This is a genomic window from Pseudomonas tumuqii, assembly GCF_013184545.1.
In the GTDB taxonomy this organism is placed as follows: Bacteria; Pseudomonadota; Gammaproteobacteria; order Pseudomonadales; family Pseudomonadaceae; genus Aquipseudomonas; species Aquipseudomonas tumuqii.
The window spans coordinates 1-112,701 of the sequence record NZ_JAAOJA010000006.1 but is presented as its reverse complement, the minus strand read 5'-3'; the positions used below and the strand labels follow the sequence as shown (position 1 = coordinate 112,701).

Genomic DNA, 112,701 nt, shown 5'->3' with positions numbered 1-112,701 from the left:
GCCATTCAAGCGTTCCTCCCGCACCCGCTCGGCAAGTGCCGCTGGTGGATAGTGCGGCAACAGGCGGCGGTACAGCGACAGATAGTCGACTTCCACGCCCTGGCCGCGCAAGCGCTCGGCGAGGAGTTCGCGACCACCCTCGCCACGCAGAATCAGCACCCGCGGCGAGCACGCCGCCGCCAGCACTTGCCGCAGTTGCGGCAGCGCGAGCAAGGCCTCGCTGTCGTCGCCCTGCGCGGGGTAATGCACGGCCAGGCCATAATCGCCGAGGATCTCGGCGGTGGCCGCGCCGACACTGAACCAGAGCGGCACGGTCGGCGGCTGTGGCCAGTAACGGTCGAGCAACTCCAGGCCAAGGCGCGCGGCCGGCTTGCTCACCGCGATCACCGCGCAGTAACGATCAAGCCCGAGGATGGTCGCGCGCTGCTCCGGCGTCTCGGCCAGGGCCTCGATCGCCAACAATGGCAGGCTGCTGCTGTAGATCCCCTGCTCGGCCAGGGTCGCGGCCAGGGCCGCGCACTCCTCGGCCGGACGGGTCAGCAGCACGCGCCAGTCGCTCACTCGGAATCGACCTCACCGTAGACAGCCTGCAGAATGTCCGCGGCGCCCTGGGCCAGCAGCGCCTCGGCGACCTGCACGCCGAGTTGCTCGGCCTGCGCCGCCGGAGCACGACCTTCCGCCCGCAGCAGCAAACCACCATCGGGCTGGCCAACCAGGCCACGCAACCACAATTGCTCGCCTTCGAGCACCGCATAGCAGGCGATCGGCACCTGGCAGCCGCCATTGAGCCGCTTGTTCAGCGCCCGTTCGGCGCTGACGCGCAAGGCGGTCTCGTGATGGTTCAACGCTGCCAGCAGGGCATGGATCTGCGCATCGGCACTGCGGCATTCGATACCCACCGCGCCCTGCCCGCCCGCCGGCAGGCTGTCATCGACACTGATGGAGGAGCGAATGCGCGCGGCAAACCCCAGGCGAATCAGGCCGGCCGCGGCGAGGATGATGGCGTCGTACTCGCCCGCATCCAGCTTGGCCAGGCGGGTATTGACGTTGCCGCGCAGGAACTGGATTTTCAGGTCGGGGCGGCGCGCCAGCAACTGCGCCTGGCGGCGCAAACTGGAGGTGCCGACCACGCTGCCGGCGGGCAGTGCATCCAGGCTGTCGAAACTATTGGAGACGAAGGCGTCACGCGGATCCTCACGCTCGCAGATGCAGTACAGGCCCAGGCCTTCGGGGAAGTCCATGGGCACGTCCTTCATCGAATGCACGGCGATGTCGGCCTCATTCTCGAGCAGGGCGGTTTCCAGTTCCTTGACAAACAACCCCTTGCCGCCGATTTTCGCCAGCGGCGCATCGAGCAGCTTGTCGCCGCGGCTGACCATCGGCACCAGGCTGACTTTCAGACCCGGATGGGCCTGTTCCAGGCGGGCCTTGACGTGTTCGGCCTGCCACAGGGCCAGGGCACTTTTACGGGTGGCGATACGAATTTCGCGGGGCATGGGGCAATTCCAGAAAACGGACTGCCGAGGATAATAACAGGGGGCGCACAGCGGGTGTGGGGCGGCGTGGGGAATGGGGCAGCTGGCGCCTCAGCGGGCGTGACAATATCGAGCGTCGTCGCGAGGCCGTCGCCAGGCGTTCGCGGCAAGACGCAGCAGCGTGCAGTTCGGAGCTTAGGGTGGTGGTCCGGGTGGCGTTCCGTTCGGAGCGCAGCGACAACCCGCTGGAGGGGTGTCGCACCGATTTATCCAGGCGCCGCCGGCGATAGTTGTTCACCCTCTCAGGCCAACGCCCCTACAAGCTGCTCATCAGCTTGCGCACCCCGGCCACATGCCGGCGACTGACGATCAGCGCGTCGCCGTTGAGGCCCTTGAGGAATAGCTGGAAGTGCCCGAGCGGGGTGCGCTGCAAGCGCTCGATACGCTCGCGGGCGACCAGGGCGTTGCGGTGGATGCGCACGAAGCGGTCGCCGAACTCGTCTTCCAAGGCCTTCAGCGGCTCGTCCAGCAGCACTTCGCCACCGGCATGGCGCAGGGTCACGTACTTATGGTCGGCGATGAAGAAGATCACCTGATCGAGCGGAATCAGCTCGATGCCTTTGCGCGTGCGCGCACTGATATGGCTGCGCGGGCCGACACCGCTTTCCGCCGCGGGACGCGTCAGGGCGGCAAGCTGCACCCGGTTTGGCCGCTCGGCGTTTTTCAGCGCTTCGCTGAGATGCTCGGCGCGCACCGGCTTGACCAGATAGCCCACCGCACTGACCTTGAACGCCTCCAGGGCGAATTCGTCATGGGCCGTGCAGAAGATCACCGCTGGCGGCGCTTCGCGTTCGCAGAGTTTGGCGGCAACCTGCAGACCATCCAGGCCCGGCATGCGGATATCCAGCAACACGACATCCGGCTTCAGGCTGTCGATCAGGGTCAGGGCCTCTTCGCCATTGCTCGCGGACGGTTCGAGGACACGGTAGCCATCGAGTTCGCCGACCATGCGGCTGAGGCGCTCACGGGCCAGGGGTTCATCATCGACGATCAGGACATTCATAGGACACGGGCTTCCTGCGTGAGTCTCGCACAAGGATAGCGTAGACAGGTGAAGTGGCGGCCGTCACGGCGCTCCACGCTGAGACTGGCCCGCGGCCCGAAAAGTGCCGCAAGACGCGCATCGATATTACCCAGCGCCTGGCGCGTCCCACGCGAAGACGGCTGCTCGCTTTGTTCTTCATAAGGGTTGCTGACGCACAATTGGAACACCCCATCGGCATAACTCGCGTCGACACGCACCAAACCACCCTCGATGCGTGGCTGGATCCCATAGATCAAGGCGTTCTCCAGCAATGGCTGCAGGGTCAGCTGCGGAATCGGTAAATCGTTCGGCACATCGACCACCTCCCATTGCAACTGTAGTCGCTCGCCAAGGCGATAGTGCTCAATCGACAAATATCGCTTGGCCAGCTCCAACTCCTCGCTCCAGGGCACCAGGCTGCCGGGTTTGGCCAGGCTGGCGCGAAACAGATCGGACAGGTCCAGCACCGCCTGCTCGGCCTTGTAGGGGTCGATCGCCACCAGGCTGGCAATACTGTTCAGGCTGTTGAACAGGAAGTGCGGGCGGATCCGCGCCTGCAAGGATTCGATGCGCGCGCGCAACTCGGCCTGCTCCTGCCGTCGCCATTGGCTCTGCAGATAGAAATAGCGTAGCAGCAGCGCGGACATGATCATGCTAATCAAGGCATGCCGCAGGTAAAGATTGACCTCGCCAGCATGCGGCAGCGGCCCGCCGAGATCGTAATAATCGGCCACTGCGGTGCAGGCGAGCGTCAGCCCGACCACGATCAGGCAGCACAGCACCCCAGCCAGCGCCGCACGCCAGCGCGCCAGCAGTGGCCGCAAACGACACAGCAGCGCGGCCGACAGCAGCAGGATCCACTGCACGAACAGCGAGGTCAGCGCCAGGCGCACCCAGTCGAAGCCCGGCAGCATCGGCTCGGCCAGCACCAGTACCAGCACCAGCAGCTCGGCCAGCAGGACCATGCTCAGCAGCGCTTCCGGCTCGCACAGCTCCGGGACGAAGAAGTCGTCGATGGGCGCCGGCGGGTTTTTATTGTTCAACCATTGAGTATGCATCGGCGCAGTTTCCCCGTGGCTCGGCCGGGCGGCAAGTGAGCCCGCTCCAGTTGGGCAAAATAAAACGCTTGAATACGGCCCGCCTTGGCAAACTGTGAGCCAGGCAACACTGCCCAGGCTGTCGGCGTAGGCAGCGACCGACAAACCGACCCGGCGATTTTGCCCGCCAGCCTGTTATTATCGGCGGACTTTTTCCGCCATGCCGGCCGCCACCTGCGGCCCGCCTGTTTTAGCGCATCAGCCGAGCGAAGCCCATGAGCACTGAAAAAACCAATCAATCCTGGGGCGGCCGCTTCAGCGAGCCCGTCGACGCCTTCGTCGCCCGCTTCACCGCCTCCGTCGAATTCGACAAGCGCCTGTATCGTCACGACATCATGGGCTCCATCGCCCATGCGACCATGCTGGCCAAGGTCGGCGTGCTGACGGACGCCGAGCGCGACGCCATCATCGACGGTCTGAGCCAGATCCAGAGCGAGATCGAAGCCGGCCAGTTCGACTGGCGCGTCGACCTGGAAGACGTGCACATGAACATCGAGGCGCGCCTGACCGACCGCATCGGCGTCACCGGCAAGAAGCTGCACACCGGCCGCAGCCGTAACGACCAGGTGGCTACCGATATCCGCCTGTGGCTGCGCGACGAGATCGACCTGATCCTCAGTGAAATCACCCGTCTGCAGCAGGGCCTGCTGGAACAGGCCGAACGCGAAGCGGCGACCATCATGCCCGGCTTCACCCACCTGCAGACCGCTCAACCGGTGACCTTCGGCCACCACCTGCTGGCCTGGTTCGAGATGCTCAGCCGCGACTACGAGCGCCTGCTCGACTGCCGCAAGCGCACCAACCGCATGCCACTCGGCTCGGCGGCGCTGGCCGGCACCACCTACCCGATTCAGCGTGAAGTCACCGCGCAACTGCTCGGCTTCGACGCCGTCGGTGGCAACTCGCTGGACGGCGTTTCCGATCGCGACTTTGCCATCGAATTCTGCGCCGCGGCATCGATCGCCATGATGCACCTGTCGCGCTTCTCCGAAGAGCTGGTGCTGTGGACCTCCGCGCAGTTCCAGTTCATCGACCTGCCGGACCGCTTCTGCACCGGCAGCTCGATCATGCCGCAAAAGAAAAATCCCGACGTGCCGGAGCTGGTGCGCGGCAAGACCGGCCGGGTATTCGGCGCACTGATGGGCCTGCTGACCCTGATGAAGGGCCAGCCGCTGGCCTACAACAAGGACAACCAGGAGGACAAGGAACCGCTGTTCGACGCCGCCGACACCCTGCGCGACTCGCTGCGCGCCTTCGCCGACATGATCCCGGCGATCAAGCCCAAGCACGCGATCATGCGCGAAGCGGCGCTACGCGGTTTCTCCACCGCCACCGACCTGGCTGACTACCTGGTGCGCAAGGGCCTGCCGTTCCGCGACTGCCACGAAATCGTCGGCCATGCGGTGAAATACGGCGTCGACAATGGCAAGGACCTGGCCGAGATGAGCCTGGATGAACTGCGCCAGTTCAGCACCCAGATCGAACAGGATGTGTTTGCGGTATTGACCCTGGAAGGCTCGGTCAACGCCCGCGACCATATCGGCGGCACCGCACCGAAGCAGGTGCTGGCCGCCGTCAAGCGCGGCCAGGCGCTACTGGCCAGTCGCTAACCGCTAGCCGGCCGTCACGCGGCGCGCCCTGCGCCGCGTGAGCTCAGCCTTTGGCCTTGGCCTGAGCCATCGCAATGAACGCCGCCATCCCCGCCTCCTTATCCGCGGCGATGCGTTTGACGTGCGGGTTCTGGTTGAGCAGCACGAGCAGCTCGTGGGCCGCCGAGAAATCGGCCAGCAGGTCGATAGCGAACAGTTTCTTCGCCACCCCACACGCCAGGTCGATGCTGTAGAGGAAGTAGATATCGGCCAGGCTGAAGCTGTCGCCCGCCACATAGGGGGTAAAGCTGCCATGACGCTTGAGCGTGTCGATCCCGGCCAACAGCTCGGCTTTGCACTTGCTTTTCAAGGAGGCGGAAATCTCCGCACCGAAGAATGCTTCCGAGTAGCCAATCCGTGCGGGCAACTCGATATACAGCTCGATTTCCTTCATCAGTGCGCGCACCTGGGCACGGGCGAATGGCTCGCTGGGCAGCAACGCCTTGCCCTCGGCGCACTCTTCCAGATACTCGAGGATCGCACTGGTCTCGTTGATGAAGCCCTGCTCGACCCCCAGCACCGGCACCTTGCCACGCGGGCTGATACTGAGAAATTCGTCGCTCTGGTTGCCGTAGAGGGTCACGACCTCGAACTCCAGCCCCTTCTCCAGCAAGGCCAACTTGACCATATTGAAGTAGTTGCTAACGGCAAACCCATATAGTTTGAACATGCTGACAGGCTCCAGGCCGGCGGAAGGATAGCTAGTGTTATAGCCCCAGATAGGCCATGCCAGCCAGCCGTATCAAGTCAGTGAATGGCGCGGACGCTGTCACGCTGGCACACTGCACGCTCAGCCCCCGGATAAGCCAAGCATGAGCGAGCACGACGAAAACGAAGACGAGGCCTTTGCCGAAGAAGCGCTGATCCAGGCCATCGAGAATCAGCTCGAGGCCGCGCAGCCGCCTGCCGCCCTGGCCACCCTGAACAAGCTGACCCTGGTCGGCTACGAGCGCGGCGAAATCCTGCAGCTGATGGCGATGGTCCTGGCCCATGAGATCAGGGCCATGCTCGACGAAGATCGGCCATTCGACGGCGCGGCTTACGAGCAAGCCCTGCGCGCACTGCCGGAGTTGCCGAAAGAAACCTCCTGACGCTAGTCGCTTAGCCCGCGCGCGCAGCCGCGCGTCTCGCTACACTGCACACACCCGCGCCTGGCTTCAGCCACGCGGGCTTCAACCAGTCGGGCACACGCACTGCCCGGCCCCTGTTTACAAGAGCCTGGAGCACTTATGTCTTTTACCCCTGAGCTGGTTGCCGAACTGGATCTTCTCGCCCTGTTTAACCTGGGCAACACCCAGGAAGGCCTCAAGGTTCACCATGTTGCCGCCCCGCAAGCGATTGCTGCGGCCAAACGCCTGTACGCCAAAGGCCTGGTCACCCAAGAAGATGGCGGTTACCTGACCAGCCTGGGACTGGACGCAGCCGAACACGCGCAAGTCTTGCTGACCATTCTCAATGTGACCGAAACCGCCTGACCCGCCGGCACTGCCCACGCCGCCTGCGCAAGCGGGCCATGGCGTGGGCGAGATGGCGCTCCCACCCGCACCTCGCCACGACTGACTGGCCGTCGTGGCCCATTGCCCGCCGAGCCTGCGCATGAGCCTTACCGAGGAAATTCGCCCGGACATCGATGACGGTATCGACCGCAAGGTGCTGGCTCAACTGCGCGCGCGCTTTCTCAAGGTCAATGACGGCCGCCTGCAGCGCGCCATGCAGGCGCTGTCGACCCGCCAGCAGCTGGTCCTGAAGCTGCTGCCGCTGCTGTTTCACGTCAATCATCCGTTGCTGCCGGGCTATGTGTCCGGGCTGACGCCGGCCGGGCTGAGCGGCTTCGAGCCGGGCGACGATCTGCTCGCCGAAGCGCAGCGCCTGACCCGTTCCTTCGTTTACAAGGCACGCCGCGGCAACAGCGCACTGCCACTGCACGGGCTGTTCCTGATGGGCAGCCTGGGCACAGTGGCCCAGGCCGAGCAAAGCGACATGGACCTGTGGGTCTGTCACGCCCCCGACCTCAGCCCCCGGGACATCGCCGAACTGCGCAAGAAGTGCGAGCAACTGGAGACCTGGGCGACGACCCAGGGCGCCGAAGCGCATTTCTTCCTGATCGATCCGCTGCGCTTTACCGTCGGCGACCGCGAGGCGCGGCTGACCTCGGACGACTGCGGCACCACCCAGCACTACCTGTTGCTCGACGAGTTCTACCGCACGGCGATCTGGCTGGCCGGGCGCACCCCGTTGTGGTGGCTGGTGCCGGTGTACGAGGAGCAGCGCTACCACGAGTACATCGGCATCCTGCTGAGCAAGCGCTTCATCCGCGCCGACGAGGTGCTCGACCTCGGCCACCTGGCGCAGATTCCGCCGAGCGAATTCATCGGCGCGGGCATGTGGCAGCTGTTCAAGGGCATCGAGTCGCCGTACAAGTCGGTACTCAAGCTGCTGCTCACCGAGGTCTACGCCAGCGAACACCCCCAGGTGCAATGCCTGGCGCTGCGCTTCAAGCAAGCGGTCTTCTGCAATCGCCTCGACCTCGACGAACTCGACCCTTACATCGTGGTTTACCGCCGCCTGGAGGAATACCTGAGCGGGCGCGGCGAAACCGAGCGGCTGGAGCTGATCCGTCGCTGCCTGTACCTGAAGGTCAATAAGAAACTCAGCCGGCCGCCACGCGACCAGCGCAAGAGCTGGCAACGTCTGCTGCTCGAGCGCCTGACCCGCGACTGGAACTGGGACAGCCGGCAACTGGCGATGCTCGACAGCCGCAGCCAGTGGAAGGTGCGCCAGGTCAGCGCCGAGCGCCGCGCCCTGGTCAACGAACTGACCTACAGCTACCGCTTCCTCTCCCAGTTCGCCCGCGACGCCCAGGCCGGCAGCTCGCTCAACCGCCGTGACCTTGGCGTGCTCGGTCGGCGCCTGTATGCCGCCTTCGAGCGCAAGGCCGGCAAGATCGAATTCATCAACCCCGGCATCGCCCCGGATCTGGGCGAAGACACCCTGACCCTGGTGCAGAGTCCCAGGATCGAAGCCAGCGACGAAAATCAGTGGGCCCTGTTCAGCGGCAGCCTCGGCGCCCAGGAGTGGGCGGATTTCGCCCCGCTCAAGCGCTCCCGTGAACTGGTCGAGCTGCTTGCCTGGTGCCACCGTAATGGTGTGATCGACAGCAGCACGCGGCTATCGCTGCACCCTGGCGACAGCGACCTGAGCGAGTACGAGCTGTCCAATCTGCTGGCCAGCCTGCAACAGACGGTGCCGCTGCCGCTGCCGGCGATCGAGGAAAGCGCGCTGCTGCGTGCCAGCGTGCCCGGCGAAGTGCTGCTGCTGATCAATGTCGGCATCGACCCGCTCAAGCAGCACAGCCAGATGAATGTGCACATGACCACCGACCGCATCGATGCGTTGGGCTATTCCGGGGTGCGCGAGAACCTGATTCTGACCATCGACCAGGTCAGCCTGAACAGCTGGAACGAACTGCTGGTCAGCCGCTATGACGGCCCCCATGCACTGCTCGACTGCCTGCGCGATTTTCTCAACAGCCTGCCGGCCAGCGGCAACAAGCCCAACCTGCGGGTACGCTGCTTCTGTCGCAACCGCGCCACGACCATCGCCGAGCGGGTCGAGGAACTGTTTCGCGACACCCTCGCCCACTTCGCGGGGCCGCAGCACAACCGCTACCTGCTGCAAATCAAGCAGCACTACCACCTGCTCGAACTGACCCCGGGACAGGTCAGCCACACTGCACTGACGGACCTGCCGGCGCTGCTCGAACACCTCGGCAAGGAGCAACCGGGCTACAGCCGCCTGCACCTCGACCGCAACGCCCTGGAAGGCGACGACCTGGCCTTGATCCTGCCGCTCGGCCGCCCCGCGTGCATCCAGGTGTTCTACCGCCGCCACGAAAACAGCGACCTGGCCGAACTGACCCTGCTCGACGAACACAACGCGCTGTGGCGGCAGAGCATGCCGTTTCGCGACGAGCACAGCCTGCTGACACCGCTGCAGCGCTTCCTGCAATCGCTGCAGTACCGGCGCAACGCCTTGCTGCCGCTGGACAGCCCGGCACCGTCGACTGCGCTGGAGGTGCTCTATTACGAGGTACTCCCGGCGGCGCCGCAGCGGGCCCGCCAGGTGGAGCTGCGCCCGCCGCCACCAGCCCCGCTGAGCCACCCCTTCTACGATGTGCAGGCGATTGTCGAGCCGGTCGACGGCAAGCGCGCCCACGTGACCCTGTATTGCAACCACCGTGAGTTTTCCGAACTGGAATATGCCGGCGACCTGTACGCCGCCGTGGCCCGGCACATCGTCGCCCAGCGCCGCGAGGGCGAGCGCTATCCGTGCTACATCACCGACCTCGACCTGTCCGCCGTGCTGGGCGATGGGCGAGCGCAGACGGTTCACTACCTGCGCTACAAGGCCCGTCTGGAAGCGGCACTCAATGCGGCGCTGGACAAAGCCTGAGCAAACGGACGGCAGCTAGCAGGTGGGCCAGGACCTGCCGGGCAGCGCTTCAGCGGCTGTATTCGCCGGCCGCTTCCGGCTGGTATTCCACGGCCAACAGGGTCAGTTTCAACTCCTTGCCACTGGGTGCGATCCAGTCGATGTGCTGGCCGACACTCAGCCCCAGCAGCGCGCTGCCCACCGGTGCGAGAATCGACACACTGCCTTCTTTGCCGGCGTCCTGCGGGTAAACCAGGGTCAGGTGATAGTCCTTACCGCTGCTTTCTTCGCGGCAATGCACCCGCGAGTTCATGGTCACTACCCCGGCCGGCACCTGGTCGTGGCCAACCACGTCGGCCCGATCCAGCTCGGCCTGCAGGGCGACAGCACCCGGGCCGAATTCCTCCAGGCTGTCGAGCAACCGCTCCAGACGCTGTAAATCGAGACGGGTAATGGTGATTGGCGGTGCACTGGTCATGGTCAGTTCTACTCTCCTTCAACTGGATGCATAAAAAGCAAAACCCCGTCTGATGGAGACGGGGTTTTGCGCAAGTCAGGTCGACCGTATCACAGCCGTTCAAATAAACAAGACCGGCAGATCAGCCTTGCCGTTGCTGCAAACGCGCCTGGGCGCTATGACAAATGACCTGCCGACGCGCATCGTCGGCACTGCCCCAGTCGAGAATTTCGTTGAGCAAACGGCCGCAACCCAGGCACATATCGCCGGCGTCCAGGCAGCAGCGGCGCACGCACGGCGAGGCGATCAGCGACGCACCCCGTTCGGCCGCCGCGCCAGGCCGAGACTCAGAGCTCTTCGAACTCAAGACTGGCTCCAGCTTGTTCCAGGGTGATGCGCGCGAGCATTTCACCCAGCTGCTCATCGCTGCTGTCGCAAATCCAGCGCTCGCTGGCCTCGTCGAAATCGAAGTGAAAACCGCCGGAGCGGGCCGCCAGCCACAACTGCCGGATCGGCTCCTGGCGGCTGAATATCAGCTGCGTGCCATTCTCGAAACGCACGGTCAGCACACCCGCCGAGTTTTCCAGGTCGAGATCCAGATCGCTGTCATCGAAAATGTCTTCTACCGCTTGCTGCACGGTATCGACCAGATCGTGAAAGCGGGCTTCGGTCAAACTCATTGCGGATGTCCTCGAAAAGTTCAGGTAGTACAGAAAAGAGCCAGACGCGCCGGGACAAGGTCGCGCGCGCGTCAGGCCACAGCGCCCGAGCGCCGCGCCAAGCGGTTGCTGCGCACGACCAGCAGCAGGTGACGAGTCGGCATCGAGCGCAGTATACAGCGCTCGCTGCCCATGATCCGCACCGCTCCCAGGACGCGGGCAAAGCCCCGCCGGACGGGAATCCTGGCGCATAGGCAAGGCGCCGGGGGGCCGGTATACTCCGGCGCAATCATGCTTTATTACAAGGACTTCACCATGAAGCGGCTGTTTACTGCCCTTATCGCGCTTGTCGCCGTCAGTACCTTGCTTAGCGGCTGCGGCCAGAAAGGCCCGCTGTTCCTCCCGGAAGACAGCAAGCCCGCGCCTGCACAAACCGAATAAGGACAGCTCATGAACGCCTTCAACTACCGCGACGGCACGCTGTTCGCGGAGGGTGTGGCCCTGTCCGCCATCGCCCAACGCTTCGGCACGCCGACCTATGTCTATTCGCGGGCGCACATCGAAGCGCAGTACCACGCCTACGCCGATGCCTTGCAGGGCATGCCACACCTGGTCTGCTTCGCCGTCAAGGCCAACTCCAACATCGGCGTGCTCAACGTGCTGGCGCGCCTCGGCGCCGGCTTCGACATCGTCTCGCGCGGCGAGCTGGAACGCGTCCTCGCCGCCGGTGGCGAGCCTGGCAGGATCGTCTTCTCCGGCGTCGGCAAGAGCCGCGACGACATGCGCCGTGCGCTGCAGATCGGCGTGCATTGCTTCAACGTCGAATCCACGGACGAACTGGAACGCCTGCAACAGGTTGCCGCCGAACTGGGCGTGCAAGCGCCGGTGTCGCTGCGGGTCAACCCGGACGTCGATGCCGGCACCCACCCGTATATTTCCACCGGCCTGAAAGAAAACAAGTTCGGCATCGCCATCGCCGACGCCGAGGCGGTGTATGCCCGCGCCGCCACGCTTGCCAACCTGGAAGTGGTCGGTGTCGACTGTCACATCGGCTCGCAGCTGACCAGCCTGCCGCCGTTCCTCGATGCCCTCGATCGCCTACTGGCGCTGATTGACCGCCTGGCCGAGCGCGGCATCCGCATCAAGCACCTGGATCTGGGTGGCGGCCTTGGCGTGCAATACCGCGACGAGCAACCGCCGCTGGCCGGCGAATATATCCAGGCGGTGCGCCAGCGCATGGCCGGGCGCGACCTGGCCCTGGTGTTCGAGCCGGGTCGCTCGATCGTCGCCAACGCCGGCGTGCTGCTGACCCGGGTCGAGTACCTCAAGCACACCGAACACAAGGATTTCGCCATCGTCGACGCGGCGATGAACGACCTGATCCGCCCGGCGCTGTACCAGGCCTGGATGGACGTGGTGGCGGTGCAGCCGCGCGATGGCGCGACGCGCAACTACGATATCGTCGGCCCGATCTGCGAGACCGGTGACTTCCTGGCCAAGGATCGCCCCCTGGCGCTGGCCGAAGGCGACCTGCTGGCCGTGTGTTCGGCGGGCGCCTACGGCTTCGTCATGAGTTCCAACTACAACACCCGCGGCCGTGCCGCCGAGGTGATGGTAGATGGCGACCAGGCCTTCGAAGTGCGGCGTCGCGAGACCCTCAGCGAACTCTTTGCGGGCGAAAGCCAGCTGCCGCCAGCACCATAAGGGCACCCTGATGTTATTGCGCTTTACCAAAATGCACGGCCTCGGCAACGACTTCATGGTCCTCGACCTGGTCAGCCAGCACGCGCATATCCAGCCGAAGAACGCCAAGCAGTGGGGCGATCGCCACACCGGCGTCGGCTTCGATCAACTGCTGCTGGTGGAACCGCCGAGCAACCCCGACGTCGACTTCCGCTACCGCATCTTCAACGCCGACGGCTCGGAAGTGGAGCAGTGCGGCAATGGTGCGCGCTGCTTCGCCCGCTTCGTGCTCGACAAGCGGCTGACGATGAAGAAGCAGATCCGCGTGGAAACCAAGGGCGGCATCATCGAACTCGATGTGCGCCCCGACGGCCAGATCAGCGTGAACATGGGCGCACCGCGTCTGGACCCTGCGCAAATTCCCTTCCAGGCCGAACGGCAAGCCTTGAGTTACCGCGTCGAGGTCGAAGGTCAGACGGTCGAACTGGCCGCCGTGTCCATGGGCAACCCGCATGCCGTGTTGCGCGTCGACAGTGTCGACAGCGCGCCGGTGCATGAGCTGGGGCCGCAACTGGAGCACCATCCGCGCTTTCCGCAACGGGTCAACGTCGGCTTCCTGCAAATCATCGACCGCCAGCATGCCAAGCTGCGCGTCTGGGAACGCGGCGCGGGCGAGACCCAGGCCTGCGGCACCGGCGCCTGCGCGGCGGCAGTGGCAGCGATCAGCCAAGGCTGGATGGATTCGCCGGTACAACTCGAGCTGCTCGGCGGCAAGCTGTCCATCGAGTGGGCAGGCCCGGGCCAGCCCGTTATGATGACCGGACCCGCCATGCGCGTGTACGAAGGACAGGTTCGCCTATGACCGACCAGCAGGATTCGCCCAAACCACTCGAGTTCGACGCGGCGGCGGTTGCCGATTACCTGCGCCTGCACCCGGAATTCTTCGTCGAACATGACGAATTGATCCCCGAGTTGCGCATCCCGCACCAGCGCGGTGACACCATCTCCCTGGTCGAACGCCAGGTGAAACTGCTGCGCGAGCGCAATATCGAGATGCGCCACCGCCTCTCGCAGCTGATGGATGTAGCCCGCGACAACGACCGCCTGTTCGACAAGACCCGCCGCCTGGTGCTCGACCTGCTCGATGCCGCCAGCCTCGAGGAGGTGGTCAGCACCGTGGAAGACAGCCTGCGCCATGAATTCCAGGTGCCCTTCGTCAGCCTGATCCTGTTCAGCGATACGCCGCTAGCGGTCGGCCGCTCGGTCAGCAGCGCCGAAGCGCATCAGGCCATCGGCGGCCTGCTGGCGGGCGGCAAGACCATCTGCGGGGTGTTGCGCGAACACGAACTGAACTTCCTGTTCGGCGAAAGCGAAGCCCGCCAGGTCGGCTCTTCGGCGGTGGTCGCGCTGTCCTATCAGGGCCTGCATGGCGTGCTGGCGATCGGCAGCAGCGACCCGCAGCATTACAAGAGCTCCCTGGGCACCCTGTTCCTCGGCTATATCGCCGAAGTCCTGGCCCGCGTGCTGCCGCGCTTCGCCACGCCGCTGCGCTCGGTCAGATAGCTGCACACCAATGGCAAGGTGTAGGGTGGATGACGCCTTTTTCATCCACCAGCGACCCGGTGGAAAACGCTTCGCGGTTTTCCACCCTACGCGTTACCGAGCCTAGCGCCGCGCTCGCCGGGAGCCGCCATGCACGATCATCTGCACGCCTACCTCGAACACCTGCGCAGTGAGCGCCAGGTCTCCCGGCACACCCTCGACGGCTACAGCCGCGACCTGGCCAAGCTCCTCGCCTTCTGCGAACGCGAGCAGATCGCGGCATGGGCCGCGCTGGACACTCCACGCCTGCGCCGGCTGATCGCCCGCCTGAATCTCGAGGGCCAGTCCAGCCGCAGCCTGGCTCGCCTGCTTTCGGCGACGCGGGGCCTTTACCGCTACCTGATCCGCGAAGGCCATTGCCAGAATGATCCGGCCAGCGGCCTGACGCCGCCGAAAGGCGAGCAACGCCTGCCGAAAACCCTGGATGCCGACCGCACCGCTCAGCTGCTCGACGGCGCGGTCGAGGACGATTTCATCGCCCGCCGCGATCAGGCCATGCTCGAGCTGTTCTATTCCTCCGGCCTGCGCCTGTCCGAACTGGTCGGCCTCAACCTCGACAACCTGGACCTGGGCGACGGCCTGGTGCGGGTGCTGGGCAAGGGCAACAAGACCCGCGAGTTGCCGATCGGGCGCATGGCGCGCCAGGCCCTGGAACAGTGGCTGCCCTTGCGCGCCCTGGCCAACCCGGGGGATGGCGCGGTATTCATCAGCCAGCAGGGGCGCCGCCTCGGTCCGCGCGCGGTGCAACTGCGCGTGCGTCAGGCCGGGGTGCGCGAACTCGGGCAGAATCTGCACCCGCACATGCTGCGGCATTCCTTCGCCAGTCATATGCTGGAGTCTTCACAGGACTTGCGCGCGGTGCAGGAGCTGCTTGGCCACGCCGACATCGCCACCACCCAGGTCTACACCCACCTGGACTTCCAGCACCTGGCCACGGTGTATGACCGCGCCCATCCACGGGCCAAACGCAAAGGCAGTAGCGAATGAGCATTCAACTGATCACCTTCGACCTCGACGACACCCTGTGGGACGTGACCCCGGTGATGCAGGACGCCGAAGCGACACTGCGCAACTGGCTGGCGCTGCATGCGCCACGCCTGGGTGCAGTGCCGGTCGAGCACCTGTGGACCATTCGCGCGCGCTTGCTGCAAGACGAACCATCGCTCAAGCACCGCCTCAGCGAACTGCGCCGGCGCATCCTGCACCATGCCCTGGCAGGCGCGGGCTATCCACCCGGCGAGGCCGCAGCGCTGGCCGAGGGTGGTTTTCAGGTCTTTCTCGCCGCCCGCCATCAGGTCGAGCTGTTCGCCGAAGTGCACCCGACCCTGGAGACCCTGGCCAATCGCTTCCAGCTCGGGGTGATTACCAATGGCAATGCCGACGTGCGCCGCCTGGGCCTGGCCGATTATTTCCAGTTCGCCCTGTGCGCGGAAGAACTCGGGGTTGGCAAACCCGACCCCAAGCCGTTTCAGGAAGCCCTAAGGCGTGCCGGCATTGCCGCGCAGCACGCCGTGCATATCGGTGACCATCCCAGCGACGATATCGCCGGCGCCCAGGCTGCCGGCCTGCGGGCGATCTGGTTCAACCCGCAGGGCAAAGCCTGGGAAGGCGACAAGCGCGCCGATGGCGAAATCCGCAGCCTGGCCGAACTGCCAGGGCTGCTGCACAGCTGGGTGTAGGCCGGGCTTTGACAGGCCGTGGATAAACGACCTGCGCCTCTGATGCGGCCTCGCCTACATGGTGCAATGCGCGGTCAGATAGGCCGGCTGCCGTATTTGCTGTCGGGCTTCTTCGGTGGATCGGAAACCACGTTGGGCTCGACCTCCTGCACCTTGCCGCCGCGCGCCAGGTACTCTTCCATGGCGCGGGCCAAGGCGTCGCGGTCCTTCTGCTTGGCTTCGATGCTCGGCAGCTCTTCAACATTGACCGCCGCCTTGACCTTGGTCTTGCTCTTGCCCGTGCTGACAATTTCGTCGCCGTCGTCGTCACCGCTGTCGACATCATCGGCGGCAGCCATTTCCTCGCCGCTGTCCTCGTCAGCCCCTTCGAGCTCGTCTTGTTCGAGATCTTCGTCGCTCATGTTCAACCTCATGACTTGCGAAAAGCAGGTTAGTTATAGCCCAGCTGCGTGATCTTTCGCACGTCGCCGGAAAAATTCGCATGGCCTTGCCTGGCAAAGCCCGCCAGCCGCATCTCGCACTGGCCCGGACAAGCACTGCGGTGTCGCATAACAGTGCTTATCGGCGCGCATTCTAGCGTGCTGCCAGAAAAAACAAAGGGCGCCTTTAGGCGCCCTTGTTTTAAATCACCGGCAATCAGCTTTTAGTGAATTCCGGATAGGCTTCCATACCGCATTCGGCGATATCCACGCCCTCATACTCTTCTTCCTGAGTGACGCGCAGACCGATCACCAGCTTGATGATCGACCAGACGATCAGGCTGGCGATGAAGACCCAAGCGAAGATGCAGGCCAGACCGAGCAACTGGGCGCCAAGGGTGGCATCCGGGTTGGTCAGTACCACGGCCAACAGACCCCAGATGCCGGCCACGCCGTGCACGGAAATCGCACCGACCGGGTCATCGATCCTGAACTTGTCCATGGCCAGGATGGAGAACACCACCAGCACGCCACCGACGGCACCGATCAGGGTCGCCTGCAGGGCGCTCGGGGTCAGCGGCTCGGCGGTGATCGCCACCAGGCCGGCCAGGGCACCGTTGAGCGCCATGGTCAGGTCGGACTTGCCGAACAGGATGCGCGCCACGATCATCGCCGCGATCAGGCCGCCGGCGGCGCCCATGTTGGTGTTGACGAACACCTGGGCCACGGCGTTGGCGTCTTCGATGGTGCTCATCTTCAGCTGCGAGCCACCGTTGAAGCCGAACCAGCCCATCCACAGGATGAAGGCACCGAGCGTGGCGATCGGCAGGTTGGCGCCCGGAATGGCGTTGACCTGGCCGTTGGCGCCGTACTTGCCCTTACGTGCACCCAGCAGCAGGACACCGGCCAGAGCAGCCGCAGCGCCCGCCATGTGAACCACGCCGGAACCGGCGAAATCGAGGAAGCCGGCTTCGTTGAGGAAGCCCGAACCCCACTTCCAGAAGCCCTGTACCGGGTAGATGAAACCGGTCATGACCACGGCGAAGGCGAGGAAGGCCCACAGCTTCATGCGCTCGGCCACGGCACCGGAGACGATCGACATGCAGGTCGCGGCGAACACCACCTGGAAGAAGAAGTCCGAACGCGTCGAATAGTAAGGGGCATCGTCGCCGCCGGCGAGAACCGACTCGACGCTGTTCTCGTCACCGATCAGGAAACCCAGGCTTGGCAGGATGCCGCCCTCCGGGCTGGAGTACATGATGTGGTAACCGATCACCAGGTACATGACGCTGGCCACCGCATACAGGGCAATGTTCTTGGTGAGAATTTCGGTGGTGTTCTTCGCCCGTACCAGGCCGGCTTCGAGCATGGCAAAACCCGCTGCCATCCACATCACCAGGGCGCCGCAGATCAGGAAGTAGAAGGTATCGAGGGCATACTGCAGGGGAATCAGGGCTGTGCTTTGCATAAGTACTCCGTTGTACCGTTGCACGATGTGTCGCCATTGGCGCACCCCAAAAAAACGCCCGGTGAACCGGGCGTTTTGCACATCAGCAGGGCTTACAGGTTGTAGCCGCGCTCGTCGTGCTCGGAGAGGTCGAGACCCACGGTCTCGGCTTCTTCGTTGATGCGCAGACCCATGACCATATCCAGCACCTTGAGGATCACGAAGGTGACCACGGCGGTGTAGATCACGGTGAAGGCGACACCCTTGAACTGGATGAAGACTTGCGCACCGATGTCTTCCACGGTGCCGAAGCCGCCCAGGGCCGGTGCCGCGAACACGCCGGTGAGGATGGCGCCGACTATGCCGCCGATACCATGTACGCCGAAGGCGTCCAGGGAGTCGTCGTAGCCCAGCTTGCGCTTCAGGCTGGTGGCGCAGAAGAAGCAGATCACGCCAGCGGACAGACCGATCACCAGGGCGCCCATCGGGCCCGCAGTGCCGGCGGCCGGAGTGATGGCGACCAGGCCGGCGACCACACCGGAAGCGATGCCCAGGGCGCTCGGCTTACCGTGGGTGACCCACTCGGCGAACATCCAGCCCAGGGCAGCAGCGGCGGTGGCGATCTGGGTGACCAACATGGCCATACCGGCGGTGCCATTGGCCGCGACGGCGGAGCCGGCGTTGAAGCCGAACCAGCCGACCCACAGCATGGCGGCACCCATCAGGGTGTAGCCGAGGTTGTGCGGCGGCATGGCGGTGGTCGGGAAACCTTTACGCTTGCCCAGCACCAGGCAGGCCACCAGGCCAGCGATACCGGCGTTGATGTGCACCACGGTGCCGCCGGCGAAGTCCAGCACGCCCCAGTCCCACAACAGGCCGCCGTTACCGGACCAGACCATGTGCGCGATAGGTGCATAGACCAGGGTGAACCACACGCCCATAAAGATCAGCATGGCGGAGAACTTCATGCGCTCGGCGAAGGCACCGACGATCAGGGCCGGGGTGATGATGGCGAAGGTCATCTGGAAGATGATGAACACGCTTTCCGGAATCGCGTACACCAGGCTGGCCGGCGTCAGGCCACCGAGGAAGGCCTTGGACAAACCGCCGATAAAGGAGTTGAAGTTAACGACCCCCTGCTCCATGCCGGTGACATCGAAGGCGATGCTATAGCCGTAGACGACCCACAGGATGCTGATCAGGCCGGTGATGGCGAAACACTGCATCATCACTGAAAGAACGTTCTTGGACCGCACCATGCCGCCGTAAAACAGCGCCAGGCCGGGAATGGTCATGAACAGTACGAGCGCACTGGCGACAATCATCCACGCGGTATCACCACTGTTCAATACAACCTCGTCCGCCATGGCGATGCCGGGGGTAACGAGGGACACAAGGGCTCCTAGCCCTGCGATCTGACGCAGAGTCATATGTTTTTCTCCTGGGGCGTGGGGGTTCGAAGAGCGTTTAGATCGCGTCGGTATCGGTTTCACCGGTACGGATGCGGATGGCCTGTTCCAGGTTGACCACGAAAATCTTGCCATCACCGATCTTGCCGGTATTGGCGGCCTTGGTGATGGCTTCGATGACGCGATCCAGCTGATCGTCAGCAATGGCCACGTCAATCTTTACCTTGGGTAGAAAATCGACCACGTATTCGGCGCCGCGGTACAACTCGGTGTGACCTTTTTGCCGACCGAAACCTTTGACCTCGGTGACAGTGATGCCCTGCACGCCGATTTCCGACAGTGACTCGCGGACGTCGTCCAGCTTGAACGGCTTGATGATGGCAGTGACTAGCTTCATGAAACTTTCTCCCGTGTAAGGTGGACTTGCCCCAGGAATTGCGAACCCGGCTCAAGTCTAAGCGCTGTGTCTGGCTTTTGTAATGCATCGGTTGCCCCAGAGGACAACAGCGATACCCACCAACCGCTCCTGACGAAACACTTCCCGCTTCGCCTAACGCACCGGAACTGCATCGGTGCATTCGTCACAAGCGACCAAGCAGAAAGCTTGCCAGATCGTATAAAACCGCTTTTTTTCAAACAGTTAACAGGAAAAACAGGTTCTCGGCATGGCCTCGACAGGCGGGCAGCGCACGATAACGGTGCAAGCATGCAACGACCAACGCACGAAAAGCGTGCAGAGCTGGCCACGCCGGCCCGGCCATGACTGCGTGCTACACTGCCGCCGTCTGTCACTGGAACCCTACCATGTTGCCGCCCAAAGCCCTGCTCGATGCACTCAGCGCCCACGCCTCGCGCCTGTTCAACGGCGAAACCCCGCTGCCGCGCAGCGAATTCGAAGCCCAGTTCAAAGCCCTGCTGCAGAGCGGCTTCAGCAAACTCGACCTGGTCAGCCGGGAAGAGTTCGACAGCCAGATGGCCGTGCTGGCCCGCACCCGTGCTCGCCTGGAAGCGCTGGAAGCCAAGGTTGCCGAACTGGAAGCACGCGCCGTGCAAGGCGCTACACCGCCCACCGAGTAACCCGCTCGGACGGTTGACGATCAAGGAGTGATCGATGTCCCTGGCCATAGTCCACAGCCGCGCCCAAGTCGGCGTCGAAGCGCCCGCCGTCACCGTCGAGGCGCACCTGGCCAACGGCTTGCCGTCGCTGGCGCTGGTAGGCCTGCCCGAGACCGCGGTCAAGGAAAGCAAGGATCGGGTGCGCAGCGCCATCCTCAACTCCGCCTTCGATTTTCCGCCGCGGCGCATCACCCTCAACCTGGCCCCGGCCGACCTGCCCAAGGACGGCGGGCGCTTCGACCTGGCCATCGCCCTGGGCATTCTCGCCGCCAGCGGCCAGGTGCCGACCAGCGCCCTGGAACAGCTCGAGTGCCTGGGTGAACTGGCCTTGTCCGGCGCCGTGCGTCCAGTGCGGGGCGTGTTGCCCGCGGCACTGGCGGCCCGCGCCGCCGGACGCACCTTAGTGGTGCCGAAAGCCAACGCCGAGGAAGCCAGCCTGGCCTCCGGACTGGTGGTCATCGCAATCGAGCACTTGCTCGAACTGGCTGCCCATCTCAACGGCCAGGCGCCAATCGCCCCCTACCAGGCCCAGGGCTTGCTGCGCCGCACCCAACCCTATCCCGATCTGGCCGAAGTGCAGGGCCAGGTTGCCGCCAAGCATGCCCTGCTGGTCGCCGCGGCCGGCTCGCACAACCTGCTGCTGACCGGTCCTCCGGGTACCGGCAAGACCCTGCTGGCCAGCCGCCTGCCCGGCCTGCTGCCGCCACTGGACGAGCAGGAAGCCCTGGAAGTCGCGGCGATTCACTCGGTGGCCAGCCACACCCCGCTGGATGCCTGGCCGCAGCGGCCCTTTCGCAACCCCCACCACAGCGCCTCCGGCCCGGCCCTGGTCGGTGGCGGCAGCCGGCCGCAACCCGGGGAAATCACCCTGGCCCATCAGGGCGTGCTGTTTCTCGATGAACTGCCGGAATTCGACCGCAAGGTGCTGGAGGTGTTGCGCGAGCCCCTGGAAAGCGGGCAGATCATCATCGCCCGGGCGCGCGACAAAGTGCGCTTTCCCGCCCGTTTCCAGCTGGTCGCGGCGATGAACCCCTGCCCCTGCGGTTTTCTCGGCGACCCCAGCGGCCGTTGCCGCTGCAGCGCGGAACAGATCCAGCGCTACCGCGGCAAGCTCTCGGGGCCCTTGCTCGACCGCATCGACCTGCATGTGACGGTGGCGCGGGAAGCCACCGCCCTGCATGTAGCGCCCGGCGAAGGCGCCGACACGGCCACCGGCGCCGCCCTGGTGGCGCGCGCCCGGCAACGGCAGGTCCTGCGCCAGGGCGTGGCCAATGCCTTTCTCGACCTGCCCGGCCTGCGCCAGCATTGCGGCCTGCTCGCCGTCGATCAGGGCTGGCTGGAAAGCGCCTGCGAACGCCTCGGCCTGTCCCTGCGCGCGGCGCACCGGGTGCTCAAGGTGGCGCGCACCCTGGCCGATCTCGAGCAGGTCGAACAGATCGCCCGCAGTCACCTGGCCGAGGCGCTGCAGTACCGCGGCCATCCGCAGAGCTGAGCGCTGGCCTGGCTGCAAGCCGGGAAAGGCCAGCAAAACGCACATCCGGCGCCGACCTCCTGCCCCGCCCAAGCGGGACACACCCTTTTCCAGCGCCGCTCAACCCAGGCGCTGCACCTGCGGCAACTGCATCGCCGCCACTTCGGCGACCAGGTAATCGCGCAAGCGCTGGAAGCGCTCCTGGCCGCGCCGCGCCTTGGGCCAGACCAGGTAATAGCTGCAACCGCTGGGCACCGCGCAGGGCCAGGGCAGGCCGAGGCGACCCTGGGCGACATCCTCGGCGACCATCACCAGATCGCCGATCGACACCCCGTAACCGCGCGCGGCGGCGACCATGCCCAGCTCCAGGGTATCGAACACCTGGCCACCCTTGAGCGGCACCTGCTCGGCCAGGCCCATGGCCTGCAGCCACTGACGCCAATCGCGGCGGTCCGGGGTCGGATGGAGCAACTCCGCACCCTGCAGTCGCGCCAGATCCCAGGGACCGTCCTGGGCCGCCTCGGGGGCGCAGACCGGGATCAGCCACTCGTCGAACAGCAGGACACTGCCCCACTCCTCGGTAAAACCGCCGGTGCCGAGCAACACCGCACAGTCGAACGGCTCATGCAGAAAGTCGACCTTGTCCACGTCCATCCAGGCGCTGGTCAGCTGCACCTCGATATCGCTGTTTTGCACACGAAAGCGCGACAAGCGGGCCAGCAGCCAGCGCATGGTCAGGGTCGAGGGCGCCTTCAGACGCAGGATCGCATCGTCGGCGCGCAGGGTGGTGCAGGCGCGCTCCAGGGCATCGAAACCGTCGCGCAGACCGGGCAGCAGCATGCGCGCCGGCTCGGTCAACTGCAGGCTGCGTCCACGGCGCTCGAACAGGCGGCAGGCGAAATGCTCTTCCAGGGTGCGCACATGCCGGCTCACCGCGCTCTGGGTGATCGCCAACTCCTCGCCGGCGCGGGTGAAGGAGCCGTGCCGGGCCGCCGCCTCGAAGGCGCGCAAGGCATACAGCGGCGCCAGACGACGGTTTTTATCCATGAGTATTAATCATGCCTGCCATGGTTTTTTTCCTTTTGTGCGAATGCTGCCGACTCCAGAGAATAGCGACATTCTCCGCTCGCCCGGACAACCCGGGCAAGCCTTCTTACTGAGCCAGACTCATCATGACGCACGCTTTTCGCGACGAACTCAGCGCCATCCTGCGCCTGGCCGGCCCCCTGATCGCCGCCCAGTTGGCGCATGTCCTCATGGTCTTTACCGACACCGTGATGATGGGCCTGCTCGGCCCTGCGGCGCTGGCCGGTGGCGGCCTGGGCGCGGCCAGCTACTCCTTCGTGTCGATCTTCTGTGTCGGGGTGATCGCCGCGGTCGGCAATCTGGTGGCGATTCGTCACGGCGCCGGCGATGCCGCCGGCGTCACCCGCCTGACCCAGAACGGCCTCTGGCTGGGCTGGGGCCTGGCCTTGCTGGCCGGGGTAGCCCTGTGGAACCTTGAGCCGGCGCTGCTGCATGTCGGCCAGCTGCCGGCGAACGTCACCGGCGCCACGCAGTTTCTCGCCACCCTGGTATTCGCCCTGCCCGGCTACATGACCTTCATGGCGCTGCGCGGCTTTACCGCCGCGATCGGCCGCCCCGGCCCGGTGATGGCGATCAGCATCGGCGGCGCGCTGGCCAACTTGGTCCTCAATTACGCGCTGATCGAGGGCTGGTTCGACCTGCCGCACCTGGGCCTGAGCGGCATCGGCCTGGTGACCGCGCTGGTGATGAATGCCATGGCCGCGCTGTTGGCCTGGCATGTGCTGCGCCACCGTACCTATGCCGGCTACCCGCTGTGGCGCGGGCTGCTGCGTCCGCTCTGGAGCGAGCTGAAGGAACTGCTGCGCCTGGGCCTGCCGATTGGCGGCACCTATGCGGTGGAAGCCGGTCTGTTCGCCTTCGCCGCGCTGTGCATGGGCGCGCTCGGCAGCCTGCAATTGGCCGCGCATCAGATTGCGATCATGTCGGTGTACGTGGCCTTCATGGTGCCGGTGGGGCTGTCCTACGCGGTGACCTTCCGCATCGGCCAGCACTTCGGCGCCGGCCGCCTGCTCGAAGCACGCCGCGCCGGACGCCTGGGCATCGGCCTCGGCGCGGCCTGCATGCTCGGTTTCGCCGCGCTGTTCTGGCTGGCGCCGGAGTGGGTGGTCGGCCTGTTTCTCGACCGACTCGACCCGGCCTACGCCGAGGTGACGACCCTGGCTGTCGGCCTGCTGGCGATTGCCGCCTGGTTCGAATTCTTCGACGGCATCCAGACCATCGCCATGGGTGCGATTCGCGGCCTCAAGGACGCCAAGACCACCTTCTTCGTCGGCCTCGGCTGCTACTGGCTGATCGGCGCGCCGCTGGCCTGGACCCTGGCCTTTGCGCTGGGCTGGGGGGCACAAGGGGTGTGGTGGGGCCTGGCCAGCGGCCTGGCGTGCGCGGCCATCGGCCTGAGCCTGGGTTTCGAGTGGAAGAGCGCACGCCTGCTGCGCTCGGAGCAGCTGGAAGGAGAGGCCTGCCTCTCGTAGGGCGCGCGGGGCCGCCTAGGCTGCGCGCACCGGAGCGTTTCGCGCCAAGGCTGGAACTGGTGCGCGCAGCGCACCCTACGCAACGGCGTCCGGCGGCGTGCCCGGCACAGACGGGTTCAGGGCTTGAGCAATCCCAGCAGCGGCTGACGCATGCCGAACACCAGGAAGCGCGCCAGCTCGTTCAGCGGGATCGCCTTGCTGATCAGGTAGCCCTGCACCTGGTCGCAGCCGAACTCGCGCAACAGGGCCAGTTGCTCGGCGTTTTCCACCCCTTCACCGACCACCTGCAGATTGAGGTTGTGGGCCAGATTGATCATCGCCCGCACCAACTGACGATTCTCCGGGCGCTGGTCCATGTCGCCGACGAAGCTCTTGTCGATTTTCAACAGGGCGATCGGCAGGTTGCTGAGGTGGACGAAGGAGGAGAAGCCAGTGCCGAAGTCGTCCAGGGAAAAGCGCACGCCCAGCCGACCGAGCGCCAGCATGGTCTGCTGCACATGATCGCTGCGGCGCATCACGGCGGTCTCGGTCAACTCGAACTCCAGCCAGCGCGCATCGACGCCCCGCTCTGCGATCAGGCGACTGAGGGTCGGCAACAGCTGGCTGTCCTGGAACTGGCGGAACGACAGGTTGACTGCCATGTGCAACGCCGGCAGACCGCGCCCGCGCAGCCATTGCATATCGCGCAGGGCCCGGGAAATCACCCAGTAGCCGAGGGGCACGATCAACCCGCTCTCTTCGGCCAGCGGCACGAATTCGTTCGGCGCCAGCAGACCGCGCTCGCCGTGCTGCCAGCGCACCAGCGCTTCCAGACCGACAATGCGCCCCGTCTGCAGACACAGGCGTGGCTGGTAATGCAGCTCGAGCTCGTCGCGCCGCAGCGCCCGGCGCAATTCACTTTCCAGCTCGGCCTGGCTGCGCGCGCCGCGATTAATCCGTTCATCGAAGACGTGGAAGGTGCAGCCTTGTTGGCACTTGGCCTGTTGCATGGCGATGTGCGCATGCCACATCAGCGGGTCGGCGCCAGCATCGGCACGGGCGTAGGCCAGCCCAATGCTGCAACCGATCAACAGGCTTTCGCCGTCGACCCAGTAGGGCTCGGCCAGGACTTCGGTAAGGCGTTCGGCCAGACGCGACGCACGCTGCGGATCGCTGCGCACATCGAGGAGCAGGGCAAACTCGTCGCCACCCAGGCGGGCAATCTGATCCCCCGTCTGCAACTGCGCCTTGAGTCGCGTCACCACTTGCCGGATCAGGTGATCGCCGGCCTGGTGGCCGAGGGCATCGTTGGCGTGGCGGAAATTGTCCAGATCGAGGTGAGCGAGTGCCAGGCCGCGGCCCTGGCACTCGCTCAGGCGGGCGGCAAGCAGGGTCTGGAAGCCCTGTCGATTGGCGATGCCGGTCAGCGCGTCCCGCTCGGCCAGGCGCTGCAGGGTTTCTTGCAGACGGCCCTGCTCGCGCACATAGCGCAGGCAGCGACGCAGCACATCGACAGTCAGGCCGCCACGCACCAGCCAGTCGCAGACCCCCGCAGGCGCTTCGGCAGGTTCCTCCTCAAGCAGCAAGATGATCGGCAGAGGACAGGTCCCGGCCGCGGGTCGGCGCGCCTCCGTGGTCAGCAGCAGGCCATTGACCTGGCTATCGAACAGACTGCTGGCCGCCGCCCACGTGGGCGCGGTAATCAGCGGGAAGAGACTGCCCAAAGCGCCTAGCCGCTGGCGCAATAGCTCGGGCCATTCTGGCGTTTCAGCCAGCAGAACCAACCGCAAGGGTTCGTCGAGCGCGGACAATCAACCTCCCCAGGCCTTAAAGATAGTCGGTGGCATGCCGCCTTCATGCGCCGTAATTGGCGTCTAATCAGGCACATCCGAGTGCTGCTTCGCGCATCCTGCAATAAAGACAAAAAACCGGCAAGTGCAGGCAGAGTACTGGATTACACGAAATAACCAAGCCTGGCCTACTGCCAGCACGCACTCCATCGCACAACGCCGGAGGATTCGAGCACAAATCGCAGAGCCTGCTAAAATGCGCGCCCACTCCCCCGGACGATCCATGCAATGTCCCGACTGAACCCCCGGCAGCAGGAAGCCGTGAACTATGTCGGCGGCCCTCTTTTGGTGCTCGCCGGCGCAGGCTCCGGCAAGACCAGCGTGATCACGCGCAAGATCGCCCACCTGGTGCAGAACTGCGGCATCCAGGCGCGGCATATCGTCGCCATGACCTTTACCAACAAGGCCGCGCGGGAAATGAAGGAACGGGTCGGCAGCCTGCTCAAGGGTGCCGAGGCCCGCGGCCTGACCGTCTCGACCTTCCATAACCTGGGGATGAACATCATCCGCAAGGAATATGCGGCGCTGGGCTACAAACCGGGCTTCTCGATCTTCGACGAGGGTGACATCAAGGCGCTGCTCAGCGACATCATGCAGAAGGAGTATTCCGGGGACGACGGCGCCGACGAGATCAAGAACTACATCGGCAACTGGAAGAACGAGCTGATCCTGCCCGATCAGGCCCTGGCCGAGTCGCGCAACCCCAAGGAACAGACCGCAGCCATCGTCTACCTGCACTACCAACGCACGCTCAAGGCGTACAACGCGGTGGACTTCGACGACCTGATCCTGATGCCGGTGAAGCTGTTCCAGGAACACCCGGACATCCTGGAAAAATGGCAGAACCGCATCCGCTACCTGCTGGTCGACGAATACCAGGACACCAACGCCAGCCAGTACCTGCTGGTGAAACTGCTGGTGGGCATGCGCAACAAGTTCACCGTGGTTGGCGACGACGACCAGTCGATCTACGCCTGGCGCGGCGCGCGGCCGGAAAACCTGATGCTGCTGAAGGAGGATTACCCCTCGCTGAAGGTGGTGATGCTGGAGCAGAACTACCGCTCCACCAGCCGCATCCTCAAGTGCGCCAACGTGCTGATCGCCAACAACCCCCACGCCTTCGAGAAGCAGCTGTGGAGCGAGATGGGCATGGGCGACGAGATCCGCGTGATCCGCTGCCGCAACGAAGACGCCGAATGCGAGCGGGTGGCCCTGGAAATCCTCACCGAACACCTGCGCACCGAGCGCCCCTACAGCGACTATGCGATCCTCTATCGCGGCAACTACCAGGCCAAGCTGATGGAGCTGAAGTTGCAGCACCACCAGATCCCTTATCGCCTGAGTGGCGGCACCAGCTTCTTCGCCCGCCAGGAGGTGAAGGACCTGATGAGCTACTTCCGCCTGCTGGTCAACCCGGACGACGACAACGCCTTCCTGCGAGTGATCAACGTGCCGCGCCGCGAGATCGGCTCCACCACCCTGGAAAAGCTCGGCAACTACGCCACCGCACGCAAGATCAGCATGTATGCCGCCGCCGGCGAGATGGGCCTGGGCGAACACCTGGATGCGCGCTTCACCGAACGCCTGGCGCGCTTCACCAAATGGATGGACCGGGTGCGTCAGGAATGCGCGCAGAACGACCCGATTGCGGCGATCCGCAGCATGGTGATGGATATCGACTACGAGAACTGGCTGCGGCAGAACGCCTCCAACGACAAGGTCGCCGATGCGCGCATGGGCAACGTCTGGTTTCTGGTCGAGGCGCTGAAGAACACCCTGGAGCGCGACGAAGACGGCGAGATGACCATCGAGGATGCCATCGGCAAGCTGGTGCTGCGCGACATGCTGGAACGCCAGCAGGAGGAAGAGGAAGGCGCCGATGGCGTGCAGATGATGACCCTGCACGCCTCCAAGGGCCTGGAATATCCCTCGGTGTACATCCTCGGCGTGGAGGAGGAGATCCTCCCCCACCGCTCCAGCATCGAGGCCGATACGGTCGAGGAAGAACGCCGTCTGGCCTATGTCGGTATCACCCGCGCCAAGCGCAACCTGACCATGACCTTCGCCGCCAAGCGCAAGCAATACGGCGAAATCATGGATTGCGCGCCGAGCCGCTTCCTCGACGAGTTGCCGCCGGAAGACCTGCACTGGGAAGGCCTGGACGATGCACCACCCGAGGTCAAGGCCGCTACCGGCAACTCGGCCTTGGCCAATATGCGCGCCATGCTGAAAAAATAGCCTGGAGCTATTTTTAACGTCGCGTAGCGACGGCCAGCAGGGTGGCCGCCAGGGATGGCAGGCCATAAAAAATAGGCTTATGCCGTAGCCCGGATGCAATCCGGGAACGGTTTACTCGTCGAACCATCTCCCTGGATTGCATCCGGGCTACGTCCATAACGAGGATCACCGCGTGGAAGCGCTGAAACAGAAGATTCGCCAGGACGGCATCGTGCTGTCCGAGCAGGTGCTCAAGGTCGATGCCTTTCTCAACCACCAGATCGATCCGGCCTTGATGCAGCAGATCGGCCACGAGTTTGCCCGGCGTTTTGCCGGCCAGGGCATCAGCAAGATCGTCACCATCGAAGCCTCGGGTATCGCCCCGGCGATCATGGCCGGCCTGGAGCTGGGCGTGCCGGTGATCTTCGCCCGCAAGTACCAGTCGCTGACGCTCAAGGATGACCTGTATATCGCCAAGGTATTCTCTTTCACCAAGCAGACCGAAAGCACCATCGCCATCTCCGCCAAGCACCTGAGCGCCAGCGATCATGTGCTGGTGATCGACGACTTCCTCGCCAACGGCCATGCCGCCAAAGCCCTGATCGACCTGATCCAGCAAGCCGGGGCGAGCATCGCCGGGATTGGCGTGGTGATCGAAAAGTCCTTCCAGAGCGGTCGCGCCGAACTCGACGGCCTGGGTTACCGGGTCGAATCGCTGGCGCGCATCAGCGCCCTGACCCACGGCCAGGTCAGCTTCCTGGAATGACCGGAGCGAGGCGACAGGCCGCGATGGATCGGCCCGTCGACCTCAGACGAAATCTCGCGACATCCATGCGCACTTGAGCATGGACGATGGCCGCTCGGCTTCTGTTGAGCACCTGTAGCGAGAAAGCAAAAAGCCGCCCGAAGGCGGCTTTTTTCTCAGCGGACGTTAGCTTACAGGCCGGACATCTTCTCGATGGCAGCACGCAGCTCGTCGTCCGAGCAATCGGCACAGGTGCCTTTCGGCGGCATGGAGTTGATGCCGGCGATGGCGTTCGCCAGCAAGCCATCGACACCATTGGTCGCACGCGCTTTCCAGGCCGCAGTGTCACCGACCTTCGGTGCGCCCAGCACGCCAGCGGTATGGCAAGCGCCACAGTGCTTGGCTACCACGTCATCGGCAGTCCGTGCGGCACCGCCGGCGGCAACGGCTACGGCGCCCACGCCCTTGCATTCTTCACCCATGATGCAGACTTCACCGACCGGCTTCAGGCGTTCGGCGATGGCCTCATCGGTCGTGGCCTGAGCAGTCACTGCCCACAGGGCCAAGACGGCAGCCGGCGCTACCAGCATTTTCTTAATCAGATTCACGGTACACCCTCATCGTGGCTAGTCACGCCCGCGGCCACGGTTTCGCGAGCGGGCGACAGTATAACGGGAAGCCTGCCAAGCTGAAACAACCCAGATTGTCGCAGGGTTATTGGCTTGGGCGGCAAGCTGCCGCTTAAAAATTCGCCGGGGTGGTGGCACTGATCAGCCGCGCGGGCTGGTCGAATGGATTGCGGAAGCGGTGCGGCTTGCTGCTCTCGAAGTAGTAACTGTCGCCTGGCTCGAGGATGAACACCTCAGCGCCGACGGTCAGCTCGAGACGCCCCTCCACCAGCAGGCCGGTTTCCTCGCCCTCATGGGTGTACATATCGTCGCCGGTATCGGAACCGGCCGGATAGGTCTCGTCGAGCAGGGTAATCGCACGATTCGGGTGGGTCTTGCCCACCAGCTTCATGCTGATCGCGCCACTGTGAATATCGGTGAGTTCGGCCGCGCGGTACACCACCTGGGTATGGTTGTCCTCCTCCGCGTCCTGGGAGAAGAACTCCACCAACGACATGGGGATGCCCGCCAACACCTTTTTCAGCGAGCTGATCGAGGGGCTCACGCTGTTCTTCTCGATCATCGAAATGGTGCTGTTGGTGACGCCTGCCCGCTTGGCGAGTTCACGCTGGGACAGGCCCTTGAGTTTGCGAATGGATTGCAGTCGAACACCGACGTCCAATGCTGGAGTCCCCCTCGGGAAGATACGGAAAAGTGTCCGTATCATGGCAACAGCGTTCAGTATTTACAACACCCTGAATGCAAATCCTGCCCGGCCCTGCGCTCAACCCTCGGAATAGAGCAGCGGCACCCGACGCAGGTTGCAGAAAAGCTGGTACGGAATGCTGCCAGCGCAGGCCGCCACGTCGCTGGCGAGGACCTGTTTGCCCCACAACTCGACCCGACTGCCGAGCCCGGCGGCGGGTAGATCGCTGAGATCGACGCAGAGCATGTCCATCGATACCCGGCCGATCAGCCGGCTCGGCTGGCCATCGATCAGCACCGGCGTGCCGGTCGGCGCATGCCGTGGGTAACCGTCGGCATAGCCCATGGCGACCACGCCGACGCGGGTCGGCCGCTCGGTGACGAAGCGCGCGCCATAGCCGACCGGTTCGTCGGCCGGCAGTTCGCGCACGCTGATGATCTTCGACTCCAGGGTCATGACCGGCTGCAACTGCGCGGCCACCGCCTGCACCTGCTCGAACGGGGTGGCGCCATAGAGCATGATGCCGGGGCGCACCCAGTCACTCGCCTGCTCTTTATAGCCAAGCTGCGGCCAACCGAGCACGGCCGGCGAATTGCGCAGGCTGATTTCCGCCACCAGGCCTTGCCGCGCCTGCTCGAATACCGCCAGTTGCTCGGTGCTGCGTGGACAATCCAGTTCGTCGGCACGGGCAAAGTGGCTCATCAGGACGATTTTCGCCACCTTGCCGCTGGCCAGCAGGCGGCGATAGGCCGCCTGGTAGTCGGCCGGATGCAGGCCGACGCGGTGCATGCCCGAGTCCAGCTTCAGCCACACCGTCAACGGCTTGCGCACGGACGAACGCTCGATGGCCTCCAGTTGCCACAGCGAATGCACCACGCACCAGAAACCATGCTGCTCGATCAATGCCAACTCGTCAGCTTCGAAGAAGCCTTCCAGCAACAGGATCGGCCCGCGAATGCCGGCCTCGCGCAGCTGCAGCGCCTCTTCGATACAGGCCACGGCAAAACCATCGGCCTGTTCCTGCAGAGCCTGCGCGCAACGCACGGCGCCATGCCCATAGGCATCGGCCTTGACCACCGCGAGCGCCTTGGCGCCCGATACCTCACGGGCCAGCTGATAGTTGTGACGCAGGGCTTGCAGATCGATCAGGGCACGGGCTGGACGCATGGTGTTCTCGAGTATCGGGCGTAGGCCGGGTAGACAGGTTGTTCGGCGCAACCCGGCACGCGGGTTACGGACTGCTGATAAAAAAGGCCCGGCGGGACAGCCGGGCAAAAGCCAACTCAAACTGGTAGGTGCAGGCTTAAACGGCCGCCACCACCATCATTTCGACCAGCACCTCGGGCCTGTACATCGCCGCCTCGACGCAGGCGCGGCCCGGTGCGGCGCCTGGCGCAACCCAGGCGTCCCAGACCTGGTTGAGGCCGGCGTAGTCGCGGGCCATGTCCTTGAGGTAGATGGTCACCGAGAGGATGCGGGACTTGTCGCTGCCAGCCTCGGCCAACATCGCATCGATGTTGGCCAGGGTCTCGCGGGTCTGCTGCACGATGTCGCCGCTGTAATCATCCGCCAACTGCCCGGCCAGGTAGACCGTGCCGTTGTGGATGTTGATTTCGCTGTAACGGGTTTCAGAGCGCAGGCGCTGGACTGACATGCGTGGAAGACTCCTTGGCGTTGCTGTAACGGAAGATATCCAGGCCTTCGGCGCTGATCTGCGGGCGCTTCGATGCCATCAGGTCGGCGAGGAAGCGACCGGAGCCGCAGGCCATGGTCCAGCCCAGTGTGCCGTGCCCCGTGTTGAGGAACAAATTGCGCATGCGGGTGGCGCCGACGATCGGCGTGCCATCCGGGGTGGCCGGGCGCAGACCGGTCCAGAATTCCGCCTGTTTGAGGTCGCCACCTTGCGGGTAGAGGTCGGCGGTGATCATCTCCAGGGTCGCGCGGCGGCGCGGATTCAGGCTCAGGTCGAAACCGGCGATCTCGGCCATGCCGCCCACGCGGATGCGATTGTCGAAGCGGGTGATGGCAACCTTGTAGGTCTCATCGAGAATGGTCGAGGTCGGGGCCATGTCGCCATTGCTGATCGGTACGGTCAGCGAATAGCCCTTGAGCGGGTAGATCGGCGCGCGAATGCCCAGCGGCTTGAGCAGTTGCGGGCTGTAGCTGCCCAGCGCCAGCACATAGCGATCGGCGGTTTCCAGCTTGCCATCGATCCATACGCCATTGATCCGGTCGCCGGCGCTGTCGAGGCGCTCGATGGTCTGGCCGAAGCGGAACTCGACGCCCAACTGCCTGGCCATCTCGGCCAGCTTGAGGGTGAACATCTGGCAGTCGCCGGTCTGGTCGTTGGGCAGGCGCAGGGCGCCGGCCAGCTTGTGCTTGACTCCCGCCAGGGCCGGTTCGACTCGGGCGATGCCGTCACGGTCGAGCAGTTCGAAGGGCACGCCGGACTGCGTGAGCACGGCGATGTCCTTGGCCGCGTTGTCCACTTGCGCCTGGGTGCGGAACAGCTGGGTGGTGCCCAGGCGGCGGCCTTCGTAGCCGATGCCGGTCTCGCTGCGCAGCTCGTCGAGGCAATCGCGGCTGTACTCGGACAGGCGCACCATGCGCTCCTTGTTCACCGCGTAACGGCTGGCGGTGCAGTTGCGCAACATCTGCGCCATCCACAGGTACTGGTCGATATCGGCAGTGGCCTTGATCGCCAGCGGCGCGTGCTTCTGCAGCAGCCACTTGATGGCTTTCAGCGGCACGCCCGGCGCCGCCCAGGGCGAGGCATAGCCCGGGGAGACCTGGCCGGCGTTGGCGAAACTGGTTTCCATGGCGGGGCCGTCCTGACGGTCGACCACCACCACCTCGAAACCCTGACGGGCCAGGTAATACGCACTGGCCACACCCACCACACCGCTACCAAGTACCAGAACCCGCATCGTTTTCTCCTCGCCGCGACTATGCGCTGGCGTTTTTTGTCTTGAGCGTTGATGCGCGCAGTATATTGAGCATTACCCAGTGCTTTTCACTATATATAGAACTATATTTGGCGAGAATTCTTGGCAAAAACCGCTTCTACGGAGGGGCATCCCCCATGCGCACCCAGCACCAGAGCCGTCGCGAACTGGACAAGATCGACCGCAATATCCTGCGCCTGCTGCAGGAAGACGGGCGCATCTCCTTCACCGAACTGGGCGAACGGGTCGGTCTGTCGACCACGCCCTGCACCGAGCGGGTGCGGCGCCTGGAGCGCGAAGGCATCATCATGGGCTACCACGCCCGCCTCAACCCCCAGTACCTCAAGGCCAGCCTGCTGGTGTTCGTCGAGATCAGCCTGGACTACAAGTCCGGCGACACCTTCGAGGAGTTCCGCCGCGCCGTGCTCAAGCTGCCGCACGTGCTGGAATGCCACCTGGTTTCCGGCGACTTCGATTACCTGGTCAAGGCACGGATCAACGAGATGGCCAGCTACCGCAAGCTGCTCGGCGACATCCTGCTCAAGCTGCCGCACGTGCGCGAGTCGAAGAGCTATATCGTCATGGAAGAGGTCAAGGAATCGCTGGCGCTACCGATTGCGGAATAGCTCGCCGGTGGCACCACGCCCGCTGGAAGACCATAACCGGGGCGGGCGGCGCCCTACACCAACACCTGGCGGGTGCTGGCGATCAGCTGATGCACCTGCTGCTCGACATGCGCCTCGATCGGCGTTTCCGGCCCGCGACCATGGGGACAGGGCAGGCTTTTGCTGGTGCCGAACAGCCGGCAGATCAGCGGCCGCTGGTCATACACCTCACAGCCCTGCGGCCCGAGGTGCACACAATTCAGCTCGGCCAGCGCGGCGTCATGCGCGGCGTCGCTTTTCACCGGCAGGCGGGCCATCTCCTCGGATGAGGCGGTGACCGGTCCGCAGCAGTCGTGACAGCCAGGCACGCAGTCGAAACGCGGAATCTGCAAACGCAGGTGATCGATCTTGCGGCTGGTACAACTCATCACTAGTGTCCCGTGGAAATTCCGCGCATCTTAACCCCGCTCGCCGTCGGCTGCCGGCGAATGGCCGATTATCCCGACGGAAACCCAGTTTTTACCGCAACCCACTTGGCGGCGCGCAGAGCCCGCGTTTATCCTGCGTAAAAATTTCCAAACACGACAAACAGGATTTCACACATGAACGCCCGCGTTCACCAACCGGTCCACAACACCCAGCACGCCGCGTCCTACTACGCCGCCAGCGCCAACCGGCAACTGGCCTACCCGCCCCTGCGCGGGGAGCTCAGCGCCGATGTGTGCATCGTCGGCGGCGGCTTTTCCGGGCTGAACACGGCCATCGAACTGGCGCAGAAAGGCTTCTCGGTGGTGCTGCTCGAGGCGCACAAGATCGGCTGGGGCGCCAGCGGGCGCAACGGCGGCCAGTTGATTCGCGGGGTTGGCCATGGCGTCGAGCAGTTCGAATCGGTGATCGGCGCCAGCGGCGTGCGCGAACTCAAGTTGATGGGCCTGGAAGCCGTGGAAATCGTCCGGCGCCGGGTCGCGCAGTTCGCTATTGACTGCGACCTGACCTGGGGCTATTGCGACCTGGCGAACAAACCCAGCCATCTGGACGGGTTCGCCGCCGACATGGCGGAGCTGCAAAGCCTCGGTTACCCGCACGAGCTGCGCCTGTTGCAGCCGGAGCAGATGCATGAGGTGGTCGGCTCCGACCGCTACGTCGGCGGCCTGATCGACATGGGCTCCGGCCACCTGCACCCGCTCAACCTGGCCCTGGGCGAAGCGGCAGCCGCCCAGTCGCTGGGGGTGCAGCTATTCGAAGATTCGGCAGTGACGCGCATCGACTACGGCGCCGAGGTCAGGGTGCATACCGCCCTGGGCGTGGTGCGCGCAGCTCACCTGGTGCTCGGCTGCAACGCCTACCTGGGCGAGCTGAACCCGACCCTGGGCGGCAAGGTGCTGCCGGCCGGCAGTTACGTGATCGCCACCGAGCCGCTGTCCGAGGCCCAAGCCCACGCGATCATTCCGCAGAACATGGCGCTGTGCGACCAACGCGTGGCCCTCGACTACTATCGCCTGTCCGCCGATCGGCGCCTGCTGTTCGGTGGTGCCTGCCATTACTCCGGCCGCGACCCGGCGGACATCGCCGGCTACATGCGCCCGAAAATGCTGGCCGTCTTCCCCCACTTGCAGGATGTGAAGATCGACTACCAGTGGGGCGGGATGATCGGCATCGGCGCCAACCGCCTGCCGCAGATCGGCCGGCTCAAGGATCAGGCCAACGTCTACTATGCCCAGGCCTACTCCGGCCACGGCGTCAACGCCACCCACCTGGCCGGCAAACTGCTGGCCGAGGCCATCGCCGGCCAAGCCAGCCACGGCTTCGACCTGTTCGCCCAGGTTCCGCACATGACCTTCCCCGGCGGCAAGCACCTGCGCTCGCCGTTGCTGGCCCTGGGCATGCTCTGGCACCGACTCAAGGAACTGCTGTAGGCGCAGCCGACACGCCCGCCAAGCTGCAGGGCTGGATGTTCACTACCGGGTTCAGTCCAACCTGCCGTGCTAATCCAGCCTGCGGGTTGAGATTCAGCGCTTCCAGAGCGTCCAGAACGGCCGCAAGGCTTCGTGGTTGGCCTCTACCCGGGTCAGGCCGATGTCGCGCAACTGCGCATCGGTCAGCCTGAGCAGCGCCCCGCGGGTACCCAGCCGGCGCCAGAACAGCAACCAGCGCGACTCACCCGCCACAGGCACCGGACGGCTGCTCGCCGGCTCATTCGTCTCCAGTGTCAGCCTTGCATCGCCAATCCCGTTCATCATCTTTCTCCTGCTCGAAAGCACTCTGGGAGATCATGATGAGCGTCGGACAAAAAGCATGACAGATTCAAAATTATCTTATTAACTGCATACAGACGGCGCTTTAAAGTCGCTGAATCGTGAATTTATGCCGCATCTGTATTGCTTGCCTTATTAACGCTAAAGAATCAGGGCAACTGTCATGACCCTCTACATCAACCTGGCCGAACAGCTCGGCGCGCGCATCGAGCAGGGCCTGTACCGCCCAGGCGAGCGCTTGCCCTCGGTGCGCGCCCTCAGCCTCGAGCATGGCGTCAGCCTGAGCACGGTGCAGCAGGCCTATCGCCACCTGGAAGACCAGGGCCTGGCCACACCACGGCCAAAGTCCGGCTATTTCGTGCCCCTCGCGCGAGAAAAACCGGCGCTGCCGATGGTCAGCCGCACGGCGCAACGGCCGGTGGACGTGTCGCAGTGGGATCAGGTCCTCGAACTGATCAGCCTGTCGCCCAGCCGCAGCGACATGATCCAACTGGGCCGCGGCCGCCCGGATATCAGCAGCCCGACGCTCAAGCCCCTGCTGCGTTCGCTTTCCCGCCTGGGCCGCAGGCAGGACCTGAACAGCCTCACCTACGGCTGCATTTATGGCGACCAGGGCCTGCGCGAGCAGATCTCGCGGCTGATGCTCGACTCGGGCTGCCAGATTCCCTATCAGGACATCGTCATCACCACCGGTTGCCACGAAGCCTTATCCGCAGCGATCCGCGCGATCTGTCAACCCGGCGACATCGTCGCGGTGGACTCGCCGAGCTTCCACGGGGTCATGCAGGCGCTGAAAGGCTTCGGCATGAAGGCGCTGGAATTGCCCACCGACCCGCTCACAGGGATCAGCCTGGAAGCCCTGGAGCTGGCGCTCGAACAATGGCCGATCAAAGCCATACAGTTGACGCCGACCTGCAACAACCCGCTCGGCTACATCATGCCGGACGCCAACAAACGGGCCCTGCTCGCCCTGGCGCAACGCTACGACGTGGCAATCATCGAGGACGACGTCTACGGTGAGCTGGCCTACAGCTACCCGCGTCCGCGCACCATCAAGTCCTATGACGAAGACGGCCGCGTGCTGCTCTGCAGCTCCTTTTCCAAGACCCTGGCGCCCGGCCTGCGCATCGGCTGGATCGCCCCGGGGCGCTACCTGGATCGCGTGCTGCACATGAAATACATGGGCACCGGCAGCACCGCGCAACTGCCGCAACTGGCCCTGGCGGAATACCTCGAGGCCGGCCACTACCAGCCGCACTTGCGGCGCATGCGCAGCCAGTACGCGCGCGGCCTGGAGCAGATGGTCGACTGGGTCAGCCGATATTTTCCGCCCGGCACGCGGGTCAGTCGGCCGCAGGGCAGCTTCATGCTCTGGGTCGAGCTGGACCCGGGCTTCGACAGCCAACGGCTGAACCGCGAACTGCAACCACACAAGGTACAAATCGCCCCGGGCAGCATCTTTTCCGCCGCCGGCAAGTACCGCAACTGCCTGCGCATCAACTACGCGGCCAAGCCCAGCGCAGAGATCGAACAGGCGGTGCGCCGGGTCGGCGAGAGCGTCGCCGAACTGCTGGCGGAGCTGGCCACGCCGAACTAATCGCTGCGCGCCGGCGCGGCCGTACCGAACTGGTCATCGGCGCCCTGGCCACGCCAGGCCAGCACCACGAACACCGCCGCCCCCAGCGCCATCAACAACGGCAACGCATGGCCGCTGACCCACTGGCTGGCCGCACCGGTGGCCAGCGGGCCGATCAGGCAGCCGATGCCCCAGAGCTGCGCGACATGGGCATTGGCGCGGACCAGCTCGTCGTCGCGGTAACGCTCGCCGATCAGGATCAGCGACAGGGTGAACAGCCCGCCGGCGCTGGCGCCGAACAGCACCAGCAGCGGCCAGATCAACGCCGTGTGCAGCAGCAGGGGAATCGCCAGACTGGCGCACAGCAGGATCACCCCGCAACCGCGGAACAGGCTGCGCCGCGACATGCGGTCCGCCAGCAGACCGATCGGCAGTTGCAGGGCGGCATCGCCGACCACCACCACGCTGACCATGAACAGCGCCACCTCCTGGGTGAAGCCCTGACGCAGGCCGTAGATCGGCAGCAGGGTCAGCATCATCGCCTCGAAGCCGGCGAACAGCATCACCGCCCAGGCGATGGCCGGCAGCTTGCGGCAGAACGCCGGCAGGCCACGCCCCGAGGCGCTGTGGGCGTCCACCCGCGGCGCACCCGTGCGCCCCAGGAGGAGCAACGAGCCGCTGATCAGCAGGCCGACGCCGGCCCAGAAGCCCAGATCGGTGCTGGTGCCCAACGCGGTGAGCAGCAGCGGCCCACACAGCTGGCTCAACGCATAGCCGGTGCCATACAGGGCGACCAGGCGGCCGCGCCACTTCTCCACCGCAAGCTGGTTGATCCAGCTTTCGCCGAGGATGAACACCACGGTCAGCGCCACGCCGATCAGCAGGCGCAACAGCAGCCACACCGCATAGCTCTGCATCAGCGCCAGCAATCCCACGGACAGGGCGCCGACCAGCAGGCACAGCTGCATCAGCCGAGTGGTGCCGAAGTACCCCGCCAACCGACCCGCCAGGGACGCGCCGAGCAAGACACCCACCGCCGGAGTCGCGGCCATCACGCCGATGGCGAAGGAGTCGTAGCCCCAACTCTCCAGGCGCAGCGACACCAACGGCATGGTCACCCCGAGGGCCAGACCGATGCTGATGACCGCCGCACAGACCGCGAAATAGGTACCCCAACGCATTGCCAGACTCCTTTATGTCGTGGCCCGGTACAAAACAAAACGGCCGGGCTTCCCAAGGAAACCCGGCCGCAGGTGTGGTTCATCAAGAACCGGCCCCGAAGGGCGGACCTTCAGGCAGTTACCCGCCTGTCGCTTATCGACGTTACAGCTTGATCCAGGTGGCTTTCAGTTCAGTGTACTTGTCGAAGGCGTGCAGCGACTTGTCGCGGCCGTTGCCGGACTGCTTGAAGCCGCCGAACGGCGCGGTCATGTCGCCGCCGTCGTACTGGTTGATCCACACGCTGCCGGCGCGCAGCGCCTTGGCGGTCAGGTGGGCCTTCGACAGGTTGCTGGTCCATAGCGCCGCCGCCAAGCCATAAGGCGTGTCGTTGGCGATCTGTACGGCTTCTTCCGCCGAGTCGAAGCCGATCACCGAGAGCACCGGACCGAAGATCTCCTCGCGGGCGATGCGCATGGCATTGTTCACCCCGTCGAAAATGGTCGGTTCGACGTAGGTGCCGCCGGTCTCTTGCAGCACCCGCTTGCCGCCGGCCACCAGGGTGGCGCCGCCATCATGACCGGCCTGGATGTAGCCGAGCACATTGTTCATCTGGGTGACGTCGACCAGCGCGCCGACATTGGTCGCCGGATCCAGCGGATTGCCCGGTTTCCAGCTCTTGATCGCCTCGACCACCATCGGCACGAAACGCTCCTTGATCGAATTTTCCACCAGCAGGCGCGAGCCGGCGGTGCAGACTTCACCCTGGTTGAAGGCGATGGCGCCGGCCGCGGCTTCGGCGGCGGCCTGCAGGTCCGGGGCATCGGCGAAGACGATGTTCGGGCTCTTGCCGCCGGCTTCCAGCCAGACGCGCTTCATGTTCGACTCGCCGGCGTAGATCATCAGTTGCTTGGCGATCTTGGTCGAGCCGGTGAACACCAGGGTGTCGACGTCCATGTGCAGCGCCAGGGCCTTGCCGACGGTATGGCCGAAGCCCGGCAGGACGTTGAACACGCCCGCCGGAATACCGGCCTCGATGGCCAGTTGGGCGATGCGGATGCCAGTCAGTGGCGACTTCTCGGACGGTTTGAGGATCACCGAGTTACCGCTGGACAGTGCCGGACCAAGCTTCCAGCAGCTCATCAGCAACGGGAAGTTCCACGGCACGATGGCGGCGACCACGCCGATCGGCTCGCGGGTCACCAGGCCCAACTCGTTGTGCGGGGTGGTGGCCACTTCGTCGTAGATCTTGTCGATCGCCTCGCCGCTCCAGCGGATCGAGCGCGCGGCGCTGGATACGTCGATACCCAGGGCATCGCTGATCGGCTTGCCCATGTCGAGGGTTTCCAGCAGCGCCAGCTCTTCGCCGTGCTGCTCGATCAGGTCGGCGAAGCGGATCATCACTTCCTTGCGCTTGACCGGCGCCAGGCGCGACCAGATGCCGGAATCGAAGGTTTTGCGGGCATCCTGTACTGCCAGTTCGGCATCGGCCAGGTCGCAACTGGCGACCTCTACCAGCAGCCGGCCGTCCACCGGGCTGATGCACTCGAAGGTCGCGCCGGAAACCGCCGCACGGTATTCGCCATGAATAAAGGCACGGCCTTCGATCTTCAGGGTATCGGCACGCTGTTCCCAGTCGGCACGAGTCAGGCTAGTCATTCGAGCATCCTCTATCAGTAAAAAGTGCTGCGGCGTCGGCGCGCACACTGTCAATAATTCTGCAAGGCCTGCGAGGGCCAAATCCTGCTGGCAACACTAAACCAGAGGGCTGCACATTTTCAATATTTTTTACAAAGCGCGACAAACCCCCTTGCCATGTTCGTTTTATTAAACATAGACTGCGCGAAATCGTCCCAGACTCCCTTTCTTCGCGCGCCCGGACAGCTCGCATGACAAGCCTCGACAACGCTCAAGTGAATAGAATAACCAACAACCCCGGCGACGACTGGATGCCATTCAGCGCCAATCGTCAATTCAAGGCCGAACCACGTCGGCCGGACAGCGCCGAAGACATGTATTCACCCGCACTGATCGCGACACAGGCGCAGCTTGATACCCAGCTGGAAAAGCTTGCAGACTCGATCCGCCAAGCCAGCTAACCGCCCCGACCCGGAACCCCAGCATGACTATCGAACAGATCCTCGACTTCGCCCAAGCCAGCACCGCCCCCGAGCACTACCGCCCGGCGCCGGAAAAAATCCTCGCGGGCGACCCCGAGCAAAGCGTGCGCAACCTCTATGGCAGCCCGTGCGGCCAGTTCAACGCCGGCATCTGGGAAGGCGCGGTCGGTCAATGGACGGTCAACTACAGCGAACACGAATACTGCGAGATCCTCGAGGGCGTATCCGTGCTGCGCGATGCGGACGGCAACGCCAAGACCGTACGCGCCGGCGACCGCTTCGTCATCCCGGCCGGGTTCTCCGGCACCTGGGAAGTGCTGCAAGCCTGCCGCAAGGTCTACGTGATCTTCGAGCCAGCGTCGCACTGACCGACTCTATTCATGCGTCACCCTTTAGCCCGCGCTGAGCGGGCTTTTTTTCACCTGCACAAATGACGCAGGGAATGGGCCGCCGCCAGCATGCTCGACAGGTTGGCCGCAGACGGCTGCAGGAGCCTGGGTAAATCGCAGGCATGAAAAAGCCCGCCATGAGGCGGGCTTTTTCGACAAGAGCCGGGATCAATTACTTGATCTTGGCTTCCTTGTAGGTCACGTGCTTGCGTACAACCGGATCGAATTTTTTAATTTCGAGTTTGTCCGGAGTGGTGCGTTTGTTCTTGTCGGTGGTGTAGAAATGGCCGGTACCGGCACTGGACACCAAACGGATCAATTCGCGCATGATTTACTCCTTAAACCTTTTCGCCGCGAGCACGCAGCTCGGACAGAACGACGTCAATACCACGCTTGTCGATGCAACGCATGCCCTTGGCAGAAACGCGCAGACGCACGAAACGGTTCTCAGACTCGACCCAGAAGCGGTGATGCTGCAGGTTCGGCAGGAAACGACGACGGGTTTTGTTGTGTGCGTGGGAAACGTTGTTCCCAGTTACCGGACCCTTACCGGTAACTTGACAGACTCTCGACATGCCTCAGCCCTCTAAAACCACATGCCCAACCCGGCATGGGTTGGCCGCATAAACTCAATATCATTGGCGCTCGGCGCCGCGTATCTCGAGGGTCTTACCAGCTGCACAACAAAGCGCACGAACCGGGCCCCTACAAAAGAGCGCTGCTTTATACCAGAAAGCCCAGAGTGCAACAAGGCTAAACGCACTTTCGACCAGCACGCGCCTGCTGCGCAACAGCCGCCCCCAGGCCAGCAGCGCAGGCGCCAGCGCTAGCCTACCGCTCGTCGACAAGTCCGCTGTTCTGGCCGTACGTTATGGTCTAGGGTGAAACCTTTGTCGGCGCGCCGTGTGCGCGCGCACCGCACTATCAAGGAGTCTGTCATGCGCCTCGCCACCCAAACGCTGCTATTGACCGGCCTGCTGAGCCCGCTTCTGGTTCAGGCCGCCACACTCAGCGTCTGCACCGAAGCCAGCCCGGATGGCTTCGACGTTGTGCAATACAACTCGCTGACCACCACCAATGCCTCGGCCGATGTACTGATGAACCGCCTGGTGGAATTCGACGCCGGCAGCGGCCAGTTGCTGCCCAGCCTGGCGCAAAGCTGGCAGGTCAGCGAGGACGGCCTGAGCTACAGCTTTGTCTTGCGCGAAGATGTCGCCTTCCACGAAACCGACTATTTCAGCCCCAGCCGCCCACTGGCCGCCGACGACGTATTGTTCAGCTTCCAGCGCATGCTCGACCCGGCCCATCCCTGGCACAAGACTGCCCCCGGCGGCTACCCACACGCCCAATCGATGCAGTTGCCCAGCCTGATCAAGAGCATCGACAAGCTCGGCGAACACCGCCTGCGCTTCACCCTGAGTCGGCCCGACGCCACCTTCCTCGCCACCTTGAGCATGGGCTTCGCCTCGATCTATTCCGCCGAGTACGCCGACCAGTTGCTCGCCGCCGGCACCCCGGAGCGGCTCAACAGCCAGCCGATCGGCAGTGGCCCCTTCGTCTTCAAGCGCTTCCAGAAAGACGCGGTGGTGCGCTATGACGCCAACCCCGAGTACTTTGCCGGCCAGCCCGCGGTGGATAGCCTGGTGTTCGCCATCACCCCGGACGCCAATGTGCGCCTGCAGAAGCTGCGCCGCGGTGAATGCCATATCGCCCTCTCGCCCAAGCCGCAGGACGTGCAGGCCAGTGCCGCCGATGCCGAGCTGAAGAGCGTACACACCGCCGCCTTCATGACCGCCTTCGTCGGCATCAACAGTCAGCATGCCCCCCTGGATAAAACCGCCGTGCGCCAGGCGATCAACCTGGCCTTCGACAAAGCCAGCTATCTGCAAGCGGTGTTCGAGAACAGTGCCGAGGCGGCCAACGGCCCCTATCCGCCCAATACCTGGAGCTATGCCGCAGAACTGCCCGGTTATGCCCACGACCCGGCCAAGGCCCGCGCCCTGCTGGCCGAGGCCGGCCTGCCCGAGGGCTTCCAGACCACCATCTGGACCCGCCCCAGCGGCAGCCTGCTCAACCCCAACCCTAGCCTCGGCGCCCAGTTGCTGCAGGCCGACCTGGGCAAGGTCGGCATTCAGGCCGAGATCCGCGTGATCGAATGGGGCGAGCTGATCCGCCGGGCCAAGGCCGGCGAACACGACCTGCTGTTCATGGGCTGGGCCGGCGACAATGGCGACCCGGACAACTTCCTCACCCCGCAATTCGCCTGCGCCTCGCTCGAGTCGGGACTCAACTTCGCCCGCTACTGCGACCCGCAACTGGACAAGTTGATCGCCGCCGGCAAAACCACCAGCGACCAGGCGCAGCGCAGCCAGATCTATCAGGACGCGCAGCGGATCATCCAGCAACAGGCGCTGTGGCTGCCCCTGGCCCACCCGACCGCCTACGCCCTGATCCGCAAGGAAGTCGAGGGTTATCAGGTCAGCCCCTTCGGCCGCCAGGATTTCGCCAAGGTGCGCCTGGCGCCCTGACAGCCCCAAGGTGCCGAGTCGCGAAGCCGCCATGCCGGGCTTCGCGGCGTTCAGCCCCGCTGGAGAGATGTCGGCGCCCGCCTGCTACAACCAGCCGTACTCGGCCATCGACAGCGGCTCGCCGTCGCCGACGATGAAGTGGTCGAGTACCCGGACATCGACCAGCTCCAGCGCGTCCTTCAGGCGCTTGGTCAGCACCCGGTCCGCCTGACTCGGCTCGGCCACGCCCGAGGGATGGTTATGGGTCAGGATCAGCGCCGCGGCGTTATGCGCCAGCGCACGCTTGACCACCTGGCGGGGATAGACGCTGGCGCTGTCGATGGAGCCGTGGAACAGCGCCTCGAAGGCCAGCACCCGATGCTTGGCATCGAGAAACAGGCAACCGAACACCTCGTGGGGTTCGTGGCGCAGCAGCGCCTTGAGGTAATCGCGCACCGCCTGCGGGCTTTCCAGCGCCGAGTCGCGGCGCAATTGCTCGGCCAGGTGCCGGCGGGCCATCTCCAGCACCGCCTGCAACTGGGCGAACTTGGCCGGACCCAGCCCCAGACGCCGGCTGAAGGACGGCAAATCCGCCTGCATCAACGCACGCAGCCCACCGAAGTCAGCGAGCAGATGGCGCGCCAGATCCACGGCGCTCTGCCCGGCCACGCCGGTCCGCAGGAAGATCGCCAGCAATTCGGCGTCAGTCAGGCTGGCGGCCCCCTGGGCCAGAAGTTTCTCCCGCGGGCGTTCCGCCGCCGGCCAATCGCGAATGCTCATAGCACCTCCATGTCGAGCCCTGCGCCTGCCACCCCTGAACAGCCCTGCGGCCTTGGTCTGGCAAGCTCCTGGTGCCGCTTTTCCACTGCGGCTGCTGTGCTATCTTAGCCCATCTTTTTGCGCGGCGACTGGCCTGGCGGCCTATCGGACTTGGGACTCTGTCCCACTGCAAAAGCCCGACGGTCTGCCTGGCAGGCATCACCGTTGCGGCGTACATCCACCCAATACAAGGCAGGCCTATGCAGCGGCTATATCGAAAACGCATCGTTCTCGGCGTGGGTGGCGGCATTGCCGCCTACAAGAGCGCAGAGCTGGTTCGCCGCCTGCGCGATCTGGGCGCTGACGTGCATGTGGTCATGACCCGTGGCGGCCGCGAATTCATCACGCCGCTGACCCTGCAGGCCCTCTCCGGCCACCCGGTCCACCTGGATCTGCTCGATCCCGCCGCCGAAGCCGCCATGGGCCATATCGAACTGGCGCGCTGGGCCGACCTGGTGCTGATCGCCCCGGCCACCGCCGACCTGATGGCGCGCCTGGCCCAGGGTGTCGCCGATGACCTGCTGACCACCCTGGTGCTGGCCACCGACGCCCCGGTAGCCCTGGCCCCGGCGATGAACCAGGCCATGTGGCGCGATCCGGCCACCCAGGCCAACGCCCAGCTGCTCGGCGAGCGCGGCATCCGCCTGTTTGGCCCGGCGGCAGGCAGCCAGGCCTGCGGCGACGTCGGCCTCGGCCGCATGCTGGAAGCCGATGAGCTGGCGCAATGCGCCGCCGATTGCTTCCAGAACCAGGCCCTGACCGGCAAGCACGTGCTGATCACCGCGGGGCCGACCCAGGAAAACATCGACCCGGTGCGTTACATCACCAATCACAGTTCCGGCAAGATGGGCTTCGCCCTCGCCGAAGCCGCCGCCGAAGCCGGCGCCAGGGTCACCCTGATCAGCGGCCCGGTGCACTTGCCGACCCCGGATCGGGTCAACCGCATCGACGTGGTCAGCGCCCGCGACATGCTCGCCGCCTGCGAAGCCGCCATGCCCTGCGACCTGCTGATCGCCGCGGCCGCCGTCGCCGATTACCGCCCGGAAGTGGTCGCCCAGCACAAATTGAAGAAAGACCCGGCCAACGGCGACGGGCTGCTCCTGCAAATGGTGCGCAACCCGGATATCCTCGCCACGCTGGCAGGACGCGCCGACCGACCGTTCAGCGTCGGCTTCGCGGCCGAGACCGAGAACCTGCTGGGCTATGCCTCGCGCAAGCTGCAGGACAAGAACCTCGACCTGATCGTCGCCAACGACGTGGCCAACCCGAGCATCGGCTTCAACAGCGAGGAAAACGCCATCACCATCATCGATCGCGACCTCCAGCAAAGCAGCTTCGCGCAGACCAGCAAAGGCAAGATCGCCCGCCAACTGGTGGCCTTTATCGCCGACCGCTTGCAGCGCGCCTGATGCCCCCATTCACCGACCGCAGAGCCTGACATGCACGCCTTACAAGCCAAAATCCTCGACCCGCGCCTGGGCAGCGAATTCCCCCTGCCGCAGTACGCCACCCCGGGTTCCGCCGGCCTCGACCTGCGCGCCATGCTCAAGCAGGAACTGATCCTCGAGCCTGGACAAACCGTGCTGATCCCCACCGGCCTGTCGATCTATGTCGGCGACCCCAGCCTGGCGGCGCTGATCCTGCCACGCTCGGGCCTCGGCCATAAGCACGGCATCGTCCTCGGCAACCTGGTCGGCCTGATCGACTCGGACTACCAGGGCGAGCTGATGGTGTCCTGCTGGAACCGCGGGCAAAGCGCCTTCAGCATGGCCATCGGCGAGCGCATCGCCCAGTTGATCCTGGTGCCGGTGGTGCAAGCGCACTTCGAGCTGGTCGAGCAGTTCGACGAGAGCCAGCGCGGCAGCGGCGGGTTTGGCCATTCCGGCAGTCACTGAGTGCCACTTTCAAGACGAACTACCAACAAGACGAACCGCGAACAAGACGAGCCGCCAACAGGATGAACCGCCAGGGAGACGTTCGATGAAACGCTTCAAGCGCACTGCCAAGGAAGCCACCGCCGCCAGCCCGGGCATGCAACTGTCGAGCACCGGCAAACAGACCGCCAGCGCCCTGTTTCCAGGTCTGCCGGCGGTCATCAGCGGACTGGTTCTGGCCGCCGCGCTGCTCTGGTTCGGCCTGTTCAACAGCATCCAGCAACAGCAACAGCAGCAACTCACCCAGGCCTGGGGCGGCGCCCAGGCCGCCGCGCTGCAACAGGCACTGCTGCAACTGGCCGCCGACACCCGCGCCGCGTCGCGCAATCCCGAGTTGCTGCAGGCCGTGCAAAGCCGGGACAGCCAACAGCTGCGGGCGGCCGAACGCAGCCTGCACTACTGGGATGGCGTGATCGATGCGCACCTCAATGCCCGTGGCGAAGCCGTTCAGGACATGGGCCGGGACGCGCCGATGAACTTTGCCGCGCTGGACATGCTGCGCCGCGCGGAAAACGGCCAGACGCCTGCTGCCGAGGCCTACAAGATCGGCCAGCGCTGGCTGGTCTACAGCGTGGCGCCACTGCGCCAGGGCGATGACCAGCCCGCACAGGGCACGCTGCTGCTGGCCGTCGAACTGAACCGCCTGCTGGCCAACTTGCCGCCATTACCGGCCGACGTCGGCCAACTGCAACTGCTTCAGCAATTCGGCAATAGCGCCGGCCAGGTGCTGGCGCAACGCGGCCAGGCCCAGGGCGAGGCACAGCACTTCGATAGCGGCAACCCGAACTGGCAGCTTGGCTTCACCCCGGGCCCGGACCTGACTGCAACGGCCTTCTCACCCACCCTGCCTGGTCTGGCGATGCTGCTCGCACTGGCGGGCGCCCTGCTGGGCCTCTACCTGGTGTACAGCGGCCAGCAACGACGCCTGCACCAGGATGTATTGCAACTTGAACGACTGGTTAAAGAACTCTCAGCCGGTAAAGCCGTCAAAGCTTTCAGCCTGAGCCTGCCGGCGCTCGACAGCCTGGTAAAACCCCTGACGCGCCTGTCGCGTCACACCAGCAAAGCAACGGAAGACCCCAACAGCGTCGGCAGCGCTTCGCCCGCAGCGGTACCCAGCCAGACGGCCGGGTTGATCGATCCGCTGTTTCAAGACACCGATATCCTCGATATCGACATTCTCGACGAAGACCAGGATCTCCTGGGACTGGAGCAAGCCCCCGTTATGAACAGCCTAAATTCAGCACCAAAAGTGCCCGCCGACATCTTCCGCGCCTACGACATTCGCGGCGTGGTCGGCAGCAGCCTGACGGCGCAAACCGCCTACTGGATCGGCCGTGCAATCGGCTCGCAGAGCCTCGCGCAGGGCGAACCGAATGTTGCAGTGGGGCGCGATGGCCGCCTGTCCGGCCCGGAGCTGGTCGAACAACTGATTCAGGGCCTGCTCGACTGCGGCTGCAACGTCAGCGATGTCGGCATGGTGCCAACCCCGGTGGTCTACTACGCCGGCCATATCCTCGCGGGCAAATCCGCGGTGATGCTCACCGGCAGCCACAACCCGCCGGATTACAACGGTTTCAAGATCGTCATCGCTGGCGACACCCTGGCCAATGAACAGATTCAGGCGCTCAAGACCCGCATCGACACCAACGACCTGGTCAGCGGCGTAGGTACGGTCGAGCAGGTCGATGTGCTGGAGCGCTACTTCAACCATATTCGCGACGACATCGCCACGGCCAAACCGCTGAAGGTGGTGGTCGACTGCGGCAACGGCGCGGCCGGGGTAATCGCCCCACAGCTGATCGAAGCCCTGGGCTGCACGGTGATTCCGCTGTTCTGTGATGTCGACGGCACCTTCCCCAACCACCACCCGGACCCGGGCAAGCCGGAGAACCTGGTCGACCTGATCGCCAAGGTCAAGGAAGAGCAGGCCGACCTCGGCCTGGCGTTCGACGGCGACGGCGACCGGGTCGGCGTGGTGACCAACAAGGGCACCATCATCTACCCGGATCGCCTGCTGATGCTGTTCGCCAAGGACGTGGTGTCGCGCAATCCCGGCGCCGATATCATCTTCGACGTCAAATGCACCCGCCGCCTGACCCCGCTGATCAGCGGCTACGGTGGCCGGCCGGTGATGTGGAAAACCGGCCACTCGCTGATCAAGAAAAAGATGAAGGAAACCGGCGCCCTGCTGGCCGGCGAGATGAGCGGGCATATATTCTTCAAGGAGCGCTGGTTCGGCTTCGACGACGGTATCTACAGCGCCGCTCGTCTGCTGGAGATTCTCAGCCAGGACAAGCGCGACGCCGAACAGGTGTTCGCCGCCTTCCCCTGTGATATATCCACCCCGGAAATCAATATCCAGGTTACCGAGCAGAGCAAATTCAGCATCATCGACACCCTGCAGCGCGACGGTCACTGGGGCGAGGCCAACCTCACCACCCTGGACGGTGTGCGCGTCGACTACCCCAAGGGCTGGGGCCTGGTCCGCGCCTCCAACACCACGCCGATGCTGGTGCTGCGCTTCGAGGCCGACACCGAGCACGAACTCGAGCGCATCAAGGAAGTCTTCCGCGCGCAACTGTACAGCGCTGCACCCGATATCACTTTGCCATTTTGATTGAGATTAGCCATGGAGACCCGCATGACCCTCGAACGTGATGCCGCCAGTAACGTCGCCAAAGTCCTGTCCGAAGCGTTGCCGTACATTCGCCGCTTCGTCGGCAAGACCCTGGTGGTCAAGTACGGTGGCAACGCCATGGAAAGCGACGAACTGAAAACCAACTTCGCCCGCGACATCGTGTTGATGAAGGCGGTCGGCATCAACCCGGTGGTGGTGCATGGCGGCGGTCCGCAGATCGGCGACCTGCTCAAGCGCCTGTCGATCGAGAGCCACTTCATCGACGGCATGCGCGTGACCGATGCGCAGACCATGGACGTGGTGGAAATGGTCCTCGGCGGCCAGGTCAACAAGGACATCGTCAACCTGATCAACCGCCATGGCGGCAGCGCCATCGGCCTGACCGGCAAGGACGCCGAGCTGATCCGCGCCAAGAAGCTCACCGTAACCCGCCAGACCCCGGAGATGACCACCCCGGAAATCATCGACATCGGCCACGTCGGCGAAGTCATCGGGGTCAATACCGACCTGCTCAACATGCTGGTCAAGGGTGACTTCATCCCGGTCATCGCGCCGATCGGCGTCGGCGCGCAAGGCGAGTCCTACAACATCAACGCCGACCTGGTCGCCGGCAAGGTCGCCGAAGCCTTGAAGGCCGAGAAACTGATCCTGCTGACCAACATCGCCGGCCTGCTGGACAAGCAGGGCGAGGTGCTCACCGGCCTGACCACCGAACAGGTCGACGGCCTGATCGCCGATGGCACCATCTACGGCGGCATGCTGCCGAAGATCCGCTGCGCCCTCGAAGCGGTTCAGGGCGGGGTAACCAGCGCGCACATCATCGATGGCCGGGTGCCCAACGCGGTGCTGCTGGAAATCTTCACCGACAGCGGTGTCGGTACCCAGATCTGCAACCGCAAGCGTCACTGACACCGGCAACTGCAAATCAGCCCGACTGGCTCGGGCTGATTCGCCCCTTGAATAAGCCTGCCTGCCACTTGCCGTTCTGCGGCTGTGCGTCGAAGCTCTAGCGACCTCACCGACCAAGCAGAGCCTCGCCATGACCGCCGCACCGTCCCGTGACGCCTTCCGCTTCTTCCATCCGCTGCGGGTGCGCTGGGCCGAAGTCGACCCCCAGAGCATCGTCTTCAACGGCCACTATCTGACCTATGCCGATGTCGCCATCACCGAATACTTTCGCGCCCTGGACATCGCCTACCCGGCCGACCTGAGTCGCGACGGCGGCGACTTCTTCGCGATCAAGACGGTACTCGAGTATCTGGCGCCGGCGCGCTTCGACGACCTGCTGGAGATTGGCGTGCGGATTGGCCGCCTGGGCCGCTCCAGCCTGAGTTTCAACCTGGGCATCTGGCGCGGGAATGAGGCGTTGACTGCCGGTGAAGTGATCTACGTGCATGCCGACAGCGCCAGCCGCAGCAGCCGGCCGCTACCGCAGTGGTTGCGCGACAAGGTGCGCGACTATGAACACTGCGCGCCTGAGGAATAGCTCCTACCGGCCGATCGAAGGTGTGAGCACCCGCTAGCGCCGCTTGCCCAGCAGCTCGGCGAGACGCTGGCGATCGGCAGCGAAGCTGGCCTGCGCCTGCTTGCGCACTTCCTGGTAGCGGGCAATGTCCTTGTACTGACGCAGCTGTTCGTCCTTCTGGTTGGCGATCTGTGCCAGCAGGTGCTCCGGCACTTCACGCCCGGCACGCTCATGATCCGCCGCCTGGCTCTGCAAGTTGTCCTGCTGCAGGCGCGCCGATTGCAAGTTGCTGCGCGCCACGCCGATCAACCCGTCCAGCTCGGCCAGCTTGCGATCGCGGGCCCGGTCGATGTCTTCGGGCGCGCTGTACAGGCGCAGCAGCTGGGAATCGGAGCTGGCGCGGGCCTTGTCGGCCAGCAAACGCTGCATTTCCTCGGCGCTCGGGGCCGGCGGGACGACCTTGATCACCCGCCCCTGGTCATTGAGCACCTCATAGCCCCTGCCGATGAACTCCGGCGGCACGCCCTGACGACCGAGCACGGTAACGCCCTGATCATCGGTATAGCGATACAACTCGGTGGCGCCCGCAACAATCGGCAGCAGCAAACCGAACAACAGCGAACAGCGGAGCAGAGCCGGTTTGCGCATCGAGACAACACCCTAGATCGAGGAGTTAGATTCCATATTCGGCGCGATAGGCTTGCACCGCCGGCAAATACTGCTTGAGTTCGGCATCGTCTGCCAGGTATTCCAGCACCAGCTCGAGCGACACGATGCTCACCACCGGCATGCCGAAATCGCGCTCGACTTCCTGGATCGCCGACAACTCGCCCTGGCCACGTTCCTGACGATTCAGCGCAATCAGCACGCCTGCGGCCTGCGCACCCTGGGCCTGGATGATCTGCATTACCTCGCGGATCGCGGTGCCGGCAGTGATCACGTCGTCGACGATCAGCACCTTACCGGCCAGCGGCGCGCCGACCAGGGTGCCACCTTCACCGTGATCCTTGGCCTCTTTGCGATTGAAACACCAGGGCACATCGCGCTGATGATGCTCGGCCAGGGCCACGGCGGTGGTCGCCGCCAGCGGAATACCCTTGTAGGCCGGACCGAACAACACATCGAAGGGAATACCGCTATCGACCACCGCGGCGGCGTAAAACCGCCCCAGCCGGGCCAGCGCCAGACCGCTGTCGAACAACCCGGCATTGAAGAAATACGGGCTGGTACGCCCCGACTTGAGGGTGAACTGACCGAAGCGCAGAACCCCGCGCTCGATGGCAAAACGAATGAAATCGCGCTGGTACGCTTGCATGGAAAGTCCCGGACGGCACGGATTTAGCTAGGAATTTAGCTTATTGGAGACGAGCTCGGGTATCATACACGCACGTGTTTTTAGGGGCCATTTATGCGGATCATCAGTGTGAACGTGAATGGTATTCATGCTGCAGTCGAGCGCGGTTTGCTCAGTTGGCTGCAAGCACAGAATGCCGACGTCATCTGCCTGCAGGACACCCGCGCCTCCGCCTTTGAGCTGGACGACCAAGCCCTCCAACTGGATGGCTATTTCCTCTATGCCTGCGATGCCGAAGTACCAAGCCAAGGTGGCGTGGCACTGTATTCGCGGCTGCAACCCAAGGCGGTAATCAGCGGCCTCGGCTTTGAAATGGCCGATCGCTACGGGCGCTACCTGCAGGCCGATTTCGACAAGGTAAGTATCGCCACCCTGCTGCTGCCATCCGGGCAGGACGGCGACGAGAGCTTGAATCAGAAGTTCAAGTTCATGGACGACTTCACCCATTACCTGGACAAGCAGCGTCGCAAGCGCCGCGAGTACATCTATTGCGGTTCGCTCCACGTGGCGCACCAGAAGATCGACGTGAAAAACTGGCGCGACTGCCAGCAATCACCGGGCTTCCTGGCGCCGGAGCGGGCCTGGCTGGATGAAGTGATCGGCAGCATGGGCTATGTCGATGCCCTGCGCGAAGTCAGTCGCGAAGGCGACCAGTTCAGCTGGTGGCCGGACAGCGAGCAGGCCGAGCTGCTCAACCTGGGCTATCGCTTCGACTATCAACTGCTCACTCCCGGCATGCGCCGCAGTGTGCGCACGGCGCGCTTGCCGCGCCAGCCACGCTTCTCCCAGCATGCGCCGCTGATCGTCGATTACGACTGGATTCTCAGCGTCTAACGCGACCCGCAGAGACAACAAAGCCGGCGCGATGCCGGCTTTGTTGTCTCTGCTGCTTGCAGGCCTACTTCACCACGCGCCAGCAGATCGGGTAGCGATAGGCTTCCCCGGCATTGGCCTTGATCCCGGCGATAATCGTCAGCACCAGCGCGCTGATGCTGACCAGCAGCATCAGCGGGAACCCGATCACCACCCAGGCCAATATGCCGCAAACGATCATGGCCAGGCTGAAGGTGATCTGAAAGTTCAGCGCCTCCTTGCCCTGCTCGTTGACGAAGGGGTCGAGGTCCTTCTTCAACTGCCAGACGATCAAGGGCCCGATTACATTGCCGATCATCGGCACCAGAAACCAGAAGAACGCCGCATAGTGGCAGAACATCGCCCACTGTCGAGCCTCTGGAGTGGGGGCCGGCACAAGATCCTGCGGTTCCATGGTTACCCTCCTTAGCAGAACGTCAAACGCTCAATCGGCCAATGCCGCCTGCTGCAACTCGAACAATTCGCTCACGCCCTTATGCGCCAGCGCCAACATGGCGTTCAACTCTGCCGGCTGGAATGGCGCGCCTTCGGCGGTGCCCTGCACCTCGATAAAGCCGCCCGCACTGGTCATTACCACGTTCAGGTCGGTTTCCGCGGCGAAATCTTCCAGGTAATCCAGATCGAGCACCGGCTCGCCCTGGTACATGCCGACCGACACCGCGGCGATCATCTGCTTGAGCGGATCGCCGCCTTTCAGACCGCCACGCTTCTTGATCACTTTCAGCGCATCGATCAGCGCCACCATGGCGCCGGTGATCGACGCGGTACGGGTACCGCCATCGGCCTGGATCACGTCGCAGTCGACGTACAGGGTATTTTCACCCAGCTTGCTCATATCCAGCGCGGCGCGCAGCGAGCGACCGATCAGACGCTGGATTTCCAGGGTGCGCCCGCCCTGCTTGCCGCGACTGGCTTCACGCTGGTTACGCTCACCGGTGGCGCGCGGCAACATGCCGTACTCGGCAGTCAACCAGCCCTGGCCCTGGCCCTTGAGAAAGCGCGGCACGCCCGATTCGACGCTGACCGTGCAGATCACCTTGGTGTCGCCGAACTCCACCAGCACCGAACCTTCGGCGTGCTTGGTGTAGTTGCGGGTGATACGGATCGAGCGCAACTGATCGGCACTGCGGCCACTGGGACGTTTCATCAAGGAATACCTACTCTGAATAGAAATCTGCGGGCCATTATAGGGGGCGTGCGCCAGCAACGACATGCCGAATTGGGAGCGACCGACGCACTGCGCTACAATCTCGCCCTTTAACCATGAAAGTCGCGCAGCGACACCCTCCTTGCTCCTTGCCCCCTCTCCCTCAGGCAGAAGGTGGCGCCTAGCGTCGGATGAGGGCAACGGACGTGCCGTGCACGGCTTTCATGATTCCGCGCGCCCTGCATGGCACGCCCGTCAGTACCGACTTTCCGCGAGGTTCGCCCATGATCCACAGCATGACTGCCTTCGCCCGCGCCGAGCAGGCCGGAACCAATGGCACCCTGAGCTGGGAGCTGCGCTCGGTCAACCACCGTTACCTGGAGCCGCACCTGCGCCTGCCGGATGCCTTTCGCGACCTCGAAGGCGCAGTGCGCGAGGCGCTGCGCAATGGCCTGTCGCGCGGCAAAGTCGAATGCACCCTGCGCTTCGCCGAAGACAGCGCCGGCCAGCCACTGCAAGTGGATCGCGAGCGCGCCGCCCAACTGGTCTCCGCCGCAGAAAGCGTCGCCAGCCTGATCAAGCATCCGGCGCCACTCAATCCACTGGAAGTCCTGAGCTGGCCTGGGGTGCTGGTCGCCGACGCCGCCGACCCGCAGGTGCTCAACAAAGCCGCGCTGAGCCTGTTCAAGCAAGCGCTGGACGAGCTGAAACAAAGCCGCTCGCGCGAAGGCATTGAACTGGCCAAACTGCTCAACGAACGCCTGGACAGCATTGACGGCGAAGTCGCAGCCCTGCGCGAACTGGTGCCGCAGATGCTTGCCGTGCAGCGGCAGAAAATCCTCGCCCGCAGCGCCGAGTTGCAGGCCGAACTCGACCCGCAGCGCCTGGAACAGGAGCTGGTGATACTCGCACAGAAGAGCGATGTCGCCGAAGAACTGGATCGCCTGAGCACCCACGTCAGCGAAGTGCGCCGTGTACTCAAGAGTGGCGGCGCAGCCGGCCGACGCCTGGACTTCCTGATGCAGGAACTCAACCGTGAAGCCAACACCCTCGGCTCCAAGGCCTTCGACACCCGCAGCACCCAGGCCGCGGTCAACCTCAAGGTGCTAATCGAGCAGATGCGCGAACAAGTGCAGAACATCGAATAAAACTACTGCGCTAGCTCGCTACGTTTTTAAGACTTGAAAGAACAGAAAAGCCAGTCCCAGGAAACTTTCATGACCATCACCACCGGCACCCTCTACATCATTTCCGCTCCGTCCGGCGCCGGCAAGACCAGCCTGGTCAAGGCGCTGATCGACAGCGAGCCGCAGATTCGCGTGTCGGTCTCGCACACCACCCGTGCCATGCGACCTGGCGAGGTGGAAGGGGTGAATTATCACTTCGTCGGCCGCGAGCAGTTTCTCGCGATGATCGACAACAGCGAACTGCTCGAGCACGCCGAAGTCTTCGGCAACCTCTACGGCACCTCGCAAGCCTGGGTCGAGCAGACGCTCCACGAGGGCTTCGACCTGATTCTGGAAATCGACTGGCAGGGCGCCCAGCAAGTGCGCCGCCTGATGCCCCAGTCCAAGTCCATCTTCATCCTGCCGCCGACCCAGGAGGCGCTGCGTCACCGCCTGACCAATCGCGGCCAGGACAGCGGCGAAATCATCGAGCACAGAATGCGCGAGGCGGTCAGTGAAATGAGCCACTACGTCGAATACGACTACCTGCTGATCAACGACGATTTCGCCCACGCGCTCAGCGACCTGAAGGCCATCTTTCGCGCCAACCAGCTACTGCAAGGCCCGCAACAACAGCGTCACCGCGGCCTGCTCAGCGAGCTACTGGCCTGAAAGCAGCAGCCCCCTGTAAGCTTTGAGCTGTACGCAGAGCAGCCTCGCGCAGAGGCTCTGCACATGCTGCTTATGACGTAAACTTATAGTTGGTGAAAACAAAGCTTTCATTAATACTGGTTGTTTTTTAAACTACTCAGTCCGCTCGCCCCTCCGGGCCAGCCTTATTTTGCATTTGCTACGAGGAAGACCATGGCTCGCGTTACCGTCGAAGATTGCCTGGATCACGTTGAGAACCGTTTTGAACTGGTCATGCTCGCCACCAAGCGTTCGCGCCAGCTCGCCACCGGCGGCAAAGAGCCGAAACTCGCGTGGGAAAATGACAAGCCGACCGTGGTCGCCCTGCGTGAAATCGCTGCCGGCCTGATGAGCTACGACGTCATCGCCCAAGACGAAATCATCGAAGAAGAGCCGCTGTTCGCGGCCTTCGAGGATGAGGCCAACGAGCCTCTGTAAGCCTATGCCTGGTCGAAGTCGTACGGCGCGGGGTCACAAGGGTCGGCAGGGAGATCATCCATGCCGAGCATAGACGCCTTCGCCGATCGACTTTCGGGCTACCTGGACAACGACCAGGTCAACCTGGTTCGTCGCGCCTATTTCTACGCCGAACAAGCCCACGATGGCCAACGCCGCCGTAGCGGCGAAGCCTACGTCACCCATCCGCTGGCGGTGGCGAACATCCTGGCCGACATGCACATGGACCATCAGAGCCTGATGGCGGCCATGCTGCACGACGTGATCGAAGACACCGGGATCGCCAAGGAAGCGCTGAACACCCAGTTCGGCGAGACCGTGGCCGAACTGGTCGACGGGGTCAGCAAGCTGACCCAGATGAACTTCGAGACCAAGGCCGAGGCGCAGGCCGAGAACTTCCAGAAGATGGCCATGGCCATGGCCCGCGACATCCGCGTGATCCTGGTCAAGCTGGCCGACCGCCTGCACAACATGCGCACCCTGGAAGTGCTGTCCGGCGAGAAGCGCCGGCGCATCGCCAAGGAAACCCTGGAAATCTACGCCCCCATCGCCAACCGCCTGGGCATGCACAGCATGCGCGTGGAATTCGAGGACCTGGGTTTCAAGGCCATGCACCCGATGCGCTCCGAGCGCATCCGCGCCGCCGTGCGCCGCGCCCGTGGCAACCGCAAGGAAATCGTCAACAAGATCGAGGAATCGCTGACCCACTGCCTGGCCCGCGAAGGCCTGGAAGGCGAGGTGCTCGGCCGCGAAAAACACATCTACGGTATCTACCAGAAGATGCGCGGCAAGCGTAAGGCGTTCAACGAGATCATGGACGTCTACGCCTTCCGCATCATCGTCGACAAGGTCGACACCTGTTACCGCGTGCTCGGCGCCGTGCACAACCTGTACAAGCCGCTGCCCGGACGCTTCAAGGACTACATCGCGATCCCCAAGGCCAACGGCTACCAGTCGCTGCACACCACGCTGTTCGGCATGCACGGCGTGCCCATCGAGATCCAGATCCGCACCCGCGAGATGGAAGAGATGGCCAACAACGGCATCGCCGCGCACTGGCTGTACAAGTCCAACGAGGTCGACCAGCCCAAGGGCACCCACGCCCGCGCGCGTCAGTGGGTCAAGGGCGTGCTGGAAATGCAGCAGCGCGCCGGCAACTCGCTGGAATTCATCGAGAGCGTGAAGATCGACCTGTTCCCCGACGAGGTCTATGTGTTCACGCCCAAGGGCCGGATCATGGAGCTGCCCAAGGGTTCGACCGCAGTCGACTTCGCCTACGCGGTGCACACCGACGTCGGCAACACCTGCATCGCCTGCCGCATCAACCGTCGCCTGGCGCCCTTGTCCCAGGCCCTGGAAAGCGGCTCGACCGTGGAAATCGTCAGCGCCCCGGGCGCCCGACCGAACCCGGCCTGGCTGAACTTCGTGGTCACCGGCAAGGCGCGCACGCACATTCGCCACGCCCTCAAGCTGCAACGCCGCTCCGAGTCGATCAGCCTCGGCGAACGCCTGCTCAACAAGGTCCTGGCCGGCTTCGACAGCCACCTGGACAAGCTGCTCCCGGAACGGGTGCAGGCGGTGCTTGGCGAGTACCGTCTGGAAGTGGTCGAGGATCTGCTGGAAGACATCGGCCTGGGCAACCGCATGGCCTTTGTGGTGGCGCGCCGCCTGCTGGCCAACGACGGCGAGCAACTGCCGAGCGCCGAAGGGCCGCTGGCAATCCGCGGCACCGAAGGCCTGGTACTGAGCTACGCGAAATGCTGCACACCGATCCCCGGCGACCCGATCGTCGGCCACCTGTCTGCCGGCAAGGGCATGGTGGTGCACCTGGACAGTTGCCGGAACATCGGCGAGATCCGCCACAATCCGGAGAAATGCATCCAGCTGTCCTGGGCCAAGGACGTGGTCGGCGAATTCAATGTCGAACTGCGCATCGAACTGGAACACCAGCGCGGCCTGATCGCCCTGCTGGCCGGCAGCGTCAACGCCGCCGACGGCAATATCGAGAAGATCAGCATGGACGAGCGCGACGGCCGCATCAGCGTCGTGCAGCTGGTGGTCAGCGTGCATGACCGCGTGCACCTGGCGCGGGTGATCAAGAAGCTGCGCGCGCTCAAGGGCGTGATGCGCATCACGCGGGTAAAGGCGTAGCGGCAAGCTGCATGCGAATCACCGTGCGGCAGAGTGTCCGCCTCCACCAAGTACCGCGCAGCGTTTCTACTGGTGACTTCAAGCCTGTAGCTTGAGGCCACTTTTTCAATGCTGCTTTTCCAATCAAGGAGTCCCCATGAGCAAGAGCGTCATCAACAGCGACAAGGCCCCCGCCGCCATCGGCACCTATTCCCAGGCGATCAAGGCCGGCAACACCGTCTACCTGTCCGGGCAGATCCCGCTGGACCCGCAGACCATGGAACTGGTCGAAGGCTTCGAAGCCCAGACCGTGCAGGTCTTCGAGAACCTCAAGGCCGTCATGCAAGCCGCTGGCGGCTCGTTCAAGGATGTGGTCAAGCTGAACATCTTCCTCACCGACCTGGCGCATTTCGCCACCGTCAACGAAGTCATGGGCCGCTACTTCCAGCAACCCTATCCGGCCCGCGCCGCCATCGGCGTAGCCGCACTGCCGAAGGGCGCCCAAGTGGAAATGGACGCGATTCTGGTACTCGAATAAGTCCTCCGGCGGGGCACCGCGCCCCGCCACCCTTCTTGCACAAGGAATGGCTCATGCGCCCCCTTCTCGCGGTGCTACTCGGCGCCTCGCTGCTCGGCGGTTGTGCCGGCAAGCCGGGCGACCCCAGCGGCACCTGGATCAACCAGGCGGCGATCGATGCCGCCACCGAAGGCGGCAACCTGCGCGAAGCACTGCTCGCCTATGGCCCCAACCTCGAGTGGCGAATCCAGCCGCAACGCCGGCTCGCCATTTACAGCAACGGCTTCGAGCAGGGCGAAGGCCAATTGCTCGACCAGGGCGACAGCCGTTGGCGGGTCGATTTCTACGCCGACTATCACGAATCGCTCAGCCTCAGCGGCGACGAACTGCTGCAGGCCGCCAGCGACACCTGGCCGGAGCAACGCTTTGCCCGTCCAGCAACGCCTGTAGCAGTGGATGCCCCGCTGGGCAGGAGCTTCGAGCAAGCGCTCTACGGCGCCTACCTGGGCGGCAGCTGGACGATCAGGCAGGGCCTGGGCGAAGGTGGCCTGGTGCTGTTCCGACCTGACGGCCGTGTCGAGGGTCTGCCCGGCACCGAGCGCTATGCCCTGTGCCTGGCCGGCGACTGCGCCGCGATGAGCGGCGAATTCGACAGCGTCTGGCTGCAACTCGGCGAACAGGGCCAGACCTGGCTGTTCGAGCGCGATGACCAGCACCTGAGCATCTTCGCGGCACGCAACCGCGCGCAAAACGATGAAATGCCCGATTACCACAAGGGCGATCTGCGCTGGCGGCTTGAGCGCATCAGCCGCTAGTCCGGCTTGCAGCTGTGGGTCATATGAAATGACCCGCCGACCTCAAGACTGCGCCAGTACCGCCGCGTAGCCCTCGCGGTAGCTCGGATACTCGGGCGCCCAACCCAGGGCGCGGGCGCGGGCGTTGCTGCAGCGTTTGCTGCCGGCGCGGCGCACGCTGGACTGCTCGGCCCAGTGGCTGACGCCCAACTGCTCGCGCAGCCAGGCCACCACCTCGTGCAGCGGCGCCGGCTCATCGTCGACGCCGAGGTAGCAGTCCTCCAGCACCACCCCAAGGGCATCGGCTTGCAGCAGGCAGGCCAGCAAGCCGGCCGCATCGTCGACATGAATCCGATTGCCATACAGCGGCGGCTCGCTCGCCACCCTGTAGCCCTGGCGCACCTGGCCGAGTAGCCATTGCCGGCCCGGCCCGTAGATGCCGGTCAGACGCACCACGCTGGCGGCAATACCGCTGTGCAGGGCCAGTTGCTCGGCTTCGCGCATGATTCGTCCGGAAAAGCCGGTGGCCTCGGCCGGCGAAGTCTCGTCGACCCACTCGCCAGCCTGCTGGGCATAGACGCTGCTGCTGGAGACGAACAGCAGGCGCCTGGGTGTCTGCCCATGCTGCGCGAGCCAGCCGAGCACCCGGCGCAGGCCGTCGACGTAGGCGGCGCGGTAACCGGCCTCGTCGGCGGCAGTCGCCGCCGCGCAGTACACCAGGTAATCCAGCCCAGCCGTCGGCCAGGCCGGCGGACAGCCATCGACCTGCAGGTCCCCGGCAACCGCCAGGATCTGCTCGGGCAACTGCTCGACCGCACGCCGCAAGCCATGCACTGTCCATCCCGCCGTCGCCAGGCGCAGACCCAGCCGCGTACCGACATCGCCGCAACCGGCAATCAACAGACTCGGGCATGTCGACATGAAACTCTCCATCAATTCACTGGCCGCAGTAATTCACTGGCAGACAGTCTAGCCCGGTTGGTTGATTGCAATGCAAAGGCTATGCTTGGCAGCAACTTAATGGATAAACACTATGACCCTCACCGAGCTGCGCTACATCGTCACCCTCGCCCAGGAACAACACTTCGGCCGTGCCGCCGAGCGCTGCCATGTCAGCCAGCCGACCCTGTCGGTGGGGGTGAAGAAGCTCGAGGACGAACTCGGCGTATTGATCTTCGAACGCAGCAAGAGCGCGGTGCGCCTGACCCCGGTCGGCGAAGGCATCGTCACCCAGGCGCAGAAGGTGCTGGAGCAGGCCCAGGGCATCCGCGAGCTGGCCCAGGCCGGCAAGAACCAGCTGACTGCACCGCTGAAGATCGGCGCCATCTATACCGTCGGCCCCTACCTGTTCCCCCACCTGATTCCGCAGTTGCACCGGGTGGCGGCGCAGATGCCGCTGTATATCGAAGAGAACTTCACCCACGTGCTGCGCGACAAGCTGCGCACCGGCGAGCTGGACGCGATCATCATCGCCCTGCCGTTCCAGGAGGCCGACGTGCTGACCCTGCCGCTCTACGACGAACCCTTCTACGCGCTGCTGCCGGCCGGTCACCCCTGGGCGGCGATGAAGACCATCGATACCAAGCTGCTCAACGACAAGAGCCTGCTGCTGCTCGGCGAAGGTCACTGCTTCCGTGACCAGGTGCTGGAAGCCTGCCCGAGCCTGCGCAAGGGCGGCGAAGAACACGCCCAGCACACCACCGTGGAATCCAGTTCGCTGGAGACCATCCGCCATATGGTCGCCTCCGGCCTCGGCGTGTCGATCCTGCCGCTCTCGGCGGTGGACAGCCACCACTATGCCCCTGGGATCATCGAAGTGCGTCCACTCAGCGCCCCGGCACCGTTCCGCACCGTGGCCATCGCCTGGCGCGCCAGTTTCCCGCGGCCGAAAGCCATCGAAATCCTGGCCGACTCGATCCGCCTGTGCTCGGTGGCCCAGCCGCAAGCAAAAACCGCCTAAGGCGCGCCCCATGACCGAGCTCGCTGCGGTTTCCGTCACCGCGCTGAAAGGCGTCGGCGCCGCCCTGGCCGAAAAACTCGCCAAGGTCGGCCTGGAAACCCTGCAGGATGTGCTGTTCCACCTGCCCCTGCGTTACCAGGATCGCACCCGCATCGTGCCGATCGGTGAACTGCGGCCCGGCCAGGACGCCGTGGTCGAAGGCACGGTGGTCGGCGCCGATGTGGTCATGGGCCGCCGGCGCAGCCTGCTGGTGCGCCTGCAGGACGGCAGCGGCAGCCTGTCCCTGCGCTTCTACCACTTCAGCCAGGCGCAGAAGGAAGGCCTCAAGCGCGGCACCCAGGTGCGCTGCTACGGCGAAGTGCGCCCCGGCTCTTCCGGCCTGGAGATCTACCACCCGGAATACCGTGCGCTCTCGGCCAGCGAACCGATTGCCGTGGAGCAGACCCTGACGCCGATCTACCCGAGCACCGAAGGCCTGACCCAGCAGCACCTGCGCAGCTTGAGCGAACAGGCCCTGGCCCGCCTCGGCCCGCAGAGCCTGCCGGACTGGCTACCGCGCGAACTGGCCCGCGACTACCGGCTGAGCCCGCTGGATCAGGCGCTGCGCTACCTGCACCGGCCACCGCCGGACGCCGACCAGGCAGAACTCGCCGAGGGCCGCCACTGGGCGCAACACCGCCTGGCCTTCGAGGAACTGCTGACCCACCAGCTGTCCCTGCAACGCCTGCGCGAAAGCGTGCGCGCCCAACAGGCACCGGCATTGCCGCTGGCCAAGCGCCTGCCGCAGCAGTACCTCGCCAACCTGGGCTTTACCCCCACCGGCGCGCAACAACGGGTCGGCGCCGAGATCGCCTATGACCTCAGCCAGGACGAGCCCATGCTGCGCCTGATCCAGGGCGATGTCGGCGCAGGCAAGACCGTGGTCGCCGCCTTCGCCGCCCTGCAGGCGCTGGAGGCCGGCTATCAGGTCGCCCTGATGGCGCCCACCGAGATCCTCGCCGAGCAGCACTTCCTCAATTTCAGCAAATGGCTGGCGCCACTCGGCATCGAGGTCGCCTGGCTGGCCGGCAAGCTCAAGGGCAAGGCCCGCGTAGCGGCGCTGGAACAGATCGCCGGTAGCGCGGCCATGGTGGTCGGCACCCATGCACTGTTTCAGGACGAGGTCAGATTCGCCCGACTGGCCCTGGTGATCATCGACGAGCAGCACCGCTTCGGCGTGCAACAGCGCCTGGCCCTGCGCCAGAAAGGCATCGGCGGACGCATGTGCCCGCACCAGCTGATCATGACCGCCACGCCGATCCCGCGTACCCTGGCGATGAGCGCCTATGCCGACCTCGACACCTCGATTCTCGATGAGCTGCCGCCCGGCCGCACCCCGGTGAACACCCTGGTGATCGCCGACAGCCGCCGCCCGGAGGTGATCGAACGGGTGCGTTCGGCCTGCAACGAAGGCCGCCAGGCCTACTGGGTGTGCACCCTGATCGAGGAGTCCGAGGAGCTGACCTGCCAGGCCGCCGAGACCACCTTCGAGGATCTGGTCGGCGCGCTCGGCGGGCTCAATGTCGGCCTGATTCACGGGCGCATGAAGCCGACGGAAAAAGCCGCGGTGATGGAACAGTTCAAGCAGGGCCAGTTGCAACTGCTGGTCGCCACCACCGTGATCGAGGTCGGCGTCGACGTGCCCAATGCCAGCCTGATGATCATCGAGAACCCCGAGCGCCTGGGCCTGGCCCAGCTGCACCAGTTGCGCGGGCGGGTCGGCCGCGGCAGTGCCGCCAGCCATTGCGTACTGCTCTACCACCCACCACTGTCGCAATTGGGTCGGGAACGGCTTGGCATCATGCGCGAGACCTGCGATGGTTTCGTCATTGCCGAAAAAGATCTGGAGCTGCGCGGCCCGGGAGAAATGCTCGGTACCCGGCAAACCGGCCTGCTGCAGTTCAAGGTCGCCGACCTGATGCGTGATGCCGACCTGCTGCCGGCCGTGCGCGATGCCGCGCAAGCCCTGCTGGAACATTGGCCGCAGCATGTCAGCCCGCTGCTCGAGCGCTGGCTGCGACATGGCCAGCAATACGGACAAGTGTGAACCAGTTCACAGGGCATCCGTCGCCTCAGCCCTCGCCCCAGCGGCCTGCTGTTTATACTTCGGGCACTTGCGCCCCCCTCCGAACCGGATTTCGTTATGAGTGATGTAGCCCTCGCCCCAGACACCGCAGCAACCCCGCCGCCGGTGATCGTGCAATTGCTGGATAAACTCGGCCTGGCTTATCGGGTACACGGCGAGCGTGCCGGGTTACCCGCCACGCAACGGGTACAGGCGGTGCTCCTCGAAGATGCGGTTGGCGCCTTGCTGGTGCTCTTTCCACAGAGCCAACTGCTCGCTCTGGATCGCCTGGCCGAGCTGACCGGGCGCACACTGGTCGCGGTAAAACCCGAGCGCCTGCAACGCATGCTCGCCAAGCATGCCCTCGGCGTATTGCCCGGCCTGCCGCAGCTGACCAGCTCGCCCTGCCTGTACGATGAGCGCCTGCTGCAAGTGCCGAGCCTGTTCATCGAATCCGGCCAACCCGGCGTACTCCTGGAAATAGCCAGCGAGGTCTTCAAGAGCCTGCTGAGCAAAGCCAGCGCCGCCCGTATCGGCGAGCCATTGAGCAATATCCGGCTCAACCTCGACCGCCCCGACGACGACCGCGCCGAGATAACCCTGGCGGTGCAAGCCTTCACCGCACGGCGCATCCAGCAACGCCTGGAAGAAACCATCGAAATCCCGCCGCTGGCGGAAACCGCACAGAAGATCATCAAGCTGCGGGTCGACCCGAATGCCACGGTAGACGACATCACCGGCGTGGTCGAAACCGACCCGGCGCTGGCCGCCCAGGTGGTCAGCTGGGCCGCCTCACCCTATTACGCCGCACCCGGCAAGATTCGCTCGGTGGAAGACGCCATCGTTCGCGTGCTCGGCTTCGACCTGGTGATCAACCTGGCCCTCGGCCTGGCCCTGGGCAAAACCCTCAGCCTGCCCAAAGACCAGCCGCAACAGGCCACGCCCTATTGGCAACAGGCGATCTACACCGCCGCCGTGATCGAGGGCCTGACCCGAGCCATGCCGCGCGTCCAGCGCCCGGAAGCGGGGCTGACCTACCTCGCCGGCCTGCTGCACAACTTCGGCTATCTGGTGCTGGCGCATGTCTTCCCGCCGCACTTCTCGCTGATCTGCCGGCACATGGAAGTCAATCCGCACCTGTCGCACAGCTACATCGAGCAACATCTGCTGGGCATCAGCCGCGAGCAGATCGGCACCTGGCTGATGCGCTACTGGGACATGCCCGAAGAACTGGCCATCGCCCTGCGCTTCCAGCACGACCCCGAGTATGCCGGCGCTCATGCCGCCTACCCCAACCTGGTGTGCCTGGCGGTCAGACTGCTGCGCAACCGCGGCATCGGTGCCGGCCCAGCCAGCGAGATTCCGCAGAGCCTGTTCGATGCCCTGGATCTGAGCCGCGAGAAGGCCGAAGAGGCAGTGACCAAGGTCCTCGCCGCCGAAGTCGCGCTACGCGAACTGGCCACCCAGTTCCATCCGCTGCATTGAGGCCGCAGAACCCCGGGGTTAGGCCGGCTTGTGCAGGATGGCGGGCCGCGTAGGCTTGAGCGCAGCGCGACCCATCGCAAGTCAACAGCCGCATAGGGTGCGGCCGGGCGGCGACCCGCGTCGGCCCACCCGCCTGTAGCCCGGACACATCCCGGATTGCGCTGACGCTTATCCAGGCTGCGCAACCGAGCCTCAGCGACCTAGTGCTTCTTGGCTGCCGCCTTCCTGAGCATTCCCCGCCGCTCGGCGAACAGCTGCGGCAACACCTGCACGCAGCGTTCCAGCAACAACGCGACCGCCGGCTGCTCGTAGAGCGCGGCGTATTCGGCCAGTTGCGCGCTGGGCATCTGCCGGTAGGCATAGAGCATGAACGACTCCACCGCCTCGACGCTCGAGGCCCGCAGCGCTGCGGCCTGGCTCGCGGTCTGGCGGCTCAGCGCCTGCTCGTCGAGGCTATCGCCACGCGCCATGAGGGCCAACAGCGCCTGGGTCTTGCCCACTTCGTAACGCAGCAGGCTGGCCAGTTCGCTGGTGTGCGAGGCGCTATCGAGGCGCCGCACCAATGCCAGACGCTCTTCGCGCGGCGGCCGCTGGGCCAGTTGTGCCCGGTAGCTGGCCAGTGCCGCGCCGCCGTCTTCACCGACCGCGCGTTCCGCCTCGCTGAAGCGCTGGGCCGCGGCGCTGCCGAGCACGCCCTGGATCTGCTGTAGCCGGGCCTGATCGAAAGTGTCGGCGAGCTGCCCGGCGAGGTCCAGGCACAGCGCATCGGCGGCGAAGGCGTCGCCCAGTTGCGCCTGCTGCCGCTTGTTCAACCCACGCTCCAGCAGCGGCGCACTCTGCTCGCAGAGCAGGCGAATGCCGGCCAGCTCGAACACCGGGGCAAAGGCTTCGACTCTGGCCGGGGCGGCGTGAGCCAGGTTGCTGATGAGGAGCAGGACAAGCAGCGACAAGCGCATTAGCTGGCATCCACGATGACGGTGCTCCAGCCTAGCGAATGCAACCGGCGCCGGCCAGCGGCGCAGGCCGGCGAAAGGGATCAGGCGGCTTTTTTCGTGCTGCTGTTCTTTTTCGGCATCAGGTACTTGGTCAAGCCCTGGAACCAGATCACCAGCGCCGGGTTGCCCTGGATCTGGATGTCCTTGTTCTGGATGCCCTGCATAAAGGCCAGCTGCTTGTTCTTCGCGCTCATGGTGGCGAAGCCGTAGGCGGCATCCTTGAAGCCCAGGGCAAAGGCCGGCTGGCTGGCCGGGCCGCGCTTGCTGCTGATGCGCCGGTCCTTGACGATGAAGTGTCGGGCCACCTTGCCATCCAGCGTGTGCAGCTGGAATACCATGTCGCGGTCGACCAGTTGCTGCTGGAAAGCCGGGTTGTCGCGGCTGGCCTTGGCCATCAGGCGCCCCAGCATCCACAGGAGAAAACGGAATTTCATGCGCACGGCCTCAATGGGTGAAGAGAATTGGCGGCGCATTGTAGTGTTTTTCGCGGGGGACTACAGCCCGGCAGCGAAGCCGGTGAGAAGCGCGGAAGACTGTCGAACGGCGACTGCCTGAACAGCCTCGACAGTTTGTGGAGGAAACCCGGAGCCAGTCGGCCCCGGGCTGGCGAGGCTCAGTTGACCGCGTCTTTCAGGGACTTGCCCGGTTTGAAGGCGACGGTGTTGCTGGCCTTGATCGTGACCGGCTGACCGGTTTGCGGGTTTTTGCCGGTGCGAGCACCGCGGTGACGCTGCACGAAAGTGCCGAAGCCCACCAGGGTCACACTGTCCTTGCGGTTCAGTGCACCGGTGATTTCTTCCAGTACGGTGTTGAGTACACGATTAGCCTGATCTTTGGTCAGATCCGCCTTTTCGGCGATGGCGGCGGCGAGTTCCGGTTTACGCATAAATGCCCCTTTGACGGTTTTTTGTTGTTGTGTCCGTGCTGCTCATCCAGAACAGCGCCCAAGGCGCCGCAACAGCTCTGCGCTGCGGCAGACCACAGGGAGAATGGCATGTGATCAAGACCTGCGCCAGTCTTGTCCGACAGTTTAACCGGACAATTTGAGGGTATTTACGACAGAGCGGCCGGCATTCACGCCAGCAGCGCCGGCAACTGCTTATTCAGCGCGAGCTTTTCCTGCACGGCCGTACCGGTCAAGGCATACCCGAGCAGGCTGCCGGCGACATCGCGGCACAGCGCCCGGATGTCGCTGCCGCTGCCCTCGACCGTCCACTCGCCCGGCCTGTCGCGCGGCGGCGGCGAAACCACCAACGGGCACACCGGGGTCTTCACCGTGACCGGCATCGGCCCGTAACTGACGGCGCTCGGCTTCCCGGCCAGGGTCTGGGCCAGGGCGCGAGCGCAGTGCATCAGCGGCATGACGTATTGCAGGTTGAGGCCATCGACCTCGGCGCAATCGCCCAGGGCATAGATGTTGGCGTGGGAGCTGCGCAGTTCACGGTCGACCATGATCCCGCGATTGACCTGCAGCCCGGCCGCTGCGGCCAACTCGGTGCGTGGACGCAAGCCGACCGCCGAGAGCACCAGATCGCAGGCGATCGGCGTGCCGTCGGACAGGCGCCCTTGCAGACCCGCGCCTGTACGGTTGAGGCTGGCCAGTACCGGGCCGAGGTGGAAGCGCGCCCCGAGGCTTTCCAGGCCCGCCTGCACCGCCGCTGCCGCCGCCGGATGCAGCAGGCCGGGCATGACCTGCTCGCAGGGCGCCACCAGCTCGACCTGATAACCACCGAGGCTGAGGTCGTTGGCGAACTCGCAACCGATCAGGCCGGCACCGAGCAGCAGCACACGCTTTTTCCCGGCCGCGGCGGCGCGAAAGCGGGCGTAGTCTTCCAGGTCGTTGATCGGCAGGATCGCGTCCTGGGCGTCGCCCGCGACCGGCACCCGAATCGGTTCCGCGCCCCAGGCCAGCACCAGGTCGCGGTAGGCCACCGGCTCCTCGCCGATCCACAGGCGCTTATGCCCCGGATCGATGCCGGTAATGCGCGTATGGGTATAGATCTCGGCCTTGAGCTGTTCGGCCATGGCGCCGGGTTCGGCCATGCTCAAGCCATCGGCGTCCTTGTGCTTGCCGAAGCCGGTGGACAGCATCGGCTTGGAGTAGGAGCGGCCATCATCGGCGCTGATCAGCAGCAACGGGGTGTCGCTGTCCAGCTTGCGAAACTCCCGGGCCAGGTTGTAGCCGGCCAGGCCGGTACCGACTATCACTACGGGTGTAACCACGGGTGTAACCACGGGCGTCGCCACAGCTGCGCTCATCTTCACTTCCTCGATCGGCAAAACCGGGCCGCGGCCTCGGGTCGGCGCCACTGCATGGACTATTCAGAGAACCCTGGCCACTCAGCTGATTTCGATCATCTCGAAATCCTGCTTGCCGGTGCCGCAGTCCGGACACAGCCAGTCCGCGGGGATGTCTTCCCAGGGGGTACCCGGTGCAAGGCCTTCTTCGGGCAGACCTGCGGCTTCATCGTAGATAAAGCCGCAGACGATGCATTGCCACTTGCGCATGACGACCTCCGCGCGCTGGGAATTTCCCCGACCCTAGCGCAATTGCCCCCCTGCGCCAAGCCTGGCCCAGGCCAGCGGCGGGGTAGCCGGCAATTACCCGGCCGATAAAAAACGGCGACCCTGGGGTCGCCGTCTTTTATGGACCGTGATCAGCCGATTTCGATCATCTCGAAATCCAGTTTGCCCACGCCGCAGTCCGGGCACAGCCAGTCTTGCGGTACGTCTTGCCAGGGCGTACCCGCGGCGATGCCTTCGTCGGGCCAGCCCTGGCTTTCGTCGTAAATCAATCCACAGACCACACATTGCCACTTCTTCATAACGTCCTCGGGTGCCTCTCGGGTAGTGCATGCAGGCACGCTACCGGAAATCCGCGGGGGCGCCAAGCCGCCGGCCGGGCAATTGCGCCCGGCGGCAGCCACGATCAGCGCGCGATGAGCAGCGGATCGCTGATGGCCATGCCATACATGGCGATCATGGTCAGGCTACCGGCTGCCAGGAGGTAGTACAGGGTCGGCAGCATGGTCTTGCGCAGGGTGATTCCTTCGCGCCCGAGCAGACCCACGGTGGCCGAGGCCGCCACCACGTTGTGGATCGCGATCATGTTGCCAGCGGCCGCACCGACCGACTGCGCCGCCACCATCATCGCCCCGGACACGCCGAGCAGGCCGGCGGTGTTGAACTGGAACTGCGAGAGCATCAGGTTGGACACGGTGTTGGAGCCGGCGATAAAGGCGCCCAGGGCGCCCACGGCCGGGGCGAAGAACGGATACACGCCGCCCACGCTGTCGGCCACCAGTTGCGCCATGGCCACCGGCATCGACATCAGGTCGGAACCGTTGACCCCGGAGTTGATCAGGATACGCACCATCGGAATGGTGAAGATCAACACGAAACCGGCACCCAGCAGGGTGCGGCTCGACTCGCTGACCGCGGCCTTCAGCTCGCTGAAGCGCATGCGGTGCAGGAAGCAGGTCACGATCACCACCATGCACAGGATGCCACCCGGCAGATACAGCGGTTCCAGGGTACCGGAGACGCCGGTTTCGCCGAGGATGTCCTTCCAGCCGAAGCTGACCGCGATCAGCGCCGCCTTGAGCTCGGGGAAGACCCGCGACAGCACCAGGAAGATCGCCAGCAACAGGTAAGGCGCCCAGGCCATGGCGACGGACACCGGGGTCTTGCCCGCGACATCCTCGATCCTCATCTCGACCTTGCCCATCCACTCGGACGGCCAGTCTTTCGCTTCGGCGAAGTCCCAGGTCTGCTTCGGCAGCAGGAAGCCCGCCTTGGCAGCCGGCACGACGATGGCCAGACCGACCATGGCGCCGATCATCGACGGGAATTCCGGACCGAGGAACACCCCGGCGGCCATGTACGGCACGGAGAAGCAGATCGCGGTGAAGATGGCGAATGGCGCCACCGCCAGGCCTTCTCTCCACGACTTATTCTTGCCGAAGAAGCGGGTCATGATCATCACCATGATCAGCGGCATCAGCAGGCCGATCAGGCCGTGGACAATCGCCACCCGCGAATAGATCAGGTGGAAGAACACCTCCCAGTTACTGTTCAGGGCGAGCAATTGCTCGCTCATGCCGACCTTGTCCAGGCCGCCGGCCACACCCACCAGAATCGGCGTACCGACCGCGCCGAAGGACACCGGGGTGGATTGCACCATCATCCCCAGGACCACCGCCGCCAGGGCCGGAAAGCCCAACGCGACCAGCAGCGGCGCCGCCACCGCGGCCGGGGTGCCGAAACCGGAGGCGCCCTCGATGAAGCAGCCGAACAGCCAGGCGACGATCAGGGCCTGTACCCGCCGATCCGGGGTGATGTTGGCAAAGCCGCGGCGGATCGCACTGATGCCACCGGAGTGTTTGAGGGTGTTGAGCAGCAGAATCGCACCGAAGATGATCCAGAGGATCGCCGCAGTGAGGATCAGCCCTTGCAGGCTGGAAGCCACGACCCGGTTGAGGGACATGTCCCAGGCGGTCAGGCCGATCAGCGCGGTGAGCAGGAAGACCACCGGCATGGCGTACTTGGCCGGCCAGCGAAAGCCGATCAGCAGCACACCCGCCAGCACCAGCGGCACGAAGGCAAGGATGGACAGTAGCGTTTGATTCATGGGTTGGGTCCTTTTTAGTTGTTGTGAACCACTGTTGCTGTTGCCCGGAATGACCCGGTCATCACGCATCGGAGCCAGTCAGGCCCGCGAACACCGCGCCTGCGGCGTTCATGCTCAAAAGCCCCGGACGCCTGCGCGCACGGGGCCGAATTCAGTTCGCCAGGCGCGTTACCCCTGCTGCTTGAAGCGCAGGCGCCAGGCGTGCAGCAACGGCTCGGTATAGCCGCTGGGCTGTTCGCGCCCCTTGAACACCAGGTCACTGGCGGCGCGGAAGGCATGCGAGCGTTGGAAATCCGCCGCCATCGGCCGGTACAGCGGGTCGCCGGCATTCTGCCCATCGACCACCCTGGCCATGCGCTGCAGGGTCTCCTCGACCTGCGCCCGCTCGACCACGCCGTGGTGCAGCCAGTTGGCGATGTGCTGGCTGGAGATGCGCAAGGTGGCGCGGTCTTCCATCAGACCGACGTTGTGGATATCCGGCACCTTGGAACAACCGACGCCCTGTTCGACCCAGCGCACCACGTAACCGAGGATGCCCTGACAGTTGTTGTCCAGTTCCTCCTGGATATCCGCCTCGCTCCAGCTGCGCTCGAGGGCCACGGGAACCGTCAGCAGGTCGTCGAGCAGGCGCTCGCGCTCGGCGTTGAAGTCGATGCTTTCCAGTTCGCGCTGCACCGCCTGCACGTCGACCTGGTGGTAGTGCAGGGCATGCAGCACGGCGGCGGTCGGCGACGGCACCCAGGCGGTGTTGGCGCCGGCCTTGGGCTGGGCGATTTTCTGTTCGAGCATGGCGGCCATCAGATCCGGCATGGCCCACATGCCCTTGCCGATCTGCGCGCGGCCGCGCAGGCCGCAGCCGAGACCGACCAGCACGTTGTTGCGCTCGTAGGCCTGAATCCACGGTGTGCTCTTCATGTCGCCCTTGCGCAGCATCGGCCCGGCTTCCATGGCCGTGTGCATCTCGTCGCCGGTGCGGTCGAGGAAGCCGGTGTTGATGAAGGCCACCCGCGCGCTGGCGGCGCCGATGCAGGCCTCGAGGTTGACGCTGGTGCGCCGCTCCTCGTCCATGATGCCCATCTTCAGGGTGTTGCGCGGCAGCTCCAGGAGGTCTTCGATCCGGCCGAACAGCTGGTCGGCGAAGGCCACTTCGAGCGGGCCGTGCATCTTCGGCTTGACGATATACACGCTGCCGCTGCGCGAGTTGCCGCGGCGCTTGAGGTCGTGCAGGCCGATCAGGCTGGTCATCACCCCGTCGAGAATGCCTTCGGGGATCTCGCGACCTTCGCCGTCGAGGATCGCCGGGTTGCTCATCAGGTGACCGACGTTGCGCACGAACAGCAGCGAACGGCCGTGCAGGGTCAGGTTACTGCCGTCGGCGCCGCGGTACTCGCGGTCCGGGTTGAGGCGGCGGGTGATGCGCTTGCCGCCCTTGTCCAGCTCCTCGCTCAGGTCGCCCTTCATCAGGCCCAGCCAGTTGCGGTAGATCAGCACCTTGTCGTCGGCATCGACCGCGGCGACCGAGTCTTCGCAATCGAGAATGGTCGACAGCGCCGCTTCCATCAGCAGGTCCTTGACCCCAGCGGCATCGGTCTGGCCGATCGGGCTGCTCGGGTCGATCTGGATCTCCACATGCAGGCCGTTGTTCTGCAGCAGGATGGCGCTGGGCTGCGCCGCCTCGCCCTGATGGCCGCGGAATTTTTCCGGCTGGCGCAGACCGCTGCGCGTGCCATTGGCCAGACCGACCTGCAACTGGCCGGCGACCACCCGGTAACTGACTGCGTCGGCATGCGAGCCGCTGGCCAAAGGCGCGGCCTGGTCGAGGAAGGCCCGGGCGAAGGCGATCACCTTGGCCCCGCGCACCTGGTTATAGCCGGGGCCCTTCTGCGCCCCACCCTCCTCGCTGATCGCGTCGGTGCCGTAGAGCGCGTCATACAGCGAGCCCCAGCGCGCATTGGCGGCGTTCAGCGCGTAGCGCGCATTCATCACCGGCACCACCAGCTGCGGGCCGGCCTGGCGGCTGATCTCGCTGTCGACCTGGGCGGTGCTGGCCTGCACGCTGGCCGGTGGCGGCAGCAGGTAACCGATGGCTTCGAGGAAGGCGCGGTAGGCCGGCATATCCGTCACCGGCCCCGGGTGGGCGCGGTGCCAGGTGTCCAGTTCGCCCTGCAGGCGCTCGCGCTCGGCCAGCAGCGCACGGTTGTGCGGCGCCAGCTCGTGCACCAGGGCGTCGAAGCCGGCCCAGAAGGCCTCGCGCGCGAGCCCGGTGCCCGGCAGCACTTCTTCATCGACGAAACGTTGCAGGTTGGCGGCCACTTGCAGGCGCTGGCAGTTCACGCGATCGGTCATCTTCGGTTCTCCAATTCAGTCTTCGCCTGTCCCGCGGCAGCAGCGGCGGGCGTCAGGCTTTGTTCGGTGCTTTGCGTTCAGGCCAGGGCGGCGACACCGGCCTTGGCGACCTGGGCGTCCTGCTCGGCCTTGACCCCGGACACGCCGACCGCGCCAATCACCTGGCCGTCGACGATCAGCGGCACACCGCCTTCGAGGGAGGTCAGCAGCGGTGCGGACAGGAAGGCGCTGCGACCGCCGTTGACCATGTCTTCGTAACCCTTGGTCTCGCGCCGGCCAATCGCCGCACTGCGCGCCTTTTCGCCGGCGATGTAGGCGCCGATCGGCGCGCAGCCGTCGAGGCGTTCGAGGGCCAGCGGATGACCGCCGTCATCGACCACGGCAATGCTGACGGCCCAGTTGTGCTGCTGCGCCTCGGCGCGCGCAGCGGCGAGGATGCGGGCGACTTCGGCTTGACCCAGTACGGCTTTGCTTTGCATGTTCTTTCCTCATGATTGATTTGCGCGTGGTGCGCGAATTCGTGGGCCGTGACTCTCAGCCCATGGCCTCTTCCACCACTTCGATCCAGTGCCGTACCGGGGTGCGGCCGGCGCCATCGAGGTGGGTCTGGCAGCCGATGTTGGCGGTGACGATCAGCTGCGGCTTGCCGCTTTCCAGGGCGTCCATCTTGTTGTCGCGCAACTGCCTGGACAGCTCCGGCTGGGTGATCGAGTAGGTACCGGCCGAACCGCAGCACAGGTGCCCATCGGCCACCGCGGTGAGCTGGAAACCCAGGCGGGCGAGCACGTCTTCGACGGCCCCGCCGAGTTTTTGCGCATGCTGCAGGGTGCACGGGCAATGGAAGGCCAGGCGCTGGTCGCCCCGCACGCCGAGGCCTTCCAGCGGCTCGCCGCGCAGCACTTCGACCAGATCCTTGGCCAGCTCGCTGACCCGCTTGGCTTTCGCCGCGTAGGCCGGGTCCTGTTCGAGCAGGTGGCCGTAATCCTTGACGAAGGCGCCGCAGCCGCTGGCGGTCTGCACGATGGCTTCGGCGCCAACCTCGATCGCCGGCCACCAGGCGTCGATATTGCGCCGGGCACGCTGCAGACCCTGTTCCTGGGCATTGAGGTGGTAATCCACGGCGCCGCAGCAGCCGGCTTCACGCACGCTGGTGATGCTGATGCCGAGGCGATCGAGCACCCGCGCCGTGGCGGCGTTGGTGTTGGGCGACAGGCCGGCCTGCACGCAGCCTTCGAGGATCAGTACGCGGCGGCCGTGCTGCGCCGGCGGGCGCGGCTTGGCCGGGCGGATCTGCCGCGGCAGCTTGGCCTTGAGCACGGCCGGCAGCAGCGGACGGAAGGCCTCACCGGCCTGGACCAAGGCCTTGAACAGGGCCGGCCGCGGCACCAGGGCGCGCAGGCTTTCGCGCAGCACGCGCTGGCCCAGCGGACGCGGCACGGCCTGGTCGACCACGGCGCGGCCGATGTCCAGCAGGTTGTGGTAATCGACCCCGGACGGGCAGGTGGTTTCGCAGTTGCGGCAGGTCAGGCAGCGATCCAGGTGCAACTGGGTCTTGGCGGTGACCTGGTTGCCTTCCAGCACCTGCTTGATCAGGTAGATGCGCCCACGCGGGCCGTCCAGCTCGTCGCCGAGCAGCTGGTAGGTCGGGCAGGTGGCGTTGCAGAAGCCGCAATGCACGCAGCTGCGCAGGATGCTTTCGGCCTCTTCACCGCGCGGCAGACGCTTGGCCTGTTCAGTTAAATTCGTCTGCATCTAAACCTCGGCGTACATGCGGCCAGCGTTGAAGATCCCCTGCGGGTCGAGCTGGGTTTTCAGCTGGCGGTGATAGCGCAGCAAAGGCGCGGACAGCGGCTGGAACGGGCTGTCGCAGACGCCGGCGCTGAAGCAGCTGGCATGCCCGCCGGCGGCACTGGCGATACGGCGGATCTGCGCCGCCTCGGCAGTCGATTTCAGCCAGCGCTGGGCACCGCCCCAGTCGATCAGCTGCTCGCCGGGCAGCGCCAGCAGCGGCGTGTTGTTGGGCAGCGACAGGCGCCACAACGGCCGCGGATCGGCGAAGAACGCCAGGCGCTGCTCGTTCAGCTGCTGCCAGTAGGTCGGGTCGAGCAGCTCGCCACCGAGGCGCTCGCGGGCGGCGGCCACCGAACCTTCGCCGCCTTCCAGGCGCAGGTGCAGGGCGCGACCGTCATGGCTGGCGGCGCTCAGCGGGAGCGGCTGCTGGCCCCACTCGGCGAGCTTGCGCAGCGCGCTCTCGGCGTCCATCGGCAGGCGCAGGCTGAGGCACTGACGCGGCTTGGGCAGCACCTTGAGCGACACCTCGGTGAGCAGCCCCAGGCAACCGAAACTGCCCACCAGCAGGCGCGACAGATCATAGCCGGCGACGTTCTTCATCACCTCGCCGCCGAAGCGCAGGTGCTTGCCGTGGCCGGTGATCAGCCGCGTGCCCAGCACCATGTCACGCACCGAACCGGACCAGGGCCGGCGCGGGCCGGACAGGCCCGTGGCGACCATGCCGCCGACGGTGGCGCCGCCAGCGAAGCTCGGCGACTCGCAGCTGAGCATCTGCCCGGCCTCGTCCAGCGCCGCCTGCAATTCGGCCAGCGGGGTGCCGGCGCGGGCGGTGATCACCAGTTCGGTCGGGTCGTAGCTGACGATGCCGCGGTGGGCGCGGCTGTCGATCACCTCGCCCTCGACCTTGCGGCCGAGAAAGGCCTTGCTGTTACCGCCCTGAATGCGCAGCGGCAGCGCATTGTTGAGGGCGTGATTGACCTGTTCCAGCAGCGCCGTGCTGGCATCGAAATCATGCGGCATGTGCATCAGAAACGCTCCAGATCGGGAAAGGGCAGCTGGCCGTGGTGCACATGCATGGCGCCGAATTCGGCGCAACGATGCAGGGTCGGAATGTTCTTGCCGGGATTGAGCAGGCCCTTGGGATCGAAGGCCGCTTTCACCGCATGGAACAGGGTCAGCTCGTCGCTGTTGAACTGGCTGCACATCTGGTTGATCTTCTCGCGGCCGACGCCGTGCTCGCCGGTGATGCTGCCGCCGACTTTCACGCAGAGTTCGAGGATCTTGCCGCCAACGGCTTCGGCGCGCTCCAGCTCGCCGGGCTGGTTGGCATCGAACAGGATCAGCGGGTGCATGTTGCCGTCGCCGGCGTGGAATACGTTGGCCACGCGCAGGCCGTACTCGGCGGACAGCTCGGCAATGCCCCTGAGCACCCCCGGCAACTCGCGGCGCGGAATGGTGCCGTCCATGCAGTAGTAGTCCGGCGAGATGCGCCCGACCGCCGGGAAGGCGTTCTTGCGCCCGGCCCAGAACCGGACCCGCTCGGCCTCGTCGCGGGCCAGGCGCACTTCGCTGGCGCCGGCCTCTTCCAGTACTGCGCGCACCCGCTCGCAGTCGTCCTGCACGTCGGCTTCGACGCCGTCCAGCTCACACAGCAGGATGGCCTCGGCCTCGACCGGGTAACCAGCATGGATGAAATCCTCGACGGCGCGGATCGCCAGGTTGTCCATCATCTCCAGGCCGCCGGGAATGATGCCGGCGGCGATGATGGCGCCGACCGCGCGCCCGGCTTTTTCCACCGAGTCGAAACTGGCCAGCAGCACCTTGGCCACCTGCGGCTTGGGCAACAGTTTGACCGTGACCTCGGTGATGATGCCGAGCATGCCTTCCGAACCGGTGAACAGCGCGAGCAGGTCGAAGCCCGGCGCATCCAGGGCATCGCTACCCAGGGTCATGCGTTCGCCCTCGACCGTGAGCACCTCCACCTTGAGCAGGTTGTGCACGGTCAGGCCGTATTTCAGGCAATGCACGCCGCCGGCGTTCTCGGCCACGTTGCCGCCGATCGAACAGGCGATCTGCGAGGACGGATCCGGCGCGTAATACAGTTCATGGGGCGCGGCGGCCTGGGAAATCGCCAGGTTGCGCACGCCGGGCTGGACCCGGGCGAAGCGCCCGGCCGGGTTGACCTCGAGAATCTTGTTGAAGCGCGCCATCACCAGCAGGATGCCCTGCTCCAGCGGCAAGGCGCCGCCGGACAAGCCGGTGCCGGCGCCGCGCGCCACCACCGGCACGCCGCGCTGGTAGCAGAGCTTGAGCAGACGTTCGACCTGCTCGATGCGCTCGGGCAGCACCACCAGCATCGGCGTGGCGGTGTAGGCCGAGAGGCCATCGCATTCGTAGGGCTTGAGGTCTTCCTGGGTGTGCAGCACGTCCAGGTCGGGCAACTGCTCGCGCAATGCAGCCAGCAGGGCTGGCTTATCGACCGCGGGCAACGGGCCATCGATGCGCTCGTCGTACAGAATGCTCATGGCAGGCTCACTCAGGTGGCGTAGCGGGTGTAATCGTTATGGCGCATCGGCACAGCGGTGCGCTGGTTGTGCAGCATGTTTAGTCCCTGGCAACCGCGGCGTCTATCGCCATCCACACTGGTATGACCAGTTTTTTCAGGCCCGCGCGTCACCATTTATCGACTCAGGCTTTATCTAGGCTGGCTTACACGCCTATATTGGTCAGCCTAATTTCAATAAACCATAACTGGTCATACCAGTCAGCGAGTGTGCCGCGATGGATGCAGAACAGCCCGCAATACGCCGCCAGGTCAGCGATGTGGTCGCCGAGAAAATTGAACGGCTGATCGTCGACGGCGTGCTCAAGGCCGGCCAGGCCCTGCCCTCGGAACGGCGCCTGTGCGAGAAGCTGGGGATTTCCCGCTCGGCACTGCGCGAAGGGCTCAAGGTGCTGCGCGGGCGCGGCATCATCGAGACCGCCCAGGGCCGCGATTCGCGGGTCGCCACCCTCAACGGGCCGCGCGACGCCAGCCCGCTGATGCACCTGTTCAGCTCGCAGCCACGCACCCTGTTCGACCTGCTCGAAGTGCGTGCCCTGCTCGAGGCCGAGTCGGCGCGCCTGGCCGCCCTGCGCGGCACCGACGCGGATTTCGTCCTGCTGACCCGGCGTTACGAGGAAATGCTCGCCGCCCACAACGAGCCGCCGAGCGAGGTCGAACCGCGCGAACATGCGCGCCTCGACCACGCCTTCCACCTGGCCATCTGCGAGGCGTCGCACAACCCGGTGCTGCTGCACACCCTGCAATCGCTGACCGACCTGATGCTCAACTCGGTGTTCGCCTCGGTGAACAACCTCTATCACCGGCCGCTGCAGAAACGCCAGATCGACCGCCAGCATGCGCGCCTCTATCACGCGGTGATCGAGCGCCTGCCGGAACAGGCGCAACGCGCGGCGCGCGAGCACATCCTCAGCATCCGCGACAACCTCAAGGAGATCGAGCAGGAGGAGCAACGCCTGGTGCGCGCGACCATGCGCCTGGAGGGTTGGGCGTAGCAGGGCAACCCGTCTACGCCCGCGAACGTCCGTGCTAGACTCGCGCGCTTCCGATTCGTGGTGATTTTGCCGTGCCCCACGCCGCCCTCGCCCATCCGCCACGCTGGCTGACCGCCAGCCAACTGCACCCGGTCCCCGCTGCCGGCGTGCGCGACTGGCTGTTCAATCAAGACTCGCTGACCCGCCGGCTAACCGCGCTGTCCCATGACGGCTTCAGCGTCACCCCGCTGGTCGAGGGCTGGCAGCGCCTGCGCAGCGACGAATGCAGCGCCCTCAACGTGGCCGCCGGCAGTCAGGGCTGGGTGCGCGAAGTGTATTTGCGCGGCCACGGCCAACCCTGGGTATTCGCCCGCAGCGTGGCCGCCCGTAGCGCCCTGGAAGGCTCCGGCCTGGCCCTGGAGCAACTCGGCAGCCGCTCGCTCGGCGAACTGCTGTTCAGCGACCGCGCCTTCGACCGCAGCGCCCTGCAGGCCTGCCGTTACCCGGCGCCCTGGCTGCCCGGCGAGGTGCGCGCCGAACGCCTGTGGGCACGCCGCTCCTGCTTCAGCCGCGGCGCCCTCGGGGTGCTGGTGGTCGAAGTGTTTCTGCCCGAATTCTGGCCGGCCGCCGGGATCGAGGCGTAGGGTGGAAAACCGCGAAGCGTTTTCCACCAGCCATCTGCGCGACGCCCCACGGGCCGACGGCGCAGCCGCACCTCGCGCCTGTAACGGTGGATGAAAAAAGCGTCATCCACCCTACGCCCTGCATTCCCAGGCTCCGCGTGGGAATGCAGGGTACGCATCACCCCATCCCGCGCGCCGACTCCGTATAATCCGCGCACCCCGCACGGAGACGCGCTCGATGTACACCCGCCTGCTCAAATCGCTGAATCGCCTGCACCCACGCGCCTGGGATTTCATCCAGCTGATGCGCCTGGACAAACCCATCGGCATCTACCTGCTGCTATGGCCGACGCTGTGGGCCCTGTGGGTCGCGGCCGAAGGCGTGCCGAGCGCGAAGAACCTGTTTATCTTCGTCTTCGGCGTGATCCTGATGCGCGCCGCCGGCTGCGTGATCAACGACTACGCCGACCGCAATTTCGACGGCCACGTCAAACGCACCCAGGCGCGGCCCCTGGCCAGCGGCAAGATCCAGTCGCGCGAGGCACTGCTGCTGTTCGCCGCGCTGGTGGCGCTGGCCTTCGGCCTGGTGCTGCTGACCAACGCCGCGACCGTCTGGCTGTCCTTCGGCGGTCTGGCTTTGGCCGCCAGCTACCCGTTCATGAAGCGCTACACCTTCTACCCCCAGGTGGTGCTCGGCGCGGCCTTCTCCTGGGGCATGCCCATGGCCTTCACCGCCGAGACCGGCAGCGTGCCGCCGGAAGCCTGGCTGCTGTACATCGCCAACCTGCTGTGGACGGTGGCCTACGACACCTACTACGCCATGGCCGACCGCGACGACGACCTGAAGATCGGGCTCAAATCCACCGCCATCCTGTTCGGCGACGCCGACCGCCTGATCATCGTCATCCTCCAGGGCCTGGCCCTGCTGTGCCTGCTGCTGGCCGCCGCACGCTTCGAACTGGGCCTGTATTTCCACCTCGGTCTGCTGGTCGCCGCCGGCTGTTTCGCCTGGGAATACCACAAGACCCGCAACCGCAAACCCATGGCCTGCTTCAACGCCTTCCTGCACAACCACTGGGCCGGGTTGGCGATCTTTGTCGGGTTGGTCATCGATTACGCGCTGCGGGGGTAGGCTGGGGCGGGCCGCCCCAGCCATTTGCCACAGCAGCCCACCTGTCATATCACTGCAATAATTCCGTTATCTAATGCCACGCATGACAGTTCAACGACTCGAGGCTGGATCCATGGTTGGCAAGAACATCCTGATCGTCGATGACGAAGCACCGATTCGCGAAATGATCGCGGTGGCCCTGGAAATGGCCGGTTACGAGTGCCTGGAAGCGGAGAACAGCCAGCAGGCCCATGCCATCATCGTCGACCGCAGGCCCGACCTGATCCTGCTCGACTGGATGCTCCCCGGCACCAGCGGCATCGAGCTGGCGCGCCGGCTCAAGCGTGACGAGCTGACCAGCGACATCCCGATCATCATGCTCACCGCCAAGGGCGAAGAGGACAACAAGATCCAGGGCCTGGAAGTCGGCGCCGACGACTACATCACCAAGCCGTTCTCGCCGCGCGAACTGGTCGCCCGGCTGAAGGCCGTGCTGCGCCGTGCCGGCCCCAGCGACAGCGAGGGACCGATCGAGGTCGGCGGCCTGCTGCTCGACCCGATCAGTCACCGGGTAACCATCGATGGCACGCCGGCCGAGATGGGGCCGACCGAATACCGCCTGCTGCAGTTCTTCATGACCCACCAGGAACGCGCCTATACCCGCGGCCAGTTGCTCGACCAGGTCTGGGGCGGCAACGTCTACGTCGAGGAGCGCACCGTCGATGTGCACATCCGCCGCCTGCGCAAGGCGCTCGGCGAGGTCTACGAAAACCTGGTGCAGACCGTGCGCGGCACGGGCTATCGTTTCTCCAGCAAAAGCTAGCGGTATCCCCGGTCGATGACGGCACGGGTTAGGATTGCCGGCTTGCCTCAGCGGCTCAATGGATCGATTGGCGGATGACTCCCAAGTGAAGCAAAACTGGCGTGGCGCCGTGGTGCGCCGCCTGCTGTTGTTAATCGGCGCCTGCCTACTGCTCGGCCTGCTCACCGGCGAGTACGCCTGGGCGCTGGCAGCCGGCCTGGCCATCCACCTGGGCTGGACCCTGAGCCAGTTGCTGCGCCTGCACAAATGGTTGCAAGAGCACCAGCCGGACGAGCCGCCACCGGATGGCTATGGCCTGTGGGGCGAGGTATTCGACAGCATCTACCACCTGCAACGGCGCAACCTGCGCGCCCGCGGCCGCCTGCAGGCGGTGATCGATCGGGTGCAGGAATCCACCGCCGCGCTGAATGATGCGGTGATCATGCTCGACAACAACGGCAACCTGGAGTGGTGGAACCGCGCCGCGGAGACCCTGCTCGGCCTGAAAACCCCACAGGACAGCGGCCAGTCGATCACCAACCTGCTGCGCGACCCGCGCTTCATCGACTACTTCGAGCGTGGCAGTTACCTCGAACCGCTGGAGCTGCCTTCGCCGCTCAACGACCGACGGCGCCTGCAGTTCCATATCACCCACTACGGCAATCGCGAGCACCTGATGCTGGTACGTGACGTCACCCGCCTGTATCAGCTCGAGCAGATGCGCAAGGACTTCATCGCCAACGTCTCTCACGAGTTGCGCACGCCACTGACGGTGATCGCCGGCTACCTGGAAACCCTGCTGGACAACGTCGAAGACGTCAATCCGCGCTGGCTGCGCGCGCTGCAACAGATGCAGCAGCAAGGCGGGCGCATGCAGAACCTGCTCAATGACCTGCTGTTGCTGGCCAAGCTGGAAGCCACCGACTACCCCTCGGACAACCAGCCGGTAGCGGTCGACCTGCTGCTGTTGAGCATCAAGGGCGATGCCCAGGCGCTGTCTGGCGAACGCATGCACCGCATCAGCCTGGAGGCCGACCCGCACTTGCGCCTCAAGGGCAGCGAGGCGGAACTGCGCAGCGCCTTCTCCAACCTGGTGTTCAACGCGGTCAAGTACACCCCCAAGGAAGGCGAGATTCGCATCCGCTGGTGGGGCGACGAGCAGGGCGCGCACCTCTCGGTGCAGGACAACGGCCCGGGTATCGAGGCCAGGCACCTGCCACGCCTGACCGAACGCTTCTACCGGGTCGACTCCAGCCGCGCGAGCAATACCGGCGGCACCGGCCTGGGCCTGGCCATCGTCAAGCATGTGCTGCTGCGCCACCGCGCCCGCCTGGAAATCGACAGCAGCCCGGGCAAGGGCAGCACCTTCACCTGCCATTTCCCCACCCAGCAGGTAGTGCGCCGCGGCCAATAGCCGGCCGCGTGCTTGCAAAACCCAACGACTGCCCCCAACCTTTAGTGCTCATTCACTACCCGAACCCTTTATGGACCCCTCCACGAGTCTCTCCACCGCCAGTTTTTTCGCCGATTTCGGCCTCGTTCTCTTCGCCCTGTTGCTGGTCCTGCTCAACGGCTTTTTCGTCGCAGCCGAGTTCGCCATCGTCAGGCTGCGCGCCACCAAGGTCGAGGCCCTGGCCAACGAAAACGGCTGGCGCGGGCATATCCTGCGCACCGTACACAACCAGATGGACGCCTACCTGTCGGCCTGCCAACTGGGCATCACCCTGGCCTCGCTGGGCCTGGGCTGGGTCGGCGAACCGGCCTTCGCCGAACTGCTCACCCCGCTGCTCGGCGCCATCGGCATCGAGTCGGCCAAGCTGGTGCACGGCATCGCCTTCTTCACCGCCTTCTCGATCATTTCCTACCTGCATATCGTGGTCGGCGAGCTGGCACCGAAATCCTGGGCGATCCGCAAACCCGAACTGCTGTCGCTGTGGACGGCCGCGCCGCTGTACCTGTTCTACTGGGCCATGTACCCGGCGATCTTCCTGCTCAATGCCAGCGCCAACGCCATCCTGCGCATCGCCGGCCAGGGCGAGCCGGGACCGCACCACGAGCACCATTACAGCCGCGACGAACTCAAGCTGATCCTGCATTCCAGCCGCGCCAGCAACCCCAGCGACCAGGACATGCGCGTGCTGGCCTCGGCCGTGGAGCTCGGCGAACTGGAAGTGGTGGACTGGGCCAACTCGCGCGAAGACCTGGTCTACCTGGAGCTGAACGCGCCGCTGCACGAGGTGTTCAGCGTGTTCCGCCGGCACAAGTACAGCCGCTACCCGATCTTCGACGAAGACGCTGGCGAGTTCGTCGGCGTGCTGCACATCAAGGATCTGCTGCTGCACCTGTCCTTGCTGGAGATGCTGCCCTCGGCGCTGAAACTGGCCGAGCTGATGCACCCGATCGAACGGGTTGGCCGGCATATGCCGCTGTCCAATCTGCTCGAACAATTCCGCCAGGGTGGTTCGCACTTCGCCCTGGTCGAGGAGGCCGACGGCAAGGTGATCGGCTACCTGACCATGGAAGACGTGCTGGAAGCCCTGGTCGGCGACATCCAGGACGAGCACCACAAGACCGAGCGCGGCATCCTCGCCTACCAGCCAGGCAAGCTGCTGGTGCGCGGCGACACGCCGCTGTTCAAGGTCGAGCGCCTGCTGGGGGTCAACCTCGACCATATCGAAGCGGAAACCCTCGCCGGCCTGGTCTACGAAACCCTCAAGCGCATGCCCGAGGAAGAGGAAGTGCTGGAAGTCGACGGCCTGCGCATCATCGTCAAGAAGATGAAGGGGCCGAAGATCGTCCTGGCCAAGGTGCTCAAGCTGGATTGAGGCTGGAGGCGATCCATGCCTGTCCGGCTCTCTGCCGCCTGTTGATGGGTATCGCTGCGCTCAACACCATCCTACGGCCGAGGTGCCTGTGGGAGGGGCTTTAGCCGCGAAGCCTTGGCCCATCCGACAGGCTGCTAGACCTGCCTACTCGCCACCCACGGCGAAATTCGGCAGGCTGTTGACCGGCTGGGCGAAGTCGAAGGGGATGGATTCCAGGGCCAGGCCGACGTTGCGCTGCACCACGAAGTGCAGGTGCGGCCCGGTGCTGTTGCCGGTGTTGCCTGAGCGGGCGATAAAGCTGCCGCTGTTGATCCGCTGGCCTTCGCGAACGCTGACCGAGCCCTGCATCAGGTGCAGGTAGACGCCCATGGTGCCGTCGTCGTGCAGGATGCGCACATAGTTGCCGGAGGGGTTGTTGCCCCGTCCGCTCTGCTGGTTCTCGGTCTTGACCACCACGCCACCGCGCGCCGCGACTATCGGCGTGCCCTCGGGCATGGCGATGTCCATGGCATAACGCCCTTTGGCGGTGAAGTGGCTGTATTTGCCATTGGCCCCCTGGGTCAGGCGGAATGGGCCGCCGCGCCAGGGTAGCGGGTAGCTCTTCTGCGTCGGCAGCAGGCGCGGGTCGCCAAGGGCATAACGCAGTTTCGGCGTGTAGCGCAACGGCTTGCTGGCATCGCGCGCGGTCAGGGTGGCGAGGCGAATCTTGCTGCGCGGCGGCAACACCCAGGTGATGGGTTTATTCGGGGCGCCGATGGCGTTGTCGACCTGCTCCAGCTTCAGCTCGATCTGCACCGGGGCATACAGGTCGTTGCGCACCAGCAGGGTATCGCCGGCCGCGTGCTTCCGGGTTTCCAGCTTCACCTGGCTGTCCAGACGCTCGACCATGCGGTCGCGGAAGACGAACACCTGCGCACCCGCCGTCGCCTTATCGGTATAGGTCACCACACCGTTGGCATCGGTGTACTTGTAGATGGTCAGGGCTGCGGCCTGGCTGGCAACCAGCAGCAGGGCGCAGAAAACGGTCAGGCGAAAGGGCATGGGCTCACGGGCGGTTGTGACTCTCCAGATCCCTGAGACTAGCAGCGCCGCTGCAGGCATGCGAGGGCCAGGACAGTGGAATGTGATCTGGCGCATCCACCGTCGTCCCTCAGCGCTTGTGAAAATATCGAGCGCCGTCGCGAGAGCGCCTCCAGGCGGTCGCAGCAGGTGAGAGTTTTTTCACAAGCTCTCAGTCCGTGCGACTTTTTGACGCGACGCCTGAGCAAGCTAACCTCATGGTGAGCGATTGCCGACGGGGCGACACGGAACGGGCCACCGGGCAACGCGAGCGTGCCTTTACTGCCATGAGGATTAATGACCATGAAAACCTCGATGTTCAACACCCTGCTGATCGACAAACCGCTACGGGAGATTTTCTGGTTCTACGGCGTGATACCCAGCAATATTCTCTGGGCCGTAACGCTCGCGGTGTATTTCAGCGACGCCGCACTGTCCACGGTCGTGCTCATGTTCGCCGTGCTGCTGGGCTATACCGCCTGGATAATCGGCGAGATCTGGCACTGCAGTGGCAACGTGAAAAATCCAGCCCACGGTGAAATCGCCCGCTTCCTCACCGCCGCCTGGGCGATCAATACGCTGCTGCTGATTTCCTTCCTGCTGCTGCAGCGCCTGGGCTGAGCAGGCAACAGATCAGGCGCCGGGGACGAAGTGCTTCTGCGTCGTCCCGCGGGCGATCAGGCGCGACAGGTAGTCGAGCTTCTGCGGGTCGCGGTCGACGAACTTGAACGTCAGCAGCAGCCATTCGCTGTCCGGCCTGGGTTCCAGCGCCGCCACCGCATGCAGGTAGCCGTTGAGCCGCGCCACCTCGCCACCTTCGCCCTGTTCCAGATCGAGCACCGCGCTCTCCAGCACCTGCGGCAGCAGTTCGGCGCGCTTGACCACCAACTGGGCGTCCTTGAGGCTGAGCGCCTTGATCACGCAGTTCATGGTGCCGCCAGGCAGGCGCAATTGGCCCTGGCCACGTCCGCCCGGCGCCTGCCCCGCCGACTTGGCCGAAGCGGCTGGCGCGGCTGGCGCGGCGGGAGCCTCCTGGCGCGTCGCCACGGCCTCCGGCGTAGCGGCGACCGCCGGCTTGATCACCTGGGCCTGCCCGCCGGTCAGCGCCGCCAGGGAGTCATTGGCAAAGCCGCCACTGCTGAGCATTTTCGGCGGCGCACTGGCCATCAGGGCTTGCAGCTTGCCGGCACGGCTGAGGGCCTTCTTGACCTTGGTCACCAACTGCTCGTTGGAAAAGGGTTTGCCGATGAAGTCGGAAACACCGGCCTGGATCGCCTGGATCACGTTGTCCTTGTCGCCACGGCTGGTGACCATGATGAAGGGCACGGTTTTCAGGTTGTCCTGCTCACGGCACCAGCTGAGCAACTCGAGCCCGGACAGCTCGGGCATTTCCCAATCGCAGAGAATCAGGTCGACGCTTTGCCGGATGAGTAACTGCTGGGCTTTGCGCCCATTGATGGCTTCGACGATCTGCACGCCGGGAAAATGGTCGCGCAGGCCTTTCTTCACCAGGTCACGGATAAAGGTGGCGTCGTCCACCACCAGTACGCTGACTTTGCTCATCGGCCACTCCTGTTCGAATGGCCCCAAGCATAAGCGCGGCGAATGGCCAAAGGCCAACCCTAAAGTGGCTGTTGGCCATTTTAGGCTTGGCCGGTCAGCCTTGCCGCCCCAGGGCGCCAGGGCCCTGCTGCATCAGGTTCGCAGGCGCGGCACTCAACGGTCCTTGCCGATGCCTTCTACTTCTTCCTTCATGCGGGTCAGGCCCATGTGCTTGACGTCGGTGCCACGCACCAGGTAGATCACCAGTTCGGCGATATTGCGCGCGTGGTCGCCGATGCGCTCCAGCGAGCGCAGGGCCCAGATGATGTTGAGCACCCGCGAGATCGAACGCGGGTCTTCCATCATGTAGGTGACCAGCTCGCGCAGGGCGGTCTTGTATTCGCGGTCGACGGTCTTGTCGTACTGCGCCACCGACAGGGCCAGTTCGGCATCGAAGCGGGCGAAGGCGTCCAGCGCCTCCTGCACCATCTTGCGCACCTGGTCGCCAATATGCCGCACTTCCACATAGCCGCGCGGCGCTTCGCCTTCCTCGCAGAGGAGGATGGCGCGCTTGGCGATCTTGGTCGCTTCGTCGCCGATGCGCTCGAGGTCGATCACCGACTTGGAGATGCTGATGATCAGGCGCAGGTCGGAAGCCGCCGGCTGACGGCGGGCGAGGATGCGCACGCATTCCTCGTCGATGTTGCGTTCCATCTGGTTGATCTGGTCGTCGATCTCGCGCACTTGCTGAGCCAGGCCCGAGTCGGCGTCGATCAGCGCGGTCACCGCGTCGTTGACCTGCTTCTCGACCAGCCCGCCCATGGCCAGCAGATGGCTGCGCACGTCTTCCAGTTCGGCGTTGAACTGCTGGGAGATGTGCTGGGTGAGGTTGTCTTTGTTGATCATGGGGGTTCGCTCCGCGAAAGTCCGGGTAGGGTGCGCCGTGCGCACCACAGGGCAGCTGCAGCTGGTGCGCGCAGCGCACCCTACGGGGTCAACTCAACCATAACGGCCGGTGATGTAGTCTTCGGTCTGCTTCATCTCCGGGTTGGTGAACAGCGTATCGGTGTCACCGAACTCGATCAGTTTGCCCATGTACATGAAGGCGGTGTAATCCGACACCCGCGCCGCCTGCTGCATGTTGTGGGTGACGATGACGATGGTGTACTTGGATTTCAGTTCGTAGATCAGCTCTTCGACCTTGAGGGTGGAGATCGGATCCAGCGCCGAGCAGGGTTCGTCGAGCAGCAACACTTCCGGCTGCACCGCCACGGTACGGGCGATCACCAGGCGCTGCTGCTGTCCGCCGGACAGGCCGAGGGCCGACTCATGCAGGCGGTCCTTGACCTCGTCCCACAGCGCCGCGCTTTTCAGGCCCCACTCCACCGCTTCGTCGAGTACGCGCTTCTGGTTGATGCCCTGGATGCGCAGGCCATAGACCACGTTCTCGTAGATGCTCTTGGGGAAGGGGTTGGGCTTCTGGAACACCATGCCGACCCGGCGGCGCAGCTCGGCGACGTCTTCGCCCTTGCGGTAGATGTTGCGCCCGTCGAGGTTGATTTCACCCTCGACGCGGCAACCGTCGACCAGATCGTTCATCCGGTTGAAGGTGCGCAGCAGGGTCGACTTGCCGCAACCGGACGGGCCGATGAACGCGGTGACGCGCTGCTTGGGGATGTTCAGCTTGACGTCGAACAGCGCCTGCTTGTCGCCATAGTACAGGTTCAGACCCGGCACCTGAATCGCCACGGTTTCCCCGGCCAGGTCGAGGCTCTGCTTGTCCCGGCCCAGGGCCGTGATGTCGATGCCGTGTGTGTGTGCTTGGTGCTGCATGGGATGCTCCCTACGCTAACAATTCGTTGATCATCCCCTGCCTTACAGGCAGAGGACAAAATACATTAGTGATCCAGCGCCTTGTACTTCTCACGCAGGCGGTTACGCATGAACACCGCGGTGAGGTTCAGAATCGCGATCACCAGCACCAGCAGCAATGCCGTGGCGTAGACCAGCGGCCGCGCGGCCTCGACGTTGGGGCTCTGGAAGCCGACGTCGTAGATGTGGAAGCCCAGGTGCATGATCTTCTGGTCCAGGTGCAGGTACGGGTAGTTGCCGTCCAGCGGCAGGCTCGGCGCCAGCTTGACCACGCCGACCAGCATCAGCGGCGCCACCTCGCCGGCGGCACGCGCCACGGCGAGGATCAGGCCGGTCATCATCGCCGGGCTGGCCATCGGCAGCACCACGCGCCAGAGGGTCTCGATCTTGGTCGCGCCGAGCGCCAGCGAGCCTTCGCGCAACGCCCGCGGAATCCGCGCCAGGCCTTCCTCGGTGGCGACGATCACCACCGGCACGGCGAGCAGCGCCAGGGTCAGCGAGGCCCACAGCAGGCCCGGCGTACCGAAGGTCGGCGCCGGGGCGGACTCGGGGAAGAACAGCCGGTCGATCGAACCACCTAGCACATAGACGAAGAAGCCCAGGCCGAACACCCCGTAGACGATGGCCGGTACGCCGGCCAGATTGTTCACCGCGATGCGGATCACCCGGGTCAGCGGGCCCTGCTTGGCGTACTCGCGCAGGTAGATGGCCGCCACCACGCCGAATGGGGTGACGATCACCGCCATGATCAGGGTCATCATCACCGTGCCGAAGATCGCCGGGAAGATGCCGCCCTCGGTGTTGGCCTCGCGCGGGTCGTCGCTGACGAACTCCCACAGCTTGGCGCCGTAGAATTGCAGCTTGCCGAGGCTGGACATGGCGTTCGGCTGATAGGCCCGCACCACCTTGCCCAGGCTCAGCTCGACCTCGCGACCATCGGCGGTACGCACCATGGCGCTGTCACGATTGAAGGCCGCGTAGAGCGCCACCAGCTGGGTTTCCAGCACCTTGTACTCGGCATCCCACTGCGCCCGATCCATATCCAGATCGGCCTGGGCCTGTGCATCCAGCTTGCCCTGCAGCTCCAGCTTACGGGTTTGCAGGCGAATGCGCTCGAGCCCGGCATTGATCCGGCCGATGTCTTTCTTTTCCAGGCGCACCACCTGCGCATGCAGCTCGTCGACCCGCGCCAGACGCTCTTGCAGGGCAGTCCAGGCCGCATCGCCCTCGGCGACCAGCTGGCCGTTTTCCTTGACGTTGACCAGGTAGCCGTAGAGGTTGCCCCATTCGCGGCGCTCGAATGCCGTGAGGGTTTGCGGGGTGCGCTGATTGCTCAGCCACTCGCCCACCACCCAGTTGAAGTCGGCGCCGTACAGATCGCGGTTGCCCACCTTGAACAGTTCGCGAGTCATGAACTCGCCGCCTTCGGCTGCCACCGGCAAGCCGGACGCCGCCAGGCGCGCGCGTGGAATTTCTTCGATCTGGGTGATCTCGCCGGCCATCACCTTCATTTCCTGGCCAGGCACCTGATAGTCGGCCTCGACGATGTCGGCCGGCCAGAAGTGGCCGAGACCACGGGTGGCGATCACGGCGAGCAGGCCCAGGGTCATGATCACGGCGATGGACACCGCGCCGGCGTTCATCCAGATCCACGGCGAACCGCTTTTGACCCAGGCTTTTACGGAATTCTTTTTCACGGACATATACCTTCCAAAGCCTTAGAGCGACGCGTACTTGACGCGCAGACGCTGGCGCACCAGTTCCGCGAGCGTGTTCATGACGAAGGTGAAGGACAGCAGCACCAGCGCCGAGAGGAACAGCACGCGGTAATGCGTGCCGCCTACCGCCGATTCGGGCATTTCCACCGCCACGTTGGCGGCCAGGGTGCGCAGGCCCTCGAAGATGTTCATGTCCATGATCGCGGTGTTGCCGGTGGCCATCAGCACGATCATGGTTTCGCCGACCGCGCGGCCCATGCCGATCATCACCGCCGAGAAAATACCCGGGCTGGCGGTGAGGATGACCACCCGCGTCAGGGTCTGCCAGGGCGTCGCACCGAGGGCCAGAGAACCGAAGGTCAGGCTTTTCGGCACGCTGAACACGGCGTCTTCGGCAATCGAGTAGATCGTCGGGATCACCGCGAAGCCCATGGCCAGGCCGACCACCAGGGCGTTGCGCTGGTCGAACGGGATGCCCAGGTCATTGCTCAGCCAGCTGCGCATGTTGCCCTCGAACAGCCAGACTTCCAGGTGGCCGCTCATGCTCAGCGAGACGATGCCGATCAGCAGGATCACCGGGATCAGCAGCGCCGCTTCCCAGCCATCCGGCACCAGCAAGCGGACCGACTCGGGCAGGCGGCTCCAGGCGAAACCGGCCAGGAGGATGCCGATCGGGGTGAAGATCAACAGACTGAAGATGCCGGGTAGATGGCCCTCGACATAGGGCGCAAGGAACAGGCCGGCGAAGAAGCCGAGGATCACCGTCGGCAGCGCTTCCATCAGTTCGATCACCGGCTTGATCTTGCCGCGCATGGCCGGGGCCATGAAGTAGGCGGTGTAGATGGCTGCGGCAATCGCCAGCGGCGCCGCCAGCAGCATCGCGTAGAACGCGGCCTTCAGGGTGCCGAACGCCAGCGGCGCGAGACTCAGCTTGGGTTCGTTGTCGGTGCTGGCGGAGGTCGACTGCCAGACATAGTCGGCCTCGTCGTAGTTTTCGTACCAGACCTTGCCCCACAGCGAACTCCAGGAGACTTCCGGGTGCGGGTTGTCGATCAACAGGCGCTGCAGTTGCCCTTGCGACTCGACCAGCACACGGTCGGCGCGCGGCGACAAGCCGGCCAGGGCCGCGCCTGCGGCCACCGGCTCGACCAGCAGGGTGCGGTGGGCGGTGCTGTGGAAGATACCCAGGTCGCCGTTGGCATCCAGCGCCATGAACCCCTTGCGCCGCTCCTCCGGGAGAATCTGGGTGATGGCGCTGTCGCCCATCTGGAAGCGGCGGATCGACTTCAGGTACTGCTTGCCGTCCTCGTCGCGGACCATGAACCACTGCTGGATGGCACCCTTGCTGTCGCCGATCATCAGCGAGATACCACCGAGCAGCGCAGTCGCATTGGTGACGTCGGTGGTGCCATCGCTGAGCAGCTTGTAGCGACCATTCAGCTCCCGGGTACGCAGGCTGAAGACGTCCGCCGTGGCGCGACCATTGATCACATACAGCCACTGATGACGCGGGTCGATGATCAAGGCCTTGATCGGCTCGGCGATCTGCGCCAGGGCGATGCGATCTTCGCTGAGGGTCACCTCACCGGTCATCAGGTTTTCTTCGCGGCCGAGGCTCAGCACATGCAGATCGGTACCGGTGGAGGCCGTCAGCAACAAGGTGCCGCCGTTCAGGCTGACGCCGACGTGGTCCAGCGCGCGGCCCTGCTCGTCGAGACTGATCGCGGCTTCACCGAACGGGTAGTCGATCCGCGGCGTAATGGTTTTCACGTCGTTCGGGTAACTGACCGGGTAGGCATGTTCGAACACCAGCACCTGGCCGTTGGACAGGCCCAGGGCCACGCGATTGCTGCCCGGCTGATCCTGGGCAACCGCAACGATCTGGCTGTCGGCCGGCAACGGCAGGTCGATGGTGCTCAGCGCGGCCATGCTCTTGGCATCGAAGAACTGTACCTGACCACGCTCATCGAGGCGCATGGCCACCTGATTCTGCTCTTCCACCGCCAACAACAACGGCTGGCCGGCCTCCGCCAACCAGGCCGGCTGCACCGGCTCGCGCGTATCGAGGTCAGCACCCTGGAATATCGGCAAGACGATGTAGGCCAGGTAGAAGAAGATCAGGGTGATGGCGCCAAGCACCGCCAGGCCGCCAATGGAAACACACCAGCGGGCCAGGTGATCTTTCAGCGCACGCATGCGCCGCTTGCGCAGCAAGGCCGGGGTATTGAAATCCAGCCTCAGGGATTTGGGCGAGGCAGTCACGGTTTCACGAGCCAGGTCATTCATAGTAAGGGCATCTCTGCGCGGCCATGAGCGCGCCGTAATTTCATTCGTGGCACAGGCTGAATAATCTAGCCAGCTTATGTGACAGAAAAGTTACAGCGAGCTGACAAAGCGACGCCCACCTCTCTATCCGAGAGGCGGGCGCGGCTACAAGGCTGGCGTCCCTGCCAGTAGGGCCAGGTGCTTACAGACCCAGTTCCTTCATGGTCTTCTCGACCACTTTGCTCGGCAGCGGGATGTAGCCATCCTTGACCACCACTTCCTGGCCTTGCTTGGACAGCACCAGCTTGACGAACTCGGCGTCCAGCGGACTCAGGGCCTTGTTCGGCGCCTTGTTGACATACACGTAGAAGAAGCGGGCCAGCGGGAACTTGCCAGCCAGGGCGTTTTCTTCGTTGGCTTCAAAGGCTTCGCCGCCTTTCTTGGACAGTGCTACAGCCTTGACGCTGGAGGTCTTGTAGCCAATGCCCGAGTAACCGATGGCATTCAGGGTGCTGGAGATCGACTGCACCACGGAGGCCGAACCCGGCTGCTCATTGACGTTAGCCTTGTAGTCGCCTTTGCACAGGGCTTCTTCCTTGAAGTAGCCGTAGGTGCCGGATACCGAGTTACGACCGAACAGCTGCAGCGGCTTGGCTGCCCACTCGCCGGTCAGGCCCACGTCGCCCCAGGTCTTGATGTCGCTGGCGCCACCGCACAGGCGGGTGCTGGAGAAGATCGCGTCGACCTGCTCGATCGACAGGCTCTTGATCGGGTTGTCCTTGTGCACGAATACCGCCAGGGCATCGATGGCCACCGGAACGGCAGTCGGCTTGTAGCCATACTTCTGCTCGAAGGCCTGGATTTCGCTGTCCTTCATGGCGCGGCTCATCGGCCCCATGTTGGCGGTGCCTTCGGTCATCGCCGGTGGCGCGGTGGAGGAACCGGCGGCCTGGATCTGGATGTTGACGTTCGGGTAGTTCTTCTTGAACTCTTCCGCCCACAGGGTCATCAGGTTGGCCAGCGAGTCGGAACCGACGCTGGACAGGTTGCCCGACACACCGGAAGTCTTTTCATAGGTCGGCAGAGCCGGGTCGATAGCAGCGACCGCAGTGGCGGTGGCGACGCCAGCGGCGACGAAAGTCATGGCCGCCATCAAACGCTTAAGTTTCATGCCTTGCTCCTAGCAGAATTTAGTGTTGGATTGAACGAGCCCAAGTATCTGCAGCCCCTGTGACCAATCTATGAAATCAATGTGACAGTTAGATGAACACTGGGCACTTTGCCGGCACCGGGCATACCGACCGCCTTCAGGCGCTCGCGGCAAGGCGAGAGTATGTTCACAAGCGCTCAGTCGGTATACTCATCAAACCCGCACCCTAGCGGGCCTGCAGGCTGTTGAAAGCAGCCATGGCGGACCCATAACAACAACCGCGCCGCGAGCCGTAATCGAGATGAACGACTTCGAACAGGATGACCCGATTCCCCAGGGCGATCTGGCTTTGCAGATCACCGCGCTACCCCGCGAAACCAATGGTTTCGGCGACATCTATGGTGGCTGGCTGGTATCGCAAATGGATTTGGCCGGTACCGCCATGGCCAGCAAGGTCGCCGGCGGCCGCGTGGCAACGGTGGCGATCGATCGCATGGCCTTTCTGGTGCCGGTTGCCGTTGGTGCGCAATTGTCCTTTTACACCCAGGCACTCGAGATCGGCCGCAGCTCGATCCAGATGCTGGTCGAGGTGTGGAGCGACGACCCGCTGTCCAGCGAATGGCGCAAGGTCACCGAGGCGGTGTTCGTCTTCGTCGCCATCGACGGCAGCGGCCGCACCCGCCCGGTACCGGCGCGCCGCTGAGCAAGCGCCCCAGTCCATCCTGCGGACGGCTAACCGTAGGATGGTGCGGGCCGCGTAGGATGAGCGCAGCGATACCCATCGGCGATCGATAAATCACCACCATGGCCGCTACCCGGCAGCAGCGTCAGCCCTGGCGTTTATGGAGATTCGTACGCGGCTGTGATGGGTATCGCTACGCTCAACCACATCCTACCGAGCCATCGCCGGCGCTCCATCCGCACTGCAAAAACCTGAATCCAAGATACACAAACGCCGGCACGAGGCCGGCGTTTTTATTGGCCAGAAATCAGCCGCGGATGTTGTAGATGTCCTTCTCGTTGCTTTCGGCATAGTCGTACAGACGCTGCAGATACGCCTTCTGCTGCTCCCACACCTTGGTCGCCGCCGGATCGGCAGCAGCGGAGGCGTCGACCACTTCAGCGGCCACTTCCTTGAGTTTGGCCAGCACGTCGTCCGGCAGGCGGCGTACTTCCACGCCCTCGCCCTTGAGTTGCTCCATGGCTTCCATGTTCTTGGCGTTGTAATCGTCGAGCATGTCGCCGTTCACATCGCGCGCCGCAGCACGAACAATGGCTTGTAGATCGGCCGGCAGGGTTTCCCAGGCCTTGATGTTGATATCCAGCTCAAACAGCACGCTCGGCTCCTGCCAGCCCGGGGTGTAGTAATACTTGGCGGCTTTGTGCAAGCCCAGGGCCTGATCGTTGTACGGGCCGATCCACTCGGTGGCGTCGATGGCGCCGGTCTGCATGGCAGTGAAGATCTCGCCGGCGGGCATATTGACCACGGTGCCGCCCATCTTGGTCAGCACTTCGCCGCCCAGGCCAGGGGTACGCATCTTCAGGCCCTGGAAGTCGGCGACGCTGTTGATTTCCTTGTTGAACCAGCCGGCGGTCTGCACGCCCGTGCTGCCACAGGCCATGGGCAGTACGCCGAAGGGTTTGTAGACCTCCTCCCACAGCTCCAGGCCGCCACCCCTGTGCAACCAGGCGTTCATTTCCTGGGCGTTGGGGCCAAACGGCAGGGCGCAGAAGAACTGCGCGGCAGGCACCTTGCCTTTCCAGTAATAAGGCGCACCATGGCCCATCTCGGCAGTGCCACGGGAAACCGCATCGAACACTTCCAGTGCCGGCACCAGTTCGCCAGCGGCATACACCTTGACCTTCAGGCGGCCATTACTCATTTGCTCGACCAGCTTGGCGAAGCGTTCGGCCCCCACGCCTACACCCGGAAAATTCTTCGGCCAGGACGTAACCATCTTCCAGTTGAAAGTCTCGCTACTCGCACCTTCTTGGGGCTTGGCGGCAGTGTCAGCCTCTTTGTTGCAACCGGCCAATGCGGTTGCTGCAAGGCCTACACCCGCAGCTGCGAGAATTTGACGACGCTTCATGTAATAACTCCTTGTTGTTCTGTTGTTGTACTAATGGTCTGAGCACTGGGATCGCCAGTATTCAGCTATATGTTGAGTACCACAGGAACCTACACCTCTCAAGTTTAGCGACTACGTACGTAGTACTGCCGGTTGCGACGCTCTTACCCAGCCGCCTAGAATCGCCGGGTTTCCTGGCCATAACAATAAGGATCTGCCATGTCGAATCATCCCCCTCCCCTGCTCGGCTTAGCGCGCCTGCTCGACGCCATCAATGCCGGCTTTGGCAAGGCCTGCGCCTGGCTCACCCTGTTTCTGGTTGTCGGCACCGCGACCGTGGTGGTGTTGCGCTATGGCTTCGGCATTGGCGCCACCGCGCTACAGGAAGCCGTGCTCTACGCCCACGCCCTGGTGTTCATGGGCGCCGCCGCCTGGGTGTTGCAGCGCAACGGCCATGTTCGCGTGGATATTTTCTACCAGAAGTTCAGCGGCCGCCGCCAAGCCCTGGTGGAGATCTTTGGCAACCTGCTGTTTCTCCTGCCGGTGTGCCTGTTCCTCGGCTGGAGCAGCTGGGATTACGTGGGCAACTCCTGGGCAACTCTGGAAGGCTCGAGCGAATCGGGCGGTCTGAAGTTCGTTTATCTACAGAAGAGCATCATCCTGGTGCTGATCATCAGCCTGGTGCTGCAAGGAATCTCCGACTTGATCAAATCCGTCTACATCTTCGCCGGTCGCCTGCCTGCGCCGGAGGTGAAGCATGGTTGAGTTAATGGCGATCCTGCTGTTCATCTGTATCTGCGCGGCCTTGATGGCCGGCTACCCGGTGGCCTTCACCCTCGGCGGCGTGTCCCTGCTGTTTGCCGGCATCGGCATGCTCACCGGCACCTTCGATGGCGGTTACCTGAACGCCCTGCCCAACCGTCTGTTCGGCATCATGAACAACCAGACCATGCTGGCGGTGCCGCTGTTCGTGTTCATGGGGGTGATGCTGGAGAAATCGCGTGTCGCCGAAGACCTGCTGGAATCCATGTCGCGGCTGTTCGGCACCCTGCGCGGCGGCCTGGCGATTTCCGTATGCGTGGTCGGTGCACTGCTCGCCGCCAGTACCGGCATCGTCGGCGCCACCGTGGTGACCATGGGCCTGCTGGCCCTGCCGACCATGCTGCGGCGCGGTTACGACCCGGCCATCGCCACCGGCACCCTGGCGGCCACCGGCACCCTGGGGCAGATCATTCCGCCATCGATCGTGCTGGTCCTGCTGGGTGACGTGATGTCCAGCGCCTATCAGCAGGCGCAGTTGAAGATGGGCATCTTCTCGCCGAAAACCGTCTCGGTCGGCGACCTGTTCGTCGGCGCGCTGGTGCCCGGCCTGCTGCTGGTCGGCCTGTATATCCTCTACATCATCGGCGTGGCGATCTTCCAGCCGAAGAAGCTGCCGGCGCTGCCACAGGAAGAACTCGGCCCGATCGAATGGGGCAAGCTGATCAACGCCCTGGTGCCGCCACTGCTGCTGATCGGCGCGGTGCTCGGTTCGATCCTCGCCGGTTACGCCACCCCGACCGAAGCGGCCGCCCTCGGGGCCCTCGGCGCCATGGCGCTGGCCTTCTACAAGGGCAAGCTGAACTTCGGCCAGTTGCGTGAAGTGGCCTATGGCACCACCGAGATCAGCGCCATGGTGTTCCTGATCCTGATTGGCGCCTCGCTGTTCTCCCTGGTGTTCCGCGGCTTCGGCGGCGAGGTCATGATCGAGGACATCTTCGCCCAACTGCCAGGCGGGGTACTCGGCGCCTTCTTCCTGGTGATGCTGGTGATCTTCCTGCTCGGCTTCATCCTCGACTTCATCGAGATCACCTTCGTGGTGGTGCCGATTGTCGGCCCGGTATTGCTGGCCATGGGGCTGGATCCGGTCTGGCTCGGCGTGATGATCGCGCTGAACCTGCAGACCTCCTTCCTCACCCCACCGTTCGGCTTCGCCCTGTTCTACCTGCGCGGCGTCACCCCCAGTTCGGTGCCCACCAGCACCATCTACAAGGGCGTACTGCCGTTCATCCTTCTGCAGATACTGATGCTGGTGATCGCCTACATCTTCCCCAGCCTGATTACCTGGCTGCCGGAACAGGTATACGGCAAGTAACGCTTCGAACGCCCCTGCGTCTTCATCGCGCAGGGGCATCCTCCAACGCTATTCGCTGCGCCGTGGCTACCACGGCCGGCAAAGCCTTGCCCGTCAATCGTGCACGCCGGGCAGCGCTGCGGCTCGCCCTGGCGTGTTGCATGAGAGCCACCTGCGCTATCGGCCCTTTCAACTGGGGCCCATAAACATCGCCCCTAAGCTGTCGAGGTCTCCTATGTCGCTCACGCTTACCACGCTCGCCGCCTCTTCTCGCACCCTTGCCCGGCTCGATGCCCGCTGCATCGCCCGTATGACCTCAAGCCCGGGTCTCGGCGCAACGCCACCCTAATTACGCCCGCTCCGCCGTCCACCGAACTGCTTTGGCGCCCATTGGCGTGACGGCGGGAGTGCGCCTACGAATTCGGTCCGTACCTATACGCGCCGATGCAACACCCATAAAAACACTGGAGAGAACCACAATGAAAAGAACCTCCCTCGCACTGGCTGTCGCCGCCGGCACACTCGGTGTGTCTTTGGCCGCTCAGGCTGAATTCCTCAAAGACAGCAAAGCCAGCCTCGAAGCGCGCAACTTCTATTTCAACCGCGATTTCCGCGAAGGTGCCGGTCAGGCCAAGTCGGAAGAATGGGCGCAGGGCTTCCTGCTGCGCCTGGAGTCCGGTTACACCGAGGGCACCGTGGGCTTCGGCGTCGATGCGCTGGGCACTTTCGGCTTCAAGCTGGACTCCGGTGACGGCACCGCCGGCAGCGGCCTGCTGGTTCCCGACCGATCTTCGGGCGGCTCCCAAGACAACTACGGCGACCTCGGCCTCGCCGCCAAGGCCAAGGTCTCCGAAACCGTGCTCAAAGTCGGCGCGCTGCAGCTGAAGAATATGGCCATCGGTTCCAGCGACAGCCGCCTGTTACCCCAGGTGTTTCGCGGCGGCCAGTTGGTTTCCAAGGATGTTGCCGGGCTGACACTCGATGCCGGGTACCTGGACGAGGTCAACAACCGCGACTCCGGCGATTACCAAGACCTCAGCCTGAACACCTACGCACTTAGCGGCATCACGTTCAGCGATCCCAACCAAAGCAACGAGTTCGTCTTCGCCGGCGGCACCTACGCATTCAGCGACAGCCTCAGCGGCGGTTACTACTACAGCAACCTCGAGGACCTCTATAAGCAACACTCCTTCAACCTGGTGCATGTGTTGCCGCTGGGCGACAAGCAGTCGCTGAAGACCGACCTGCGCTACGCCCGCTCCACCGACGACGGCCACAGCAACATCGACAACAAGGCCTTCGGCGCCATGGTCACCTATGCCCTGAGCGGCCACAGCTTGGGCCTCGGCTACCAGAAGATGAGCGGCGATACCGGCGCGGCCTACGTCAACGGTACCGATCCATTCCTGGTCAACTACGTGCAGATCGGCAACTTCGCGGCCAAGGACGAGACCTCCTGGCAGGCGCGTTACGACTTCAACTTCGCCTCCATCGGCATCCCCGGCCTGACCTTCATGACCCGCTACCTGAGCGGCGACAACATCGACCGTGGCACCGCCTCGGACGGCAAGGAGTGGGAGCGCGACATGGACCTCGCCTACGTGATCCAGGAAGGCCCGCTGAAGAACCTCGGCCTGAAATGGCGTAACGCCATGGTGCGCAACAACTTCGGTCGCGACATGGACGAGAACCGCCTGATCGTCAGCTACACCTTGTCGCTGTTCTAGTCGCGGCCCCGCCTGCGGGGTTACAGGCCGGGCAGTTGCATCCTGCCCGGCCCGTTTTCACTGTGCGCACACGGCTACGCCTTCTGCAGCTCAGCTCGCCCGAGTTGTTTCCCTGCCGCCATGCTTGCTCACGGGGCACAAAAAAAATAACGCCTTGAGGAACGACCGCATGCCTAAACCACTTAAAGCTGCCCTGCTGTCCTATCTGCTTCTGGGGGCAATCAATGCCCGTGCCGAGCTGCCTCCGGACTATCGAATCATTCTACTGACCGCAAATTTCCCCCCCTTCAATATGGCCAAGGGCGGCAAGAATTTCGCCCGTGGCGACGAGGTTCAGGGTATCGCGACCGATACCGTGCGCGAGGTGTTCAAACGCGCTGGCATCGATTACAGCCTGACCCTGCGCACGCCCTGGAACCGGGTCTACGAACAGACCTTGGCGCTACCCGATCACGGACTGCTCGGCGTCGCCCGCAGCGAAAAGAACAGCGCGCAGTTCAAATGGGTCGGCCCGCTTGCCCATTATGAGAGCGTGCTGCTCGCGGCACCCGGCAGCGCCCTCAAGTTCGAAAACCTGGCCCAGGCCAAGGGCTATCGGGTGGGGGCCTACAAGAACGGTGGCGTCAGCCAGTATCTGGAGAGCCAGAAGCTGGCCGTGATCGACAGCCTACAAGACGAGGAGAACCTGCGAAAATTGCTCAGTGGCCGAATAGAGTTGTGGGCCACCTCGGACCCAGTCTGGCGCACCTATGCCAAGGAGGAAGACGTCACCGGATTGCAAACCGTGTTGAGCTTTCGCAGCGAAAAAATCTATCTGGCGCTGAACAAGAAAACCGCCGACGAAGTCGTCGACCGTTTGCAGAAGGCCATGGACGAAGTCATCGCCGAAGGCTACGACGGCTGCAGCAAGACCCCGGATCTGTGCTACCTGATTCGCGACCGGGGCACCCCATAGCCCTGGCGGGTACTTTTCAACGGCCTGCTATAACAGCTCCTGCCGGGGCCACGCCACAACGGCCCGGGACGCGATCAGATCACCGGCACGACACACATCCGGCGGGCTGTCGCTGCGCCCCGAACGGATCGCCGCCCCGCCCACTCTTCAAAAGCTGCCTGCAACACATAATCGGGCCAGCACCCCACGTCCGGGCGGGATCGATTCTGGCAAAGCGCAGCCTTTATGCCCGCTGCGGTCAGTTGAAACCGAACCAGAATTTATCGCCGTTGTAACTGAAGACGATGCCGTCACGGGCGATCTGCTGCAGTTTCAACTGCGCGCCCAGTTGGTCGCCTTCGCGCAACGTGCGGCCACTCACCCGGATAAAGCGTGCGGCCGGATCGCTCGAATAGATGTGTGCAGTGAATGCCATCTCGCGCATTTGCTTCTGCATATCCGCAGGCAGGGTCTTCCAATGGTTGACCCCGCTGAGGCCTTCCTCAGGCGGCGCCTCACCTCTCACCGGCAATGCTTCACGGACCACTGGCGGCTCTGGCCGTGCGCTCCAGGGTTGTTGCACAGGCGCGGTCACAACACCGCGACTGACTGGCATATCGAGCACCACCCGTGGGCTCTCGCGCACGCCCGGGGCCGGTGCCGACGCGGCTGCAAGGCTGGGCTCGGTGGCGTCATCGAGACGAATCCTCACCCCGGCCATGTCCTGCAGCGCGGGTAAGCCGGGGGCTTGTTCCAACGGTTCGGGCGGAGCCAGTGGTGTGGAGTTCTGGGGGATTGCTGGCAGAGTGGCCGGCTCGGTGATTGGCGCGCTGGCGGCAGGCGTCTCCTGCACGCTGCTCGGCGCCGTGTCGAACAGCATCCAGGCCAGGCTCAGCAGCAGGGCCACCAAAGCGGCCAGGGCCAGCCACTTCCACAGGGGATCGGTCCACTTGCGCGACTGCACCTTGCCGAACTCCGGCTGCGAGTCGATGTGCGGGATCTCACCGCGGTTGCGCTGGCTTTCGGAATGTTTGAGGGCGTTGAGAATGTACGACATGGACTCACTCCCCCTCCGGCTCGGAGGCCGTCAGCTGAGGAATATCCGTATCGGTCAGACTGCTGAGCTGGATCAGGGTCTGCGGTCCGACCACGGCATCGGTCACCAGTTGGTAATGATGCTGGAAGGCCAGGACTTGCAGTTGCAGTTCCTGATCGTAGTACTCGCCGTGGGTTGCCGTGGGAGTACGCCCCTGCAACCAGGCCAACTGCGTATCCAGCCAAGGCACCAGGGCGCTGCGCGCCTCCGGACGCAGCGGCACCTGGTAGCCGGGCGGCATGCGCCAGAGCACCAGTTGATTCTGCTGCAGCCAGCTACGCAGTTCGGCCAATTCGACGGTACGCACCTCGCCCGCGATATTCAGGCGCGCCAGCCCCGCGCGCGGTTCGACGCCGATCAGGGTGGCAAAGAACGATTGTCTGGCAGCATTGAACAGGTTGATCACCGCCGGCAGGTTCAATTTGAGCAACTCATCGAGATCGACCGGCTGCAGCAGGCAGCCCAGCTTGTGCAAACGAGCGAATTGGCAGACCACCGGCGCACCGGTCGGGTTGTACTCGATCCCCCAGAGCTGGAACAACGCCTGATAGGCCAAGGGCTCGGTCGCGCCCAGATCGGTGCCGTCCGGCCATTGCCAGTTGGCCGGGCTGGAAGGCGGCTCGCTCGGCGGTGCGGCGACCACAGGTTCCTCGATGAGTATTTCGTCCGCCTCCAGCACCGCCGGTTCGGGCTCAGGTTGTGGCGCTAGCGGCTCCTCGACAGGCACCGACGAGGCCACTGCCGACGCCTGCACCTCGGCTGGCACTGTCGGCAACAGGCTAGCCAACAGCCCGGACCCGCCCGGATACCAGAAGACCACCCCCAGCAGCAGGCCAAGCAAGGCCAAGGACAGCAGCGCCAGGCGCCAGCGCGGTGCCGGCATGGCTTGCTGGCCGCGCACTTCACGCGCGGCCCGCCCCAGCACGCCCCAGTCGACCTTGCCACGGCGCTCGACGAAGGCACCCAGCAGGGCCCGGTCGCAGATGATGTTGACCATCCGCGGCACACCGCCGGTCAACCGATGCAGACGCCAGAGAGCGGCGCGGGTGAACAGCGGTGCCTCACTGCCGCCGACCGCCAGGCGATGACTGACATAGGCGCCCAACTCGGTGCGGGACAGGGCGTTGAGATGGTAACGAGCGGTGATCCGCTGATTGAGCTGGCGCAGCTCCGGACGAGCCAGTTTGTCCAGCAGCTCGGGCTGACCGATCAGGATGATCTGCAACAGCTTCTGGCTGCTGGTTTCCAGGTTGGTCAGCAGGCGAACCTGCTCCAGCACGTCGAGGCTGAGATTCTGTGCCTCGTCGATGATCAGCACGGTATTGACGCCCCTGGCATGCGCCGCCAGCAGGTGGGCATTCAGCGCATCGATGTAACCCTTGATCTGGCTCCGGCTGTGCTGATAGGGGATTTTCAGTTCGTCGCAGATGGCTTCCAGCAACTCGATGATGCTGTATTTCGGGTTGAGGATGAATGCCACTTCGGCCGAGTCGGGCAATTGCTCGAGCAGGCAGCGACAGACCGTGGTCTTGCCCGTACCGACATCGCCGGTCAGCAAGACGAAGCCGCCGTTACAGTTGATGCCATACAACAAACTGGCCAGCGCCTCGCGATGCTGCGCGCTGAGGTAGAGGTAGCGCGGGTCTGGCGCAATGGTGAATGGCAGATCTGAGAAGCCGAAATATTTGCTATACATGGTTCATCGAACCTCGCAAAGCTCAACAAGACTATAGAGTCCCTGACGCCGGTTTCCAGTCCGGATTCGACATGCATCGGTGTAATAGCCTGTCGCCACTCCTTTCGTCGCCTGGCCTGAAAATCGCCAATATTGAAACTACGCTTGTATAGCGTAGTAACGGAAAGGAAGAGTAGTAAGAATAATGTGTACAAGGGGCTTAACAAATGCCTGCCACCGCCCAGCAACTAGTGGAAGAACCACGCCGTGCTCTGCTTTTCGATCTGTCCAACGACGAACGGTTATCCTCCAACCTGCATGTAACCGACTGGGTCTTCGACCGCATCACCTCGTCGAGCAACAACCTGGCTCTGCTCAAGCAGCGCCCCTACAGCGTGGGGGTCGCCTTCCTGCCCAGCAGTCTCTCGGAGGAACAGCGCGAACAGGTCGAAACCTTGCTCAACACCGACGAGCATCTTTCCTGGGTCGCCCTTACCAACCCGGCCAACCTTGAGAAAGCGGAATTCCGCCAACTGATCTACGAGCATTTCTACGATTATTTTTCCCTGCCGCTCGACGACAGTACCCATCTCAAGTGCGCCCTCGGTCACCTGCATGGCATGGCCCAACTGCGGCACACGGAAAACAGCCTGCTGCTGCCGATCGAAGAGTTTCACATGGTTGGCGGCAGCAAGCAGTTTCTCGGCATCTTCGACCAGATCCGCCGGGTCGCCACGGTCGATGCACCGGTGCTGATTCGCGGTGAAACCGGCGTGGGCAAGGAAATGATCGCCCGCGCCGTGCACCAGCGTTCGCGCCATCGCGGTGGCCCGTTCGTCGCGGTGAACTGCGGCGCCCTGCCGGAAACCCTGATCCATGCCGAATTGTTCGGCTACGAAAAAGGCGCGTTCACCGGTGCCTACAAGCGCAAGATCGGGCGCATCGAATCGGCGCAGAATGGCACCATCTTTCTCGACGAGATCGGCGACCTGCCACAGCAGCTGCAGGTCTATCTGCTGCGATTTCTCGAACAGAAGACCATCGAGCGCCTCGGCGGCAACCAGAGCCTGACCAGCAACGCCCGGGTAATCGCCGCGACCCACGTCGACCTGGAACAGGCGGTGAGCGAGGGGCGTTTTCGCGAAGACCTCTACTATCGCCTGAACGTGCTCAGCATCGAGGTGCCGCGCCTGGCGCAACGCAACAGCGACATCGAATTGCTGGCGCGCTTCTTCCTGCACAAGTTCGCCAAGGAACAGGGCAGCGTGGTGCGCGGATTTACCCGCCAGGCGGTCGCGGCCATGCAGAACTACGACTGGCCAGGCAATGTTCGCGAACTGATCAACCGGATCCGGCGTGCCCTGGTGATGAGCGAGAACCGCATGATCACCCCGCGGGACCTGGGCCTGGCCGAAAGCGACGCAAGGGTCGAGATCGAACCGCTGGAACAGGTCCGGGCGCACGCCGAGGAAGTGGCGGTACGCAGTTGCCTGAGCCAGTCCATGAACAATGTCTCGCATGCCGCCAAGCTGCTCGGCGTATCCCGTGTCACCCTGTACCGGATGATGGATAAATACGGCATCCGCTGAGAGCACTGTAACCAGAACTGAACAATAGGCGTGGGCAGCACTCCACGCCACAAACATAACCAGTTGATTAATAAAGAATAATCAAACATGGCTGGCTTTTTGCAATCTTCTCCCCATGCAGGGAGGAACCGCCATGTACGATCATGGGCAACCCGCGACCGACCACCAAGCACCGCAGAATGACTGCAAGGATGACTACGACCCGACACCGTCGGACCAGGACATTGGCCCGACCGCTTTCCCTATGTTCGCCGATCCGCCCTTCATTACCTGGCAAATCCTGCACCGCAAGCATGACGTATTCCAACGGGTCCATCCCAGCGTCCAGCCGCTGATCCTGTTATGGGACGAGGTCGACGACAGCGAGATGCTGTCCTAATTCATAATGGCACTGCGCCACAGTTCCTCTCCAGCCATTCCCCCACCGATAAACGGTCGATTTCGCCCCCTCTCCCCGCGCTACTCCTTCGCACCCTCTGCGGCAGACCTTTCGACCTTGATCCGGAAAAGTTCCATATCGTTTTTCAACCAATTCGTCCCGCCTTTATTCCTCAACTGTATAAAAAATGAGCAATTGCCATGCTAGATTTCGCCCCCATTACACATGTACAGAAAATAAACAGCTGTAAATGCGTATATGAAACTGGAAATACCCCGCTGCTTTGGCAGTTAACAGTGAGGTTTTGAAGATCGGCCAGTGAGCGTTACAGCTTGGGTGTGATCGAGGGGCTTAAACCAGGTAGCTCGCTACCCCGTGTCATCGCGATACAGAAAGCTCCTCTCCCGACAAAGGCATAACCAGGGCAACCTGGCGACGCAAAGTCACGGGCCCCCCAGCGGGTCGCCGGACTGCCGAAGGAGAATCTCCCTCACAGCCGTGAAGAGGATCTTTTCTGACTCGATTCAGGAGAGACCCATGCGCTTGTCCACGCGTTACGCCACACCTTTGCTCTGCGTTCTGGCCCTCAATGCCGGTATCGCCTTCGCCGCACCGCCGGCCGACGCGACCCGCATCGCCCATCCCGACATCCGTACCCTGCCGGCCGCCCGCGAGGCCGCCAGCAGCAACACCACGGAACTGCTCGGCCTGCACAAGCGCCTGCAGAAAGCCGCGACCAGCGAGCGGGCACAACTGCGTGAGCAACTGATCGGCAAGGCCGAACAGCGCCGCCAGCTGTTGCTCGAGTTGGCCCAGAGCCATCCCGAGGAAGTGCTGCGCGTCGCCATTCCGGAAGACAAGCAGAAGGGCATGCCGGCCGAGGTAGCGGCCAAGCTGGAGCAGCGCCTGGAACTGGATGGCGAGCTGCAGGTGGTCTACGAGGACTACGAGGACGGCTCGCACAAGCTGCGTCACTTCCTCAAGACCTCCTTCGGCGAGCGCTTCGAGTTGCGCCTGGCCAAGGCCCAGCGCGAATGGCGCAGCGGCCTGAGCGTGCGCGCCCAGGGCGTGCTGCTGGAACATACCGAGGGCGCCAGCGCGCCGATCCAGGGCGACCTGGTGGTCAACGACGACGACAGCGGCCTGCTCCTGCTCGCCGATGGCACGACCAGCAGCACCAGCACCGGCGAACTGGCCTACGACCTGCCCAACACCCTGGGCGCCCAGCGCACCCTGGCGATCCTGGTCAACTTCCAGGACAAGCCGAGCGAGAAACCCTGGACCACCACCCAGGCCAACAGCCTGATGTTCGGTAGCGGCGGTGTCAGCGGGTTCTTCAAGGAAAACTCCAGCCAGCAGACCTGGCTGAGCGGCAGCGTCGCCGGCTGGTACACCATTCCGGTCAACAGCACCGTGTGCGACGGCTTCGCCATCGAGAAATCCGCCAAATCGGCGGCCCAGGCAGCAGGCTTCAACCTGGCCAACTACGAGCGTTTCGTCTACATCTTCCCGAAGAACGCCTGCGGCTACAGTGGCATGGGCCAGGTCGGCGCCGCGCCCTCGAGCACCTGGATCAACGGCAGCATGATCCTGCGCACCGTCGCCCATGAGATGGGCCACAACCTCGGCCTGCACCATGCCCATGCCCTGGACTGCGGCGACACCACCCTGGGCAGCAGCTGCACCAGCCAGGAATACGGCGACACCCTGGACATCATGGGTTACTCCGGCACCGTCGGCCATTTCAACGGCTTCAACAAGGAACGCCTGGGCTGGCTGGCCAGCAGCAATATCATCAACGTCGCCAGTGGCGGCAGCTTCTACCTGAAGCCAGCTTCAACCCAGACCAACAGCGGCAAGGTGCTGAAGATCGCCAACGGCCTGGATAGCAGCGGCCAGCCCCGCTACTACTACGTCGAATACCGCCAGCCAACCGGCTTCGATGCGCAAATTACCGACCGCGGCGTGGTCGACCCGAACAACGTGTTCAAGGGCGTGGCCGTGCGCCAGGCCAGCCCGAGCAACGGCAACAGCGGCCAACTGCTGGACATGACCGCCGGCAGCAACTTCGTCGACATGAAGGACGCCGCCCTGGTCGGCGGGCGCAGTTTCAGCGGCAGCGGCATGACCCTGACCACCCAGTGGACCGATGCCAGCCAGGCCCTGGTCACTGTCGACTTCGGTGGCGGCGGCAGCACCACAACCTGCACCCGCAGCGCGCCTGTCGTCAGCGTCAGCCCGGGGCAAAGCACCTGGCTCGCGGCCGGCAGCAGCTATACCTTCACGGTCAGCGTGACCAACAAAGACAGCAGTGGCTGCACCAGCAGCAGCTTCAGCCTGAGCCCGGTCAAACCCAGCGGCTGGACCGCCAGCCTGGCCAGCACCAGCCTCAGCCTGGCTCCGGGCGCCAGCGCCAGCACCTCGCTGAAGGTCACCTCGCCGAGCACCGCCGCCGATGGTTTCTACAGCGTCGGCAGCAGCGCCACGGCCAACACCCGCACCGCCAGCGGCACTGCCAGCTTCGTGATCGACAACCCCACCAGCAGCACCAACCGGGCGCCCAAGGCCCTGAGCGACAGCGCGCTGCTCACCAGCCTGACCGCGGTGAACATCGCCGTACTGGCCAACGACAGCGACCCGGACGGCGACGCCCTGAAAATCGTCGCCTTCACCCAGGGCGGCAAGGGCAAAGTCAGCCTGAACAGCAACGGCACCCTGCAGTACAGCCCGGCCAGGTCGCTGAAGAGCACCGACCAGTTCAGCTACACCATCAGCGACGGCAAGGCCAGCGCCAGCACGACGGTGAGCATCAGCCTGAAGCGCTAGCAGAAGACCGAGGCCGTAGATAAAAAGAAAAAGGCGCGTGGCCCAGCCCCGCGCCTTTTCTATGATTCCCCCGGCCGGGCCCGGCTCCCCTGTAGCAGCGGATTCATCCGCGATAGGGACTTCCGGCCGGCACAGCTGTCGCAGCTAAAGCCCCTCCCACAAGAGCACCACCACACAAGTGAAGTGGCCTAATGATTCCGGACACACCTGAAGGACGGTACGCTACCGCCGCATGAGAAATGCCAGACAAAAAAGCGCAGGGCCATGCCCTGCGCTTTTCGTTTTGCGATGCCCGGGTCATCCCTGACGCCGGGCGGTTTACCACTTAGAACGAGTTATCGTTCGGCAGGTCGCAACCCAGGTTGTTATCGGCATCCAGTTCCGACGCCAACGCCAGGATGGTTCCCCGGTCTTTGGTGGCCAGCGCCGCATTGACCTCGGCGATGATCTCCGCCTCGGTCCACGGGAACTCCACATCCGGGTGGGCGGCGTTGAGCAACGAGGCCACTGCGGCGCGCAACAGGATCTGCGCAGCCCCGGCCAGGTTTTTGCCACCACCGTAGTTCAGCGCTTCCAGCAGGCTGTCGTCACCCAGGTGGGCCAGCACTCCATTCGGCAGACTGAATACCGAGTCCACGGTCTGGTTCGGGCTGTAAGCTACCCAACTGCCGGTGCTGTTCTTCCAGAAGCCCGGGGTGCAGCCTTCGAACTCTGGAGGCGGCGGTGGCACTTCACAGGTGGCATTGGCAGTGGCCGAGACCGGCGAGCTTTCCACGGCATCGCTGGCGCTGGCCACCACGGTGTTGGTGTGGAGGCCGGCCAACAGCGGTGTATAGCTACCGTTGTAGTTGGCCGAAGCCCCCGGAGCCAGATCACCGAGGTTGAAGGTCACGTCGTCCGAAGGATCGGCTGGCGTACCGTTGTCATCCAACACGATAACGCCGAGCAGCGCCACGTTACCGTTGTTGGTCACCGTGCCATCGAACAGGATCGCCTCACCGAAGGCTGCGGCGTCCGTGCACTGCTTGGTGACATCGATAGCCGCCAACACCTGGGCGTCGCAAGATGCCTGGGCGATGGCCTGGACCGCAGTCTGGGTCACCACATCGGTAGCCGAAGCGATCACCACATCGGTAGAGCTGGAGCCACTGGCAGCGAAGCTACCGTTGTATGGCGCCGATGCTCCAGGAGCCAGGCTGATCGGACCGAGCACGATGACGTCATCGCCAGGCACACCCGGCGTACCGCTGTCGTCCACCACTGTGACGTTCTCCAGCGCCACGTTACCGGTGTTGCTCACCGAGCCGCCGAACAACACATCGATACCGGTACCACCGGCATTGATGCTCGCCGTGCAGATCTTGTCCACCGCAATCGCCGCCAACACGTCGGCTTGGCAAGTGGCCTGGGCGACGGCCTGCACCGCAGTCTGGGTCACCACATCGGTAGCCGAGGCGACGACTACGTCGGTAGAGATGGCGCCACTGGCACCGAAACCACCGCTGTATGGCGCCGATGCCCCGGGAGCCAGGGTGATCGGGCCGAGCACGGTGACGTCATCGCCAGGATCGGCCGGCGTACCGTTGTCGTCCACCACCGTGACGTTTTCCAGCGCCACGTTACCGGTGTTGCTCACCGAGCCGCTGAACAGCACATCGATACCGGTACCACCGGCATTGATGTTGGCCGCACAGATCTTGTCCACCGCAATCGCCGGTTGCACATCGGCTGCGCAAGTGGCCTGGGCGCTGGCATCGACCGGAGTCTGGGTCAGTGCATCGCTACCCGAAGCGGTCACTACATCGGTTGAGCTGGCGCCATTGCCAGCGAAGCTGCCGTTGTAAGGCACCGATTCCCCTGGAGCCAGGCTGATCGGCCCGAGCACGATGACATCGTCGCCCGGATCACCCGGTGTGCCGCTGTCGTCCGTCACCACAACATTTTCCAGGACCACGTTACCGGTGTTGCTCACCGAGCCGCTGAACAGCACATCGATACCGGTACCATCGGCGTTGATCTCCGCGGTGCAGAGCTTGTCCACTTCGATCGCCGGCAATACATCCGCCGCGCAAGTGGCCTGGGCGCTAGCCTCAACCGGCTCACCGCTCAACACATCGACAGCGGTCACGGTGACATTGTCGGTCGAGCTGTTCGTGCCAAGAACGCCGAAACCACCGTTGTACGGCAGTGATTCACCGACATCGAGGGTCACAGGACCGAGCACGGTCACGTCATCGGCAGGATCGGCCGTACCCTGGTCGTCCACCACGATGACATCTTCCAGTGCCACGTTGCCGCTGTTGGTCACCGTACCGTTGAACAGTACGTCGATGCCCGTGCCACCCTCATTGACATTGGCGGTGCAGACCTTATCCACCGTCAAGGCCGGCTCGAGATCCGGCGAACAACTGGCCTCGGCCGTAGCGCTCACGCTGGTGCCGTTGCGATGGCCCTCGGCGGTCACCGTATCGGTAGCCGGAATGGCGGTGGTGCTGTAGCTGCCGTTGTACGGCTGCGACTCACCTGCGGCCAGGTCGGCTGGACCGAACACCACCACGTCGTCGCTGGTGTCGTCCGGGGTGCCCATGTCGTCGGTCACAGTAACATCGTGCAGGTCCAGGCCGCCGTTGTTGGTCACCACACCCTCGAAGTCGACCAGGATGCTGTTGCCGCCGTCTTCGGTATCCACCGCGGCGACGCACTCCTTGGTCACCTCAATGGCACAGAGGTCGAAGTCACCCAGCACGAAGTCCTTCAACTGCGCGGTTTCCGAACGCGAGGAACGGGTCTCGGCGAGGAAGCTGCTGAAGCAGGGCACTTCGCCCCCGAGCAGCTTCGACACGTTGATGCCACCCTCGAAGAAGCTCTCCGGAGGAATCCCGGCGAAGCCGTTCTTCGGCGTGTAGTCCCAGGCCGGCTCGCCGCCCAGGTTGGCGACGTTGGTAATGGCGCAGGCGAGCTTGTCGCCCGAACCATCGCACAAGGCGCTGTCGGAGCTGAAGATCTCGTCCAGGTTGTCCGCCACGTTGTCATTGTCCGCGTCCAGCGGATCCCATTCGTAGACCTTGATCTCCGGTACCGCGTTGGCGCCCTGGGGATACTCCACCAGGACCAGCAGGTCACCGCGCTGGTCGCCGTCACGGCCGACGTGCTCGCCTTCGAAGGTGCCGTTCGGTCCGAGGCCGACAGCGTCCTGGAAGAACCAGAAGCCGGCGAAGGCATCGCCGTTGTTGGCGAAGCGATCGAGGCCGAAGTAAATAATCAGGTCGCCCTCCTCATGCACCGTCGTGCCCGCCCCTACCGGCACCGTATAGGCGGCCGCATAGGCATTGGTGATGTCGTCCTTGTCCGGCACGTTGCCATCGGTATAGCGCCACTCGGTTACGTCGTTGATGTCCTTGGAGCCACCCTGGGTGAAGATGGTCACCGGCGCCAGGTCGGCGAGAATGCCGGTGAAGGCGCTCGAGCTGCCCGGCAGGCCATCCCAGTCATCGCCACCGCCGGCGACGTCAACCGTGTTGCCATCCAGTTCGAAGAGTCCTGGCGGGTCGCCATCCACGGCATAAATCGCCGTGGTCGTGACTCCCGCCGCCAATGCCGCCGCCAGCAAACAGCGCGGCAAGGCTCGTAGAAGATTGCGCGTGTGCATAACCATGCTCCCTCGCCCTTGCTCTGCACTCCCTGCGGCCAAGAGACGTTGAGACCTTTAGCGCTTGCCAGCCAGGCTTCCAGGCCCGGCTTGAACCCGTGTCATACGAGCCCACCGACAGCGAAAGGTGTATTTAGCATCGGTTCCGAACGACGACAGAGCTGTCAGGGATACCGAACCGGAGACCGCGGGGCCCCCTCGGCCAATAGGCAAACAAGTACCATGCCATAACTGTAATAGGCTGATTTACCTGAATTTTATGTAGCAGATTGAAGGTCGCCCCAGATCGCCACCCCGGCCTTGAGCGACGGAAGACGGCAGTTGTCCAGCGGCTGATACAGCCTCTTCCCTGTGCGGACTGAGAAATCCGCTCCAGCCCATGCGCCATGCGGGTTGAAGCAAATAATGGCTGCTGGCCACATTTGTCACGGACGTGCAACCAAGCGTGGCAGCGGCTGCAGGGCAAGCGCTGGCCGATTCGGCCTACCCAGCCGAAACCCCCGGTCTAGAGCCAATAAGCCATAATGCAGGGCTTCGGTGCAATATCTCGCCAGAGACACATCTGGGCATGTTTCTTATACCCGGCCTGTATAGCGAACATACAGCCACCGTGGTACAGGCTCGTCGCCTTAACCGCCAACCAGAAATTGAACAGCGACTGTTCACCCATGAAATCGCCTGGCGGGAAATCTGTTTTGCTTTGCATACAACCGCAACACAGCAAGCGCCCCTGCCGATAAAGGCAAAACCCGAGTACGAGGGGAAGACGCGACACCGCAAGCCCTGGTGGCGCTGCGATGCTTGCTCGGCAACGGCAAAGCCGCCGTGCATCGGCATAGGAGGCGGCCTTCATAGGCCGCTCCCCTGCCACACCACCCGGCATGCGGGTCCGCACCGGGCGGTTCGAGAGATTGAGGTTATGAGAGACGTACTAATCCCAGCCTGTC

Annotated in this window: 105 protein-coding genes and 1 riboswitch (1 of these 106 only partly in view); of the genes, 51 read left to right on the top strand and 54 right to left on the bottom strand. The window is 64.3% G+C overall.

Going from position 1 to position 112,701, the window contains the following annotated elements:
• From G9C89_RS13010 to G9C89_RS12995, 4 genes are all read right to left on the bottom strand, one after another.
• A protein-coding gene (locus tag G9C89_RS13010; protein ID WP_172148534.1) for a uroporphyrinogen-III synthase crosses the window boundary here: on the bottom strand, positions 1-561 show its 5' portion. Its footprint begins 213 nt before the window's first position; the window shows 561 of its 774 coding nt (coding positions 1-561); the start codon lies at positions 559-561; its stop codon lies beyond the left edge, outside the window.
• Positions 558-1,496, bottom strand: coding sequence for a hydroxymethylbilane synthase (gene hemC, locus G9C89_RS13005; RefSeq protein ID WP_172148532.1), 939 nt, complete (start codon positions 1,494-1,496; stop codon positions 558-560). Before hemC ends, G9C89_RS13010 begins: the two co-directional genes overlap by 4 nt.
• 295 nt (positions 1,497-1,791) lie before the next feature.
• On the bottom strand, positions 1,792-2,538 hold the full coding sequence (locus G9C89_RS13000) for a LytR/AlgR family response regulator transcription factor (RefSeq protein WP_172148530.1): 747 nt from the start codon (positions 2,536-2,538) through the stop codon (positions 1,792-1,794).
• A complete protein-coding gene (locus G9C89_RS12995) occupies positions 2,535-3,617 on the bottom strand; it encodes a sensor histidine kinase (protein WP_172148528.1) in 1,083 nt (360 codons plus the stop codon). The genes G9C89_RS13000 and G9C89_RS12995 overlap by 4 nt, the downstream gene beginning before the upstream one ends.
• 254 nt (positions 3,618-3,871) lie before the next feature.
• On the opposite strand from G9C89_RS12995, the gene argH reads away from it, so the two are divergent.
• Positions 3,872-5,266: an argininosuccinate lyase gene (argH, locus tag G9C89_RS12990; protein ID WP_172148526.1), complete on the top strand. Its 1,395-nt coding sequence runs from the start codon at positions 3,872-3,874 to the stop codon at positions 5,264-5,266.
• Between the two features lie 43 nt (positions 5,267-5,309).
• Here argH and G9C89_RS12985 read toward each other — a convergent pair whose 3' ends face one another.
• Positions 5,310-5,975, bottom strand: coding sequence for a glutathione S-transferase family protein (locus G9C89_RS12985; protein WP_172148524.1), 666 nt, complete (start codon positions 5,973-5,975; stop codon positions 5,310-5,312).
• 142 nt (positions 5,976-6,117) lie between these two features.
• Here G9C89_RS12985 and G9C89_RS12980 point away from each other — a divergent pair, with 142 nt between their 5' ends.
• The 3 genes from G9C89_RS12980 (at position 6,118) to G9C89_RS12970 (ending at position 9,757) form a co-directional block, all read left to right on the top strand.
• Positions 6,118-6,396, top strand: a complete 279-nt coding sequence (locus G9C89_RS12980; RefSeq protein ID WP_172148522.1) for a hypothetical protein — start codon at positions 6,118-6,120, stop codon at positions 6,394-6,396.
• A gap of 138 nt (positions 6,397-6,534) precedes the next feature.
• A complete protein-coding gene (locus tag G9C89_RS12975; protein WP_172148520.1) occupies positions 6,535-6,780 on the top strand; it encodes a TIGR02647 family protein in 246 nt (81 codons plus the stop codon).
• A gap of 121 nt (positions 6,781-6,901) precedes the next feature.
• A complete protein-coding gene (locus G9C89_RS12970) occupies positions 6,902-9,757 on the top strand; it encodes a class I adenylate cyclase (RefSeq protein ID WP_172148518.1) in 2,856 nt (951 codons plus the stop codon).
• 49 nt (positions 9,758-9,806) lie between these two features.
• On the opposite strand, the gene rnk is transcribed toward G9C89_RS12970, so the two are convergent.
• The 3 genes from rnk to cyaY form a co-directional block, all read right to left on the bottom strand.
• On the bottom strand, positions 9,807-10,214 hold the full coding sequence (gene rnk, locus G9C89_RS12965) for a nucleoside diphosphate kinase regulator (protein WP_172148516.1): 408 nt from the start codon (positions 10,212-10,214) through the stop codon (positions 9,807-9,809).
• 121 nt (positions 10,215-10,335) lie between these two features.
• Positions 10,336-10,560, bottom strand: coding sequence for a DUF1289 domain-containing protein (locus G9C89_RS25205; RefSeq protein WP_390623801.1), 225 nt, complete (start codon positions 10,558-10,560; stop codon positions 10,336-10,338).
• Positions 10,541-10,873 (bottom strand): iron donor protein CyaY, encoded by a 333-nt coding sequence (cyaY, locus tag G9C89_RS12955; RefSeq protein WP_172148512.1) that lies wholly within the window; start codon positions 10,871-10,873, stop codon positions 10,541-10,543. Before cyaY ends, G9C89_RS25205 begins: the two co-directional genes overlap by 20 nt.
• A 294-nt stretch (positions 10,874-11,167) precedes the next feature.
• On the opposite strand from cyaY, the gene lptM reads away from it, so the two are divergent.
• The 6 genes from lptM (at position 11,168) to G9C89_RS12925 (ending at position 15,816) form a co-directional block, all read left to right on the top strand.
• On the top strand, positions 11,168-11,293 hold the full coding sequence (gene lptM / locus G9C89_RS12950; protein WP_172148936.1) for an LPS translocon maturation chaperone LptM: 126 nt from the start codon (positions 11,168-11,170) through the stop codon (positions 11,291-11,293).
• A 9-nt stretch (positions 11,294-11,302) separates the two neighbouring features.
• On the top strand, positions 11,303-12,556 hold the full coding sequence (gene lysA, locus G9C89_RS12945) for a diaminopimelate decarboxylase (RefSeq protein ID WP_172148510.1): 1,254 nt from the start codon (positions 11,303-11,305) through the stop codon (positions 12,554-12,556).
• A gap of 10 nt (positions 12,557-12,566) precedes the next feature.
• Positions 12,567-13,397 carry a diaminopimelate epimerase gene (gene dapF, locus G9C89_RS12940; protein WP_172148508.1) on the top strand — a complete coding sequence of 277 codons (831 nt, stop codon included), beginning with the start codon at positions 12,567-12,569 and terminating at the stop codon, positions 13,395-13,397.
• Positions 13,394-14,098, top strand: a complete 705-nt coding sequence (locus G9C89_RS12935) for a DUF484 family protein (RefSeq protein WP_172148506.1) — start codon at positions 13,394-13,396, stop codon at positions 14,096-14,098. Before dapF ends, G9C89_RS12935 begins: the two co-directional genes overlap by 4 nt.
• A gap of 129 nt (positions 14,099-14,227) precedes the next feature.
• Entirely contained in the window at positions 14,228-15,124 is an 897-nt protein-coding gene (gene xerC, locus G9C89_RS12930) for a tyrosine recombinase XerC (RefSeq protein WP_172148504.1), read from the top strand.
• Positions 15,121-15,816, top strand: coding sequence for an HAD family hydrolase (locus G9C89_RS12925; RefSeq protein WP_172148502.1), 696 nt, complete (start codon positions 15,121-15,123; stop codon positions 15,814-15,816). Before xerC ends, G9C89_RS12925 begins: the two co-directional genes overlap by 4 nt.
• 74 nt (positions 15,817-15,890) lie before the next feature.
• On the opposite strand, the gene sutA is transcribed toward G9C89_RS12925, so the two are convergent.
• The 4 genes from sutA to glnK all read right to left on the bottom strand — a co-directional run bounded on the left by sutA (position 15,891) and on the right by glnK (position 19,488).
• On the bottom strand, positions 15,891-16,217 hold the full coding sequence (sutA, locus tag G9C89_RS12920) for a transcriptional regulator SutA (protein ID WP_172148500.1): 327 nt from the start codon (positions 16,215-16,217) through the stop codon (positions 15,891-15,893).
• Between the two features lie 235 nt (positions 16,218-16,452).
• Positions 16,453-17,703, bottom strand: coding sequence for an ammonium transporter (locus G9C89_RS12915; protein WP_172148498.1), 1,251 nt, complete (start codon positions 17,701-17,703; stop codon positions 16,453-16,455).
• Between the two features lie 92 nt (positions 17,704-17,795).
• Positions 17,796-19,112, bottom strand: a complete 1,317-nt coding sequence (locus tag G9C89_RS12910; RefSeq protein ID WP_172148496.1) for an ammonium transporter — start codon at positions 19,110-19,112, stop codon at positions 17,796-17,798.
• 37 nt (positions 19,113-19,149) lie between these two features.
• Positions 19,150-19,488 carry a P-II family nitrogen regulator gene (glnK, locus tag G9C89_RS12905; protein WP_003096476.1) on the bottom strand — a complete coding sequence of 113 codons (339 nt, stop codon included), beginning with the start codon at positions 19,486-19,488 and terminating at the stop codon, positions 19,150-19,152.
• A 407-nt stretch (positions 19,489-19,895) separates the two neighbouring features.
• On the opposite strand from glnK, the gene G9C89_RS12900 reads away from it, so the two are divergent.
• Together G9C89_RS12900 and G9C89_RS12895 are read left to right on the top strand one after the other, a co-directional pair.
• The gene (locus tag G9C89_RS12900; RefSeq protein ID WP_172148494.1) at positions 19,896-20,168 is read left to right on the top strand and encodes an accessory factor UbiK family protein; all 273 of its coding nucleotides are present in this window, start codon (positions 19,896-19,898) and stop codon (positions 20,166-20,168) included.
• Between the two features lie 34 nt (positions 20,169-20,202).
• The gene (locus tag G9C89_RS12895) at positions 20,203-21,699 is read left to right on the top strand and encodes a YifB family Mg chelatase-like AAA ATPase (protein ID WP_172148492.1); all 1,497 of its coding nucleotides are present in this window, start codon (positions 20,203-20,205) and stop codon (positions 21,697-21,699) included.
• A gap of 99 nt (positions 21,700-21,798) precedes the next feature.
• Here G9C89_RS12895 and G9C89_RS12890 read toward each other — a convergent pair whose 3' ends face one another.
• A complete protein-coding gene (locus G9C89_RS12890) occupies positions 21,799-22,725 on the bottom strand; it encodes a LysR substrate-binding domain-containing protein (RefSeq protein WP_172148490.1) in 927 nt (308 codons plus the stop codon).
• 125 nt (positions 22,726-22,850) lie between these two features.
• Here G9C89_RS12890 and G9C89_RS12885 point away from each other — a divergent pair, with 125 nt between their 5' ends.
• Positions 22,851-24,236, top strand: a complete 1,386-nt coding sequence (locus G9C89_RS12885; RefSeq protein WP_172148488.1) for a NorM family multidrug efflux MATE transporter — start codon at positions 22,851-22,853, stop codon at positions 24,234-24,236.
• 116 nt (positions 24,237-24,352) lie between these two features.
• Here G9C89_RS12885 and G9C89_RS12880 read toward each other — a convergent pair whose 3' ends face one another.
• Positions 24,353-26,026, bottom strand: coding sequence for a putative bifunctional diguanylate cyclase/phosphodiesterase (locus G9C89_RS12880; protein WP_172148486.1), 1,674 nt, complete (start codon positions 26,024-26,026; stop codon positions 24,353-24,355).
• 267 nt (positions 26,027-26,293) lie between these two features.
• Here G9C89_RS12880 and rep point away from each other — a divergent pair, with 267 nt between their 5' ends.
• Entirely contained in the window at positions 26,294-28,303 is a 2,010-nt protein-coding gene (gene rep, locus G9C89_RS12875) for a DNA helicase Rep (protein ID WP_172148484.1), read from the top strand.
• Positions 28,304-28,475: 172 nt separating this feature from the next.
• Positions 28,476-29,048, top strand: coding sequence for a xanthine phosphoribosyltransferase (locus G9C89_RS12870; RefSeq protein WP_172148483.1), 573 nt, complete (start codon positions 28,476-28,478; stop codon positions 29,046-29,048).
• A gap of 170 nt (positions 29,049-29,218) precedes the next feature.
• Here G9C89_RS12870 and G9C89_RS12865 read toward each other — a convergent pair whose 3' ends face one another.
• The 5 genes from G9C89_RS12865 to dadA all read right to left on the bottom strand — a co-directional run bounded on the left by G9C89_RS12865 (position 29,219) and on the right by dadA (position 33,268).
• Entirely contained in the window at positions 29,219-29,635 is a 417-nt protein-coding gene (locus tag G9C89_RS12865) for a c-type cytochrome (RefSeq protein ID WP_172148482.1), read from the bottom strand.
• A 133-nt stretch (positions 29,636-29,768) separates the two neighbouring features.
• Positions 29,769-30,317 carry a cupin domain-containing protein gene (locus tag G9C89_RS12860; RefSeq protein WP_172148481.1) on the bottom strand — a complete coding sequence of 183 codons (549 nt, stop codon included), beginning with the start codon at positions 30,315-30,317 and terminating at the stop codon, positions 29,769-29,771.
• Between the two features lie 102 nt (positions 30,318-30,419).
• The gene (alr, locus tag G9C89_RS12855; RefSeq protein ID WP_172148480.1) at positions 30,420-31,508 is read right to left on the bottom strand and encodes an alanine racemase; all 1,089 of its coding nucleotides are present in this window, start codon (positions 31,506-31,508) and stop codon (positions 30,420-30,422) included.
• A 136-nt stretch (positions 31,509-31,644) separates the two neighbouring features.
• Entirely contained in the window at positions 31,645-31,995 is a 351-nt protein-coding gene (locus tag G9C89_RS12850) for a RidA family protein (RefSeq protein WP_172148479.1), read from the bottom strand.
• Positions 31,970-33,268, bottom strand: a complete 1,299-nt coding sequence (gene dadA, locus G9C89_RS12845) for a D-amino acid dehydrogenase (RefSeq protein ID WP_172148478.1) — start codon at positions 33,266-33,268, stop codon at positions 31,970-31,972. Before dadA ends, G9C89_RS12850 begins: the two co-directional genes overlap by 26 nt.
• A 155-nt stretch (positions 33,269-33,423) precedes the next feature.
• On the opposite strand from dadA, the gene G9C89_RS12840 reads away from it, so the two are divergent.
• Entirely contained in the window at positions 33,424-33,912 is a 489-nt protein-coding gene (locus G9C89_RS12840) for an Lrp/AsnC ligand binding domain-containing protein (RefSeq protein ID WP_172148477.1), read from the top strand.
• A gap of 53 nt (positions 33,913-33,965) precedes the next feature.
• Here the strand turns inward: G9C89_RS12840 and G9C89_RS12835 are convergent, their stop codons facing one another.
• Positions 33,966-34,319 (bottom strand): YkgJ family cysteine cluster protein, encoded by a 354-nt coding sequence (locus G9C89_RS12835; RefSeq protein ID WP_172148476.1) that lies wholly within the window; start codon positions 34,317-34,319, stop codon positions 33,966-33,968.
• Positions 34,320-34,493: 174 nt separating this feature from the next.
• On the opposite strand from G9C89_RS12835, the gene G9C89_RS12830 reads away from it, so the two are divergent.
• Entirely contained in the window at positions 34,494-35,807 is a 1,314-nt protein-coding gene (locus G9C89_RS12830; RefSeq protein WP_172148475.1) for an NAD(P)/FAD-dependent oxidoreductase, read from the top strand.
• A 93-nt stretch (positions 35,808-35,900) separates the two neighbouring features.
• Here G9C89_RS12830 and G9C89_RS12825 read toward each other — a convergent pair whose 3' ends face one another.
• Positions 35,901-36,128, bottom strand: a complete 228-nt coding sequence (locus tag G9C89_RS12825) for a DUF1127 domain-containing protein (protein ID WP_172148474.1) — start codon at positions 36,126-36,128, stop codon at positions 35,901-35,903.
• Positions 36,129-36,309: 181 nt separating this feature from the next.
• Between G9C89_RS12825 and G9C89_RS12820 the strand changes: the two genes are divergently transcribed.
• Positions 36,310-37,743: an aminotransferase-like domain-containing protein gene (locus G9C89_RS12820; protein ID WP_172148473.1), complete on the top strand. Its 1,434-nt coding sequence runs from the start codon at positions 36,310-36,312 to the stop codon at positions 37,741-37,743.
• Here the strand turns inward: G9C89_RS12820 and G9C89_RS12815 are convergent.
• Positions 37,740-38,903 carry an MFS transporter gene (locus tag G9C89_RS12815; protein WP_172148472.1) on the bottom strand — a complete coding sequence of 388 codons (1,164 nt, stop codon included), beginning with the start codon at positions 38,901-38,903 and terminating at the stop codon, positions 37,740-37,742. The genes G9C89_RS12820 and G9C89_RS12815 overlap by 4 nt on opposite strands.
• A 142-nt stretch (positions 38,904-39,045) precedes the next feature.
• Entirely contained in the window at positions 39,046-40,539 is a 1,494-nt protein-coding gene (locus tag G9C89_RS12810; RefSeq protein ID WP_172148471.1) for an aldehyde dehydrogenase, read from the bottom strand.
• A 230-nt stretch (positions 40,540-40,769) separates the two neighbouring features.
• Here G9C89_RS12810 and G9C89_RS12805 point away from each other — a divergent pair, with 230 nt between their 5' ends.
• The gene (locus tag G9C89_RS12805) at positions 40,770-40,979 is read left to right on the top strand and encodes a hypothetical protein (RefSeq protein WP_172148470.1); all 210 of its coding nucleotides are present in this window, start codon (positions 40,770-40,772) and stop codon (positions 40,977-40,979) included.
• A 23-nt stretch (positions 40,980-41,002) separates the two neighbouring features.
• The gene (locus G9C89_RS12800) at positions 41,003-41,368 is read left to right on the top strand and encodes a cupin domain-containing protein (RefSeq protein WP_172148469.1); all 366 of its coding nucleotides are present in this window, start codon (positions 41,003-41,005) and stop codon (positions 41,366-41,368) included.
• 193 nt (positions 41,369-41,561) lie between these two features.
• On the opposite strand, the gene rpmG is transcribed toward G9C89_RS12800, so the two are convergent.
• Both rpmG and rpmB read right to left on the bottom strand, forming a co-directional pair.
• Positions 41,562-41,717 (bottom strand): 50S ribosomal protein L33, encoded by a 156-nt coding sequence (rpmG, locus tag G9C89_RS12795; RefSeq protein ID WP_172148468.1) that lies wholly within the window; start codon positions 41,715-41,717, stop codon positions 41,562-41,564.
• Positions 41,718-41,727: 10 nt separating this feature from the next.
• A complete protein-coding gene (rpmB, locus tag G9C89_RS12790) occupies positions 41,728-41,964 on the bottom strand; it encodes a 50S ribosomal protein L28 (RefSeq protein ID WP_010489195.1) in 237 nt (78 codons plus the stop codon).
• A 363-nt stretch (positions 41,965-42,327) separates the two neighbouring features.
• On the opposite strand from rpmB, the gene G9C89_RS12785 reads away from it, so the two are divergent.
• Positions 42,328-43,917, top strand: coding sequence for an ABC transporter substrate-binding protein (locus tag G9C89_RS12785; protein WP_172148467.1), 1,590 nt, complete (start codon positions 42,328-42,330; stop codon positions 43,915-43,917).
• A gap of 84 nt (positions 43,918-44,001) precedes the next feature.
• On the opposite strand, the gene radC is transcribed toward G9C89_RS12785, so the two are convergent.
• On the bottom strand, positions 44,002-44,676 hold the full coding sequence (gene radC, locus G9C89_RS12780) for a RadC family protein (protein WP_172148466.1): 675 nt from the start codon (positions 44,674-44,676) through the stop codon (positions 44,002-44,004).
• A gap of 239 nt (positions 44,677-44,915) precedes the next feature.
• Between radC and coaBC the strand changes: the two genes are divergently transcribed.
• The 5 genes from coaBC (at position 44,916) to G9C89_RS12755 (ending at position 50,776) form a co-directional block, all read left to right on the top strand.
• Positions 44,916-46,124, top strand: a complete 1,209-nt coding sequence (gene coaBC / locus G9C89_RS12775; RefSeq protein WP_172148465.1) for a bifunctional phosphopantothenoylcysteine decarboxylase/phosphopantothenate--cysteine ligase CoaBC — start codon at positions 44,916-44,918, stop codon at positions 46,122-46,124.
• 30 nt (positions 46,125-46,154) lie between these two features.
• The gene (dut, locus tag G9C89_RS12770) at positions 46,155-46,610 is read left to right on the top strand and encodes a dUTP diphosphatase (protein WP_172148463.1); all 456 of its coding nucleotides are present in this window, start codon (positions 46,155-46,157) and stop codon (positions 46,608-46,610) included.
• Positions 46,611-47,874: 1,264 nt separating this feature from the next.
• Positions 47,875-49,269, top strand: coding sequence for a phosphomannomutase/phosphoglucomutase (gene algC / locus G9C89_RS25030; RefSeq protein WP_218575930.1), 1,395 nt, complete (start codon positions 47,875-47,877; stop codon positions 49,267-49,269).
• A gap of 24 nt (positions 49,270-49,293) precedes the next feature.
• Positions 49,294-50,199 carry an acetylglutamate kinase gene (gene argB / locus G9C89_RS12760; RefSeq protein ID WP_172148459.1) on the top strand — a complete coding sequence of 302 codons (906 nt, stop codon included), beginning with the start codon at positions 49,294-49,296 and terminating at the stop codon, positions 50,197-50,199.
• A 130-nt stretch (positions 50,200-50,329) separates the two neighbouring features.
• Positions 50,330-50,776, top strand: a complete 447-nt coding sequence (locus G9C89_RS12755) for an acyl-CoA thioesterase (protein ID WP_172148457.1) — start codon at positions 50,330-50,332, stop codon at positions 50,774-50,776.
• Between the two features lie 33 nt (positions 50,777-50,809).
• Here the strand turns inward: G9C89_RS12755 and G9C89_RS12750 are convergent, their stop codons facing one another.
• Both G9C89_RS12750 and pyrE read right to left on the bottom strand, forming a co-directional pair.
• Positions 50,810-51,403 carry a DUF4124 domain-containing protein gene (locus G9C89_RS12750; protein WP_172148455.1) on the bottom strand — a complete coding sequence of 198 codons (594 nt, stop codon included), beginning with the start codon at positions 51,401-51,403 and terminating at the stop codon, positions 50,810-50,812.
• A gap of 25 nt (positions 51,404-51,428) precedes the next feature.
• On the bottom strand, positions 51,429-52,070 hold the full coding sequence (gene pyrE, locus G9C89_RS12745; protein ID WP_172148453.1) for an orotate phosphoribosyltransferase: 642 nt from the start codon (positions 52,068-52,070) through the stop codon (positions 51,429-51,431).
• Between the two features lie 93 nt (positions 52,071-52,163).
• Between pyrE and G9C89_RS12740 the strand changes: the two genes are divergently transcribed.
• Positions 52,164-52,943, top strand: a complete 780-nt coding sequence (locus G9C89_RS12740) for an exodeoxyribonuclease III (protein ID WP_172148451.1) — start codon at positions 52,164-52,166, stop codon at positions 52,941-52,943.
• Positions 52,944-53,007: 64 nt separating this feature from the next.
• Here G9C89_RS12740 and G9C89_RS12735 read toward each other — a convergent pair whose 3' ends face one another.
• A complete protein-coding gene (locus G9C89_RS12735) occupies positions 53,008-53,376 on the bottom strand; it encodes a DUF4870 domain-containing protein (protein WP_172148449.1) in 369 nt (122 codons plus the stop codon).
• Positions 53,377-53,406: 30 nt separating this feature from the next.
• Positions 53,407-54,129: a ribonuclease PH gene (gene rph / locus G9C89_RS12730; RefSeq protein ID WP_172148447.1), complete on the bottom strand. Its 723-nt coding sequence runs from the start codon at positions 54,127-54,129 to the stop codon at positions 53,407-53,409.
• A gap of 284 nt (positions 54,130-54,413) precedes the next feature.
• On the opposite strand from rph, the gene G9C89_RS12725 reads away from it, so the two are divergent.
• The 6 genes from G9C89_RS12725 (at position 54,414) to G9C89_RS12700 (ending at position 59,903) form a co-directional block, all read left to right on the top strand.
• Entirely contained in the window at positions 54,414-55,277 is an 864-nt protein-coding gene (locus G9C89_RS12725; protein ID WP_172148445.1) for a YicC/YloC family endoribonuclease, read from the top strand.
• Between the two features lie 69 nt (positions 55,278-55,346).
• Entirely contained in the window at positions 55,347-55,967 is a 621-nt protein-coding gene (gene gmk, locus G9C89_RS12720) for a guanylate kinase (RefSeq protein ID WP_172148443.1), read from the top strand.
• Positions 55,968-56,159: 192 nt separating this feature from the next.
• Positions 56,160-56,423 (top strand): DNA-directed RNA polymerase subunit omega, encoded by a 264-nt coding sequence (rpoZ, locus tag G9C89_RS12715; RefSeq protein WP_079203875.1) that lies wholly within the window; start codon positions 56,160-56,162, stop codon positions 56,421-56,423.
• A gap of 60 nt (positions 56,424-56,483) precedes the next feature.
• Complete coding sequence (gene spoT / locus G9C89_RS12710) at positions 56,484-58,592, top strand: bifunctional GTP diphosphokinase/guanosine-3',5'-bis pyrophosphate 3'-pyrophosphohydrolase (protein ID WP_172148441.1); 2,109 nt, start codon at positions 56,484-56,486, stop codon at positions 58,590-58,592.
• Positions 58,593-58,728: 136 nt separating this feature from the next.
• Positions 58,729-59,109 carry a RidA family protein gene (locus tag G9C89_RS12705; RefSeq protein ID WP_172148439.1) on the top strand — a complete coding sequence of 127 codons (381 nt, stop codon included), beginning with the start codon at positions 58,729-58,731 and terminating at the stop codon, positions 59,107-59,109.
• 53 nt (positions 59,110-59,162) lie between these two features.
• Positions 59,163-59,903, top strand: a complete 741-nt coding sequence (locus G9C89_RS12700; protein ID WP_172148438.1) for a hypothetical protein — start codon at positions 59,163-59,165, stop codon at positions 59,901-59,903.
• Between the two features lie 42 nt (positions 59,904-59,945).
• On the opposite strand, the gene G9C89_RS12695 is transcribed toward G9C89_RS12700, so the two are convergent.
• Positions 59,946-60,803, bottom strand: coding sequence for an NAD-dependent epimerase/dehydratase family protein (locus G9C89_RS12695; RefSeq protein ID WP_172148437.1), 858 nt, complete (start codon positions 60,801-60,803; stop codon positions 59,946-59,948).
• Positions 60,804-60,915: 112 nt separating this feature from the next.
• On the opposite strand from G9C89_RS12695, the gene G9C89_RS12690 reads away from it, so the two are divergent.
• From G9C89_RS12690 to G9C89_RS12680, 3 genes are all read left to right on the top strand, one after another.
• Complete coding sequence (locus G9C89_RS12690) at positions 60,916-61,842, top strand: hydrogen peroxide-inducible genes activator (protein WP_172148436.1); 927 nt, start codon at positions 60,916-60,918, stop codon at positions 61,840-61,842.
• Positions 61,843-61,852: 10 nt separating this feature from the next.
• Positions 61,853-63,928 (top strand): ATP-dependent DNA helicase RecG, encoded by a 2,076-nt coding sequence (gene recG, locus G9C89_RS12685; protein ID WP_172148358.1) that lies wholly within the window; start codon positions 61,853-61,855, stop codon positions 63,926-63,928.
• 96 nt (positions 63,929-64,024) lie between these two features.
• Positions 64,025-65,431 carry an aminoacyl-tRNA deacylase and HDOD domain-containing protein gene (locus G9C89_RS12680; protein WP_172148435.1) on the top strand — a complete coding sequence of 469 codons (1,407 nt, stop codon included), beginning with the start codon at positions 64,025-64,027 and terminating at the stop codon, positions 65,429-65,431.
• Between the two features lie 200 nt (positions 65,432-65,631).
• On the opposite strand, the gene G9C89_RS12675 is transcribed toward G9C89_RS12680, so the two are convergent.
• From G9C89_RS12675 to glcD, 12 genes are all read right to left on the bottom strand, one after another.
• Positions 65,632-66,387, bottom strand: a complete 756-nt coding sequence (locus G9C89_RS12675) for a hypothetical protein (protein ID WP_172148434.1) — start codon at positions 66,385-66,387, stop codon at positions 65,632-65,634.
• An 80-nt stretch (positions 66,388-66,467) separates the two neighbouring features.
• Positions 66,468-66,860 carry a helicase gene (locus tag G9C89_RS12670; protein WP_172148433.1) on the bottom strand — a complete coding sequence of 131 codons (393 nt, stop codon included), beginning with the start codon at positions 66,858-66,860 and terminating at the stop codon, positions 66,468-66,470.
• A gap of 179 nt (positions 66,861-67,039) precedes the next feature.
• Positions 67,040-67,312, bottom strand: coding sequence for an HU family DNA-binding protein (locus G9C89_RS12665; RefSeq protein ID WP_172148432.1), 273 nt, complete (start codon positions 67,310-67,312; stop codon positions 67,040-67,042).
• 188 nt (positions 67,313-67,500) lie between these two features.
• Entirely contained in the window at positions 67,501-68,685 is a 1,185-nt protein-coding gene (locus G9C89_RS12660) for an NAD(P)/FAD-dependent oxidoreductase (protein ID WP_172148431.1), read from the bottom strand.
• An 81-nt stretch (positions 68,686-68,766) separates the two neighbouring features.
• Positions 68,767-68,934 (bottom strand): rubredoxin, encoded by a 168-nt coding sequence (locus G9C89_RS12655; RefSeq protein WP_090499839.1) that lies wholly within the window; start codon positions 68,932-68,934, stop codon positions 68,767-68,769.
• Between the two features lie 149 nt (positions 68,935-69,083).
• On the bottom strand, positions 69,084-69,251 hold the full coding sequence (locus G9C89_RS12650; RefSeq protein ID WP_079203891.1) for a rubredoxin: 168 nt from the start codon (positions 69,249-69,251) through the stop codon (positions 69,084-69,086).
• 104 nt (positions 69,252-69,355) lie between these two features.
• On the bottom strand, positions 69,356-71,056 hold the full coding sequence (locus G9C89_RS12645; protein ID WP_172148429.1) for an L-lactate permease: 1,701 nt from the start codon (positions 71,054-71,056) through the stop codon (positions 69,356-69,358).
• Between the two features lie 168 nt (positions 71,057-71,224).
• On the bottom strand, positions 71,225-73,402 hold the full coding sequence (locus G9C89_RS12640) for a malate synthase G (RefSeq protein ID WP_172148427.1): 2,178 nt from the start codon (positions 73,400-73,402) through the stop codon (positions 71,225-71,227).
• Positions 73,403-73,479: 77 nt separating this feature from the next.
• On the bottom strand, positions 73,480-73,881 hold the full coding sequence (locus tag G9C89_RS12635; RefSeq protein ID WP_172148425.1) for a heme-binding protein: 402 nt from the start codon (positions 73,879-73,881) through the stop codon (positions 73,480-73,482).
• A gap of 55 nt (positions 73,882-73,936) precedes the next feature.
• On the bottom strand, positions 73,937-75,154 hold the full coding sequence (gene glcF / locus G9C89_RS12630; RefSeq protein WP_172148423.1) for a glycolate oxidase subunit GlcF: 1,218 nt from the start codon (positions 75,152-75,154) through the stop codon (positions 73,937-73,939).
• Complete coding sequence (glcE, locus tag G9C89_RS12625) at positions 75,155-76,219, bottom strand: glycolate oxidase subunit GlcE (RefSeq protein ID WP_172148421.1); 1,065 nt, start codon at positions 76,217-76,219, stop codon at positions 75,155-75,157.
• The gene (gene glcD / locus G9C89_RS12620; protein ID WP_172148419.1) at positions 76,219-77,718 is read right to left on the bottom strand and encodes a glycolate oxidase subunit GlcD; all 1,500 of its coding nucleotides are present in this window, start codon (positions 77,716-77,718) and stop codon (positions 76,219-76,221) included. Before glcD ends, glcE begins: the two co-directional genes overlap by 1 nt.
• 256 nt (positions 77,719-77,974) lie before the next feature.
• On the opposite strand from glcD, the gene glcC reads away from it, so the two are divergent.
• The 6 genes from glcC (at position 77,975) to G9C89_RS12590 (ending at position 84,091) form a co-directional block, all read left to right on the top strand.
• Positions 77,975-78,751 (top strand): transcriptional regulator GlcC, encoded by a 777-nt coding sequence (glcC, locus tag G9C89_RS12615; RefSeq protein WP_172148417.1) that lies wholly within the window; start codon positions 77,975-77,977, stop codon positions 78,749-78,751.
• 71 nt (positions 78,752-78,822) lie between these two features.
• Positions 78,823-79,374 carry a chorismate--pyruvate lyase family protein gene (locus tag G9C89_RS12610; protein ID WP_172148415.1) on the top strand — a complete coding sequence of 184 codons (552 nt, stop codon included), beginning with the start codon at positions 78,823-78,825 and terminating at the stop codon, positions 79,372-79,374.
• 217 nt (positions 79,375-79,591) lie between these two features.
• On the top strand, positions 79,592-80,485 hold the full coding sequence (gene ubiA / locus G9C89_RS12605; RefSeq protein WP_172148413.1) for a 4-hydroxybenzoate octaprenyltransferase: 894 nt from the start codon (positions 79,592-79,594) through the stop codon (positions 80,483-80,485).
• A 112-nt stretch (positions 80,486-80,597) separates the two neighbouring features.
• Positions 80,598-81,287 carry a phosphate regulon transcriptional regulator PhoB gene (gene phoB, locus G9C89_RS12600; protein WP_172148411.1) on the top strand — a complete coding sequence of 230 codons (690 nt, stop codon included), beginning with the start codon at positions 80,598-80,600 and terminating at the stop codon, positions 81,285-81,287.
• Positions 81,288-81,345: 58 nt separating this feature from the next.
• On the top strand, positions 81,346-82,680 hold the full coding sequence (gene phoR, locus G9C89_RS12595) for a phosphate regulon sensor histidine kinase PhoR (protein WP_172148409.1): 1,335 nt from the start codon (positions 81,346-81,348) through the stop codon (positions 82,678-82,680).
• Positions 82,681-82,750: 70 nt separating this feature from the next.
• Positions 82,751-84,091, top strand: coding sequence for a hemolysin family protein (locus tag G9C89_RS12590; RefSeq protein WP_172148407.1), 1,341 nt, complete (start codon positions 82,751-82,753; stop codon positions 84,089-84,091).
• 144 nt (positions 84,092-84,235) lie between these two features.
• Here the strand turns inward: G9C89_RS12590 and G9C89_RS12585 are convergent, their stop codons facing one another.
• Positions 84,236-85,132 carry a peptidoglycan DD-metalloendopeptidase family protein gene (locus G9C89_RS12585; protein WP_172148405.1) on the bottom strand — a complete coding sequence of 299 codons (897 nt, stop codon included), beginning with the start codon at positions 85,130-85,132 and terminating at the stop codon, positions 84,236-84,238.
• 321 nt (positions 85,133-85,453) lie between these two features.
• Between G9C89_RS12585 and G9C89_RS12580 the strand changes: the two genes are divergently transcribed.
• Complete coding sequence (locus G9C89_RS12580; protein WP_172148403.1) at positions 85,454-85,771, top strand: hypothetical protein; 318 nt, start codon at positions 85,454-85,456, stop codon at positions 85,769-85,771.
• A 12-nt stretch (positions 85,772-85,783) separates the two neighbouring features.
• Here G9C89_RS12580 and G9C89_RS12575 read toward each other — a convergent pair whose 3' ends face one another.
• The 6 genes from G9C89_RS12575 to G9C89_RS12550 form a co-directional block, all read right to left on the bottom strand.
• Positions 85,784-86,713, bottom strand: coding sequence for a response regulator (locus G9C89_RS12575; RefSeq protein WP_172148401.1), 930 nt, complete (start codon positions 86,711-86,713; stop codon positions 85,784-85,786).
• A gap of 153 nt (positions 86,714-86,866) precedes the next feature.
• Positions 86,867-87,598 carry a phosphate signaling complex protein PhoU gene (gene phoU / locus G9C89_RS12570; protein ID WP_172148399.1) on the bottom strand — a complete coding sequence of 244 codons (732 nt, stop codon included), beginning with the start codon at positions 87,596-87,598 and terminating at the stop codon, positions 86,867-86,869.
• A 93-nt stretch (positions 87,599-87,691) separates the two neighbouring features.
• Complete coding sequence (gene pstB, locus G9C89_RS12565; RefSeq protein ID WP_172148397.1) at positions 87,692-88,525, bottom strand: phosphate ABC transporter ATP-binding protein PstB; 834 nt, start codon at positions 88,523-88,525, stop codon at positions 87,692-87,694.
• Positions 88,526-88,590: 65 nt separating this feature from the next.
• Complete coding sequence (gene pstA / locus G9C89_RS12560) at positions 88,591-90,267, bottom strand: phosphate ABC transporter permease PstA (RefSeq protein ID WP_172148395.1); 1,677 nt, start codon at positions 90,265-90,267, stop codon at positions 88,591-88,593.
• A gap of 15 nt (positions 90,268-90,282) precedes the next feature.
• Positions 90,283-92,568 carry an ABC transporter permease subunit gene (locus G9C89_RS12555; RefSeq protein WP_172148393.1) on the bottom strand — a complete coding sequence of 762 codons (2,286 nt, stop codon included), beginning with the start codon at positions 92,566-92,568 and terminating at the stop codon, positions 90,283-90,285.
• Between the two features lie 181 nt (positions 92,569-92,749).
• Positions 92,750-93,718 (bottom strand): PstS family phosphate ABC transporter substrate-binding protein, encoded by a 969-nt coding sequence (locus tag G9C89_RS12550; RefSeq protein ID WP_172148391.1) that lies wholly within the window; start codon positions 93,716-93,718, stop codon positions 92,750-92,752.
• Positions 93,719-93,998: 280 nt separating this feature from the next.
• On the opposite strand from G9C89_RS12550, the gene G9C89_RS12545 reads away from it, so the two are divergent.
• Positions 93,999-94,400, top strand: coding sequence for an acyl-CoA thioesterase (locus tag G9C89_RS12545; RefSeq protein WP_172148389.1), 402 nt, complete (start codon positions 93,999-94,001; stop codon positions 94,398-94,400).
• Between the two features lie 286 nt (positions 94,401-94,686).
• Here the strand turns inward: G9C89_RS12545 and G9C89_RS12540 are convergent, their stop codons facing one another.
• Positions 94,687-95,787 carry a TRAP transporter substrate-binding protein gene (locus tag G9C89_RS12540; RefSeq protein WP_172148387.1) on the bottom strand — a complete coding sequence of 367 codons (1,101 nt, stop codon included), beginning with the start codon at positions 95,785-95,787 and terminating at the stop codon, positions 94,687-94,689.
• Between the two features lie 198 nt (positions 95,788-95,985).
• Here G9C89_RS12540 and G9C89_RS12535 point away from each other — a divergent pair, with 198 nt between their 5' ends.
• From G9C89_RS12535 to G9C89_RS12520, 4 genes are all read left to right on the top strand, one after another.
• Positions 95,986-96,531, top strand: a complete 546-nt coding sequence (locus G9C89_RS12535; protein WP_172148385.1) for a TRAP transporter small permease subunit — start codon at positions 95,986-95,988, stop codon at positions 96,529-96,531.
• On the top strand, positions 96,524-97,900 hold the full coding sequence (locus G9C89_RS12530; protein ID WP_172148383.1) for a TRAP transporter large permease: 1,377 nt from the start codon (positions 96,524-96,526) through the stop codon (positions 97,898-97,900). The genes G9C89_RS12535 and G9C89_RS12530 overlap by 8 nt, the downstream gene beginning before the upstream one ends.
• Positions 97,901-98,358: 458 nt before the next feature.
• A complete protein-coding gene (locus G9C89_RS12525; RefSeq protein ID WP_172148381.1) occupies positions 98,359-99,606 on the top strand; it encodes an OprD family porin in 1,248 nt (415 codons plus the stop codon).
• Between the two features lie 169 nt (positions 99,607-99,775).
• Positions 99,776-100,561 (top strand): substrate-binding periplasmic protein, encoded by a 786-nt coding sequence (locus G9C89_RS12520; RefSeq protein ID WP_172148379.1) that lies wholly within the window; start codon positions 99,776-99,778, stop codon positions 100,559-100,561.
• 238 nt (positions 100,562-100,799) lie between these two features.
• On the opposite strand, the gene G9C89_RS12515 is transcribed toward G9C89_RS12520, so the two are convergent.
• Both G9C89_RS12515 and G9C89_RS12510 read right to left on the bottom strand, forming a co-directional pair.
• Entirely contained in the window at positions 100,800-101,597 is a 798-nt protein-coding gene (locus G9C89_RS12515; RefSeq protein WP_172148377.1) for a general secretion pathway protein GspB, read from the bottom strand.
• 4 nt (positions 101,598-101,601) lie between these two features.
• A complete protein-coding gene (locus tag G9C89_RS12510) occupies positions 101,602-103,332 on the bottom strand; it encodes an ExeA family protein (protein ID WP_172148375.1) in 1,731 nt (576 codons plus the stop codon).
• A gap of 206 nt (positions 103,333-103,538) precedes the next feature.
• Between G9C89_RS12510 and G9C89_RS12505 the strand changes: the two genes are divergently transcribed.
• From G9C89_RS12505 to G9C89_RS12495, 3 genes are all read left to right on the top strand, one after another.
• On the top strand, positions 103,539-104,900 hold the full coding sequence (locus G9C89_RS12505) for a sigma-54 dependent transcriptional regulator (protein ID WP_172148373.1): 1,362 nt from the start codon (positions 103,539-103,541) through the stop codon (positions 104,898-104,900).
• Positions 104,901-105,033: 133 nt separating this feature from the next.
• Positions 105,034-105,279, top strand: a complete 246-nt coding sequence (locus G9C89_RS12500; protein WP_172148364.1) for a hypothetical protein — start codon at positions 105,034-105,036, stop codon at positions 105,277-105,279.
• Positions 105,280-105,681: 402 nt separating this feature from the next.
• Positions 105,682-105,757: riboswitch (cyclic di-GMP riboswitch) on the top strand.
• A 59-nt stretch (positions 105,758-105,816) separates the two neighbouring features.
• Positions 105,817-108,105 carry an Ig-like domain-containing protein gene (locus G9C89_RS12495; RefSeq protein WP_172148362.1) on the top strand — a complete coding sequence of 763 codons (2,289 nt, stop codon included), beginning with the start codon at positions 105,817-105,819 and terminating at the stop codon, positions 108,103-108,105.
• A 325-nt stretch (positions 108,106-108,430) separates the two neighbouring features.
• Here G9C89_RS12495 and G9C89_RS12490 read toward each other — a convergent pair whose 3' ends face one another.
• Positions 108,431-111,754 carry a DUF7507 domain-containing protein gene (locus G9C89_RS12490; protein WP_172148360.1) on the bottom strand — a complete coding sequence of 1,108 codons (3,324 nt, stop codon included), beginning with the start codon at positions 111,752-111,754 and terminating at the stop codon, positions 108,431-108,433.
• Positions 111,755-112,701 lie beyond the last annotated feature (947 nt).

What these genes read in the sequence shown, in the direction of transcription:
- hemC (WP_172148532.1), bottom strand. Translation starts at nt 1,496, where the DNA reads ATGCCCCGCGAAATTCGTATCGCCACCCGTAAAAGTGCCCTGGCCCTG.
- G9C89_RS13000 (WP_172148530.1), bottom strand. Translation starts at nt 2,538, where the DNA reads ATGAATGTCCTGATCGTCGATGATGAACCCCTGGCCCGTGAGCGCCTC.
- G9C89_RS12995 (WP_172148528.1), bottom strand. Translation starts at nt 3,617, where the DNA reads ATGCATACTCAATGGTTGAACAATAAAAACCCGCCGGCGCCCATCGAC.
- argH (WP_172148526.1), top strand. Translation starts at nt 3,872, where the DNA reads ATGAGCACTGAAAAAACCAATCAATCCTGGGGCGGCCGCTTCAGCGAG.
- G9C89_RS12985 (WP_172148524.1), bottom strand. Translation starts at nt 5,975, where the DNA reads ATGTTCAAACTATATGGGTTTGCCGTTAGCAACTACTTCAATATGGTC.
- G9C89_RS12980 (WP_172148522.1), top strand. Translation starts at nt 6,118, where the DNA reads ATGAGCGAGCACGACGAAAACGAAGACGAGGCCTTTGCCGAAGAAGCG.
- G9C89_RS12975 (WP_172148520.1), top strand. Translation starts at nt 6,535, where the DNA reads ATGTCTTTTACCCCTGAGCTGGTTGCCGAACTGGATCTTCTCGCCCTG.
- G9C89_RS12970 (WP_172148518.1), top strand. Translation starts at nt 6,902, where the DNA reads ATGAGCCTTACCGAGGAAATTCGCCCGGACATCGATGACGGTATCGAC.
- rnk (WP_172148516.1), bottom strand. Translation starts at nt 10,214, where the DNA reads ATGACCAGTGCACCGCCAATCACCATTACCCGTCTCGATTTACAGCGT.
- cyaY (WP_172148512.1), bottom strand. Translation starts at nt 10,873, where the DNA reads ATGAGTTTGACCGAAGCCCGCTTTCACGATCTGGTCGATACCGTGCAG.
- lptM (WP_172148936.1), top strand. Translation starts at nt 11,168, where the DNA reads ATGAAGCGGCTGTTTACTGCCCTTATCGCGCTTGTCGCCGTCAGTACC.
- lysA (WP_172148510.1), top strand. Translation starts at nt 11,303, where the DNA reads ATGAACGCCTTCAACTACCGCGACGGCACGCTGTTCGCGGAGGGTGTG.
- dapF (WP_172148508.1), top strand. Translation starts at nt 12,567, where the DNA reads ATGTTATTGCGCTTTACCAAAATGCACGGCCTCGGCAACGACTTCATG.
- G9C89_RS12935 (WP_172148506.1), top strand. Translation starts at nt 13,394, where the DNA reads ATGACCGACCAGCAGGATTCGCCCAAACCACTCGAGTTCGACGCGGCG.
- xerC (WP_172148504.1), top strand. Translation starts at nt 14,228, where the DNA reads ATGCACGATCATCTGCACGCCTACCTCGAACACCTGCGCAGTGAGCGC.
- G9C89_RS12925 (WP_172148502.1), top strand. Translation starts at nt 15,121, where the DNA reads ATGAGCATTCAACTGATCACCTTCGACCTCGACGACACCCTGTGGGAC.
- sutA (WP_172148500.1), bottom strand. Translation starts at nt 16,217, where the DNA reads ATGAGCGACGAAGATCTCGAACAAGACGAGCTCGAAGGGGCTGACGAG.
- G9C89_RS12915 (WP_172148498.1), bottom strand. Translation starts at nt 17,703, where the DNA reads ATGCAAAGCACAGCCCTGATTCCCCTGCAGTATGCCCTCGATACCTTC.
- G9C89_RS12910 (WP_172148496.1), bottom strand. Translation starts at nt 19,112, where the DNA reads ATGACTCTGCGTCAGATCGCAGGGCTAGGAGCCCTTGTGTCCCTCGTT.
- glnK (WP_003096476.1), bottom strand. Translation starts at nt 19,488, where the DNA reads ATGAAGCTAGTCACTGCCATCATCAAGCCGTTCAAGCTGGACGACGTC.
- G9C89_RS12900 (WP_172148494.1), top strand. Translation starts at nt 19,896, where the DNA reads ATGTTGCCGCCCAAAGCCCTGCTCGATGCACTCAGCGCCCACGCCTCG.
- G9C89_RS12895 (WP_172148492.1), top strand. Translation starts at nt 20,203, where the DNA reads ATGTCCCTGGCCATAGTCCACAGCCGCGCCCAAGTCGGCGTCGAAGCG.
- G9C89_RS12890 (WP_172148490.1), bottom strand. Translation starts at nt 22,725, where the DNA reads ATGGATAAAAACCGTCGTCTGGCGCCGCTGTATGCCTTGCGCGCCTTC.
- G9C89_RS12885 (WP_172148488.1), top strand. Translation starts at nt 22,851, where the DNA reads ATGACGCACGCTTTTCGCGACGAACTCAGCGCCATCCTGCGCCTGGCC.
- rep (WP_172148484.1), top strand. Translation starts at nt 26,294, where the DNA reads ATGTCCCGACTGAACCCCCGGCAGCAGGAAGCCGTGAACTATGTCGGC.
- alr (WP_172148480.1), bottom strand. Translation starts at nt 31,508, where the DNA reads ATGCGTCCAGCCCGTGCCCTGATCGATCTGCAAGCCCTGCGTCACAAC.
- G9C89_RS12850 (WP_172148479.1), bottom strand. Translation starts at nt 31,995, where the DNA reads ATGTCAGTCCAGCGCCTGCGCTCTGAAACCCGTTACAGCGAAATCAAC.
- dadA (WP_172148478.1), bottom strand. Translation starts at nt 33,268, where the DNA reads ATGCGGGTTCTGGTACTTGGTAGCGGTGTGGTGGGTGTGGCCAGTGCG.
- G9C89_RS12840 (WP_172148477.1), top strand. Translation starts at nt 33,424, where the DNA reads ATGCGCACCCAGCACCAGAGCCGTCGCGAACTGGACAAGATCGACCGC.
- G9C89_RS12835 (WP_172148476.1), bottom strand. Translation starts at nt 34,319, where the DNA reads ATGAGTTGTACCAGCCGCAAGATCGATCACCTGCGTTTGCAGATTCCG.
- G9C89_RS12830 (WP_172148475.1), top strand. Translation starts at nt 34,494, where the DNA reads ATGAACGCCCGCGTTCACCAACCGGTCCACAACACCCAGCACGCCGCG.
- G9C89_RS12825 (WP_172148474.1), bottom strand. Translation starts at nt 36,128, where the DNA reads ATGAACGGGATTGGCGATGCAAGGCTGACACTGGAGACGAATGAGCCG.
- G9C89_RS12820 (WP_172148473.1), top strand. Translation starts at nt 36,310, where the DNA reads ATGACCCTCTACATCAACCTGGCCGAACAGCTCGGCGCGCGCATCGAG.
- G9C89_RS12815 (WP_172148472.1), bottom strand. Translation starts at nt 38,903, where the DNA reads ATGCGTTGGGGTACCTATTTCGCGGTCTGTGCGGCGGTCATCAGCATC.
- G9C89_RS12810 (WP_172148471.1), bottom strand. Translation starts at nt 40,539, where the DNA reads ATGACTAGCCTGACTCGTGCCGACTGGGAACAGCGTGCCGATACCCTG.
- G9C89_RS12805 (WP_172148470.1), top strand. Translation starts at nt 40,770, where the DNA reads ATGACAAGCCTCGACAACGCTCAAGTGAATAGAATAACCAACAACCCC.
- G9C89_RS12800 (WP_172148469.1), top strand. Translation starts at nt 41,003, where the DNA reads ATGACTATCGAACAGATCCTCGACTTCGCCCAAGCCAGCACCGCCCCC.
- rpmG (WP_172148468.1), bottom strand. Translation starts at nt 41,717, where the DNA reads ATGCGCGAATTGATCCGTTTGGTGTCCAGTGCCGGTACCGGCCATTTC.
- rpmB (WP_010489195.1), bottom strand. Translation starts at nt 41,964, where the DNA reads ATGTCGAGAGTCTGTCAAGTTACCGGTAAGGGTCCGGTAACTGGGAAC.
- G9C89_RS12785 (WP_172148467.1), top strand. Translation starts at nt 42,328, where the DNA reads ATGCGCCTCGCCACCCAAACGCTGCTATTGACCGGCCTGCTGAGCCCG.
- radC (WP_172148466.1), bottom strand. Translation starts at nt 44,676, where the DNA reads ATGAGCATTCGCGATTGGCCGGCGGCGGAACGCCCGCGGGAGAAACTT.
- coaBC (WP_172148465.1), top strand. Translation starts at nt 44,916, where the DNA reads ATGCAGCGGCTATATCGAAAACGCATCGTTCTCGGCGTGGGTGGCGGC.
- dut (WP_172148463.1), top strand. Translation starts at nt 46,155, where the DNA reads ATGCACGCCTTACAAGCCAAAATCCTCGACCCGCGCCTGGGCAGCGAA.
- algC (WP_218575930.1), top strand. Translation starts at nt 47,875, where the DNA reads ATGAACAGCCTAAATTCAGCACCAAAAGTGCCCGCCGACATCTTCCGC.
- argB (WP_172148459.1), top strand. Translation starts at nt 49,294, where the DNA reads ATGACCCTCGAACGTGATGCCGCCAGTAACGTCGCCAAAGTCCTGTCC.
- G9C89_RS12755 (WP_172148457.1), top strand. Translation starts at nt 50,330, where the DNA reads ATGACCGCCGCACCGTCCCGTGACGCCTTCCGCTTCTTCCATCCGCTG.
- G9C89_RS12750 (WP_172148455.1), bottom strand. Translation starts at nt 51,403, where the DNA reads ATGCGCAAACCGGCTCTGCTCCGCTGTTCGCTGTTGTTCGGTTTGCTG.
- pyrE (WP_172148453.1), bottom strand. Translation starts at nt 52,070, where the DNA reads ATGCAAGCGTACCAGCGCGATTTCATTCGTTTTGCCATCGAGCGCGGG.
- G9C89_RS12740 (WP_172148451.1), top strand. Translation starts at nt 52,164, where the DNA reads ATGCGGATCATCAGTGTGAACGTGAATGGTATTCATGCTGCAGTCGAG.
- G9C89_RS12735 (WP_172148449.1), bottom strand. Translation starts at nt 53,376, where the DNA reads ATGGAACCGCAGGATCTTGTGCCGGCCCCCACTCCAGAGGCTCGACAG.
- rph (WP_172148447.1), bottom strand. Translation starts at nt 54,129, where the DNA reads ATGAAACGTCCCAGTGGCCGCAGTGCCGATCAGTTGCGCTCGATCCGT.
- G9C89_RS12725 (WP_172148445.1), top strand. Translation starts at nt 54,414, where the DNA reads ATGATCCACAGCATGACTGCCTTCGCCCGCGCCGAGCAGGCCGGAACC.
- gmk (WP_172148443.1), top strand. Translation starts at nt 55,347, where the DNA reads ATGACCATCACCACCGGCACCCTCTACATCATTTCCGCTCCGTCCGGC.
- rpoZ (WP_079203875.1), top strand. Translation starts at nt 56,160, where the DNA reads ATGGCTCGCGTTACCGTCGAAGATTGCCTGGATCACGTTGAGAACCGT.
- spoT (WP_172148441.1), top strand. Translation starts at nt 56,484, where the DNA reads ATGCCGAGCATAGACGCCTTCGCCGATCGACTTTCGGGCTACCTGGAC.
- G9C89_RS12705 (WP_172148439.1), top strand. Translation starts at nt 58,729, where the DNA reads ATGAGCAAGAGCGTCATCAACAGCGACAAGGCCCCCGCCGCCATCGGC.
- G9C89_RS12700 (WP_172148438.1), top strand. Translation starts at nt 59,163, where the DNA reads ATGCGCCCCCTTCTCGCGGTGCTACTCGGCGCCTCGCTGCTCGGCGGT.
- G9C89_RS12695 (WP_172148437.1), bottom strand. Translation starts at nt 60,803, where the DNA reads ATGTCGACATGCCCGAGTCTGTTGATTGCCGGTTGCGGCGATGTCGGT.
- G9C89_RS12690 (WP_172148436.1), top strand. Translation starts at nt 60,916, where the DNA reads ATGACCCTCACCGAGCTGCGCTACATCGTCACCCTCGCCCAGGAACAA.
- recG (WP_172148358.1), top strand. Translation starts at nt 61,853, where the DNA reads ATGACCGAGCTCGCTGCGGTTTCCGTCACCGCGCTGAAAGGCGTCGGC.
- G9C89_RS12680 (WP_172148435.1), top strand. Translation starts at nt 64,025, where the DNA reads ATGAGTGATGTAGCCCTCGCCCCAGACACCGCAGCAACCCCGCCGCCG.
- G9C89_RS12675 (WP_172148434.1), bottom strand. Translation starts at nt 66,387, where the DNA reads ATGCGCTTGTCGCTGCTTGTCCTGCTCCTCATCAGCAACCTGGCTCAC.
- G9C89_RS12670 (WP_172148433.1), bottom strand. Translation starts at nt 66,860, where the DNA reads ATGAAATTCCGTTTTCTCCTGTGGATGCTGGGGCGCCTGATGGCCAAG.
- G9C89_RS12665 (WP_172148432.1), bottom strand. Translation starts at nt 67,312, where the DNA reads ATGCGTAAACCGGAACTCGCCGCCGCCATCGCCGAAAAGGCGGATCTG.
- G9C89_RS12660 (WP_172148431.1), bottom strand. Translation starts at nt 68,685, where the DNA reads ATGAGCGCAGCTGTGGCGACGCCCGTGGTTACACCCGTGGTTACACCC.
- G9C89_RS12655 (WP_090499839.1), bottom strand. Translation starts at nt 68,934, where the DNA reads ATGCGCAAGTGGCAATGCATCGTCTGCGGCTTTATCTACGATGAAGCC.
- G9C89_RS12650 (WP_079203891.1), bottom strand. Translation starts at nt 69,251, where the DNA reads ATGAAGAAGTGGCAATGTGTGGTCTGTGGATTGATTTACGACGAAAGC.
- G9C89_RS12645 (WP_172148429.1), bottom strand. Translation starts at nt 71,056, where the DNA reads ATGAATCAAACGCTACTGTCCATCCTTGCCTTCGTGCCGCTGGTGCTG.
- G9C89_RS12640 (WP_172148427.1), bottom strand. Translation starts at nt 73,402, where the DNA reads ATGACCGATCGCGTGAACTGCCAGCGCCTGCAAGTGGCCGCCAACCTG.
- G9C89_RS12635 (WP_172148425.1), bottom strand. Translation starts at nt 73,881, where the DNA reads ATGCAAAGCAAAGCCGTACTGGGTCAAGCCGAAGTCGCCCGCATCCTC.
- glcF (WP_172148423.1), bottom strand. Translation starts at nt 75,154, where the DNA reads ATGCAGACGAATTTAACTGAACAGGCCAAGCGTCTGCCGCGCGGTGAA.
- glcE (WP_172148421.1), bottom strand. Translation starts at nt 76,219, where the DNA reads ATGCACATGCCGCATGATTTCGATGCCAGCACGGCGCTGCTGGAACAG.
- glcD (WP_172148419.1), bottom strand. Translation starts at nt 77,718, where the DNA reads ATGAGCATTCTGTACGACGAGCGCATCGATGGCCCGTTGCCCGCGGTC.
- glcC (WP_172148417.1), top strand. Translation starts at nt 77,975, where the DNA reads ATGGATGCAGAACAGCCCGCAATACGCCGCCAGGTCAGCGATGTGGTC.
- ubiA (WP_172148413.1), top strand. Translation starts at nt 79,592, where the DNA reads ATGTACACCCGCCTGCTCAAATCGCTGAATCGCCTGCACCCACGCGCC.
- phoB (WP_172148411.1), top strand. Translation starts at nt 80,598, where the DNA reads ATGGTTGGCAAGAACATCCTGATCGTCGATGACGAAGCACCGATTCGC.
- phoR (WP_172148409.1), top strand. Translation starts at nt 81,346, where the DNA reads ATGGATCGATTGGCGGATGACTCCCAAGTGAAGCAAAACTGGCGTGGC.
- G9C89_RS12590 (WP_172148407.1), top strand. Translation starts at nt 82,751, where the DNA reads ATGGACCCCTCCACGAGTCTCTCCACCGCCAGTTTTTTCGCCGATTTC.
- G9C89_RS12585 (WP_172148405.1), bottom strand. Translation starts at nt 85,132, where the DNA reads ATGCCCTTTCGCCTGACCGTTTTCTGCGCCCTGCTGCTGGTTGCCAGC.
- G9C89_RS12580 (WP_172148403.1), top strand. Translation starts at nt 85,454, where the DNA reads ATGAAAACCTCGATGTTCAACACCCTGCTGATCGACAAACCGCTACGG.
- G9C89_RS12575 (WP_172148401.1), bottom strand. Translation starts at nt 86,713, where the DNA reads ATGAGCAAAGTCAGCGTACTGGTGGTGGACGACGCCACCTTTATCCGT.
- phoU (WP_172148399.1), bottom strand. Translation starts at nt 87,598, where the DNA reads ATGATCAACAAAGACAACCTCACCCAGCACATCTCCCAGCAGTTCAAC.
- pstB (WP_172148397.1), bottom strand. Translation starts at nt 88,525, where the DNA reads ATGCAGCACCAAGCACACACACACGGCATCGACATCACGGCCCTGGGC.
- pstA (WP_172148395.1), bottom strand. Translation starts at nt 90,267, where the DNA reads ATGTCCGTGAAAAAGAATTCCGTAAAAGCCTGGGTCAAAAGCGGTTCG.
- G9C89_RS12555 (WP_172148393.1), bottom strand. Translation starts at nt 92,568, where the DNA reads ATGAATGACCTGGCTCGTGAAACCGTGACTGCCTCGCCCAAATCCCTG.
- G9C89_RS12550 (WP_172148391.1), bottom strand. Translation starts at nt 93,718, where the DNA reads ATGAAACTTAAGCGTTTGATGGCGGCCATGACTTTCGTCGCCGCTGGC.
- G9C89_RS12545 (WP_172148389.1), top strand. Translation starts at nt 93,999, where the DNA reads ATGAACGACTTCGAACAGGATGACCCGATTCCCCAGGGCGATCTGGCT.
- G9C89_RS12540 (WP_172148387.1), bottom strand. Translation starts at nt 95,787, where the DNA reads ATGAAGCGTCGTCAAATTCTCGCAGCTGCGGGTGTAGGCCTTGCAGCA.
- G9C89_RS12535 (WP_172148385.1), top strand. Translation starts at nt 95,986, where the DNA reads ATGTCGAATCATCCCCCTCCCCTGCTCGGCTTAGCGCGCCTGCTCGAC.
- G9C89_RS12530 (WP_172148383.1), top strand. Translation starts at nt 96,524, where the DNA reads ATGGTTGAGTTAATGGCGATCCTGCTGTTCATCTGTATCTGCGCGGCC.
- G9C89_RS12525 (WP_172148381.1), top strand. Translation starts at nt 98,359, where the DNA reads ATGAAAAGAACCTCCCTCGCACTGGCTGTCGCCGCCGGCACACTCGGT.
- G9C89_RS12520 (WP_172148379.1), top strand. Translation starts at nt 99,776, where the DNA reads ATGCCTAAACCACTTAAAGCTGCCCTGCTGTCCTATCTGCTTCTGGGG.
- G9C89_RS12515 (WP_172148377.1), bottom strand. Translation starts at nt 101,597, where the DNA reads ATGTCGTACATTCTCAACGCCCTCAAACATTCCGAAAGCCAGCGCAAC.
- G9C89_RS12510 (WP_172148375.1), bottom strand. Translation starts at nt 103,332, where the DNA reads ATGTATAGCAAATATTTCGGCTTCTCAGATCTGCCATTCACCATTGCG.
- G9C89_RS12505 (WP_172148373.1), top strand. Translation starts at nt 103,539, where the DNA reads ATGCCTGCCACCGCCCAGCAACTAGTGGAAGAACCACGCCGTGCTCTG.
- G9C89_RS12500 (WP_172148364.1), top strand. Translation starts at nt 105,034, where the DNA reads ATGTACGATCATGGGCAACCCGCGACCGACCACCAAGCACCGCAGAAT.
- G9C89_RS12495 (WP_172148362.1), top strand. Translation starts at nt 105,817, where the DNA reads ATGCGCTTGTCCACGCGTTACGCCACACCTTTGCTCTGCGTTCTGGCC.
- G9C89_RS12490 (WP_172148360.1), bottom strand. Translation starts at nt 111,754, where the DNA reads ATGCACACGCGCAATCTTCTACGAGCCTTGCCGCGCTGTTTGCTGGCG.